This window comes from Amycolatopsis sp. NPDC043885, assembly GCF_056435685.1.
This window is the reverse complement of the sequence record NZ_JBWKEA010000002.1, coordinates 98,278-213,620: the sequence shown is the minus strand read 5'-3', so window position 1 is coordinate 213,620 and position 115,343 is coordinate 98,278. Positions and strand designations below refer to the sequence as shown.

Here is a 115,343-nt window from a genome sequence, read left to right as displayed (position 1 = left end):
CGTACCGGATCAGTTCCCGCCGCGAGACCGGCCGCCCGGTCGCGGCCATCAGCCGCTCCATGACGAGATACTCCTTGCGCGTCACGGTGAGCAGCACGCCCGCACGGGAGATCTGATGCCTGCCGGTGTCGAGTTCGACGTCGGCGCACCGCAGGACCACCGCCTGCCCGGCCATGTCGCGGCGGCACAGGCTGCGCACCCGCGCGATCAGTTCCGGCATCGCGAAGGGTTTGACCAGGTAGTCACCGCCGCCGACGCGCAACCCGTCGATCCGGTCGGCGACGCTGTCGCGCGCGGTCAGGAACAGCACGGGCATCGGCCATCCGGCGCCGCGCCGGTTGCGCACATAGGCCAGCGCGTCGCCCGAAGGCAGCATCCGGTCGAACACCGCGCAGTCGTAGGCGTTCACCATCAGCGCCTCGTCCGCGCCGGGCAGGTCGGCGGCGGTGTCCACCGCGAACCCGTCCCCGCGCAGCGCGAATTCCAGCGCCACCCGCAAGTTCTCGTCGTCCTCGGTCACCAGCACCCGCACACGAGAACGTTATCGCGTGATCGCGGCCTCCACGTCGGCCACGTGCAACCCGCGCAGTTCTTCGATCGCGGGCATCCGGCCCAGCAGCCGCAACCGTTGTGACTGAGCCGTACGCGCCTTCTCGAACAGCAGGCGTGCGTCCCGGGCGTTGCCGAAGTTGACGTCGCCGGAGACGCGGCGGAAGTGGCCGGTGAGCACCGGGCCGGCGGCGGGATCGACTTCGTAGTCGCCGGCGGACGCCATCCGCCCGAAGATGGCGAGCAGTTCGTCGGGGCTGTAGTTCTCGAACTCGATCGTCTTGCCGAAACGGGACGCGAGACCGGGGTTGGCGGCGAGGAAGTCGACCATCTCGCCGGTGTATCCGGCCACGATCACGGCCACTTCGTCGCGATGTTCCTCCATCAACGGGACCAGGGTGTCGATCGCCTCCTGGCCGAAATCGCCGCCGGAGCCGGCGAGCCGCGTCAGCGTGTACGCCTCGTCGATGAACAGGACGCCGCCCTTGGCCTCCTCGAACACCGTCGCGGTCTTCTCCGCGGTGTGCCCGATGTACTGCCCGACGAGATCCCGGCGGGACACCTCCCGGAACTGGCCGACCGGCAGGACTCCCAGCGCCTTCAAGAGTTTGCCGTAGATCCGCGCGACCGTCGTCTTCCCGGTGCCGGGCGCGCCCGCGAAGATCAGATGGTGCCCGGCCGCGCCGACGGGCAGCCCGGCCCGGCGGCGCCATTCGTTGACCTGCAACTCGTCGACCAGCGAGCGGACCTCTTCCTTGACCCCGGGAAGGCCGATCATCGCGTCGAGTTCGGCGAGCATCTCGTCCAACGCGTTGTCCCCCACGGTGCCGGGGTCCGCGGCCTCACCGATCGCCGGCGTCGCCCCTTCGGCGATCGCGATCCCCGGTTCCGCGGTGTTCGATACGCGGCATCCGGAGATCTCGCCACCGCAACCGGAAGCGAACGAGATCCCCGGGCCCCGGGTGTCGGTGACCGTGCACCGCCTGAGGACCGGCACCCCGTGGTGCGCGACGGCGATGCCTTCGTGACCGGTGTGCGAGACGGTGCAGCCTTCGACGACCGGCCGGGCGTACTGGTAGACGTAGATTCCCCTCAGCCCGCAGCCGGTGACCGTGCAGCGGAGCACGACCGGATCCGCGCCCTGCCCGAGGGTGATGCCGTCGCCCGTCACGTCTTCGACGGTGGTGTCCTCGATCCGCCCTGGCGAGCCGTCGACGACGATCCCCTGTTCCGCCCCCGAGATCACGCAACCGCTCACGGTGAACGCCGTCGTGCCGCGGATCGCGATCGCCGGGCCGCGCCCGCCGGAGACGGTGCAGTTCCGGACCGCCAGTTCCACGTCGTCGGCCTGGATCGCGGACGCGCCGCCCGCCAGGACTTCGATCCCTTCGAGGACGAGCACCCCGCCGGTGCCGCGGAAAACGGGCCGGTCCGCGCCCCGGCCGTCGACGACGACGGTGGCGCCGTCCGCCGCGGCCAGCGTCACCCGGAGGCCGGTCAGTTCGACGGTTTCCGCGTATTCACCGCCCGCGATGGTGATGACGGCGCCGTCGGACGCTTCCGTCAAAGCGTCGCCGATGGTCGGGTACGCGCCTGGCCGCTGGGCCACCAGCAGGACACGGCCGGGAGTCGAAGTCGTCATCAGCCCGCCTTCGCCATCAGCCAGCCGCGGTCGACGGCCTTGGCGCCCGCCTGGAACCGGCTGCGGGCGCCGAGCCGGTTCATGATGTCGGCGACCATCCGGCGCACGGTGCGCACCGAGACGCCGAGGCGTGAGGCAGCCGATTCGTCGGTGGTGCCGGAGAAGAGCAGCGTCAGCAGCTCCTGCTCGCGGCAGGACAGGATCGAAGCGTTCCCGGTGTCCGGGAGATCCAGCGGGACGAGCGGGGCGGCGGCCTGCCAGATCCGCTCGAACAGCCCGACCGTCGCGGTGACCACGCCGGGCAGCCGGAACACCGCGGAACCGGCCTGCCTGCCTTCCGCCGGGAGAACCACCGAGGTCCGGTCGATCACCAGCGCGTCCATCGGCACCTCGGCGTCCGTCCGCACCTCGGCGCCCGCCCGCGACAGGCGGTTGAGCACGCCGGACATCCGCGCGGAGTCGGGGAAGAGCACCTTGTGCCGCACGCCGGGGCGCACGCCTCCGAGCGCGATCCGCTGGAACGCGGTGTCCGTTCCCGTGCTCATGACGAGCACCTCGCCGGTCGCTTCCGCGAGAAGCTCGCCGAGCCCCGCCCGGTCGCTGCCCGGGCCCGTTCCCGTGACCAGGCTGAGCTGGCCGGTCTGCACGGTCATCGCAGGTACCTCCCTCTTCCCCCGGCGCGGTGCCGCCGACGACGTCCTGTTCATGCCAGTTCCCCGCCGTCCGGGCGGCCGCGGGCACCCGACGCGTTAGCGTTCAGGGGCTCCGGGAACTGCACGCGTCTACTTTCGCTGTCCGAACATGAGGTTTTGATGACACGGGTGATGGTCGTCGAAGACGACGAGAATCTGCGGCTCGCGCTGGTCACGCAGCTCCGCGCGGCCGGCTTCGTCGTCGACGAGGCGGGCGACATCGCGACCGCGGACCGGCTGCTGCGCGGAACGCACCACGACTGCGTGGTGCTGGACCGGATGCTGCCGGACGGCGACGCCATCGAGTACGTCCACATGCGACGGCAGCTGGGCTGGCGGGCGCCGGTGCTGTTCCTCACCGCCCGCGACGCGCTCGCCGACCGCGTGGCCGGATTCGAGCACGGCGGCGACGACTACCTCGTGAAGCCGTTCGTGATGGCCGAGCTGACCGAGCGGGTGGCCAACCTGTGTCACCGGTCGGCCTTCGACCGGCCCTCGGTGCTGCATCACGAAGACCTGGTGATGGACTGCGCGCGGCGCGAGGTGCGCCGGGCGGGTGTGCTGCTCACCTTGACCAACAAGGAGTACGCCGTGCTCGAATACCTGCTGACCAGGGCGGGCCTGCCGGTGCAGCGGGCCGACCTGATCGAGCACTGCTGGGACGCGCAGGCCGATCCGATGTCCAATGTGGTCGATGTGGTGGTGAAGCGGTTGCGCCGCAAGCTGAAGGAACCCGAACTGATCCACGCCGTCCGAGGCCTCGGCTACCGGCTGGGCTCGCGGTGAACACCCACTCCTCGGCCGATCGGCTGCGCAAGCTGCGCTGGACGCTGACCGCGTTGTTCACCGTGATGAACACCCTCGGGCTGGTCGTCTTCGCGTGGCTGCTCATCACCGAAGACGGTGATCAGGGCGAGGAACGGATCGACGCCGCGCTGACCCAGGTCACGTCGTCGGTCAGCAGGCTGGTCGCCTACGACGGCACCGTCGGCTTCGGGCTGGTCAACACCGACGTGCTGAACGACCGCTGCCCCCAGTTCGCGATCCTGCCCGGCGGGGCGCCCGCGTTCCAGCCGCACTTTTCGCGGGCGAACTGCGTCCCGATGAGCATGCAACTGTTGAACGGCCTCGCCACCGAGGCGGTGAAAACCGGCAGGCTGATACAAGGGCATCAAAAGGCCACCGACGGCGACATGGTCAAGGTCCGCGCCGAACCGCTGCGCGACGGCGACGGCAAGACGTTCGCGGCCGTCGTCGCGGTGCAGTCCACCGAGGTCGAAGACGCCGCGCACACGCGGTTCACGCTGCTGGTGATCGGCGGCACCGTGCTGCTGGTCGCGATACTGGGCTTCGCGGGCCACCTGCTGTCCGGCCGCTCGATCCGTCCCGCGGCCGCGGCCTTGCAGCAGCAGGAGGTCCTGCTGGCCGAAACCGCGCACGATCTCCGCACCCCGGTCGCCGCCCTGCGCGCGCTCGCCGAAACCGCGATGGCCAACCCCGCGCAGTCGGCGGAACTCCTGCCGCGCACCGTCCGGCTCGCCGCGAGAATGGGCGGGATCATCGACGACCTCCTCGTCCGCGCCCGGCTCGCCGCCGGCGTGGAACAGCTGAGCATCCAGCCGATCTGGCTCGATCAGCTGGTGGTGGGCATCGTCGAGGACACCGCGACCGACGGCGCCGAAGTCACCGTCACCGCCGCGCCCACCAAGGTCAACGCCGATCCCGCGCTGCTGCAACGGGCGATCGGCAACCTTCTCGACAACGCCATGCGCTACGGCCGCCACCCGGGCTCGAAGGCGTTCGTGCACCTGACCGTCGCCGGCGGCACCGTGACCGTCGCGGACCACGGCCCGGGTATCGACACGACGATGGCGGGCGACGCCTTCGACCGGTTCGCCAGCACCGGCGGATCTTCCGGGCTCGGGCTGTCGATCGTGCGGTGGGTCGCGCAGGCGCACGGCGGCACCCTCGCGGTGTACAACGCCGACGAGGGCGGCGCGATCTTCGAACTGCGGTTCCCGGTCAGCCAGAACTGAGGAGAGGCATGACCTTCGACATCATCGGCCTGTGCCGCGACGAACCCGGCCCGGCCACCGTCCTCCCGGCTTTGGCGGCGGCGGGCGAGGAACTGCGGGCCGACTTCCGGGATGAGCCGCCGCTCATCCGGCTGCTCCACCCCGACGGCAGGCTCATGGCCACCGTCGAAAACGTCCACCTGGTCCGGGTCGACGGCGAAGCACGGCGGGTGCTCGGCATCGGCGACGACGTCGAGGTGCCGCATCCGGTGTGGTGGGTGGAAGTCCACGCTCCCGAGGGCGATCCTGAAGCGGAGACCGTCGCCAGAATGTTCATCACGGTGCTGGTCGCCGGGACCGGAGGGCTGTCATGGTCGAACCGCTGAGAGAAGCGCTGGTCTTCGAGCAGTTCCGCACCGTGGTCCCGGCCTCCCCCAGGCTGATCGACGCCGCTTGGGCGGCGGTCGAGTCCGGGCGGACGCTCCAGGTGGTCACCGCCGAAGACAGTGGAATCACCTATCCGCTCGAAAAGCTGCTCTCGGAGATCGGGGGCGAGTGGGTGGTGCGCGACGATCAGGGGAGGCATCGCAGAGTCACGCTCACCGGGAACGGCGGCCGGTTCGAGCGCGATGAGGACGCAGCGCCTTGCCCAGTCGGCGGCACTGGAAGCTCGGGAGAGCTGGAAGTCCAGATCACCGCCCTCCACCCGGCCGGTGAGCCGCTCCGGCTCGGCAAGATCGTCGAGGCCGCCATGGCGGTGCTCGCCGGCGCCGAGCCGACCGGCTGGGGTGTCGCCGAGCCTGCGACCGAACCCTGGTCGGCGGCCGATCTCACCGCGTTCTGCCGGGGCCGCTCTCCTGAACCGACTGGGCTGGTCGTCGTGGGCCCCGGTATCGCCGGACGGCTGCGCGTGTCCACAGTGGATGGCGGTGTGCTCGAAGAGATCGAACTCGGCGGACCGGCGGCCGGTACGGTGCGGCAGGAGGCCGTCGAGACGCTGGCCGCGGCGCTTGCCCCGCTCGTCCGGCAGATGCTGGTCGCCGTCCACCCCGGCAGGTGGGACGGCCTGCGCTCCAGCTCGCCGACCATGCCCGCCGTGCCCTACGGAATCCTCATCGGACACGAAATCGGCGTCCGGAAGGTAGCTCTTCCGGACGCCGAAGTGAAGATGTACGGCGGCGAGGGATGGGAGGCAGCCTGGTTCCGGCTCGACTCCGGTCGTCGTTCCTCCTTCGAGGAACTCGACGAAATCCTTCGGCACTTCGGTGCCGCGGCGCAGGACAGCGCCTAGTTAGTTACGCGGGTATCGCCGGGCCCATTCCGCGGCATAGCGCCGGTCCTCCGAGGGGGGCTGCGCCGAGAAGTGCCAAAACGCGTCCCCGGCGACGGTTTCCACCAGGTCGGCCAGGTCGAGCCGGTCGAGCCAGCCGGACGGCAGGCCGGGGATCCCGACCCTCGCGCCGATCACCGCGCCGGCGATCGCCCCGGTGATCGAGCTACGCCCGGAATGGTCGACAGCGGCCTGCATGGCCCACTGGGGGTCGAAGAACCGGCGCGTCACCGCGATCATGGCCCGGCCGAGTGCGCCGACGGCGGTGTCTCCCCTGCCCGCGGCGTCGAGTTCTTCGGGATCGGTGCGGACCAGTTCCGTCCGCGCGCGCACCGCGTTGGCCAGCGCGTCCGTCACCGGGCCGCGGACGGAGCCCCTCTCGACGATCTCCCGGAGCACAGCGTGCGGCGGCGACTGTTCCCCGCGCCGGAACAACCGGCCGAACAACGCGGCGACCGCCCCGGCGGCTTCGGCGGTGGGGCCGTCGGCGCCTCCACCCGCCGCTAGCAGGCGGCCCACTCGCACCACGGTGTCCGCGTCGGATTCCGGCCCGCCACCGCAGAGCGCCGCGACCATTCCCGGCACGAGAAAAGCGACGTCGTCCCCGGTCGGCGGCGCGTCTTCTCCCGGAACGCACAGTTCGGGGACATGGGAGAGCCAGCCGTCGCGCTCTCCCCGCTGGGCGTCCAGCCGTCGCTGCTCGGACAGTGCGCTCAACGCCATCAGCCCGCCCGGGGCCGCCTCGCCGAACCGGGCTGGCAGCCCCCGCAACAAACCCTCGGTGTGGAACAGCAATCGCCGGGTCAGCGGGCCGATCGCCCCGGTCGGTTCGAGGACGCCGTCCTCGCCGAACCGCGCGCGGATCTCCGGCAGGCTCAGGGTGTCCACGGCCGAACCAAGCGACTCCCCGAGTGCGAATCCGGCGAACGCGCCCGCGACACGGTGCCAGGCGAATCCCGCGCCGTCGACGTCCTGGCGGAAGAACTTGCCGGAGGTCGCCGCGTGCGGCCGGATCCGCCCGGCCGCGTCGTATCCCGCGACCAGGCCGTTGGCCCGCAGGTCTGACGGCCACCGCTGACCGGAGACGTCGTCGTCCGGTGAGTCGACACCGGCGTGCGCCACCCGGTTGCGCTGTTCCCAGCCCCGGCCACGGACGAACCGCTTGCAGTCCTCAGTGGACAATTCGAACCCCGCGGCCCTGGCCTTGGCCGCCGCTTCCGGAAGCCCGGAGACGGGTTCGGCGAGCCCGAGTTCCACCCGGATCCCTTCCGCTGTCTCCGCCACTTCCCTGGAGTACTCGGGTGAAACCTCCACGACCCGGACGACCGCCCGGAAATTCGGCCACTGCTCACGGGTTCGCGTGAGTTCGCTTTCGGTCACCACGTCCGAAGGGTACGAACCTGGATTGATCGACAACCCGGTTCCGGGGAACTCCACGGCGAACGACAGCACGTCCGTTCGCACCCATTTCGAGGTGCCGGGCGGCAGCCGCCTGCGCGAACTGAACATCGTCATCGTGCGCGGATTCTCTTGCCATAGTGGGGCAAGAGGCTGCTCGGTCCGGTGATCGACAGGGCAGTAGAGCTCCGCGGTCAGCAGACCGGCCAGGTAGCGCGGCCGGTCGAACCGCCCTGTCTCCAGGCAGCCGAGCAGGTGCTCCGCGGTGGTGTCCATGGCCGGGTGACCGAGTCGTTCGGGACCGAGCCGGTAATGCGGGTTGACCCGGATCTCACCACCCCGGGGGCCGCGGTTGCGCCACGCCATGACGGCGCTGGCCGGGACCCCCAGATGGGCCACCCCGCTGCGCGCGAACTCGGGTTCCACGATCTCCTGCCAGTCCTCCTGACCGGCGACGGTGACCGCGATACTCGGCCCGGTGCCGTCGGGGCCGGGATCCGGATGGCGCAGGCTCCCGTCCTCGCGCACGATCAACGCGGGTTTGGGCACGAGGGCGGCGAGCCGCTCGCCGCCATCCAGCGCTCGAACCGCGTCGTAGGGCACGAACCAGCCCTCCGGGATCCGCACCAGGCTTTCGTGGTCGACCCGCACCGCGTGCTTCCCGCGGGTCAAATCGACCGGATTTCCCGCCCTCAGCCACTGTTCGACCCTGGCGATCGCCTCGGAAGCCCGCATGATCAGTCCTCCCGCCGTCTCCGTCACTTGAACTCCCTCACCAGTTTCCACTCGTGGTCCCAGATGCGGGCGGGCCACGTCTGCCCGGCGATCCTGCCCAGCCGCTGGCTCTCTTCCAGCCGTTCGCGTGCGGCTTCGGCCGCCTCTTCGCCGATGCCGGTCGCGACGAGCATCCGTACCAGCCAGGCCGGGTCGATCATCCGGACCGCCGCGAGCACTTCCGCGTCGAACGGTACGTCGAACCAGGCGGCAACGAAGCCGGACCTGATCCCGATCAGCGGGTCGGCGTAGTCCGGGAAGGACTGACCGTTGTCGATCACGATCGCTTCCCCGCCGGGGCCGGTCAAGCAGTCACTCGCGCTTCTGTCCAGGCTGGCCGCGACGTAGTCCAGGAACGCGATCAACTGTTGCTGTTCGCGCGGATAGGCCGCCACCTCCACCGCGGGACCGGCGTCTTCCCGCCACACCTGGGCGGAGCCGGGTCCCAGCGGCCCGTCGATGTACGCGGTCGGCGGGACGGCGTCCGAGCCGACGGCTCGCGCCAACCGGTACAGGGCGACCTCACGATATCCCTGCCCTGCCAAGGGAAGATGCCCTCCCAGCGCGCGGGTCTCGCCCGAGGCCGGTTTGTAGATCGTTCGCGGATGGTCGGCGTAGGTCAGGTGATAGGTGGCGTTGGCGCTCTGGCGGCCGTCGCCGAACTCGACGCAGTCCAGCGGTTCGGCCGCCACCACGGCGCCCTCGGCCGCGTCCCCGAAGGTTTCCGGCCCCGGCGGCGGAGGTGGGGGAAGGCCTCGCCTCGTCGCCTCGTCGAACAATTCGGCCTGCCGCCGCAGGATCGTCACCTCCAAGGCCTCCTGGTCACGGGACAGCGGCCGCGTCCGGTCTTCGTCCCGGCCGATCAGCGTGCCGACGGTTTCGTCGAGCACCCGCGCGGTCTCCAAGACCTCCTCGATGGCCTTGAGCCGCAACTGGAGTTCGGCCAGGTGGCCGCTCGGCATCCGCAGAACCAGCCGGAGATCGCGGTATCCGTCGTGGCGCGGCCGGACGAACCGGTCGTCGAGGCTCACGATCTCCATCGGTTCGGTACCCAGCCGCTCCCGGACGACGTCCAAGGCCTGATAAGCCCAGGAAACCTTGTCGAAGGCCACGAACGCGGTCGCGAGGTCGGGGGTCTCCGGCGCCTCGTCACGACGGACGGCGGTGCCACCGGCGGCTTTCGCCAGCCAGTCGGCGAAGTCGCCCAGCCGGTCGTGGTCTTCGGGCGACGCGGGGACGGACTGCACGGGCGGACTGTCCGGGAACGACAAGATGCCTCCACGCACCGTCCGGACCGAGGTCCACTGCGCGTCGGTCAGGTCGATCGGACCGGGACGGGGTGCCAGCACGCTCTCCCTCAGGATCGCCTCGGCCCCGCGCCGCGCGACTTCGGCGACCGCCTCCGTGAGGATGGCGGCGCGACCGCGCGGCGGCAGTTCGGCGTCGGTGAAGGTCAGCAGGCCGATTCCGGTCACCCGCTTCGGCAAGCGCATCAGCCAGCCGTTGTGCGGCTCCAGGAAAACGACACCGTTCGCGTCCCGGCTCACCAGCGCCACATGGTCGCGGACCGATCCACCGCGTTCGGTGGAGGTCACGTGGATGACGGCCAGCGCCCCGACCGGCCGGTCCGTCATCGCGGCGACGACGCTGTCGAAACTCGTGCCATGACCGTGGTCCCAGGCCCCGCCGAGCCGATCGGAAATGTACTCCAGGCTGGACATCTCCAGCAGCCGGTCCAGCGGCACCGGCGGCGCCGTCACGTCCTCGCCGCGCAAACGCCGCACGTAGTAGACGACAGCACGGGTGCAGTTGGTCAGGTATCCGTCGTCGAGGGCGTCGGGTGCGTAGTAGTGAGGATTGGTCGCGGGAAGCTGGGGATGCCGCGCGCGCAGGTAGGACACGGCCGCCGCCCAACGGCCGATCACGGTCTTCGCGTGCATCGCCGGCAGCGCGTTCCGGGCCGTCGTCCGGAACAACGCGGAGTCCTGGTGCGGCACGGGTGCCGCCGGATTCCCGGTCTCCCGGTAGGCGGCGTGGCCCGTTTCCCGCGCGTGGACCGCTTCGACCTCGGCCGAGCCGAGCGACACGTCGTCCTTGCCGTTGTATCCCTGTTCCCTCCCCAAATCGAGAAGTGAGCGGAACTGGGCGGTTCCCTCCGGCGAAACCACGACGACCCGAGGCTCGGGCAGGGGTTCCGGCTCCGGGGATAGTCGCGGCTCCGGCAGGTGAAGATCTCCCCTCGGCGGCCGGGCGCCCTTCGGCACACCCACGGGGGGCAGGTCCGCATCGGTGAAGGGCAGCAGGTCGAGCTTGATCAGGTTCTCCGGCAGGCTCAGCAGCCAGCCGTCCTGCGGGTCGAGGAACACGATCCGGCCCTCGTCGTTGGCCACCAGCGCCACATGCCGCTTGATCTCGTTCTTCTCCCCGCGGTATTCCATGGCCAGCACGGCCATCGCGCCGGGGGGCCGGTCCATCATCGCGCCGATGACACTGTCGTAACTCGTACCGTGATCGTGCTCCCAGATCCCGCCGAGCCGCTCCGAGATGTACTCCAGAGTGCCCAGGACCACAGAGTCCTCGGGGCTGAGTGGCGGAGCCGTCACGTCCTCGCCGCGCAGCCTCCGCACGTAATAGACGACGTCGCGGGTGCAGTTGGTCCAGTAGCCGTCCAGGTACGCGTCGGGAGCGTGGTAGTTCGGGTTCGTGCGAGGTAATTCGGGGTGGTGTTCCCGGATGTACCGCGCGATGCCGTACTTTCCCGCGCTCGGGACACCGGCGTGGATCGCCGGCAGGGTGTGCAGTTCCGTGCTGCCGATCAACGGGTCGATATAGCGACCGTCCCCGGCACCGTAGGCCCGGCCGGCGTCGCCCGGACGTCCTCGCCCTTGTTCGGGCGAGCCCTGCCACCCTCCTCGGTGGTCGATCGAGTTCCTCCGGACCGGTGGATCGCGGTACTGGAGATGTCTGACGGCGGCTTCCTCGGCCCTCTTCACCTCAGGGTCGTCGCCGGGACGGCGGGGAGCGTCCGGCGCCGGGTCCAGTTCCTTCGGCCACCCCGGCGAATTCAGCCAGTTGTAGTGGTCGATGGCGTTGGCCAGGTCGGCGTTCGCCTCCCAGACCGGCAGCCCCTTCCCCGTACGGAAATAGGCGTCGAGGTACCCGGCCGCCCGTTCGGCGAGAGCGACGAGTTTCTCGATCGCCACCCGTCGCTCGCCGAGCGTCCGGTGATCACCCCAGTCCCGGTTGGGCTCATCCGGATCGAGCCGGGCCGCCTCCGCGTCGAGGGAAGGCCTCAGCTCCCGAAGCGCGTCCTGATAGGCGCTCGCCCAGTCACCGTAGGGATACTCGTGCGCCTTGATCTTGATCGCGGTGAACTCCGGAACGACCGTCCTCGCCGGGACGGCCTGGCGCGCGACCGACCGGCCGGGCCGCTCCAGCTCGGCCGCCACCGTCGCGGCGGCCATGATCACCTGGGAGTCCGAGAAAGCCGACGCGGCGTTCTGTACCGCCGCGCGCTCGGCCGCCTTCCCCTGATTGGTCTCGGCGATGTTCTTGTCGCCGAGTTCCAACTCGTTCTTCCGGTGCCACCACTTGCGCCAGCCGATCAGTGGCCCGGACAAGCCCGCCGTCAGCGCGGCCATCGCCAGCGAATGGCTGACACCGAACAACTCCACGAACCCGGTGGTCACCCCGGCGCTGCCGACCGAAAGCCTCGTGTAGGTCTTCATGAACTCGGCACGCGGGGCGAACCCGGGCCGTGTCTCGGTGGCCGGCTCGCCGGGCACGACCGGGCGCACTGGCTCCGGCCGAGGTTGCCCGACGAAAGGAATCGCCTCACGCAGCCGTCGCCACAGGCTGGGCTTCGGAGGATTGACCAGCTTCTCGACGCGGTCGAGCAACTCCATTCGCTCCGCGAGCACGTCCCGCCTCATCAACCGGCGGATGTCCCGCTCGTCGAAGAACCTTCTGTCCACTGTGTACTCAAGTTCGCGCTGATCCAGCTGATTCAATTGCCAGATCGCGATCGGCAACATGAGCAGGCTCTTCCCGATCCCGTAAGCGGCCAGCGCCTGGAACAGCGTCAAGTCATAGGCCTGCGCGGAGTTCCGATGCAGGCTCTCCCCGTCCGCGTAGGCGGCCAACGCTTGGAACAGTGTCAGCTCCTGGGCCTGCGTCAACTCCGGGGCAGGCGGCGCGGAGTTCCGGTGCAGGCTCTTCCCGTCCCCGTAGGTGGCCAATACCTGGAACAGCGTCAACACCTGTACCGACGTCTGCTCCTGGGGCGACGTCAACTCCTGGGCCGGCGGCGCGGAGTTGTCGAAGGTGCCCGCCGCGGTCGGCCGCAGTCCTCGCCGCAGGATCTCGCTCACGTACTGGACGAAATCCGGCAGATTGGCCGCGAGGCTCAGCTCAGGCACGGACAGGTGGACATCGTCCGGATCGGGCACCTCGCTCGGTTCGGGTGGCCGCTCCAAACCGAGTCGCTGCCCCATGGCGGCATAGACAGCCGCCTCGACCTTGTCCAGTCCCCTGGCCCGCTTGTCGATCTCCTTGAGTTCCTCTCCCTTCTGGACCCGCGTGCGCGCGCGTTCGGCGAAGGGCAGCCAGACCGCGGCACCCGCCGCGTACACGAGGAGGCTGAGCCAGGACGCCAGCCCGATCCCGCTACCCCAGAGTTCGAAGGGAGCGGCGACCGCGGTCCCCGCCGCGAGCGACGCCAACGGCGGGACGCTGAACCGGGCACCGTGCTTGCCGAGAGGCTGGGCGAGATCGGGCCTCGGCCCCATCGTCTGCTCGCTCATCGGCTTGCCCTCCGGCGGACCGGGACCGTCTTCGGGTGCCCAGCCCAGGATCTCCAGCAACGAACGCACCCGCTTGGCTGGTGCCGCGGCGGCGTCGATCTCGCGCGCCCTGGCGTCGTATTTGCGCGCCTCGGCGATCTGCTCGTCCTTCTTGATCTCCCACTCGCGGGCGAGGAATCCGTTGTAGACGGCGTTGACCAGGCCGAAGACGCCCCAGGCGATCCCGCTGGCGGGCGAGCCCGACGCCGCGAAGACCGCCGCCGCGCTGCCGGAGGGCAGGAATCCGGTGATGAGACCAGTGGCGACATGGGTCCCGGTCAGCGGATAGTCGCTCCTCACCGTCGACGGGAGATGGCGCGTGACCACCGACCTGACGGGATCGTTCTCCAGCGCCGCCTGGCGGTACCCATTGTTCGCCTGGTTCGGATCGAGGCCGAGCTTCGCCAGCACTTCGCGGATTTCCTTGCGCAGGCGGATTCGCTTCGGCGGATTCCACCTGGCGCCATCGAGCGCGCGGTCCAGGACGGCGAGCTGGGCCAGATAACCCCGGTCCGCGGGGGTCGGTTCCGGTGTCGCGTCCAGATTCCCTTCCGGGCTCAGGAACCTCGCACCGGGGTCGGCGGCGCGGTCGCCCGTCAGGCTCCCGTACCCGGCGGCGAGACCGTGCACCACCACGCGGAGCGCGAGATCGGCGGGCATCCGGCTCGACGCCGTGATCCTGATGGTGCCCATCAGGTCGTTCCCCGAGTAGCGCAGGGGAATCGACCACTGGCCGGTCGCGTCACCGAGGTCGGCGGCACCGTCGAGGACGACGCTGAACCTGCGGCCGTCCGGATCCGCGAGCAGGACCGACCTGGGGTACTGGCCGACGATGGTCATTCCGGCGGCCTTCACCGCTTCAGGGAGCACACGCCACAACGCCTGCTCGGCCGCCGCGGGAATCGTCTTCCCGGTGACCGGCTTGCCCGCCTCGATGGGTACCGGAGCGTAGGTCGCAGGCGGTGGAGCCGGCGCGAGTGGCCGGGGTTCCGCCGCACCAGGGCCGAGGAAGCCGGTCAACAGGCGCGTGAGTTCCCGGCGCGTCTCCGGCGGGAAAGACGTCAGCATCGCGGGCAGTTCGGCGGCGGCCGGAGGTTTGTCGTGCCGTGCCACAGCCGCGGTCAAACCGGCCAGTGTCCCGACAGCGTTCAAACCGTCCACGCGGCCGATGTCGGTGAGCGCGCTCCGCTCGACATCGGTCAACACCGCCCAAACCGCCGTCGGCACGCCCGCCGACAGCGGGACGACCGAGTCGGTCAGTTGCCTGCCGAGCACGTCGACCCGCTCCGGGTATCCCAGCAGGTCCAAGATCTGTTCGAGGATCCCGCCTTCACTCGTGGTCAGGCCCGCGATCCGGTCGGCCAGCTCCCCGGTCGCCGCGGTGGCGCCGACGGCCGCGATCAACGTCGAGAACGCCTGCTGCACGGCACCCGGAAGCGCGTGCCAGACCAGGGTCCATTCGGCGGGCAGGCCGGTCGGCGGTGCGACCCGCGCCAGCCAGTGGGCGAGGGCCGCGCCGGCTTCCTCCGGAAAACCGTTCTTCCGTGCCAGCAACGTGGTGAAGTTCTTCAGCACGGGAAGTCCGCCCCTGGGGCCCACTTCGGCGGTGAGATCCGCCAGAGCCCGTTGTTCTTCGGCTCCCAATACCGTCCACAGTGGCTTCAGCTCGGCCGGCAGACCGGGCGGGGTCGACGGTTCCGCGACGGGTGCCCCGCGCCGCGGCGGATGCGGTGCCTGCCGTTGCGGGTGCCGCGGCCGCCGCCGGGGGTCCTGCTCGAAGGGAAGTCCGTGCCCACGACCGGGTCCGTCGATCATGGGGTCCGACCACGGCACGTGCACCGGACCGCCGTACCCTCCGACCGGCGGCGGCGGATACTTGGCCGTGAACGCCGCAGGATCGGCTTTGAACGCCTGGATCGCCGGGGTCAGGATCGGCGGATGCCCGTCGTCGGTGACGGCCTGGCGGATCTGGGCGATGTCGTTTTCGTGATCGAATCCGATGGCTCGCAGCTGCTCCAGCAAAGTCGCCCGGCGGGCTTCGGGAAGGCCACCGAACTCGAGATCGACGACGCGCTTCATCCAGTGGGAATCCCAGTCGCCCGACGGAATCCTCAGGCCGACGGGAACGACCTCGCCACGAAGCTCCCGAGGAACGACAGAGGTTTCCGCGGCGGCGCGCAACGCCTCGACGGCCAGCAATTCGCCGCTTCGGCCCTGGAACTCGTGGGAGGCATGGAGCAGTGCATCGAGCCACGCCGCGGCGGCGTTTCCGGGCGGCACGGCGGGTTTCGGCTCTTGCAGCAGGTGGACGGCGAACTCGTGCAGCAGGGTGGTGAGGAACTCACCCATGCCGATCCGCGGCCGGACCAGGCCCAGCCCCAGCTCCGGGAGGGCGACCCCGTGACGCGGCAGTTCACCAGCCTCCGCCAGCGCGTCCAGGATCTCCGGTCGCCTCGGGTGCTTTTCGAGGGACTCCTTTTCCCACGGCACCACGTTGTCCAGCATGCGCTGCACGAAATCGGCTCCCGGCCTGCCGAAGATCGTTTCGAGCCAGTGCAGGACGATCGCACGGGTCACGGCGTCGAATCGGCCGCTCGCCGTCACCGACGGCTGCAGGAACCGCATGCGGTGCGGATCCAGGAGGTCGAAGCCGATGATCTCCACCCACGCGGGAACCGCGGAATCCGCGTGTTCCCTGGCGTACGCACGCAAAGACTCGCTGAAGGCGCGGAGCTCGTCCAGCAGGGGCCGCACCTCCCCCGTGCTTTCCGCAGCGGCGATCGCCTTCCGCACCTCGGCGGCCCGCGCGACGAAACCCGCCCACGATTCCGCCCGCCTCTGCGCTTCCTCGCTCGAAAGCAGGCCATCGGCGACCTCTCGGTCCAATCGGGCGACGGCCTTCGGGGCGGCCTCTTCGACCTGCCTCGGAAGCTCGTCCGGCGGATGTGAACCGGACCTTTTCGGCGCCACGAGATCCAGGTACCTGCCCGCGAGGAGGATCCGTTCCTCCATCGGGTACTTGTCGTTCGCGAGATCCGCGAGGATCGCGGGATAGTCGTCGGGGAACGAATTCCGGAGCCTCTCCAGGAGGTCGCCGAGCGCGCGGCGAAGAACCGGCAGCTCCGGAGACTGGACGTCCCGCGCCGCCAGCTTCGCGAGCTCGTCGGGGGTGAGATCCCGGCCGGGCTCCAGCCCGAGCGCCACCTTGTCGAGATGGGTCTCCCGTGCTTCGTCGACGGGCTCGGCCGGGGGTTCCGGATCGGAGGCCGCGCGTGGCGGTGCCGGGAACGGCCAGCGAGGGTCGGGCGCGGCGGACGGCGGACGGCCGCTCACGTCCGGATCCGGTGCGGACAATTCCGGCGGGACTTCGGGATCGCGGAGCTCGATCGGGACGTCGGTACGGATTTCCGGGCCAGGGCGTTCGCGTCCACCCGGCGTCAGCGGCCGGACAGGGACCGGTGGCCGGTCGCCGGGTTCCCCCGGCCGGTCGCCGACGAAACCGGGCAACGGCTGGATCTCCAACGGCCGCGCCGGGTCTTCCGGATCGGGGCGCGCGGGACCGAACGGGGTGAGCGGCCTGACCGGGGTCTCGGTTTCGGGCGGCGCGATCTCCGGAGACCGCTCGGGAGGCCGCACCGGTTCTTTCGGAGCGCCTGGTAGAGGGCCGGGTGCAGGTTCTGGCCGGACCGGGTTCGTGGACGGCGGCTCGGGAAAGCCGGGGCCTGGGGGCGCGGGCTCGCCGGGCACCCAGATCTCGGGGTCGCCGGGCACCGGCCCCACCGGCCTGCCGACGTCGGGAGGCACGGGTCGGCCGACCGCCGGGACCTCGGTCCAACCGGGTACCGGCGGCGCTCCTCGCTCCGGCTGCGAAGGGCGCACCGGACTTTCCCGCACCGGCTCGATGGTGCCGTCGGGATTTGTGATGATCGCCTTGTCCGGCAACGGGTGTGCCGTTCGCGGCTCGGTTACGGAAGAGGGCTGGGCGGCACGTCCGCGTTCCTCGTCGATGAGGTGGGCCAGCGCCTCCGCCGACCAAGGCGCGGGCAGGTCCGTATCGAACCGGCTCCTGTTGTCGTGCAAGAACTTCAGCGTGCCCGTCTTCAGCTCTTCCAGCGCGGCCCGCGCCTCGCGAAGGTGGGCGGTCAGCGTCCCCGGCCGGCCGCCATGGCTCGCGGGTATGGGCTCCACGTGCGGCGCGCCGCGCAGTTCGGCCGCCATCGTGACCAGCCGGTTCCGCGACTGCACGATCTCGTCGTGCACGGCTCTGGTCGGCGGCCCCACGTCGAGCTGTCCCACGGCCCGCTGGTCCAGCCACGCACCGAGCTGATCCGTCAAGGCCCGGAGGAAAGGGCCCGACGACGGGTCGATCCGCCCTGCCCGGAAGTCGTGCACCATCGATCCCAGGAGATCGAGCTTCTCCGCTGGGCTGACCTTCACTTCCCCCGTGTTCGAGGGCAAGCCGACCAGGGGCCGGTCCGGTTTGGTCTCTCCTCTCAGCCCTGGCGAATCCTGGAGCCCTCGTGCCGCGGGCGGGACGACGCCGTCGCCGACGGCGCGCGGCAAACCGTGGTCGGGACCGACGACACTCAGCCGGGGCACGCCCTCGGCTCGCGGGCCGTGGATCGGCGCGGGCCCCTTCTCCAGCAAACCGTTCAGTTCGGCTTTCAGGCCGTCCAGGTTGGGCCACAGCTCGTCGAACCGCTTCCGCAGCGACCCGGCTTCCGCGGGCTTCCCTTCGTTTCGAACCCAGTCCACGAGGGAATGCCGGCCGGTCTCGCGCGCGGCCTCCGTCAGCCCGCCACCCGACCACTCGTCCAGCAAACGCAAGGAATCCGACGCCGCTTTCGGCATCTCGCCCCATTTTTCCCTCAGCTCGCCGAAGCGGGGTTTCATCTCGTCCAACGTCGTCCGCGCGGACTCCCATCGAACGCGTTCGCCCTCACTGAGCGGGCGATGAGGAACGGCCTCTTCAGGCTTCACCTCGACGGCACGCGGAGCCTCGGCGGCGGCTATCTGTTCCTTGATGATCCGTTCAGCGGCCGCTCGCTCGAGCGCGTTGGCCTTGTTGACGGCATCCACGATTCCGAACGGATCCCGGACCTCCCGGGCCGGAGACAGCACCGGCGGCCCGCCGTCACGAGGCCGTCCGGCCGGTTCCGGAGTCGGCGCGTCGACGGATCTGTGCGCCGGGCTCCGTTCCGGTACGGCGCTTTCCCTCGGAGCGATCGGTCCCTCCGCCCGTGTCCCCGGAGGAGGTGCCTTCTCCAGTAATCCGTCGAGTTCGGCTTTGATCCCCTTCAGGTCGGACCACACCTCGTCGAACCGCTTGGCCGAGGATTCGACGCCGTGCGCGGACCGCGTTTCCCCTTTGACCCACTCGTCCAGTGACCGCCAGCCCGCGAGTCCTTCGGCCTCTTTGCCCGAGCCGCCGAACATCATGTCGTCCAGCAGCCGAACGGACTCCGAAGCCTCCTTCGGCAGCCCACCGTGCCTGTCCCGCAACTCGTCCAGGCGAGGGCGCACCTCGTCGAACCCGGCCGACACCTTCTCCCACCGGGCGCGTTCCGCCGCGTTGACCGGACGTACGGACACCGGCTCACCCGGATGCTTCAAAGCGGCTTCGATGTCCGCCTTCATCAGCCGCTCGGCCCTGGCCAGATCCAGCGCGCCCGCCTTGGCCGCGGGATCCGCCAACCCGGCCGGCTCCCGTGGCGGGGACAACACCGGCGGCCCGCCGCCACGAGGCTGCCCGGCAGGCTCGGCGGCGGTTCGGCTCGGCGGTTCGGAACTCCTGGTTGACGGCCCCCGTTCCGGAGCGACGCTTTCCCTCGGCCCGATGGGTATCTCGGTCCGCGCGCCCGGTGCGGGGGCCTTCTCCAGCAACCCGTCCAGCTCCTTCTTGAGCCCCTCCAGGTCGCGCCACATCCCGTCGAAGCGGCGGCCCGACGACTCGGCACCGTGCACCGCCGCGGCCGGACCGGTTCCTTCCCTCATCCGCGCCCCGAGAGCGTCCCAGCCCGCCCTGTTCGCGGCCTCGGTGAGCCCGCCCATCAGCAGCTTGTCCATCAACTTGAGGGACTCCGAAGCCTCGCCCGGCAGGCCTCCTTGCCGCTCATGCAACTCGTCGAGCCGAGGGCGCACCTCGTCCAAGTGGGCCCAGGTCTGCTCCCAGCGAGCCCGTTCGGCGGCGCTGATCTCACGTGTGGGCGCCGGTTCGGTCGTCCGTCCGCCCGGCTTGTCGGCCTCACCGACACGCGACGCCTCGGCTGCTCGCTCCTCACGGGCCGCCGCGTCGATGAGTTCCCGCATGTTCCGCAGGTCCTGCCGTTGCTTCGCCGCTTCGGCCCACGGTTCGGCCTTGGCCGGTTTGTCCGCTCCGGGCGGCGGCCCCGGCGGAGGCGTGTCCCCACGATGCGGGGTCCTGCCCGCTCCGGCCTCCTTGCCGAACCAGGAATCGACGGCCCGCTGGGCGCCGGGACGGGCGGAATCCAGCAGATCCCGCTCCACCACCCGGTGCATCACCGGTTCCGATCCCCGCGTCGCGTTCATGACATCGGTGTGGCTGAACACCTCGCGCGACATCGGGGCCGGAGCGCCCTCGCCCCGGCCGTTCATGGACGGCGCCGTGCTTTCCGCGCCTCGCGGGCTGGGAGACACACCTTCGTTCTTCGCCGCGTCCGCGGCCGGCGCCCCGCGCTCCGGGGCGTGTTCGGGAACGGTGCCGCCCGGCGAGCGCTGGAACTCCTCCGGCACGTGGGACGCGGGCCGGCTTCCCTGTACCTCCCTCGATGGCGTGTCCACCTCGGGCGGTTTCCGGGTCGCCGCCTCGGAAGGATGCTGGACCGGCTGTTCCGGCCGGTGCACAGGAGAGCCTTCCCGGTCCGGAACGGTCGGAGTCCGCTCTCCACCGGGGTGCTGGTTCCCAGGGCCGTCCGGTCCTCGCCCGTGTGGTTCCACGGGGGTTCCGCCCGGCGGACCAGCGGGTTGTTTGGGGCCGGGCGGCGGGTTCCCGCCCGGATCGCCGGCCGGGCGCGTCCCGGCCGGCCCCGGGTCCTCCGGCCTCGGTGCGGGCGAGGATTCCTTGACGTGGGGGGCACCGGGCGCGCCATCGTCTCCCCGGCGGGAATTCCGGTAACCGTCGACGACATCGGCCGCCTTGCCCAGACCGTATTTCGCCACCCCGGTGAGGTTGGCCTCGCGGACCACGTCACCGACCTTGTGGAGCCCCTTGGGGAATCCGGTGAGGTCGGCCGCCTTCGCCCCTTTCCCCAATGCGCGTGCGCCACGAGTGATCCCGGCGCCGACGCCACGGGTTCCGAGCAGACCGACGACGTTGCCGGTGGTGTAACCCAGGGCGTGCTTCCAGTCGGTTTTCCACTCGTCGTAGGCGATGAAGTTCTTGCCGAATTCCGTGAGCGTGTCACCGAGCACGCCCTTGAACAGCTTGTCGTCGACGAACTCGCCCAGCTTCGGGTCGAGGCCGTACAGCACCGCGCCGCCGACCAGCATGCCGAGGTTTCCCCATGCCTGCTGGGCGGTGTAGAGGGAAAAACCGCCTTCGCCGAAACCGGCCAGCCCGGCGAGCGCTTCGAGTTGGACCACCGCCGAGTCCCAGAGGCCGCCGAAAAACCCGTCGTGCGGTGTCGTGTCCACCTCCCCCTGCGGATTCAGCATGTTGTGCGCGGTCTCGCGGATCATGTCGGCGAGGTCCTTGGCCACCCCCTCCGCCAGCTTCCGCCGGTAGTAACTCCTCACTCCCGGCAGATTGCAGCCCAGCGCGATGTAGATCAGGTGGTTGCGGTCGTAGGTGTCGTGGATCTTGTTCTTGATGTCGACGAGAAGGTTCGCGTAGGACTCGTACGCACCGCCGATCGAATCCAGGCCGGTGGCGATCTGAATGATGCCGTTCTCGCCGTTGTTGTTGTTCTGGACGAGGTCGCGCATGCTCGCGCCGCCCCTGTCGCGCCACGCGGTGCTGTGCAGCCGGGTCACGATGTCGTTCGTGGCCGTCACGGCCTGCCGCACGTGGTTCGCGCCCGATTTGAACGCCTCGGCCTTCTCGTGCGCGTGGACCGCGCTGTCCGGCGGATAGTAGAAGTCCGCGGACTCGCCGCCTTCGGAAAGGATCAAGTTCCAGAAATCGCCCGACGGCGGGCCTTTGTCCTCCATGACCGCGAGCGCCGATCAGCCGCGGACCGACGACCAGATGGCACTGGCGGCCTCGGCGTCATGGGCCACATAGACCGGCACCAGCAGTTCACCGAGTTCCGCGACCTTGACGTAGAAACCGGGGACCGACGCCGCGGCCGCCCTTGCCTTGTCCGGTGCGAATTCCCCGTCTTTGCCCTTGAGCAGGCTGGTGAACGCCTCGCCCAGCGGGCCGCGGCCGAGCTGGTTGGCGGCGACCATCCGGTTGTTGTCGCGCATCCAGCCATCGCGGAGATCGGCGGACGCGCCGCGCAGATTTCCCATGAAGGAACCGGTCGCGTCCGGGTCCATGTCGGCGACGTCGTCGCCACCGTTCAGGCTGAGCCAGGTCATCGGCGCTCCCCCGCGATCTCCCGGTCGAGGACGTGCAAAGCGGGCCCGAACCGCAGATCGGCCGGTCCGGCCTCGGGGTTGTCCGGCAGGTGTCCGGCGACGACCGCGGCGCACCGCTCCTGGGCGCGTTCGGCGGCGCGGTGGATCGTGTCCTTGATGGCCCGGGCCAGCTCCGCGGAATCGGGAACGCGGTAGATACGCGGATCCAAGCGCAGCTCGACCAGTTCGCCGTAGCCACCGGCCGTCGCACTGATCAGCCCGTCATCGGATTCGGCGGTGGCCCGCAGTTCCGCGATCCGCTCCTGGGCCGCACGGAGTTCCCCGGCCATTCGCCGGTAGTCGTCGTACCTCTCCACGATGCCTCCTGTCTCCGGCTCAGTCTGTGGCCGTCACGCGACTGTCGTGGGCGGGTGGCAGGTTGCGGCCAGCGGACGCCGACCTCCCGGTCCTCGTCCGACTATTGCCAGGGTGAAACGACATCGGATGCTCGCCGCCGCGACGGCCCTGGTCGCGCTTCACTGCGGCACGGTCGCGGCACCGGCGTATGCGGCACCGCCCGCGGGCGCCTGCCGTGATCCGGAGCCGGCGCACGCGGAGGTTCAGGCGGAACCCTGGGCACAGCACTTGCTCTCCCCGGAACGGGTTTGGCCGCGCAGTCGCGGCGCCGGGGTACTGGTGGCGGTGGTGGACTCCGGGGTCGACGCCGACCACCCTCAGCTCAGCAGGCCGGGGAAGGTACGCCAGGGCAGGGATTTCTACCTGCCGGGCGGACTGCCGGGTTCGTTCGACTGTGTCTCGCACGGCACCGGGGTGGCAGGTGTCATCGCCGCCGATCCGGTGCCGGGCATCGGTTTCCACGGCATCGCCCCGGACGCCGAGATCCTCCCGGTCCGGATCACCGACCGCGACCTGAGCGACCAAGGCGACTCACTGCGGGTCGACCCGCAGGTGGTGGCGAACGGGATCCGGTACGCGGCGGACCAGAACGCGAAGGTGATCAACCTTTCCCTGGCCGGGCTGAGCGACTTCCCCGTCATCCGTGACGCGGTCGCGTACGCCGTCTGGAAAGACGCAGTGGTCGTCGCCGCCGCGGGCAACTCGCAACGGGACACGAACTCCGGACTGCCGTCCTACCCGGCCGGCTATCCCGGCGTGCTCGGGGTGGGCGCCGTGGACATCGACGGTGCCCGGATGAACGCTTCGCAGATCGGCCCCTACGTCGGGATCATGGCGCCGGGCGCGAAGGTGCTCGCGACAACCCGCGTGGCGGGCCATGCCTACGTCGACGGAACCAGTTTCGCCGCGCCGTTCGTCTCCGCGACAGCAGCGCTGGTGCGGTCCGCGTGGCCGGATTTGTCCGCCGCGCAAGTGATCCAGCGGCTGAAGGCGACCGCGAACCCTGCACGAGGCGGCCGGGCGAGCACCGCGTACGGCGCGGGGCTGGCCGACCCCTACCGCGCGGTGACCGACGGACTCGCCCCGGAGAAACCCGCGGCTCTGCCTGCCTTTGCTCCGGGGCCGGTCGACCAGGCGGCCCTTGACCGGGCCGAACGGCTGAGGGAGACCGGGTCGGCCGCGAAATGGCTGACCGCCGCCGCCATCGCCGCGATCGTAGCGTCCGCTGTCGGCGTGGCCGTCGTGATTCGCGGGCGTCGACGGCGGTGGCGTCCCGGCCGGGTCGCTCCGCTGCCCGCCGAGCCTGCCACTGTCGAGCCACCGGAACAGATGTTCCTGCTCACCAAGCGGTGAGCTATTTCGTTTGACTGGATGGCGGCACGCGTGTCGTCCATCCAGTCGAACGAACCGGCCGTTCGGTACAGGTGGGTAGCAAGGACACTTACCGCTCACGAGACGAGAGGCCCCGCCGAGCCAAGCTCGCCGGGGCCTCTCGTCCTCAGTGGTCAGCGCGCTCAGAGCCCCCTGAGCAGCTGGGCGGCCGCGCGGGGCGCGTCCAGCACGGTCTCGAACGCACCGCGCACGCCTTGGGCCTGTCCGAGCTGGGTCTGGAAGGTCTCGTTGGCCTTCGCCATGTTGCTCTGCACCAGCTCGTTCAGGTCGTGACCGAACCCGGACTTGACGTCCGAGTCGTACAGGAAGCCGACTTCCTGTCGTTGCAGAGCGACATTGTCGATCTGGGTGTTCGCGTCGGAGTTGATGGCCGTCACCATCATGTCGCCGGTTTCCCGGTGTGCGGTGACCCGCTCGGAACTCATCCCCATTGCCTGTCTCCCTTCCGAGTCACAACCTGTTGGCGAGGTTGTAGTCCACTGATTTCTGTACCGTCCCGGCCGCGCTCGAGTCGTAGTCGAGGATGACGTCGCCGCCCTTCGTCATGGCGTCCGAAGTATCGGTCGCCACCCCGACATTGAAGGTGGTCGTCCCGTGCCGCGACGTGTCCACGTCACACATGGCGGGAACGAAAACACCGCTGCACGCGGAAGCTCCGTTCTCGACCGCTTTCGCGACCTGCGTCGAACCATCCGCCATGCCCTGGCCGAAGTCTTGGTGACGCACCGCTTGCGCACGCAACGCGGTGACGTCGTCGTCGATCAGATCCCAATACGACATGCTCGGTTCTCCTTTCCGTACCTGTCCTCCGGAATCTAGGCCGCCCGGCCGCCGTATCCCGGCCCGCGGCAAGTTCCTGCCAACGCCGTCTGGTGCCGCTCGTTTTCCCAGACGATCGGGACCGTGGCGACAATCATGGTGAAACGGCCGAGCCGTCGGCCGGCTCCGGAAATGCCTGCCGGCGAGCTGATCCTGCAGCCGCCGCCGGAGATCCCGCCGCCGCCCGCGCGGCAGTGGACGCAGATCTTCATGGTGCTGCCGATGGTGGCGATGATGGCGGCGATGCTGTTGATGTACTCCGGCAGCATGACCGGGCAGATCCGGTTCGTCATCTACGGCCTGATGGGCGTCGGCATGCTCGGGATGGTCGTCACCGGCTTCCTCCAGGGTGGTGGGCCGAGCAAACGAGAGATGGCCTACGCCCGGCGGAAGTACCTGCGCCACCTGTCCCAGCACCGGCTGCGGCTGCGCCGGTCGGTGCGAAGGCAGCGCGAGGCGATGGAGTACCTGCATCCGGATCCCACCACGTTGTGGTCGCTGGCTTCGAGCTACCGCCTATGGGAGCGGAGGAAGAACGACCAGGACTTCGGCATCGCCCGGATCGGCCGGGGCCCGCAGACGCCTTCACTCGGCCTGATCGCGCCGGACACCAAACCGCTCGAAGATCTGGAACCGTTGTCGGCGCTGGCCTTACGCCGGTTCATCACGACGTACACCACGGTGCACAGGCTGCCGATCGCGATCGCGGTCAACGGTTTCAGCCGGATCTTCCTCCGCGGCGACCGCACCACGTCACTCGGCGTCCTGCGCGCGATGCTGGCGCAGCTGGTCACCCTGCATTCCCCGGACGACCTCCGCATCGCGGTCTGTGCCGGGCAGGATCGGGTCGTCGATTGGGACTGGGTCAAGTGGCTGCCACATGGGCTGCATCCGGAACGCACCGACGCGCTCGGCCCGCTGCGCCTCGTCGCGCCGGGCATCCAGGCGCTCGAGTCGATGTTGGAAGAGGAATTGGTCAAACGTCCGCGCTTCGACCCCGAGGTGGACGTCCGGGTTCCCGGCCCGCATGTGGTGGTCGTCCTCGACGGCGGCTCGATCGCGGGCTCCGACCACCTGATGACCGGTGGTGGTGTCGAAGGGGTGACGGTGGTCGACCTCACCACGATGCCCCCGCGCGCGCTGGACCGGACCTCCGTGGTGCTCGCGGTGGACGCCGAGGGTGGACTGGTCAGCGAAACCATCGACGGGGAAGCCCCGCTCGGGCAGGCCGACACGCTCGGCCCTGCGGCGACGGAGGGGCTGGCCAGGCAACTGGCCCCGCTCCGGCTGACGGCGGGTCTGCGCGGTGAGGCCACGCTGACCTCGGAACTGGGACTCGCCGAACTGTTACAGCTCGGGGATCCCTACGAATTCGACCCGGCCGACACCTGGCTGCCCCGGCCGAACCGGGACCGGCTGCGGGTGCAGCTCGGGATCCAGGAAGACGGCACCCCGATCGAGATCGACCTGAAGGAGTCGGCCCAGGAGGGAATGGGCCCGCATGGCCTCCTGATCGGCGCGACCGGTTCCGGCAAGTCCGAACTCCTCCGCACCCTCGTTTTGGCGCTGGCCGTCACCCATCCGCCGAACTCGTTGAACTTCGCCCTTGTCGACTTCAAGGGCGGTGCCACTTTCGCCCGTCTGGACGCGCTTCCGCACACCAGCGCCGTGATCACGAATCTCGCCGACGAGCTGCATCTGGTCGACCGGATGACCGACGCGATCAACGGCGAGCTCATCCGCCGCCAGGAACTGTTGCGTGCGGCGGGAAATTTCTCTTCGCTGCGGGACTACGAGAAGGCACGGGCGGCGGGCGCCCCGCTGCCCGAAGTACCTACGCTCCTGGTGATCTGCGACGAGTTCTCGGAACTGCTGTCCGCCAAACCCGACTTCATCGACATGTTCGTCCAGATCGGCCGAGTCGGCCGCTCGCTGGGGGTCCACCTGCTCCTTGCCTCACAGCGGCTCGACGAAGGCAGGCTTCGCGGGCTCGAAGCCCATCTGTCCTATCGCGTCGGATTGCGGACCTTCTCCGAAATGGACAGCCGTGCGGTCCTCGGGGTGGCCGACGCGTTCCACCTTCCCCGCGCTCCCGGGCACGGTTTCCTCAAGGTCGGCACCGAGCCGATGGACCGGTTCCGCGCCGCCTACGTCTCCGGGGTCTACCAGCGCGACAACGGGATCCCGGTGCCGTCGACCGGACGGGAACAGCTGCAACTGCACGAATACACGACGGCCTATGTCGCTCCGGAGGTCGGTTCCGACGAGGTGGCGGAAACCGTCCCGGCCGAAGACCAGGACACAGCCGTCGGCGAGACGCTCCTCGACATCCTCGTCGACCGGCTGGAGGGTCAAGGCACCCCGGCGCACCAGGTATGGCTGCCGCCGCTGGACGAATCGCCCACTCTCGACGCGCTCCTGCCCGGCCTGACCGTCCACCCGGGACGTGGCGCGACCGCCGGCCCACCCGAACTCGCCGGGGCATTGCGGCCGGTGCTCGGGATCGTCGACCGGCCGTTCGAGCAGCGCCGCGACCTGCTGACACTCGATCTGTCCGGCGCCGCGGGCCATCTGATGGTGCTCGGCGCGCCGCAGACCGGCAAGAGCACCGCCGTGCGCACGCTGATCACGAGCCTCGCTCTCACCCACACCCCGCGTGAAGTGCAGTTCTACTGCCTGGACTTCGGCGGCGGCACGCTCGCCTCGATCAGCGGCCTGCCCCACGTCTCCGGCATGTCCGGGCGGCTCGACACCGGCGCGGTCCGCCGCACGGTCGCCGAGGTGGCCGCCCTGCTCGCCCAGCGGGAACGGATGTTCGCCGAGCACCGGATCGACGGGATCGCCACCTACCGGCGGCTCCGGGCGGGCGGCGGATTCCCCGAAGACCCGCACGGCGACGTGTTCCTGGTGGTCGACGGCTGGCTGACGCTGCGGAACGACTTCCCCGAACTGGAAGAGACCGTCAACGACATCATCGCGCGCGGCCTGTCGTTCGGTGTGCACGTGGTGGCTTCGTGCACACGTTCCTTCGATCTGCGGATGAACGTGCGGGATCTGTTCGCCAGCAGGCTCGAACTCAAGATCGGTGACCCGATCGACTCGGCCATCGACCGACGCGCCGCGATGAGCGTCCCGTCCGGAGCACCGGGCCGGGGGCTCGCCATGCAGGGGCACCAGATGCTGATCGCCCTGCCTCGTGTCGACGGGAAGGCCGAGGCGGGCGATCTCGCCGATGGGCTCGCCGCGCTGGTCGAAACCGTCCGCACGGGATGGCCGGGTGAACCCGCGCCGTCGGTCCGCCTCCTGCCCGGCGTCCTGCGCTACGAGGAACTTCCCGAATCCGACGAGATCAGCGGTCCCGAGGCGGGCCTCGCCGTCGGGATCCACGAAAAGGATCTTTCCCCCTTCCGGCTCGACTTCACCGCCGACCCGCATTTCCTCCTCCTCGCCGACACCGAATCGGGCAAGACCTCGTTCCTGCGGCTGCTGGCACGCCGGATCACCCGGGCCTATACCCCCGAGCAGGCCAAGATCGTGCTCATCGACCACCGCCGCGGCCTGCTCGGCGAGGTCGGGGACGACCACCTGCTCGCCTATGGCACCAGCGACACGCACAGCCGTGGCCTGCTGACCGAATTGGCCGGGATCTGCGAAAAACGGCTGCCCGGCCCGGATATCACTCCGGAAGAATTGCGGGCGCGCAACTGGTGGCAGGGCCCGGAGATCTTCGTCCTGGTCGACGACTACGACATGGTGGCCACTCACAAGGAACATCCGTTGCTACCGCTGCTGAACCTGGTCGCGCACGGGGCGGACGTCGGTCTTCACCTCGTGCTCGCCCGCAGGACCGGCGGCGCCGGGCGCGGGATCTTCGAACCGTTGTTCGGCCGGGTCAGGGAAGTCGGCGCCCCCGGTCTGATGATGTCGGGTGACCGGGACGAAGGCCCGTTGCTCGGCGGGATGCGGGCGCAGGTGCTGCCGCCGGGCCGGGGCTGGCTGATCGACCGGCGCGGGAGCAAGGGCCTGGTCCAGCTGGCCTGGCTGCCGCCGGAGGAGTAGCTCTGGCCGGTTCCTGTCGCGGCGGCCTGCCGGGGCGGGCGAAGTGATTGCCTTTCGGCGAAGACTCGAATTCAGGGGTGGAAAATGGGGCTTGGCGATGAGATCGACGGAGACACCAGTGCCATGGAGGTGTTCTCCCAACGGGTTTCGGCGCTCGTCGCCGAGGTGCCCGGCGGAGCACTCCGTCGTGGCGTGGATCCGGCGTGCGCCAACGGTCTGGTTCAGTGTGGCGACCTGGCCGGCATGGACGCCGAAGTCACCAAACAGCTACAGAAGTTCATCACGGACGTCATTTACGGGTTCAGTGCCTACGCCCTGTTCGTCCGTGACGAAGGCGTGAAGTACCTCGCGGCCGCCGAAAATGCCAAAAAGACCATTCTCCAGGGTCTGCGCGACCGGCAGGACACCGGACTGCCGACCGTCGCGCCGGAGTTCCCGGTCCCAGCGGACCAGCCGAAGTAGGAGGATTCCGATGGCGTACGAAGGGCTCTCGGTCGACCAGTTGCTGAAGCGGATCGAGGCGGAACTCCCGCATGTCAACAGACTCGACGACGCGGCGAAGATGTGGGACGCGGCACGGGAATGGATCGACGACAAGCTCGCTCGTTTCCGCGGCGAACTGCAAAGCCTCAGAAGCGAAGGCGGGTGGACGGATACCGCGGGTGAGCTTTTCGCCGCACAGGCGGAAAAGGACCTCGAGTCGTTGCGCTCGTGGACCCAGGCCACGGCCGAGGTCCCCGGCTATCCGATCCCGATGTACAACGACAACACCAACCTCGGACAGGTGGGGATCTCCGTCGGCTCCACGGCGGGCATAACCAGGTCCGGCGTGGCCGACGCGCTGCGAAAGCTGGCCGGTGACATCCAGACCACGTACAACAACGTGAAACTCCTGCGCGATGACTTCCACCTCAAATACGGCGCCGACGCCGACGCGAAAGCAAAGCACGAGCCGGACTACCAGCGGAAGATCATCGATCATCTCACCTCGCTCGGAATCAACTACTTCAGCGCGCAGTACGTGATGAGGAACGCACTCGGCGCACCGTGGAGCGGGCCCCGTGCGGCACCGCAGAATCCGGCACCCACCGCGTCCACGACCGACTGGGGCACCGGCGGGGCGGGCGACGGAACGAATGGCGCCGGGACGGACGGGACGCCGGTCGAACCGGCCGCGCCGACCGAACCGACCACCCCGGATTCCCCGGAAGACACCGGAGATCCGGATTCCCCACAAGAGATCATGGCCGCCGCTTCCTCACTACTGGACAGTGGCTCCCAGGCGTTGGACGCGGCAAGCGGGCTGCTGGGGCAATTCGGTGGTGGCAGCACGGATCCGACCGGCGACCTGACCCCCCTCGAACCCGGCGAATTGACGCCTTGGAGCCCGCTGCCCGGAATCGACCCCCTCGGCACGTCCGGTTTGCCCAGCCTGGCAGGCCTCGACGCCGGCGCGGCTGGCATCGGCGGCGGAGGAGGTGGCGCGCCGTCGACGGCGGGCCCAGTGCCCGTATCCGGCACGGCAGGCCTCGGCGCTTCGATGCCGGGAGCACCGCTTCCCGGGACCGGAACGACGGCGGGGGCGACGGGCGCGTCGCGCGCTGCGGCAGGAGGGATGGCAGGCCCGGGGATGATGCCCGCAATGCACTCGCCGCATGCCGGCGGGGGCGGTTCGTCGAGCGGGATCCGGCCCGGAGCCGCCGAGCAGGTCAACGCCGTCCGGTCGCGGAAGCCCGACAGCACACCGGGTGTATCGCTGCGGGGCCGGACCGGACGAGCCGGCGCCACCACCCCGCCGCCCGCCGCCGAACGGCGATGGGACGGCGAGAACACCGTCCAGTTGCTCGACGAGGAACTGTGGCAGGTCGGCCCGACCGGGTACGACGAACCGAAGTACCGCACCGGACAGTAAAGGAGGGGGCTCATGCCCGATTTCGTCGATGGTGACCCCGAAGCGATGGCCGCCTACTCGGGGCAGCTCAAGGCGCCGGACCTGCCGGGTTCGTTGAGCAGGCTGGGACACGGCCTGAACGCGTCCGGGTTGTTCGAGGGCATCGCGATGTCCTTGCTGGACAAGGCCGCGACCGCCGAGATGACGGCCTTCCTGACGAAGATCACCGAAGAACTCGTCACGGATTCGACGAAGGTGAAGACCATCGCCGCCGGCTACACGGCCGCGGACGCGGCGAGCGCGCTGTCCCTGGCCACGTCGTCCTTCAAAGTCGCGGAGAAGGGCTTGAGCCTGCTGAAGCAGGCATCGAGCTCGATCAGCCAGGCCCCGAAGTCCCAGAACGAATCCACCGAGGCATCTGCGGCCGACGGCTCGCAGGCGAGTGTGTGAGGAGCCACCGATGATTCCCTACCAGCTGCTCCCCATCGAAATGCACGACGCGATGGCCCGTGCCGAAGCCGGCAAGGCCCAGGCCCTGCTCGATGCCGCGAACATGTGGACCGAAGTGCGCGGCTGGATCGACACCACCGCGGCGGAGATCAGCACCCGGGTCGGCGAGCTCTCTCCGGAATGGACGGACGACGCCGGGCGGCTGCACGAAGAGCAGGCCCAGCGAACGCTGGCCGAACTCAAGTTCTGGGGCGACCGGATCGATCTGGCCAAACCCGCCGAAACGCTGACGACGCTCGCTTCCGACGTCACGGCGACCGCGGCGGCGGTGGCGGCTCTCTACGCGGAGTACCGGCTCATCGCGCTCAACCCGCTCGCCGCGCCCGCGGCTTTCGCACTTCAGCAGGCATCGGGCATGAAGATGACCGAACTCGGGGGGCATTTCGACCTCTCGATGCTCAGTGTCTGCGCGGCCGCGGGGATCGAGTCCCCGGCAGACCTGTTGCCCGAGCAGCAAGCCGTCTCGGCGGAGGGAAACTCACCGACGGACTTCCTCGCCGCCGCCGAGGCCGGGATGAACGCGCTCACCGAACTGCAGAGCCTCGCGGAGACAGCGGGATCGTTCGGCGGCGGGGCAGGATCCGGGCTTCCGGCATCCGAGGGCCTGAGCGGGCTGGGTTCGCAGAACGGCTCGTCCGGGATCTCCTTGGCAGGGCTCGCTCCCCTGCCGCCCACGGCGGGCTCGCTCCCGTCGCTCGGCGGTCTCCCCGGCGGTTCCGGCGTCCCGCCGATTCCGTCGGGGCTGCTCGGCGGGATCGGTGCGGCCGGCGGGCTCGGCGGGCTCGGCGGCGCGGCCAAACCGGTCGTCGGAAAGCGGGCCCCCAGCCTGGCGTCCGAGGTCCAGCCGGGCGCCGCGAGCCCTTCCGGGACCAAGTCCGCGGGGACGGGGGTTCCACCGATGATGTCGCCCCACGGCGGCGGGGGCCAGGCCACCGCGGGCACGCTGCGGCCCGGCTCGAGCGACCAGCCGACCGGGCGGAACGGCGCGTCACGCAGGACGTCGTCCGGGGGAAGCGACGGTGTTCCGGCGAAGCTGCGCGGCCGGGCCGCCAACGGCAATCCGGACGCCGGGTTCACGCTGACGCGCGGACGGCGGCCAGGTGAGTCCGAGTCGGGTTCGGTGCAGATGCTCGACGAAGACCTGTGGCGGCCGAACTCCCGCTGAGCCGCTTGTACGTGAAGGCCCCCTTCACTGCGCTAGACGCAGTGAAGGGGGCCTTCACGTCGTTCCCGTATCTCGCGTGATTGGGGGCGTAACTCGCGTGTTGTGCCTTCAAGCACGCGAGTCACGGTCAGCGGCGGGTCAGCCGCCCAGGGTTTGGCGCCGCGCGGCGGCCGGGTCGAGGCTCGGGCCCTCGGGCAGGCGCGCGACCAGACCGGCGGGAAGGCGCACCGGTCGCGCCGATGGGTAGCCGAGCATCTTCAGCACGTCGGGTGAAGCCAGCGGATAGCGGCGCCCCATGTCGGTCACGACGGTCAGCGTCCCAGCCGGGGCCTGTGCGGAGGGCATCGCCTCGACGACGATCGCGCTGCCCGGCGGAACGTGGACGCGGTCCGCGAGCGGGGTCCCGGCGGCGGTCCGGCGGGCGGTGGTGGACATCGGGTCCGCGGCGGGCAGTGCGGGGTCGACGGTCAGCGCGGGCGCCGCGGAGCCGTCGCCGAAGGTGGCGCACACGGTGGCGTCCTGGTCGCGCACGCGCGCGATGGCCGGACGGGTCGCGGGTGCCGCGCCGGCGTCGGCCCGGACCGGGTCCAGCTGACGGGACATGGTCGCCAGCGAAGGTGGCAGCGGCACGGTCTTCGGTTCGGTACCGGGATAGGCGGCGAGCATCTGGGCGCTCGCGCGCTGGACGTCGTACTGCAGTTCGGTGATGGGGCGCAAAGCGTCCCGCTCGGCGAGGTAGTGCTGCTGTCCGCCGCCGGAGGTCCGCACCATCAGCAGCATCCCGTTCCGGATGTCGGTCCGGCCGGGTACCGCGGTGGACACCTCGCCCGCCGCCGCGACCGGGAGCGGGCCGATCGGCGTGCCTTCCGGGAGCACGTCGAGCCACGCCCGGCCCACCCGCGCCCACGGTTCGGCGGTGAGCGCGAGCCCCGTGCCGACGGCGCCGTAGTCGTTGATCCGGTGCCGATGCCCGCGCCACACGACGAAGCGGTCGCCGGTCGACGTCGATTCCACCAGCAGCGCCTGGTCTCCCAGTTCCGCGCCGCCCGACGGCGACGCGCCCGCCAGCAGTACCGATTCCTCGATCCGGCTGCCCGCAAGGTCGCTCGCGGGCGCCGAGCACAGCGACCATGATCCGGTGAGCAGCTTTTCCGGGCCGGGCAAGCCGTCCGGCGCGTCGGCGATGCCGATCCGGGGCCCTCGCGGGACTCCGGCGAGCGAATCGCGCGAAACCCGTTCCGTGGTGCCGTGTTCGCCGAGCAGCAACAGCGCGGACGCGTAGTTCGCGACGGGGTGCAGCCGTTCGTCCAGGTAGACGTACCGCGTCCCGCTCTCCTTCTCCACGATGACGGCGGCGTTCTTGCGCCAGGCGTTGTTCCCGCCCGGCACGATCATCCCGTAGACCCCGACGCACGCCAGCGCCACGATCGCCAGTGCGACACTGGCGAACGCGGCACCGGACGGCCGCCGGAACGGTGGCTGTTCCGGGTCGGTCTCCCTCGTCACGAGCGCGGAGATCGCGCGCTGTACCAGGAATTGGTACGCCTGCAGTTGATCCCGTTTGGACGCCATCGTTTCAGCCCCCCAGTCCGCGCACGTAGCCGTACAGGCCGAGCACCGAACACGCCACCGGGACGACGGCGATCGTCACCAGGATCTCGAAGTATTCGGCGATCCGGCCGAGATACGGGTTGGCGGCGCGGGTGCTCAGCACGACGCCGGAGGCGATCACGCCCGCCGCCACCGCCAAGGACAGCGGCCCGGCCAGGACGAGCAGCAGCGAACGGTCCGCCATGAGCGGGCCGGCCAGCAGGCACCCGGCGCCGAAGATCCCGGTCACCAGCACCAGCAGCCGCTGCCGCAGGATCGGGTACAACCGCGCCCGCACCAGGAAACCCGCCGCGAGCAGGGCGACGAGCACGACGGCGGCCTCGCTGTCGCTGCGGATCAGCTGCAGCTGGCAGTACATGACGACGATCGCCGCGCCGCCCAGCATTCCGGTGAGCAGCGCGTCCGCTCTGGCGACGGCGGCGTGCACGAGATCGAGCGGTGGCTGGGGATCGTCGCGGACCAGGTCCGCGGTCGACCGCGGCAGCACCGGCATCGGCACCCGGCCGAGCCGCAGCGCCAGCGGCGCGAACGTGGTCGAGAGCACGAGGACCCCGCCGCCGAGCACGGCCGCCGACCGGTACCCCGCCAGGTCGTCGAAGGTGGCCAGCCAGCCGCCGAGCACCCCGAGCAGACCGACGGTGGCGGCCCCCGCGAACAGTTCGGGCGCGGCGACCACCCCCAGATGGCCGACGACGGCCGCGAGCAGCAGCGCCGCGCTCGCCAGCAGCAGATGACCGGCGGACAGCGCGCCGATCGGGTCGTCGCCCGCCAGCAGGAGACCGCCGCCGGCGAAGGCGAACGGAAGCGCGACGGCGGCGAGCACCGCCCCTGCACCGGCGTCGCGCAGCGCCCGCGCGAGCAGGACACCCGCGGCCAGCAGCAGCGCGGAGACCGCCAGCGCCCAGGACGCCGGTGACGTCCACGGCGGGCCGGCGCGCAGTACGGCGAGCAGACCGAAGGACATCGCCACCCCGCCGGCGGCCAGGCCCGCCTGCCGCGTGTGCCGCGGCCCCCAGGCCTTGCCGGTGCGGCCGGAGCCGGTGGCGATCGCGTCCACCAGGTCGTCGTACTCGGGCTCCGGCCATTCCGCGCGGCGCGGCGTCAGATGGAGGATCTCCCCGTCCCGGACCCGGTGCGCGCCCAGCGTCCGGTCCAGATCGAAGGGTGTCCCGTCGGCGCGGCGCAACTGCCAGCCGCCGCCGGCGACCCCGTCGTCGGCCATTCCCTCGCCCGCCCGCGCGAGCAGGCCGGGGAGGATTTCGGCGACGGACGCGTGTTCCGGCAGCGCCATGTCGATGCGCCGGTGCGGAGTGGTGATGGTGACCCTGACCAGGCCGGCAGTCTGCATGGGAAAAGGGTCGGCCAGCGGCCCGCGCGCCGGGCCGCCGCGGCAGGAACCTGCCGCCGGGAAAGTACTCCGAATCGGGTCTTCTTGCGCGACAATGGGGTCATGAGCATCGAGACAGGAGTCGGCGGACCGAGGCTGCTCGCCCAGGGCCCCATCGCCACCGTCTACGCGGGCCGGGATCCCGCCACGGGCAACGACTTCGCGATCAAGATGTTCCCCGGCGCCTTCGACCGCGAGACCTCCGCGTGGCTGGAACGCGAACGGAAGGCGCTGGCCGCCGTGCGCTCGACGCGCTCGGTGCTGCAGATCGACGACGTCCTGACCGACGCGGGCGGCCGATCCGGGATCCGCCGCGAACTGTGCCCTGGTTCACTCGCCGGTCTGCTGGATTCCGGTGCCAGGCTGGGTGTTCCCGACGTGCTCGCGCTCGGCGCCGCGATCGCGTCGGCACTCGCCGCGGCGCACGGCGCGGACGTCGTGCACGGCGGGGTGAGCCCGCACAACGTGCTGTACCGCGCCTCCGGCGAATTCGTGCTCGCCGATTTCGGGGTGGCCCTGCGTCGGCGATTCCCGCGCGACCCGATGTACGCGGTCGAGTACACCGCGCCGGAAACCCTGCGCGACGACACGCTTTCCCCCGCGTCCGACCTTTATGGACTCGGCGCGGTGCTCTACGCCGCGTTGACCGGCACACCGCCCTTTCCCCGGCACACCGGGCAACAGCCCGGTGAACGGATCCTCCAGGTGCTACGGGAACCGGTCGCGCCGATCCAGGACCCGGGCGTCCCGAGTGAGCTTTCCGCCACGATCTTTCGGTTGCTGGCCAAGGAACCGGCCGACCGGCCGCAGGACGTCGCGTCGCTGGCGCGGTTGTTCACGAAGCTGCGGCAGCCCGGCGGCGAAGTCGTCACCGGGGAACCTGTCGACGTATCGGCCGAAGAAGAAGACGCCGACGTCGAATTCGACGACTTCGCCGTGATCCGGCAGCCCGCCGCCCCGTCGCCGGTCCAGGTGGTGCGAACGCCGCCCTCGGGCGGCCGGACCCTGATCCGCGAGTTCAGCGGTCCGCTCAAGACCGAGCGACGGCTTCCCTGGAAGCCCGTCGCGCTGGCGGGCGCCGGAGTGCTCGCCGCCGGGCTGGCCGTGGTGCCGCTGGTCCTCGTCCCGGCGGAGATCGGCGGGCAGGCCGTCCCGGTCGCGGCCGCGATCCCGCCGCCCGCACCGGCTTCCGCTCCGGCGCCGGACGTCAAACTGGCTCTCGCCCCGCCGCGGGACCAGAGCGATCACGTGCAGCTGACCTGGACCGCGGAAGGCGAACTGGACTTCGTCGTGATCATGGCGGGCGAGCGGCTCGAGACGAAACAGCTCGTCGCCCACCGCCAGCGCAGTCTCGACGTCCCGGTCGACCCGGCGCGCCGGTACTGCTTCCAGCTCAGGGCGACCGACGGCCGCCACATCTACACCACCGAGCCGGTCTCGATCCGCGGCGCCCGCTGCAACCCGTGAGCGTTTCGTCTCGTGAGTGGTAAGGACGGTTCTAACCGTCCTTACCACTCACGAGGCCTTGGATCCCCCGGCCCGTCCCTTGACCGGCACCAGGGTTCGCGGCTCGAGTGCCGCCAGCACCCGAGCCGCGAACGGTCTGGTGGCCAGGCCCCGGCGTACCTCGCCGACTTCCTGCCACGCTCGCCGGACCGCGCCGTCGCCCACCGGGACGCCGGACCACAGCGTCACGTCCAGCACCTTGGCCAGCCTGGCGACCGGCTCGCGAATCCCCTCCCCGGCAAGCGATCCGGCCGATTCGGCGAGATCGCGCGGGGTCATCCCGATCCGGAACGGCACCCCGTGCGCGCGCAGCCGGTCACGGATCTCGTCCCAGGCGCCGAGCACCCCTTCCTCGCCGGTCCGGCGGCGGCGCCGTCGTGCGCGGATCACCTTCGCCGCCGGAACCCCCACGAGCCACAGGAGTCCGAAAAGGACGATCGCGCCGACGAGGGCGGGCCACCACCAGCTGACCCCCGCTTCCGCGTTCTGGTCTTCGGTGGAGTCCGGCTGCGTGCCCGGCGGGAGCTGAGGCGGCCGCAGTTGCTGTTCGGCGGGCAGCTGGGCCCTCGCCTTGGCGACCGCCTTGCCGGGGCCCGCCTGGCTCCGGCTCGATCCCACGGCCGCGGCGGTGGGGTCTAGCGCGACCCAGCCCGCCCCGGCGACCGCGACTTCGGGCCACGCCAGGACATCGCGGTTCCGGACGACGTGCGTGTCGCCGTCTTTCTCGGCCGAACCGCGGAATCCGACGACGAGCCGCGCCGGGATCCCGCTCATCCGCGCCAAGACCACGTACGCGGCGGCGAACTGCTCGCTCGTCCCTCGTTTGCTCTCCAGCAGGAAGTGCCGAAGCTGCGGCCAGCCGTGCCCGGTCGGCAGTTCCTCCGTGCCCGTCGCGACCTGGTAGTTCGTGCTGAGGAACCGTTCCAGCTGCAACGCGGACTGGAACGTCGGGCGCAGGCCGCGCACGGCGTCCTTCGCCACCTGCTCGACGTCGGGCGGCACCGCGCCGAGTCCGCCGAGCCCGCCCGGTGCGTGCGCGTCGACTTCGCCGGAGCCGAGATCGACCTCGGGTGACGACCAGCTGAGCCGGTAGTCCCGCACCGAGGTACTGGACGGCGATTCCAGCATCAGCGTGCCCGCGGACTGGTCCACCAGCGGGGTCAGACCGTCCACCCCGGTCAGATCCTGATGGCTCGGCAGCCAGGGTCCCGAAAGCCCGCGCACCTTGAGTTCGGCGCTGCCGCCCGCACCGCCGGGAGCGCCGTCCAGACCGGCGCCGAGCCGGTGGAGCCGGGAATCGGACAGCCAGTTCGCGCCGTCGAAACCGTTGAGCACGATCAGGCGCCACTGGTCGACCGGGGTGTCGCCGCGGTACCGGAACACCTCCTCGCCGGGCCGGATGAGCCGCTGGGCGATCTCGTCCAGCGGGTTGGCGACCCTGCTTCGCGGCGGCGGCGCGGCCTGGGTGTCCTTGAGCGTCAGCGGATCGCGGCCGACCGGATCGAGCACGGCGAACGCGACCGATCCGGCGACCAGGGCGACCACAGTGGACAGTGCGGGCCAGACCGCCGATCCCGTCACCCGCCAGGAACGCGGCACGCCGGGTGCCCGGCTCACGGACCGGACGCGGCGCCCCGACCACAGCAGGAGCCCGGCGGGCAGCGCGAACCCCAGCGCCGCCGCCACCGCGACGAGTCCCGTCAACGCCTCATACGCCTGCGCCAACCCGGCGACGGCCAGGCTGGGCACGAGCGCCACGAGCGGCTTCTTCAGTCGCAGCACCAGTTCAAGCCCGAGCACGACGGCGAGCAGCACCGACAGCGGCACGAAGAGCAGCTGTTCGGGGACCGGCAGCGCGGGCCAGGTGGACTGCAGCGTGAGCTGCCAGCCTTCGGTGAAGCCGCGCGCCAGCCCGCGCACCGAAGCGCCGGTCGGCAGGGCGGCGAGCGTGGTCGACGTCAGCACCGTCTCGATCAGCCCGAGCAGACCGAGCACCGCGACGAGCACGGGCCGATAAGGAGTCAGCTTGGGGAACTTCGCGGTCAGTTCGGCGCAGCCGTACGCGACCAGGACGACCACGAGTACCGGCACCAGCAGTTCCGCCCAGCCGAACACGGGCGCGAACAGCATCCCGGCGACGCCTGTCGCGCCGAGCAGCCCGGCGACCGCGAGCCGATCGAACCGGGCGCTCATGCCTTCCCCACCAAGGAGTTCCATTGGGCCGCGGCACCGGCGGCGTCGACCGCGATGATCAGTCCACCGGAGCCGGCCGACGGCCTGAGGTCACCGAGCCGGACCACGGTGTCGGGCCGCCAGCGGGCCGTGTGGCCGAGATCGGCGTCCGGGCCGGTGACCACCACGAGCACCCCGCCGGGGCGTTCGGCGGCGGCCAGGACCGAGGGCAGCAACGGCGCGTCGTCCGCCGCGTCCTGCGTGACGAGCGCGAGTTCGTCCAGCAGCGTCCTCGCCGCGCGCACCCCGCTGTCGGTCGGCGTGTCCGCGCCGGCGGAGGTGATCAGGCGGCAGTGCTGCCCCGCCGACGCCGACGCGTAGAACAGGGAAGCCGCCACCTCGACGGCCTCTTCGAAAACGGCGGGCGTCATCGACGCGGGCCGCGTGTCGAGCACGGTGGTGAACCGGGGCTGGGCGGGGTCGGCGTACTCGCGCACCATGAGCCGTCCGGTCCTGGCCGTCGCCTTCCAGTGCAGATGCCGGACCTCGTCCCCGATCACGTACTCCCGCACCGCGCGCAGATCCGCCGAACCACGCAGTGGCGGGTCGGTGATCGGGCCTTCGTGGTGGTGCCTCGGGTGCCCGGCCTGCGCCGCGCGCACCGAGTGCCGTCGCGGATGCACCCACAACCACGCGGAATCCCCGACGGTCCGGTCTCCGCGAGCGAGGTCGAACAGGTCGGGCCGATGCACGACGAGCGGGCCGACGCGCAGTTTCCCGCGTGTCGCCGTCGGGAGCTCGTAGTGGTACGTCGCTTCGGCGCCGGGTGCGAGCGGGCGGACCCGCAGTCGGTGCGTTTCGTTCCCGATCCCGTCCCCCGCGGCGAAACCGCCGTGCCGCCGCGAACCGGTGTTGCGCACGACGAGCGAGGCCAGCGCGGGTTTCCCCCGCTCGATCCGGTCCGGCTGGACGGTCCGGCCGATCTCGACCCGCGGCCGGAACCTGGTGGTGGCCAGCGCGATCAGCACCGCGCCCGCCGCGATCCCGGCGAAGGCACGGAAAAACGTGTACCCGGCCAGTTCACCGAGGGTGTAGGACCCGGCGGCGAAGGCCAGCACGATGACGCCGCGGCGGGTGAGCCGCACGCCTACCTCCCCATCGCGGCCATGGGAGCGGCCGTCGCGCCCAGGAGTTCGTCGACGATGTCGGCGGTCCGCCGCTGGTTGAGTTCCGCGTCGGGGGTCAGCACGAGCCGGTGGTCGAGTACCGGATGCGCGACGTCCTTGACGTCGTCGGGGGTGACGAAGTCGCGGCCGAAGGTGGCGGCGAGCCCTTGCGCCGCCCGGATCAGCGCGATGCTGCCCCGCGGGCTCGCGCCGTAGCGGACGTCCGGATGCGACCGGCTCGACGCGGCCAGCCGGACCGCGTAGTTGACGATTTCCGGTGCCAGATGGGACTTCCGGACCTCGTCGATGACCGACTGGACGTCGGCGATGCTCAGCACCGGCTTGAGTTCGTCCGGCGTGACCCCGGCACAGTCGCCCATCACGACGCGCATCTCGGATTCCAGATCCGGGTAGCCGACCGAAATCCGCATGAGGAACCGGTCCAGCTGAGCCTCGGGCAGCCGGTAGGTGCCCTCCAGTTCGATGGGGTTCTGCGTGGCCACCACGAGGAACGGCCTCGGCACCGCCTGGCCGACCGAATCGACGGTGACCCGGCGTTCGGCCATCACCTCCAGCAGCGCGGCCTGGGTCTTCGGTGTACCCCGGTTGATCTCGTCCGCCAGCACCACGTTGGCGAAGATGCCGCCGGGGTGGAACTGGAAGCGTTCGGCGTTCTGGTGGTAGACCATCACGCCGGTGATGTCGCCGGGCAGCAGGTCGGGGGTGAACTGGATCCGGCTCCACCGGCCGCCGATGCTGGCGGCGACACAGCGCGCGATCGTCGTCTTCCCGACGCCGGGCACGTCCTCCATCAGCAGGTGCCCTTCGGCGAACAGCGCCGCCACGGTGAGCCGGACGACCTCCGGTTTGCCGCGCACCACCGATTGCACGTTCTCGGCGATCTGCTCGTAGGCGACCCTGGGTGTGAGCGTCACAGAAGTTCCTTTTCCTTTCGTCGGCGCAGGCCGACCAGTGCCATCGGGCCGAGCCAGACCAGCGCGCCGCCGTTCATCGACGGCGAACCGGTCCAGCTGTCCGAACCTGTGCCCCCGGACGTCTTGATGGTGGCGGTCACCGTAATGGCGCCGAAATAGACCACGTTGTTGATGGGCAGACTGGTGGCACCGGAGCAGGCCTTCGAGGCCGAGACGGCGTCACCGTACTTCGCCTGGCAGGTCGCGGACGCACCCTTCCCGTTGGCCGTAATGTCGACGATCAGGCCGGTCCCCACCCGGACACCGGTGATGGTGATGGTCGGCGGATCCGACGGCACCGGCACGGTGACCTTCCGGCTGCCGGTGGCGCCGGTGAGCGTGGAGCCCGAACCGAACTTCGTCACCGCGCGGACCGTGACGGTCGCGGTGCCCGTGACCCCGGTGAATTCCGCGGACGTGCCCGAAACCGTGCGCTGGCCCTTGCCCGTCACGCTGACCAGGTAGTGCACCAGCGTGCCGCCGCGGAGGTCGGGCTGGGTCCAGCTCACCGAAACCTTGCCTGCCGCGGTGGCGTTCGCGGTGACGACCGGCGCCCCGGCCGGCCGGTTCGCGGGTCCTGGGATGACCGCCTTGGCGCTGGCGCCGGGGCCGATCCCCGCCGAGTTCTCCGCGACCACGGTGATCACATACGGGGTTCCGTTGCGCAGCCCGGAAATCGTCGTCCCTCGTGACGATCCGCCGACACGCGTGGACCCTCCGGTCCAGGTCACCCGGTAGCCGGTGATCCGCGCGCCGTTGTCCGCGGCCGGGCTCCACGAGACCTTGATCGAGCCGTCCCCGGACGACGCGCTCACCTTCCTCGGCGCGCCGGGCGGGGTCGCCTTCGCCACGGGCGGGGGCGCCTGCTGGGTGTTCGGCGGAGCCTGCTGCTGTTGTTGCGATGGCGGGGGCTGGTCGCCGGAGGGTTCCGGACCGGCCGACGGCGCGCCCGCGGTCTGGCTGCTGGCCGCCTTGTCGACGTCGACGTCGACCACCGTGCCGTCGTCGCCGTTGACGACCAGGACGTGCGAGCCGTCGGAGCTGTCGACGTAGATCCGGTTGTCCTCGCCCTTGGCCAGCCTCGGCGCCGTTCCCTGGCCCGGCACCTTCGTGGTCGACCGGAGCTTGCCGGTGGCGTCGTAGGTCAGCACCTCACCCCGGGTCTCGTCGACCATGGCGACGACGTTCGACGAGGAGAGCGGCCCGTTGAACCGGCTGCCCTTGGACAGCTCGACCGAAATCGGCTTCGCGGACGGGCGATCCTGGTCGAGGCCGCTGATGTCGATGAGGTGGAGCTGGTTGCGCTCCGGATCGGCGATGGCCAGCCGGTCGCCGACGGCGCTGTTGGCGACCTGCGCCGACGGCGAGAGCTTGATGCCGAGCGGAAGGCCGTCGCCGAGCCCGTCCGGGCCGACGCGGTGGAGGCTGTCGCCGGTGGTGTCGAGCACGACCGGCTGGTCGCCGACGAGCGTCAGCCCGCCGCCGTGTCCGGGCGGGAGCTGCGCGGGGCAGGTCATGACGGCGGCGCCCTTGGGCAGTTCGCAGACCGAGCCGTTGTCGACGCGGTGCGTCCACACCGTTCCCTCGGTCGTCGCGACCGGCCGGGACAGTGGCCCCCCTGCGGGCACTGTCGCGGCCGGGTCCCCGAGCCGCACGATCTGGCCGGCGTTGCGGTAGACCAGGTACGGACCGCCCGCGATCTCCAGCACGAACGGGGTTTCCGGCGCGGGCGGCGGCACGGACTCCTCCACGCTCAAGGTGGCCTTGTCGAACTCCGTGATGCGGTTCCGCTCGACCACGTAACCGGAACCATCTCCCTGCGCGACCTGGCTGCCGTTCGCCGCCGGCACGTCCGCGCGCGCGTCGACGCGGTTCGTCGAACCGTCGACGTGGAACGCGGACTGGGCGGCGTCGTTGTAGACCCAGTGACCGACCTGGACGAACTCCAGCCGCTCGGGGGTCGCCGCCTGTCCGGTCACGGCGAGGCCGACCAGCGCCAGGCAGCCCGCGACCACCAGCGCCACGGCCATTCTCGTCCTGGCCACCGCGCTGAACCGCTTCTCGGTGTTCACGCGATCAAGCTAGAGAGCGACCATGAAATTTCGATGAAACAGCCTGTCTCGCCGCTCGCGGGCGCCGTGTCATCGAAACCTCATGTTGGCCGGGGCAGCCTGAGGCGACACGGTTGAGGAGGCAGGACGATGACCGATCTCGGCGCGGCCAGGACGGGCGGGCGGTACCACGCGCCGCCCCCGCCGCTTCCCCAAGCCGCACCGGCCGCACCGCGGGCCGAGGCCATTCCCGATCCGCTCGCCTACGCCGCGCCGGCCGCGCGGGCCGCCGCCCGTGAGGCCGCGCTGGCCGCGCTCACCGCCGCTCGCCAGGCGGAGCAGCGACCGCGAGGATTCGCGGTGGTACCCGTACCCGCCACGGTGCCCGGTGCGCCACGGCCGAATCCACCGGCGCCCGTCGCGGTGCGGCGGTCCGGACGGTTCGGCGGGATCGGGGTGGCGCAGATCGTGTGCTGGCAACTCGTCCTCGTCGCGCTCGTCCTGGTGGCGGGGCGGCCATGGCCGCTGGCGGCCGCGGTGGTCACCGCCGCCGTCGTGGTCCTCGCGCTGACCACCGTGCGGATCCGCGGCCGCTGGCTCTACGCCTGGCTCGGTTCGGCGTCCGGCTATCTGACGCGGGACCGTGACCGGGATCTCCGGAACGCGGGAGAGGCGGGCCGGGCGCTGCTGCGCCTGCTGTCGCCGGAAGCGGCGGGGACGGCGGGCGAGATCGGCGACGAGACGGTGTTCATGGTCAGCCGTGCCGACGGGATCACCGCTGTGCTGCAACCGAAATCGGCCGTACGCGAACAGCCGATGCCGTCGCCGCTGACCTTGCTGCCGCCGGCCCGCGAACAGGCGTCGGACGTCGCCGCGCAGGTCATCCACCACGTCGGCGCGGACCGTTCACGGCCACCACGGGGCTGGGTCGCGTTGCAGGCGCTGCGCACCGTCGACGCCCACCGCGACGCGGATGTGCGGCAGGCACTCGGGAACACGGTCCGGCGGGTGCGGCGGCAGCTCCGTCGCGGCGGACTGCCGGTGCGGGCGCTCGCCGAAAACGAGGTCCTCGGCGTACTCGCCTCGCTGGCGCACGTCACGGCCGGCCGGGCGCGCATCCGTGAGGACTGGCGGTTCTGGCACAGCGGCCCGATCTGCCAGGCGACGTTCCGCCTCGACGGCTGGGACGCGCTTTCCCCGGTACTCGCGGCGGATCTCTCGCGCCGTCTGCTCGCCGCCGCTCCCGGGTCCGCGGTGACACTGGCCGTGACCGCCCGCCGGAGCGCCGCCGAGACCGAACCGCGCGTCAGTGCCTCGATCCGGATCGCCGCCGCGGGAACCCAGGCGGTGGAACACGCGGTGCGGGACCTGGAACTCGCCGCCCGCCGGGGCGGGCTCACCCTGGACCGGCTCGACGGCAGGCACGCCAAGGGAGTGGCCGCCACGCTGCCGCTCGGGGTCAGTTGAGCACGACGATCGCGGCGGTGAGCGCGGTCGCGTACAGCGTCCAGGCGAGGTACGGCAGCAGCAACGCGGCCGAAATCCGGGAAGACCGGCGGAAGTACAGAGCGGTGACGACGATCGCGACGTCGAGCAGGACGATGTCGGCGAGGGCGAGGCCGTAGGCGCCGGCCGCGAAGAACAGCGGCGTCCACGCGGCGTTCAGGACCAGTTGTACCGCGTACCAGGTCAGCCCCCGGCGGTCGCCACCCGCTTTCCAGTACAGCCAGCCCGACACCGCGATGGCGAGGTACAGAACCGTCCACACCGGACCGAACAACCACGCGGGCGGCGCGAACGACGGCCGTTCGAGTCCACTGTAGACAGAGCGGGCGTCGGCCGCGGCGAGTCCGCCGACGAGTGCGACCACCGCGACCGCGGCCAGGAACGGGAGGAACGCCAGCGGTGCGCGGAGTCGTCCTGGGATCGCAGTCATCTTTCGAGCGTACGGCCGCGAACACGCTCTCGCGCGCTCAAAACCCGATCGCGTCCGCGCGGGAACGACCCTGAGCTCGTCCGCGCGATGAACGACGACACTTTCCTTGCCCACGTGGCCGACACGCTGGCCGCGCTTCCTCGGTGCACGCCGTCACCCTCGGCGGGTCCCGCGCGCAGGACACGCACGGCCCCGGCAGCGACTGGGATTTCGCCGTCTACTACCGCGGCGGCTTCGATCCGGCCGACCTCCGGGCCGTCGGCTGGGACGGCGAGGTCTCCGAACTCGGCGCGTGGGGCGGCGGCGTGTTCGACGGCGGTGCCTGGCTCACGATCGACGGCAGGCACGTCGACGTCCACTACCGCGACCTCGGCTCCGTCGAACACCATCTCGCCGAAGCGCGGGAAGGCCGGTTCCACTGGGAGCCGTTGATGTTCCACCTCGCGGGCGTCCCGAGTTACCTGCCCGTCGCCGAACTCGCGGTCAATCGCGTGCTGCGCGGCGACCTGCCGCGACCGGACTACCCGGAAGCGCTGCGGGAAACGGCCCCGGCGATGTGGCGAGGCCGCGCCGAACTGACCCTGCGTTACACCCGTGGCGCCTTCGTCCCGCGCGGGCAGGCCACGGAGGTCGCGGGCGCGCTGGCCACCGCCGCGATGGCAGCGCGCGGGATTGCGCGAGATCGACACGGTCGTCGCGGGTTTGCGCGCGGACCCGGACGCCCTCGCCAAGGCGCTGGACGACGCGGAGACACTGCTCCGGACGGCCACCTGAACCCTGTGGCGCGTGTCACGGAATGACCGGCGATCTTCAGCGCTACAGAGAGATAAGACCCGTTCCGTACCAAGGGAGTGACATGTCCGCCACCGCCACGCCGGAAGAAACCGCTCTGGCCGTCCCCGCTCTCGACGACTTCGACTTCCCGCTCACCGATGGTGCCGCCTGCCGCATCGACGACCCGGACTGCGAAGCCTGCCAGTAGGGCTGCGGGCCACGTGTCCGTGAAGGCCTCCTTGCCTACCTTCAGGGTAGGGAAGGAGGCCTTCACGGCGTTTCGGGCACTAGCCCGGCCTCAGTTCGCTCGCCCGTCGACGGCCGCCACGATGAGCTCGGCGCACCGCTTGACCGGCAGGCCCCTTTCCCGGGCCATCGCTTCGAGGGCCGCCTGTGCGGCCTGCCCGTGCAGGCCTTCCGCGGCCAGCACTTTCAACGCCAGCTCGACGACGTCGGCGGCCGGCTGGGAATCGGGTCGGACCAGCATCGAAGAACCTCCGGCTCGCTCGGCGAACGGCACCGGGTACCCGCCCGGCGCCGTGTTCACACCCTCACCGCGAAGAGTTGCGATCCCTCCTGTCGTCGACGGCGGACCGCCGGACCTGCTCGGTGTGCATGCCGATCTCGCCGAGCCGTTCGGCGAATCCGGTGTGCTCGCGGGGCAGATGGGCGCGAAGGTCGGCCAGCGGCGCCAGAAGACCGGTGACGTCGTCCTCGCCGAGCACCGCGCTCAGCCTCTCGGCGCTTTCCTTGGCCTTGGCGTTCAATCCGTCCAGCGCGCCCGCCTGACCGGCCAGCTGCCGCAGGATCGCCGAGTTGCGCCGCGCCCACTCGGCCACCGCGCGATCACCCGCCCGCCGGTCTCGTTCCGCGTCGACCCGCGCCTCCCCCGTGCTCTCCCCGCCGTCGGACGGCCGCAACCGCAGGAACCGCCGCTCCGCCGCCTGACGGCTCGCGACCCCCAGCGCGGGGGCGAGCGCCGTCCAGCTGGTGCCGCCCGCGCGAGCGGCAGCGATCAGCTCCGGCTCCCAAGCCGCCAGTTGCTCACGGACCGTCTTCAACGCGACCAGCGCCGCCAGGAGCCTCTCCGGTTCCGAAACGCCGGAGCGGGCCTCGGCCACCACGTCGCGCACGGTGCGCACGGTCTGGGCGGGGTCTTCGTCCATGCCTGTCATCCAATCGACGACTCGACGGTTGTCATCGTTCCGATGACATGTTAGAACAGTAGTGCGTGTTGACACCAATGACAACGACCCAGGAGGTGGAACCCGATGTTGATGCGCACCGACCCGTTCCGCGAACTGGACAGGCTGACCCAGCACATGTTCGGCACCGCGAATCCGGGCACCTGGTCCAAGCCGGCCACCATGCCGATGGACGCGTACCGCGAAGGCGACGAGTTCGTCGTCTGCTTCGATCTTCCCGGTGTCACCGCCGAGGCGATCGAGCTGGACGTCGAACGCAACGTCCTGACCGTCAAGGCCGAGCGGCGGCCGTTCGCCGGGAAAGACGTCCAGATGCAGGTTTCCGAACGTCCGCTCGGTGTCTTCTCCCGCCAACTGTTCCTCGGCGAAGCGCTCGACACCGACAACATCGCGGCCGGCTACGAAGCGGGCGTGCTGACCCTGCGCATCCCGATCGCCGAGAAGGCCAAGCCGCGGCGCATCGAAATCACCGGTTCCACGTCGGACCGCAAGGAGATCCAGGCCTGAGTGTCCCGTCCGGTGCGGGCCCCGGGTCCCGCACCGGACGAGGCCGGGGAAAGAAAGGGAAGTCCTCGTTGCTCACCATGCCTGTCCGCCACCCGCACACCCGCGACGCCGTGTGGGGGTATCTCGCCGAAGTCACCGAGGTCCTCGGCGTCGGCCTCGAATCCTGCACCGTCGACCACGACAGCCCGGTCTCGGCGTACGTCGCGCTCGACGAGCGGCTCCCCACCCATCCTGAGCGCGACGTCGCGCTGCTGTGGGACGAGATCCACGGCTGGGCCGTGGCGATCGAGACCCACTCCGGCGAGGATCTCATCGTCCTCCGTTACCTGGGCGGGAAGACCGCCACCCCGCGTCCCGCCCAGGTCGCGCGCTTCCTCAGGGCCGTCCGCGAGGACGACCACAGCGTCGGGCAGCTCACCCCGCCGGATTTCGGCGTTCTGTCCGCCGCGCACGAGTGACCGCGGCTCGCGTCGGGTACCTCCGAAGGGCTTCGACCCGGAAGGAGTGAGCCGTGACCAGTATCGGCCTGCTGTACCCGACGCGGGACTGCGGTGAGGACGATTTCCTCGCCCTGGCGGGAAAACTGAGTCCCGGCCTCACCGTGGACTTCGCCTATGTCCCGTGGGGCGAGAACATCGGCCGGGTCGACGACCTCGACGCGGCCGGAAAACATGAAGCCGTCCGCGAACTCGGCGCACCGAGCAGGCTCGTGGCCGCCGCGCGGTTCGGCACGGCGCCGGACGTCGTCAGCTGGGCCTGCTCCAGTTGCAGCTTCACGCGCGGCCTCGACGGCGCGCTCGAACAGTCGCGTGTGCTCGGCGAACGGCTCGGTGTCCCGGCGCGCAGCACTTCGCTGGCGTACCTCACCGCGCTCGCCCACTTGGGCACCGGGCGCGTGGCGCTCGCCTCGGTCTATCACCGCGACACGACCGCGACTTTCGCCGGTTTCCTCGCGGAGGCGGGTGTCTCCACCGTTCATTCGGTCTCCGCCGACGCGCCTTCGGACCGGGCGCTCGCGGCCTGGGACGGCCGCCGCGTCACCGAACTCGCCGCGGCGGCCGACCACGACGACGCCGAAGCGCTGCTGATCCCCGAAACAGCCCTGCACACGACGCCGTTGCTCGAAGACCTCGAAACCGGCCTCGGCAAACCCGTGCTGACGGCCACCGCGGTGACCCTCTGGGATTCCCTGCGGGCGCTGGGCACCCCGCCGATCCGGCAGGGCCTCGGCGAGTTGTTCAGCCGTTGAGCCTGCCGCGCAGATCCTGCAGGATCTTCGTGAGCAGGCGGGAAACGTGCATCTGGGAGATCCCGACGCGTTCGGCGATCTGGGATTGGGTCATCCCGTCGAAGAACCGCATCGTCACGATCGCCCGCTCCCGCTCCGGCAGCCGTTGGAGCAGCGGGACCACGGTGTGCCGGTCCTCGATGTGCTCGAAGCGGGAATCCAGTTCTCCCACCACGTCGGACAGCGGAAGCGAACCCTCGCCGTCGTTGACCGGCCGGTCCAGGGACGACGTCTGGTAGCTGTTCGCGGCGAGCAGCCCTTCGCGGACGGTGTCGACGTCCACGTCGAGATGCCCGGCGAGTTCGGTGGGAGTCGGCGCGCGGCCGAGGGTCTGGGTGAGTTCCGTGGTCGCCCGCGAAAGCCGGGTGCGCAGTTCCTGCATTCCGCGCGGGACGTGGACCGCCCAGCCGGTGTCACGGAAGAAGCGCCGCACCTCGCCCATCACCGTCGGCACCGCGTACGCCAGGAAATCCCCGCCCTGCCCCGGATCGAACCGGTCCACGGCCTTCATCAGGCCGATCCGCGCCACCTGGATCAGGTCTTCCCGCGGCTGCCCTCGTCCGCTGAACCGGACGGCGATGTGCTCGGCGACCGGCAGCAGTTCGAGGATCAGGCGTTCCCGCAGACGCTCCCGTTCCGGGTGACCGGCGGGTAATGCGGCCATCTCGTCGAACCAGGGACGGCAATGGGAGTAATCGTCCCTGCGCCGTGAACGGCGGTCACGAGGAGCCGGGACCGCCTCTTCCCGCAGGACGACGTGATCGATGTCTTCCATGAGCGACGTAGCGTTCACCAAAGTCACCTTCGTCCTTTGTGGACCGACATGAATCCGCTCCCCTCGTCACCGTTTTGATACCCGACGGGCGGGGACGGTAAACATCTGCCCTGGACGGGCGATCTTTCGATTGACCGCTGGGCCGAACGGGTATCCGCAGGTCAAGACGAAGGAGGAGCCGTGCCTGAACAGAGCTGGAGCGACAAACGCGAACGTCAGTACGAGCACATCAAGTCCTCTCAGAAGAAACGCGGCGCGAGTAGCGGCCGCGCCGAGGAGATCGCCGCACGCACGGTGAACAAGAACCGCGCCCAATCCGGTGAATCCAAGACCGCGAGCAAGAGTTCGACCAAGGACAAGTCGCCGCAGAAACGCGGCGGCCAACGGTCCGGCAACCGGAAGGGTCCCGGCGGGCCGACCAAGGACCAGCTCTACAACGAAGCGAAGAAGCGCAACATCAAAGGCCGGTCCACCATGACCAAGAAGGAACTGCAGAACGCCCTCGGCCGCTGATCGGAGGCAGGATGGACCACTCGCGCGCACCGGTGCTGGAAGCCATCGAGGCCTATCGCCGCGCGGGCGGCCTGGCCTTCACCCCACCGGGGCACAAACAGGGCCGCGGCGCGGATCCGCGCGTGCTGGAACTGCTCGGCCGTGACGCGTTCGCGTCGGATCTGCTCACCCTCAACGGTTTGGACGACCGCCGCATGTCGCGCGGCATCCTCAGCCAGGCGCAAGACCTGATGGCCGACGCGGTGGACGCGGAGCACACCTTCTTCTCCACCTGCGGAAGTTCACTCTCGGTCAAGAGCGCCATGCTCGCCGTCGCCGGGCCGGGTGAACGTCTCCTGGTGTCCCGCAACGCCCACAAATCGGTCGTCGCCGGGCTGGTGATCAGCGGGGTGCACCCGGTCTGGGTCCGCCCCCGGTACGACGAGGAGCACCATCTCGCGCATCCTCCCGGCCCGGAAGAGGTCGAGGCCGCGCTGGCGGACGCGCCCGGCGTCAAAGGCATGTTGCTGATCACCCCGACCGACTACGGCACCTGCGCCGACATCCGCGGGGTCGCCCGCGTCTGCCATGCCGCGGACAAGCCGCTGATCGTCGACGAGGCGTGGGGTGCCCACTACCCGTTCCACGACGACCTGCCGACCTGGGCGATGGACGGCGAAGCCGACCTCTGTGTCACGAGCACGCACAAGATGGGCGGCGGGCTCGAACAGGCGTCGGTGTTCCACCTGCGAGGCGACCGGGTCTCCCCCGACGTGCTCAAGGCCAGGGAGGATCTTCTCGGCACCACGAGCACTTCCGCCCTGTTGTACGCCTCCCTCGACGGCTGGCGCAGGCAGATGGTCGAGCACGGCGAAGAACTGCTGGGCAACGCGCTGTCGCTGGCCTCCCGCCTACGAGCGGAGATCGAAGACATCCCGGGCCTGCACGCGCCGGCCGCGGAATTCCGCCCGCTCGCGTTCGAACACGACCCCCTCAAGATCGTGGTCGACGTCGCCGGCCTCGGCATCACCGGCTACCAAGCGGCCGACCATCTCGCCGAACGCCATCTGCACACCGGGCTGTCCGACCACCGGCGGATCGCGGTGCAGATCACCCACGCCGACGACGAGGAAACCGTGTCCGCCCTGATGAGCGGCCTGCGCGGGCTGGCAGGACACGATTTCGAGCGGCGACCGGCGGTCGACCTGCCTTCGGCCGCCGAACTGACCCTGGAAATGCGGATGTCGCCCCGCGACGCGTTCTTCGCCGACGCCGAGCACGTGCCGCTCGACAAGGCCGAGGGGCGCGTCAGCGCGGAGATGGTCAGCCCCTACCCGCCGGGTGTCCCGGCGATCGCTCCCGGTGAAGTGTTCACCGACGCGATCATCGATTATCTCCACACCGGCGTCCGCGCCGGCATGTTCGTCTACGACGCCGCGGATCCCGAGCTGGGCACGGTCCGCGTCGTCGCTTAGCCGCCGACCACTTTCAGCGTGGGCATCAGTCCGGTGAGTTCGATGGCCCGCCGCAGTACCTTGGACGGCGCGAAACTCAGGTCGATCCCGGCCTCCGCGCAGTGACGATTCAGCTGCACCAGCACGGAAAGACCCGAGGAATCGCAGAAGCCGACTCCGGTCATGTCGATCACCGCGGCGCCGGGGCCGTCGGCCAGCAGTTCGAAGAGCCCGGCCCGGAGCCGAGGACTGGTCGAAATATCGATGTCACCCGCCACTTCGACGGTGATCGCTTCTTCCGAACGGGCCGTCTCGACCACGACGAGAGGAGCGGCCTGCCCGGCTTCGGTATCGATCGCCATCCATCGAAGGTAGAAGGGTGTGTTCAGGACCGCAACCGTCGCGACAGGTCCGTCCGCTCAGGACGACTTGGCCACCTCGCGCGCGATCTCGTCCTTGTCCATCTTCGAGGCACCCGTCACACCCGCGTTGCGCGCCTGGGTCAGCAGTTCTCGTTTGGTGGCCTCACCGGGACGGTCGCCGAGATGCGACGCCCGGCTGTCCACGAAGGCCTTCCCCAGTTCGCGGCGCCGTGCTTCGCCCAGTTCGCGGCGCATTTTCGGCAGTACGGTGGATTCCTCTTCCTCCACGTGATGCGTGACCGCCTCGACGAGGTCGGAGAGCACCTTGTCGAACTCCGCCGATTCGGGTTCGGTGCCGTTCAGCTTCACGAGCAGTTGCTCGGCCTCGGCGTGCTCCTTTTGACCGTGCGCGACGTCTCCGGCCACGGCCGCCTCCTCGGTGCGCGATCAACCCGACGCCCCCGGATACCCACTCCCCGCGGATTCATGCGCCGAATCGGGGCTATCCTCGCCGTATGGCCTGCCGTATCACCGAGCTCATCCTCGACTGCGCCGACCCGGCCCGGATGGCGGCCTTCTGGTGCGAAGTGCTCGGCTACGTCGAAATCGGCAAGGACGGCGACGACGTAGAGATCGGGCCGCCCGGCGTCGGCTTCGGCGGACCTCAGCCCACGTTGATCCTGAGCCGCAGCGAAGATCCGAAGCCGGGCAAGCTCCCGCTGCACCTCGACGTGAACCCCACCGACCGCGATCAGGACGCGGAACTGGAGCGGTTGCTCGCCGCCGGGGCGCGGCCCGCCGACGTCGGCCAGACGGGGGAAGAGTCGTGGCATGTGCTCGCCGACCCCGAGGGAAACGTGTTCTGTCTTCTCCGCGCACGGGTCGATCCCTGAGGCACTGTCCACATCGGACTCGATTGGCGGATGACGCCGCGGGGTACCCGGTGGAGAACACCGAACATGACTGGATGGTCAGCGATGGCGGACGAACGACTGTGGCAGCGCGACAAGGCCGGATTCGGCTCAGGCGAGACCATGTCGGCGGGCCCGCTGGCCGAGCAGTTCGTCGAACTCACGCGCCTGCTGCTGGCCGCCTCGACACCCGCCCAGGTCCTGCGGCAGATCGTCGCCGCCGCGTACCGGGTCGTCCCGGGCGCGGACCTGGTGTCGGTCACCCTGCGGGCCCCGGACGGGGGCTTCCACACCCCCTTCTCGACCGGCGAAGTGGCGCTGGAGCTCGACCAGGTGCAGTACCGGGCGGGCACGGGGCCGTGCGTCGACGCCGCCGACAGCGAAAGTCCCGGGTACATCCGCACTGAGGAACTGAAGGCGGAGAAGAGGTGGCCGGACTTCTCCCGGGCCGCCGTGCGGCACGGTTTCACCGCGATCCTGTCCACCGTGCTGGTGCCCGACGCGGCTCCACCGAGGCTGCCCGGTGCGCTGAACATCTACAGCCGCCGCCCCGGGGCGCTCGATTCGCGGGCACAGGACACCGCGTTGCTGCTGGCGACCCACGGCTCGCTCGCGCTGGCGACCACCAACGCGGTGAGCCGGGCGGAGCTGGAAGCGAGCCATCTCCGGCGGGCGGTCGAATCGCGCGACGTCATCGGGCAGGCGAAGGGGATCCTCATGCAACGACGCGGCCTGACCGCCGACGAGGCCTTCGACCTGCTGCGCCGCACCTCCCAGGACCTCAACGTCAAACTCGCCGAACTCGCCCGCACCCTGGCGACCCGGCACACGGAGCTCGACATCCCGTGAAGCGCGTGAAGGCCCCCTTCCCCTTGGCTGAGCCGAGGGAAGGGGGCCTTCACGCGCAACGGCCTCAGGCGAGGTCGAACCGGTCCAGTTCCATGACCTTGGTCCAGGCCTTGGCGAAGTCCGCGGCGAACCGCTCCCGCGCGGCCTGCCCCGCGTAGACCTCGGAGAGCGCCCTCAGCTGGGAGTTCGAACCGAAGACGAGGTCGACCGCGGTGGCCGTCCACTTCACCGCGTCCGTGGTGACGTCGCGGATCTCGTACACGTTCTCCTCGGACTCCGACACCTTCCACTTCGTACCCGGCGAGAGGAGGTTGGTGAAGAAGTCGTTGGTGAGCACGCCCGGCCGGTCGGTGAAGACACCGTGGCGGGTGTCACCGGCGGTGATCCCGAGCGAACGCAGGCCTCCGACGAGGACGGTCATCTCCGGCGCGGTCAGGTCGAGCATGTACGCGCGCTCGACGAGCAGGACCTCCGGCTGCAGCTTCTCCTCGGGACGCAGGTAGTTGCGGAACCCGTCGGCGCGCGGTTCGAGCAGCGCGAACGACTCGGCGTCGGTGTCCTCCTGCGTGGCGTCGGTGCGGCCGGGGTGGAAAGCGACGCTCACCTCGGTGCCGGCGTCACGCGCGGCCTTCTCGACGGCGGCGGAGCCCGCCAGCACGATCAGGTCGGCCAGCGAGATCTTGGCGCCACCGGCGTCGTTGAACTCGCGCTGGATGCCTTCCAGCGTCTCCAGGACGGTCCTGAGTTGCTCCGGCTGGTTGACTTCCCAGTCACGCTGGGGTTCCAGGCGGATCCGCGCGCCGTTGGCACCACCGCGTTTGTCGGTGGAGCGGAAGCTCGCCGCGGACGCCCACGCGGTGCCGACGAGCTGGCCGACCGTGAGTCCCGACTCGAGCACCTTCGTCTTGAGGGCGGCGATGTCGGCGTCCCCCACGAGCTCGTGGTCGACGTCCGGCACCGGGTCCTGCCACAGCTGCGGCTCGGGGACCCACGGCCCCAGGAAGCGGCTGACCGGGCCCATGTCGCGGTGCAGCAGCTTGTACCAGGCCTTGGCGAAAGCCAGGGCGAACTCGTCCGGGTTTTCCAGGAAGCGGCGCGAGATCTTCTCGTACGCCGGGTCGACGCGCAGCGCCAGATCCGTCGTGAGCATGGTCGGCTTGTGCTTCTTGGCCGGGTCGTGCGCGTCCGGGATGATCGCCTCGGCATCCTTGGCGACGTACTGCTTCGCGCCGCCGGGGCTCGTGGTGAGCTCCCACTCGTAGCCGAAGAGGATCTCGAAGAACCGGTTGCTCCACTGCGTCGGCTTGTCGGTCCACGTCACTTCGAGACCACTGGTGATCGTGTCGGCGCCCTTGCCGCTGCCGTGGGTGCTCAGCCAGCCGAGGCCCTGCGTCTCGATCGGGGCGGCTTCGGGCTCCGGGCCGACGTGGTCGTCGGCGATGCCCGCGCCGTGGGTCTTGCCGAAGGTGTGCCCGCCGGCGATGAGCGCGACGGTCTCCTCGTCGTTCATCGCCATCCTGGCGAAGGTCTCCCGGATGAAATGCGCCGCCGCGGCCGGGTCGGCGTTGCCGCGCGGCCCCTCCGGGTTGACGTAGATGAGGCCCATCTCGGTCGCGCCGACGTCGGGCACCATCTCGGTGTCACTGGCGTAGCGCTCGTCACCCAGCCAGGTGTCCTCCGGGCCCCAGAAGATCTCCTCGGGCTCCCAGGTGTCCACCCGGCCGAAGCCGAAGCCGAACGTCTTGAACCCCATCGATTCCAGTGCGACGTTCCCCGCGAGCACGAGCAGGTCGGCCCACGAGATCTGCTGGCCGTACTTCTCCTTGACCGGCCACAGCAGCCGCCGCGCCTTGTCGAGGTTGGCGTTGTCGGGCCAGCTGTTGAGCGGGGCGAACCGCTGCGCGCCGTCACCGGCGCCGCCGCGGCCGTCGTGGATGCGGTAGGTGCCCGCGGCGTGCCAGCTCATCCGGATCATCAGGCCGCCGTAGTGGCCGAAGTCGGCGGGCCACCAGTCCTGCGAGGTGGTGAGCACCTCGACGATGTCCCGTTTGAGGGCCTCGACGTCGAGTTTGGCGAATTCCTCGGCGTAGCTGAAGTCCTCGCCGAGCGGGTTGGCCTTGGGCGAGTGGACGTGCAGCACCGACAGATCGAGCTGGTTAGGCCACCAGTCCTTGTTGGTACGCGGGCGGCCACCCGTTTTCGGTGTCGGCGAGTCGATCGCCGGGTTCTCGCTCTCGCTACCGTGCGCGGTTACGGAGTCGTGGGCCACGGGGCAGCCCTTCTCCGGGGTGTCACTCATTTCTTTCCTTCCGGGCAGGCGAATTCATCGCTGGACGGGGTCGGCCGCGCAGCCGGGGCACAGGCCCCAGTAGACGACCTCCGCCTCCTCGATCACGAACCCGTGATCGTCCGAGGCGGTGAGACAGGGGGCATGTCCGACGGCGCAGTCGACGTCCGCGATCGCACCGCAGGAACGGCAGACGACATGGTGATGGTTGTCCCCCACCCGGGTCTCGTAACGGGCGAGCGCGCCGGCGGGCTGGATACGCCGGATCAGACCGGTTTCGGTGAGCGCCCGCAACACGTCGTAGACCGCCTGGTGGGAGACCGTGGGAAGGTCGGCCCGCACCAGCGCTATCACCGTTTCGGTGTCGACGTGCGGATGATCGCGCAGCGCCGCGAGCACGGCCAGCCGGGGCCGAGTCACGCGCAGCGAAACCGCTCGCAGCTGTGCCTCGAAGTCGGACATCACCATGGACGATAAGAGCGTCTCTGGAACCGGTCAAATCAAGACCCCCGAGGAGTGAGGGCCGGTTTCGGGCCGGGCGACTCCGGGTAGCCGGTGAACCGGGCCATGACTTGCGTGAGGTGAGTCCATGACAACGACCGGAAGAGGCACCACCGACGTCGAAAGTCTCGAAAACGCCGTCGACGTCCTGCGCGCGCTGGACTACCGGCAGGGCGGCGCTTTTTCCCACGACGCGGTGCACGTCGTGAAATCGGTCAGCCTGCCGCTCAATTGGGGGACGGTCCCCGGCACGCTCCGGTCGCGGCTGCTGACGGTGCTCGCCGATCTGCACAATCTGCTCGGCTGGACGGAATTCGACATCGGCCGCCGGATTCCGGCGCGGCTCCGGTTCGACCGCGCGCTCGGTCTCGCCGCCGCGGCGGGCAACGACAATCTCATGGCCAACATCTGTTACCGCCTCGGCAGGCTGGCGCTGCACCATGACGACGTCGAGGGCGGGTTGGACCATCTCCGCCAGGGCAATGCCGCCGCCCATCGCTCCGGTTCCCTGCGAGCACAGGCGATCCTGACGATCAACGAGGCGTGGGCACTGGCCAAGGCAGGTGACGAGCGCGCCGCCCTCGCGAGCTTGACACGGGCGGGGTGTCAGTTCGAGAGCGCGGACACCTGGGCGGCGGCACGCCCCTGGGAAGCCTTCTTCGGCACCACGGACATGGGCGCGATGCACGGGACCGTCCTGACCGAATTGGCCAGGACGGCCACCTCCCGGCACAGCGAAGAGGCGATCGCGCGGCTACGCGACGCCGTCGGCGGCTACGGCAAGGAAATGTCCCGCAGCCTCGCGCTCACCTTGATCATGCTCGCGCAGAACCACGCGCTCCAGGGCGATTTCGACCAAGCCGTCCGCACCGGCACCGAGGCGCTGGACCTCGCGCGCGGCCTCGGTTCCACCCGCACCAAGGATCGGCTCGCGCCGCTGGCGGCCCTCCCGCGCCGACACACCGATCCAGCGTCCCGCGACCTGCTCGCCCGGATCGACGGCTATCGCGCCGAACCGAGTCCTTGACCGGCGAACCGCCGTCCGAGCAGGACCGCGGTCGCCGCGAAGCCGAGACACAGACCGGCCCAGACACCCCAGCCGCCCCAAGCGAACACGTAGGCGCACAAGAACATCGCCGGCACACCCACCGCCCAGTACCCCACGAGAGTGCAGCGGAGGCCGGAAACGGTGTCACCGAGCCCACGCAGCAACCCGACGAGGATGTTCTGCGTTCCCTTGCTGTACTGCTGCGCGATGGCGAACACCAGCAGGGCCGACGCCGTGCCGACCACCACCGTATCGGCCTCGTCGTGCAGGAACGGCCACAACAGCACCTCCGGCACCACCAGGTACGCCAGGCTCACCACCGCCATGAGTGACCAGGAAAGGGTGAGCGCCTGGCGGGCGATCACCGGCGCCCGCCCGCGATCGCCGTGGGCGACCGCGCGACTGACCAAAATGGACGATCCCTGCGACAGGCCGATGTTGGCCTGGTAGACGATGTACGCGAGCTGGTTCGCGACGTTCGACGCGGCGAGCATCGCCGGGCCGAAGGCGCCCATCAGCATGGTCGCGATCGAGGTGATCGCGGCTTCCGACCCGTAGGTGAAACAGATCGGGGTCCCGTGCCGGACGATGCGCCGGGCCACCACCGGATCCGCGCGCCAGAGCGCGAGCGAAACCATGGGACGCAGCAGGGGATCCCGCCTGACGGCCGAGGCGAACACGGCGAGCGTGAAGAACTGGACCAGCGTCGTCGCCAGGCCGATCCCGGCGACGCCCAGCTCGGGCAGGCCCGCCCAGCCGTAGACGAACGCCGCGTTGAGGAAGGCGTTGACCGCGATCGACACCAAGGTCACGGCGAGGAGGGAACCCGGGCGCCGCAGCCCGACGGCGAACTGGCGCATCACGTTCAGCCACACCATGGGGAACAGCCCGCCCGCCAGCGCGAACATCATCGCCCTGGCGAGCGACACGATCTCCGGTTTCTGCCCGAGCAACGGCAAGGCGGCCGCCAGTCCACAAAGGATGGACGCGCCCACCGCCGCGGTCAGGGTTGCGACGAGCAGCGCGGACCGCAGGAGCGACCGGATCTCGTCCCGCGCCCGCTCGTCGAGTTCACCGGTGCCGGTGCGGAGTTCCCCCGCCCCGGCCGCCGTGGCCACGAGATTCCCGACGCCGGTGACCATGCCGACGCACATGGTGCGGATCTGGTTGTAGAGCAGGATCGCCAGCCCGCCCGCCGCCACCGCGGTCACGCCGAGCAGCCCGAGCATGGCCAGGTCGACACTGGTGAGCGCCACCTGCGCCAGCTGGATTCCCGCGATGGGCGCGGCCAGCGCGACGAGCGCGCGGTATCCGCGGGCCGCCACCGCCGTGCTCATACGCCCACCGCCACCGGACGAGCCGTCCGGTCGCGGGTGGCCGCTCGCACGGACGCGGCGTAGGTGGCGAACCAGCGCTCCATCCGGCGATGGGCCAGTTCGTCGAGCACTCCCCTGGCACGCAGCCATTCGTCGTCGTAGACCGAGTCGAGGTACTTCTCCCCCGCGTCGTTGCACAGCACCACGACGACGCTCCCGGCCGGATACGCGTAGAGCCGCCGGAGCGCGACGTGGATCGCGCCGCCGGTGGTCCCGCCGACCAGGACGCCCGTGCGCCGGGCGACGACGCGAGCCCCGGCGAAGGCGTCGCTGTCGGACACTCGATGGGCTTCGTCGATCACCGACCGGTCGACGTTGTCCCCGACCGGGAAACCGGCCGGACTGCCCGCCCCGGTCTGGTGGTAGATCCCCGGCGCGCCACCGAAGATGATCGAGCCGACGGGTTCGACCGCGACCGCGCGGGTGCCCGCCCCCGCCGCGCGCAGGAAGCGCGCCGTCCCGCACAGGGAGCCGCCGGTACCGATCGCCGCGACGAGCACGTCGACGTCGCCGAGCTGCCCGAGCAGTTCCCGCGCCAGACCGGCGTACCCGTTGCCGTTTCCGGGATGGTTGTGCTGATCCGGATGGTAGGCGCCGGTTTCCGCGGCGATCCGGGCCGCGACCCGCCGCCGCTGGACCGAACTGACCCCGCCGTCCGGCGGGCCGTCGACGAACACCAGTTCCGCGCCGAGCGCGCGCAGCATCCGGAGCTTCTCCCGGGCGGCGTGGTGGTCGACCACCGCGGTGAACCGGTAGCCGCGTTCCAGCGCCACCAGCGCGAGCCCGTTGCCGGTGTTGCCGGAGGTGGGTTCGACGATATGCCCGCCCGGCCGCAGCCGTCCTTCGAGTTCCGCCTCGTCGATCATCTGCCTGGCCATGCGCACCTTGCACGAGCCGGTCGGGTTGAGGTGGTCGAGTTTGAGCAGGAGACGCGTCCCGGTGCCGGTGCGCGCGAGCTCCAGCAGCGGCGTGTTCCCGATCAGCTCGGACGCGCGCCGGACGATCGTCATCGGATCTCCTGGATCGGGTAGTCGGTGTCGACATGCCAGCGGTCGCCGTCGACCACCACCTTCGGGGGCAGGGGAAGCTGATGGAAGCCGCTCTCGTTCTTGTCCATCTGGTAGCCGGCCGTGTTGGGGTACACGAGCAGATCGCCGGTCCTCGGCCGCGCGGGCAGCTCGACCGCGCGCCAGGTCAGCACGTCGTACTCCATGCAGCTCGAACCGGCGACGACGGTGCGTACCGGCGTGCCGTCGACTGCTCCCCGGCTCACGAGGAGCGGGTCGGGCAGGAATTCGCTGCCCTTCCACTGTTCGGACAGGCTCATGGACAGACCCGCGACCGTGGTGATCAGGTGGTCTTCGGCGGGTTTGCAGCCCAGCACCGGGAACACCGAGAACCCGGCGCCGTCGACGAGGGCCCGGCCCGGTTCGAGCAGCAGCTCGATCCCGGCCGCGCGCAGGCGCTCCGCGAGCGGTTTCCCGGCGATCTCGTGCCGCAGGATCGCGGTCACCATGGCCGCCCCGGCAGGCGCCTGGTGGTACGGGTAGGTCCGGGCCGGGTTGCGGCCGGCGTGGAACCAGCCGTCGTGCCTGCCGGACTCGAACCGCGCCCAGTCACCGGCGTCCACATAGGACACGGCGATCCCGCCGCCGATACTGATCTTCGACGCGGGCCGGCCGAGCGCGCGGGCGTCGTGGCACAGATCGATCAGGTACGCGGCCAGTTCCGCCCGCGGCTCGGGCGCGTAGCCGTCGAGATGGAACGAGAAACCGCGCAGGACGACCGATTCGGCGCACTGCCGCACAGCCGCTTTCAAGGCGTCGGGCGCGAAGCCGAACCTGCTCTCCGGCGCGGACGGCGGCCTCACCCGCAGCAGCACCTGGGCCGTCTCCCCGAGTTCGATGGCCATGCGCGCGACGCGTTCCAGTTCGTCGGCCGCGTCCACCGCGATGAGGCAGCGATGCCGCAGGGCGAGCCAGAGCAGGCCGTCCGGTTTGGCGGCGCCGGTGACCCCGATCGCCTCCCCGCGCAGGCCGTTGCCGAGGGCGTGCACCAGTTCGGGCACGCTCGCGACGTCGACGCCCGTGCCGGGCCGGGCGCATTCCCGCAGCCACGCCGCCGCCTTGTTGGCCTTCTTCCCGTAGTAGACGGTGCCTTCGACGCGCTCGGCCGCGAGCGCCGCGACCATTCCCCCGAGGTTCTCGGCGAAAGTGGCCGGATGGACCACGTGGAACGGCCCGCCGCCGACAGCGCGGGCCATCTCCCACAGGGTGTCCGAGTCACGCAAACGCGGCGCCCACGGGCGTTCGAGCGCGGGCAGGGGCGGGGAAAGGGTGTCGATCAGGTCCACAGGGCCACCTCGCGGCCGCGGCCCGCCGCGATGGCACGGGCGGCCAGCGCGTGCGCCACCGGGATGTCGGTGATGATCATGCCGCTGCTGAAGGCGAACACCCGGTCGTCGTCGACGCGACGGCCGGGCGCGCGACCGGCGAGGATCTCCGGCAGTTCGGCGTCGATCCGGAACACGCCGTCCGGGCCCGCCATCCGCTGCCCGGTCACCTCGACCTGCGCGCCGCTGGTGGCCACGGTGTAGTCGGCCTCGGCGAGCGTGCCCTCCTGGACTCCCTTGCTGGCGACCGAGATCAGCAGCCCGCCCGGCGGCAGCCAGCCGAGCCGGATCTTCGGGTGGGCCGCGCGGCCCGAGGCCGCGACCACGATGTCGGACTCACGCGCCGCGGCCTCCACGTCGTCGACGAGTTCGACCTCGCGGTCCGGGAACCGCTCCTTCACCGCGGCGACGCTGTCGCGCAGGCCGTCGGGATGCGTGCCGAACAACCGGAGCCGCTCCAGTTCCGGCAGCGCGGTGAGCAGGTACGGCAGCGTCCGGATCCCCTGTGCGCCGGTGCCGACCATGAGCGCGGCTCGCGCGCCGGGCCGGGCGCAGGAACGCGCGATCAGCGCGGTGCTGGCGGGCGTGCGGGTGGCGCCGACGCGGTGGCAGTCCATGAGCGCGAACGGCAGACCGGTGGTGTCGTCGTAGAGGGTGATCGTCGTGTAGTACTTCTCGGCCGACGTGCTGCCTTGGCGGTAGCTCGTCTTGAACGCGGCCTGCTCGAGGGAGCCGTCGTAGCCGAGCATCGAGTACGCGACGGCGTCCCGCGCGGGATCCGGCATCGGCACCATCAGCTTCGCCGGGTTCCGCGAGGCTCCGGACGCGTACGCCAGGTAGCCGTCTTCGACCATGGTGATCGCCTCGTCCGGGGTGAGTTCGAGGTTGCGCAGATCCGAGCGCGTGAGAATGTGCAGCGAGGGACCAGAGCTCATGAACGATCGACCTTTCTCGTGGGAAGGTGGCGCGCCGCAGCTTAATGAAAACGATTGTCTTTTTCAGTGACTGTGGTTCTTGTCACGCTAGGCTGGCGACCGTGAGTGGACCTTGGAGCGCTTCGAAAAGCCGCTCGCGCGCGGAAGAAGTCCGGCACCTCAACGCGATCAGCCATCTCGCGACGGACGACGGCACACCGGAGACGAGTGGCCCGCTCACCGGTATCCCGTTGGTGGTCAAGGACAACATCCACGTCGCGGGGATGCCGAACACCGCGGGCACCCCGGCGCTGGCGGACCACGTTCCGCGCGAGCACGCGGAGGTGGTCCGGCGCCTGGTCGACGCGGGCGCCGTCGTCATCGGCAAGGCGGCCATGCACGAACTCGCGTTCGGCATCACCTGCGACACGACCCCGCTGGGCCCGGTGCGCAACGCCCGCGACCCGTCCCGGTTCGCCGGGGGAAGCAGCGGCGGGACCGCGGTCGCCGTCGCGGCGGGCATCGTTCCGGCGGGACTGGCCACCGACACCGGGGGTTCGGTGCGTGTTCCCGCCGCGCTCAACGGGGTTTGCGGTTTCCGGCCGACCTCGGGCCGCTATCCGTCCGGCGGTATGACCCCGTTGAGCACCACCCGGGACACGGCCGGGCCGATCGCCCGCACGGTCGCCGATCTCGCCCTTCTCGACGCGGTGCTCGCGGGAGAAGCGCCGGAACCCTTGATCGAGAGTTCAGCGATCCGGCTGGGTGTGCCGCACGGCTTCCTGACCGGTGACCTCGCCGAGGACGTCGAAGAACTATGGGACGCCGCGCTCGCCCGGTTGCGTTCGGCAGGAGTCGTCCTCGTGCCGATCGACGACACATCCCTCGCCGAACTCGTCGCCGACCAGGGAATGCCGCTGGTGATCCATGAAGCGGGCGTCGCACTCCGGTCCTACCTCGCCGAATACGTGCCCGCGGTCTCCTTCGAACGGCTCGTCGCCGAAGTCGCCGCGGCCGACGTCCGGGCGATCTTCGCCGAGGCGATCGTGCCGGGTGTCGAGCCGGCCGTCTACGAGGCGGCGCTCGCCACCCGCTCGGCCTTGCGTGACGCCTACGCGAAGATCTTCACCGACAGCGGGATCGACGCGCTGGCCTTCCCCACCACCCCCGCGACAGCCCGGGATTTCTCGGCCGTCGAGAAGTTCGCCCACCGCGGGCGCGCGGTCCCGACCTTCCCGACCTTCATCCGCAATTGCCAGCCCGGCAGCATCGCGGGCTTCCCGGGACTGACCGTCCCGATGGGGCGCGACCGCGACGGCCTGCCCGCCGGGCTGGCCCTCGACGGCGCCGTCGGCGATGACCGGAACCTGCTGGCGGCCGGAGCTTTCGTCGAACGGATCCTCGATGGCCCGTGACCGTCCACAAGAGACACTGGCTCCGACCACCGCGTTCGCCGCCCTGCCTCGTGAGTGGTAAGGACGTCGCAGGTCCGTGAAGGCCTCCTTCCCTACCCTGAAGGTAGGGAAGGAGGCCTTCACGGACTACGCGATCGCCACCCGCAGCCCCAGCAACACCAGCAGCCTCAGCAGTCACAGCGGCGCCGCAGGAAGGGGTGCAGGGGCGAGCAAGGGTGGCGGTGGCGCGGTGGGGCATGCCTCGTGAGTGGTAAGGACGGTTAGAACCGTCCTTACCACTCACGAGACCCAGGGCCGAAGTCGACTCACCGGGCCCGGATGCTGGCCCGGAGTGCGTCGATGAGCGCGACCGCGGCGGGCGGGTCGGGTGGGTCGCCGTAGGTGACGGCGTAGATCTGGCGGGGATCCTCGGCCAGTTCGGTGGCGTGGACGCCCGGCATCCGGTGGGCGCGGAGGGCGAGCCGCGGCAGCGTGGTCACGCCCATCCGGGCCGCGACCAGCGCCTGCATGACGACGATGTCGTCGCTCACCATCGAGATCCGCGGAGCGAACCCGGCCCGCCCGCAGATCGTGACGAGTTCGTCCTGGCATCGGGCGCAGCCGCCGATCCAGGTCGAGTCGCGGTGATCGGCGATGGTCTGCCCCGGTTCGCTGGTGAGCAGGTAGATCGGATCCTCCAGCAGGTGCACCAGCCGGAGTCCCCGCTCCTCGCGCGGAGTGTCGGCGTACCGGAAGATCAGGGCGACGTCGATCCGCCCTTCCCGCAGCATGCGCAGCGCTTCACCCGGATGTTCGTCGACCAGTCCCAATTCGAGTCCGGGATGGTCGCGGGCCAGCGCGGCGGCCGCATCGGGGACGACGGTGCTCAGGATCGACTGGAACCCCGCCAGCCGGACCCGCCCGGCGCGCAAGCCCACCTGCGCGGCCAGCTCGGCCTCGGCGCCTTCGACCCGGCCGACGATCTCGGCCGCGCGCGCGGCGAGCAGTTCGCCCTCGGGTGTGAGCCGGATGCCGCGGCCGATCCGCTGGACCAGCTTCGCCCCCGTCGCGGCCTCCAACCTCGCGAGATGGTGGCTCACCGCCGGCTGCGTGTAATGCAGTTCCTTCGCCGCCGCGGTCATCGAACCGTGCCTGGCGACCGCCGCCAGCACCGTGAGCTGCACCAGGTTCAGCATGGATAAAGAATACCTATACGAAGGGAAGAACTTCATCATTGGACGCCGGGCGGACAACGGAACACGATGAGAAGCGACAAGAAGGAGAACAAATGACCGTCGCACCCGAAACCGCCGCCAGACCCGGCCTCGCCGAGCTGATAAAACGTCTTCGCCAATGCACCGGAAGAACGTCGGAACCCCTGGCCACCGCGCAGGCCGTGGCGGCCGTTCTCACCGAACTCCGGCCGACTTCGCGGCTGCTCACCGCGGCGGAACGAGCCGGGTCCGCCGAGGGGTACACCCGCACCACCCTGCACACCGAGTCCGCCTTCTCGATCGTCGCGCTGGTCTGGCGGCCCGGCCAGCTCACCGAGATCCACGATCACCTGGTGTGGTGCACATTCCTTGTCCTCCAAGGAACCGAGACCGAGAACATCTTCGACATCGACGGCGACCGGCTCGTCCGGACGGCGCAGCGGCGGCGGCCCGCCGGGTCGGTCAGCGGCGTCGCGCCACCCGACGACATCCACCAGGTGCACAACGAAGGCGACACCGTCGCCATCACCTTGCACGTCTACGGCGCCGACCTCGCCAAGGGGACCAGTGTGCGCCGCAATTACCGGATGCGCGCCGATTCGCAGTAAAAGGCGTAAGCGTTTGGGTCCATTTCGCCTATTGCCTCCGGCACCGGCACCCGGTCAATTCCCGGCGCGGACTTTTGTCAGGAGTTCCCCTCGATCGTGCGCCGCATACCGACGGTCCCGGGAGCGGTCTCGACGAAACCATGGCGCCGGTAAAGCCGCCACCCGGGTGGGTCACCGAGAAGATTGACGTACGCGCCCGGAGCCGCGGCGTCGATCTCGGCGAGGAGGGCGTCGAGGACGGCGTCCCCGATACCGCGCCGCTGATGGGCGGGGAGGACGGCCATGTCGACGATGTGGAAGTACCATCCGCCGTCGCTGATCACCCGGCCCATCCCGACGGTCTCATCGGTGGCCCGGTGGATCACCTTGACCGAGGCCCAAGCGCCGTCGACCCCACGCTCGGCCTGCTCCCTCGCCGGTTCGGTGAGGCCCGCCTCGCGGCGCAGCCGCAGGTAGTCGTCGACCGACGGTGAGCCTGCTTCCAGGCGGTAGGAGTCGTCCATGACCGTTTGCCCCTTTCCCGGGAACCAGCGCGCCGACGGCGTTGCACCCGGCGCGTGCGATCGTAAACTGTGCCACTGACGGCGACAGGAAGAAGTACCGGTGATGACAGGTCGACGGCGCTGGTCCAGCGACGACATCCTCGACGCGGCAGGAAAACTCCTGGAGGGCGGCGACGCGGAGGCGTTCAGCGTGCGCAAGCTCGCCGCGGTGCTCGGCACCGATTCCTCGAGTCTGTACCGGCATTTCCGGAACAAGACCGAACTCCTGCGCGCCGTCGCCGACCGCGCCCTCCTCACGGCCATGGAGGGCTACGAACCCGTAGGCGACTGGAAACAGTGCGTCACCGACATCGCGTTCCGGCTCCGCGAGGTCTTCGCCCGGCAGCCCCAGATCGCCACCGTCTGGGGGCGCTACGCCTCGGGCGGCGGCGGATCGCGTGCCGTCATGGAAGCGCTGCTCCAGGCTTTGCGCTCATCAGGTCTGCCCGATGAGCGGGTCCCCGCCCACTATCACCGGATCGCGGTTCTCGTGACCGCGCTGAACGCCGCGGACGGCGGTATCGGCACCCTCGCCGCGGAAGAGCGCGAGCACGGCATGGAAGCGTTCCGGGTCGCCGTCCTCGGGGCCGACCCGGAACGCTTCCCCGCGGTGGCCCGTTTCGCCCGTGAAATCCTCCCGCTCGGCGCCGACCGCCGGGACGCCTACGCGGACATCCTCGCCGCGCACCTCGATCAGATCGAGGTCGAAGCGAGCGCCTCGCGCAGGAACTCGGATATCTCCGCCTGAGCGGCCGCGGCCTGCGGCTCCACCCCGGGCAACGTGAGGAATCCGTGCCTCGCTCCCGGATATTCGGAAAGCCGCACCTCGGTCCCGGCTTCGCGCAGCCGTTCCGCGTAGCGGCGACCGTGATCCGCGAGGGCGTCGCGGGTGGGCACCACCACGAGCGCGGGCGCGAGTCCGCTCAGGTCGTCGGCATGGATGGGCGACCACGCGCGGGCGTCGACCCCCGGCGGGACCGAAAGCCGTTGGACGAGCTGGAGTTGGGGCAGTGCCCGGGTCGGGCTGTAGGCGTACTCGGCGATCGAGGGATGGTCGTACATCGACTCGGTCACGTCGACCGCCGGATTGACCAGTACCTGCGCCTTGAGCCGCGGACCGCCCTCCCTGGACCGGATGGCGGTCAGCGCGCTGATCAACCCACCGAAGCTCTCGCCGACCACGGCCACCCGTTCCGGGTCGACACCCCATTCGGCGGCGTGACGCACCACGTGCACCAGCGTGTCCCAGCCGTCGTCGGCCGCGAACGGGAGCGGAACCCCCGGCGAGACGAGGCGATGCTCGACCGAAACCACCACCGCGGGCAGCCGCGCGGCGAAATGACTGTTGGGCCAGTCGCATTGCACCGCGGTACCGACGAAGCAGCCTCCGTGGACGTGGACCACGAGCGGCAGGGCGACGTCGCCGCCGACGGCCGGGCGGTACACCCGGACCGGCAGATCGCGGCCGGGCAACGCGATCTCCCGCCAGTCGATCAGGGCGCCGTCGTCCGGCTCCCCGAGGAACGCCCGGGCCGCCTTGGACGCCCGTGCCCGGTTTTCCGCTTCACGGTAGGCCATCAGCTCCTCGGTCGTGATCGTCGAGAAGTCCGGCTCCCGCGGTCGTAGCTCGGCGGCGATCTCGTCGGTCATCTCTTCCGCTCCCCTCCGGCTTCACACCGGGCTCGTCTTGGCCAGGACCCCTTCGCCATTATGCACGCAGTGCGTGCAACGGCAAGCGCATCACCGATCAGGCGTGCTACGAAGTGACGGGGCGGAGTCGTCCTAACGACGGACGAAGCCGGAAGCGTGCGGTGACAGGCTCGACACCATGAGTCACCAGACGTCGGCAGTCGCTGCCGCGCGGCATTCCCGCGGCGGGCGGATCTCCTCTCTGGACCTGCTCCGAGGGGTGGCGATACTCGGCACGTTCGGCACGAACGTGTTCCTGTTCGCCCATCCCGGCGGGCCCGCGGGTTTCTTCCAAGACTTCGTCGGCACAGCGACGACCTTCGCCGAGCGGGCCGAGGTCGGCTTACGTGTGCTGACCAACGGCAAGTTCCTCGCGCTGCTGACGATCCTGTTCGGCGTGGGCCTGGAATTGCAGTACCAGTCCGCCCGGCGGCGCGGTGCCCCCTGGCCGGGCAGGTATCCGCTCCGGGCGGGAATTCTGTTCCTGGAAGGGGTCGCGCACTTCCTGCTCGTGTTCGAAGGCGACGTGCTCATGGCCTACGGGCTCACCTCGCTGCTCGTCGCGTACCTCGTCGGCCGGAACGATCGGGTCGTGCGGAACGTCGTCGTCGTGGTGGGCGGCACGTACGTGGCGCTTTTGCTCGCCGCGACCGCGTTGCTCGTCGCCACACCGGAGGTCTCCGGAGAGCCTGCCCCGGTCGCCCCCTCCGCGACCGCGAACTGGCCCGAACAGGTCGCCGTCCGGCTGAACGATTTCTTCTTGCTGCGGGCGGAGATCGTGCTGATCGTGCCCTCCGCCGTCGTCTTGTTCCTGCTGGGTTCCCGCCTCCGCAGGGCAGGCGTTTTCGACGACACGGACAAGGGAGCACGGCTCCGCTCGCGCCTGCTCGTACTCGGCTTCGCCGTCGGCCTGCCGCTGAACGTGCTGACCGGGTTCGGCGGCCCGGACTGGCTGCTCGTCGACCGGTACCTGTTGCCCCCGCTCGTCGCCGTGGGCCTGCTCGCCCTGGTCACGCACCTCACCCTCCGGATGCGCGAGCGGCCCGGAGCGGTCCGAAGTGGACTGATCGCGGTCGGCCGCACCGCGCTCTCCTGTTACGTACTGCAGAACCTGCTGGCCGGCGCCCTGTGTTACGGCTGGGGTCTCGGCCTCGCCGAGCGTTTCGCGGATGTCCGTCCATGGTGGATCGTCGGCCTCTGGGTCTTCGTCGGGCTGACGAACATCGGCTTCGCCGTCCTGTGGCTCCGGCGCTTCGACCGCGGCCCCTTGGAACTGCTCATGCATCGCCTCTACGCGCGATGACGGCTCAGCGTGCGACGGCCGTGTAGTCCTTCAGCACCGAAGCGGAGGTGCGTGTTCAGCAGCGTCTCCACCGCGGCCACGACTCCGGGCCCGGTCCGCTCCGGCGCGATCAGGCTCCCGCACTCCGTCCAGCCTCTCCGCGGTGAAGTGACCTCGAGGCCGAGTGGCCGGTCGGGTATCGCCGCGACGGCCCTGCGGAGCACCGTCCTGGCTTGATCCAGCGCCACGCGGACATCGACGTCGTCGAGGAGCCCGGTCCCCGAGAACCAGGCCGAGACCGGCCGCCTGGCCTGGCGGCCGATCGCCACGACCGCGCTCAGCAGCGTCGGCGGAATGGCCGCGTCAGCGGATGTCATCGACCAGCCCGCGGACTCGGCAGAGGGCGCACGAAACCCGCGATCCGTGGTGTGACGACAGCGGTGCCGTCGTCGATCATGCCGCGCATCCCCGCCAGCACTCGTTCGTCCGGCGAGCCGTGCACTTGGAAGTCCACCACCGTGCAGTGCGCCGACACGGCGTTGATGTGGTTCTCGGAGATCCGCCAGTGTTCGAGGACCGCGTCCGAATCGGCGTACATCTGGTAGCTGTAGGCCAGCATGCGATCGGCGTCCACGAACGTCTGCACCATGACCTGCGGCGCGTTGCGCTCGACGAAGTCGATGGCTTCCCGGACGGCGGCGGTGAACTCCTCCAGGTGGCCGTCGGTGATCCGCATGGTGTTCCGGAACAGGAGCATTTCGTCTGCTTCGAGGGTCATGGCCTCATGGTCGGACCTCGACCGAACTCGAGGTCAACGCGGGGACCCGTGCGGTCCGTCACAGGGCGCTCGGGTCGTAGGCCAGCAGCTCCCAGCAGTGGCCGTCCGGGTCGTCGACGGCCCGGTTGTACAGCCAGCCCATGTCCTGGGCCTCGCGTGGCTCGGTGGCACCCGCGGCCAGCGCCGCGTCGGCCAGGCGGTCCACTTCTTCGCGCGATCCGGCGGCCAGTGCGTTGATCACCTCGATCGGTCCGTCCGATGTGGACCGCTTGGTGAACGTCGCGAACGTCTCACGGGTCATCAGCTGCACCAGGATCGTGTCGGCGAACGCCACCTGGACGGAGGTGTCACCACTGAAATCGGGATTGACCGTTCCCCCCATCGCCAGGTAGACCTTCGTGCTCGCCTCCAGGTCGGTGACCGGCAGGTTGACGTAGATTTGCGCGATGGCCATGACATGCCCTCCAGGACGTTTCGGGTGCCGGGTGGTCCCGGCGTCACCACGAATCTAGGGGCGGACCGCGACGTCGGTCTTGTACAGAAGCGACAGCATCTCGTCGCCGTCGGCCCGCCGCAGCCGGGAGGCCGTGCAGCCGGTGAACCGGGTCAGTGAGCGCGCCAGATGCGGCTGGTCGTGATACCCGGCCCGCTGCACGACCTCGACCGCGGCCATCCCCTGCCCCAGCAGCATCACGGCCTGCCTCGCTCGTTCGATCTGCCGGATCGCCCCCTGGGTCAGCCCGGTGGCCGCGGCCACCCGCCGCTGCACCGACCTCGGTGTGACCAGCGTGGCCGCGTCGCCGCGAAGCACATCGGTGACCAGCGGATCACGCATCAGCACCCCGGCGCGGACCAGCCGATCCACGAAGACGTCGGCGTTGTCGTAAGTCGGTGTTTCCCACTCCTCCCCCTGCAGGACGAACGAGCGAGCCGTGGTGTGCGGACTCGTCACGGCGGTGTCGACCAGGTCCGGCACCGGCATCGGCGCCAAAAACGCACCGTGCCGGAAGATGATCCCGACCGTTTCACCTTCGCCGGGGCCCAGGTCCAGGACCGTGGGGCTCGTCTCCGGGCCACGCACCGCCACATGCGTCTCACCCCGGTCACGCCACACCACGAGCTCCCAGTTCGAGTTCGCGATGGACCGCATCCGCGCGGGCATCGTCACGGCCTCCGTACCGGCCCGGTAAACCCGCTCCACATACGGAGAATCGGACGGGCGCTGCTCGACGCCACTGGCCGGATCAAGACTCACGGTCAAGACGCTAGCGGTTCGCAGGCACCTACCACCACGAGTGCGAAGAGCGCGATTCGGAAACGGACCGGACGGGAATCTCGCCTCAGTCGGTTTCGACACACGGCCGCGGGTTCACTGAGGGGCTGCCGCGCCCACACGGCCCTGAATCCCGAGGTGACAGCTTCGTGGCGATCGTCGGCAGCGCGACGTTCACGATTGTGGTGGCCAACGCGTTCATCAGCATGGCGAGCACCAGCGCCGCAAGCACTCACCTGCGCTGGTCCTCCGCCCTGAGTAGTCGAGGATCTCGCGAGGATCCTCAGCGCGATCCAGTGCCTTGTTCGCCTTCGCGCGGAACAGCAGAGCCAAGCGGCGTCAACTCTCTCTCCGACGCCGTCGAGGCTGCAGGGCCCAACGGGCGATCGACACAGGTGACGTCATCACGTCCCCAAGGGCATATTTCAGAGTCACCGCGCACCTCGTTGAAGCGCAGGGCCCAACGTCGCCGCCAGAACGGCCCAAGGTCCCATACCGCGTCAAGCGCCATCACCGGGAAGGCTCTGCTACCCGAGATAGTAGAAGTGCGTCAGAGGCCTTCGTCCGCAGCGGATGGGGACCTTCGGATTTCCCGTTCGCGACAACCAGCCCTGACGCCGACCGGTGCAGAAGGTGATGCTCGAAGACCGCCGACGAAATGAGAACATCATGAAGCGCCAATACCTCGGGCTGTACGCGATCGCCCTGGCGATCTTGATCGTCGGGCTCGCCTACGCCGGAGTTCCGCTCACCACGATTCTGATCGGCCTGGTGGTACTGGCCTGCCCCCTGATGATGCTGTTCATGATGGGCGGGCACGGCGGATCCGGCGACCAGGACCGCGATCACCACCACACCTCCGGCCGGTCGTAATGGCCGACGCGGCGTACGGGCTGTGGCCTCTGGTCATCCTGAACATCGCGCTGTTCGTCGTGTTCGCGATGAGCTTCTTCCGGCCGCATACGAAGCGCGACTGGCGGGCGATGGGTGCGTTCACCGCGTTCCTGGTGGCGTTGTTCACCGAGATGTACGGCATCCCGCTGACCATCTACCTGCTGGGCAGTTGGCTCGGCTCGCGCTTCCCGCTGCCGGCCACGCGCGGGTCCGGCACCCGCAGTACGACGGCTTCCTGCTGGTGATGATCGGGTTCCTGCCGCAATGGCCGACCATTCCCACCGCGAGCGACGTCAGATGAACGATCCCGGAGGTGGCGATGAGCACGAACGCGGTGCGCGCGGGACTCGCCGGAGCCGTGGCCCTCGCCCTGTTCTACGCGGTGGTCGTCGGTGTCGCGGGAGGACTTGAGCACCTGGGGCGGCAGGCGGTCGAAGACCGGCCATGGCTGGTGCTGATCCTGGGCGGATTCGGCACCCAGGTCGGGCTCTTCGCCGAACTGCGCCGGCGCAGGCGACTACACGCGGATGTGCGTGCCGCGACCGGTGGCGGCGCGTTCTCGTTCTGGCTGCCGGACGTCCACGCCGGAACCATGACACCGATCGCCGTCGCCTCGCTCGCCACACTCGCCGGGCCGTTCATCGTGCTCGACGCCCGCACCGGCGACCGGCGGCTCACCCTGGCCGGGCTCCGCACCGGCGCCCTGTTGTCGGCGCGTCTCAGCGTGATCGGCTTCACCGTCCTGCTGGTGACCGCGGCGTCCCTCGCCGTCACCGTCACCGTGTTCGATACCGAGCAGTGGATCGTCTACGCGGGCGGCAACCTGTTGCTGGCCGCGATCTACGCCCTCATCGGCGTGTGCATCGGCCCGATCTTCGGCCGCGTGTCCGGTGTGCTCATCGCGTTCCTCGTGCCGTTCCTCGATGTCGGAATCGCGCAGAGCCCGATGTTGCGCGGCGAACCACCGGACTGGGCCCGGTTCCTGCCCGGCTACGGCGCCGATCGCGTGCTGCTCGACGGCGGACTGACCGCGAGCTTCGACGAGACGGGACCGTTGCTGCTCGGGCTCGGGCTGGCGGCGACCGGGTTGTTCCGAAAGGCGGTCGCATGAGCCCGTTCACCCGCCGCGCCTTTCTCGGCACGACCGCATTGGCCGTGACCGGGCTGACCGCCTGCTCGACGGAGAACCCGCTGATCCTGCCCACCGACCCGCTGGTGGGCCGGACCGAAACGGCGCGCGGCGGCACCGGCCACACCCGATCGGCCACACTCACCGCGACCACAAGCCAGGTCGACCTCGGCGGCCCCGTGGTCGACACGTGGACCTATGACGGCGTCGCGCCCGGCCGCGAAATCCGCGTGACCGCGGGCGACCTGCTCGAGGCGCGGCTGGTCAACCGGCTGCCCGTGGACACCTCGATCCACTGGCACGGCCTGGCGCTGCGCAACGACATGGACGGAGTTCCCGGCCTCACCCAAGCCCAGATCAAGCCGGGAGAGGAGTTCACCTACCGCTTCGCGGTGCCGACGCCGGGCACCTACTGGTTCCATCCGCACACCGGCACACAGCTCGACCGTGGCCTGTACGCGCCGCTGATCGTCGAGGACCCGGGAGAACCCGGCGGCTACGACGCGGAGTGGACGGTCGTGCTCGACGACTGGATCGACGGGACCGGCACCACTCCAGACCAGGTCCTCGCGACTCTTCAGCGGGGCGGCGGTCACTCGATGCACGGCATGGGCGGCCGAACACTGGAGGGAGACGTCACCTACCCGCACTACCTGCTCAACGGCCGCGTCGACGGCGCACCGGCGACGTTCACCGCCAAGCCCGCGCACCGCGTGCGGATCCGGTTCATCAACGCCGGCTCCGACACCGCGTTCCGGGTCGCGCTCGGCGGCCACCGCATGACCGTCACCCACACCGACGGCTTCCCGGTCACACCGGTCGACACCGACGCACTGCTCATCGGCATTGGCGAGCGCTACGACGTGCTGATCACCTTGTCCGACGGCGTGTTCCCGTTGGTGGCACAGGCGGAGGGCAAGGGGGGTGCTGCTTTCGCGCTGGTGCGCACCGGCCGCGGCACCGCTCCCACGCGGTCGATTCGCCCGGACGAGCTGCGCGGGAATCCTGTCGGCTATGCGGAACTGAAGGCCAGTGAACCGTTGCCCGCTCGGCAGCCCGACGTCACGCACCGGCTCGCGCTCACCGGCGGAATGATGAGCTACCAATGGGGAATCAACGGCCGCGCCGGTGACCACACCAACCGATCGCGAGTCCGAAATGGACAACGCGTGCGCGTGGAGTTCGTCAACACCACGATGATGTGGCACCCCATGCACATCCACGGCCACACCTTCCAGCAGGCAGGCGGCCCGCGCAAGGACACCGTGATCGTACCGGCCGGCCAGACCGTCGCCTGCGAGTTCGACGCCGACAATCCCGGCCAGTGGATGATCCACTGCCATAACACCTACCACGCCGAGGCCGGGATGACGACCGTCCTCGGCTACGAGTCTTCGTCATGACGGCAGCGCTTAGCCGGGCACGCCCGTCACGCATGCTGGTCGTCGTCGTGGCCTGGGCCTCGTGCTACGTGCTGATCAGGTGGGGCATGCGCGACGCCCCGGTGCTGTGGTTCGCCGCGCTGCGCGCTCTGTTGGCCGGGCTGTTCCTCCTCGGCGCATGCCTGCTGTACCGGCGCCCGGCTCTGCCACCAGGCGGGAGGCCCTTGGCACTGATCGGCGTGATGGCGCTCATGAATGTCGCGCTCGCGTTCGGGGCCATGTTCGCCGGCGCCCTCGGACTGGCGACCGGGGCAGCCGCGGTGCTGAGCAACTCCACTCCGTTGCTGGTCGCGCTGCCCGCCTGGTGGCTGTATGCCGAACAGCCGCGGGCCCTCGAGGTCACAGGGACTGCTCTCGGGTTCGGTGGGCTGCTACTGGTCGCCGCGCCGACCGGACTCGGTGAGGGAGCAGGCCTGGCGTTACAGTCGCCGTCGGGATCACTGCGGGGGCGTTGCCGGCACGCCGCCTCACCGAAGTCGTTCTGTCCGGCGTCGCCGCGGCAGTCGACGGACCACCTTCAGCCATCACCTGGAACGCGCGGTTCATCGCCGCGATGGTGATCCTGGCCCTCGGTGCGACAGCGATTCCGTACGTGCTGTGGTTCGGCGAGCTGCGTCGCGCATCCCTCACCTCGGTCACCGCCTGCACCCTGCTCGTCCCCGTGGTCGGCGTCGTTTTCGGCATCACCGTGCTGGGTGAACGTGTCACCCTGATCGAGAGCCTCGGCGACGCGATCGTCCTCGCGGCGCCGCTGTTGGTAACCCTGTCCGGTCGAACGGGAACGTCCCGGATACTCGCGAAGGACGACTCGCACAACCGACCGGTCACCACCATCGACACCGGCCCAGAAAGGCACGACCATGAGTGACCACACCCGCACTGCCGTGCTCGACGTCAGCGGACTGCACTGGGCGAGTGAGCAGAACGTCGTCAACGCCAAGCTCGGGAGACAGCCCGGCGTGCACCACGTCGAGGTGAACCCGGTCGCGCAGACCGCGACGGTGCGCTTCGATCCCGCCGTGACGTCGGTGGCGGCCCTGCGTCAGTGGGTGGTCGACTGCGGCTACCACTGCGCTGGCCAGTCGGTGCCGCGCCACCTCTGCGACCCCACGACGGAGCCGGAGCACGCCGGCCACGAGCACCACGCCGAGGCAGCGACTCCGCGATCCCCGCATGAGGCGATGGGCCACGGCGGGCACGCCGGGATGTCGATGGCCGCGATGGTCGCCGACATGCGCAATCGATTCCTGATCGCACTGCTGTTCTCCATCCCGATCGTGTTGTGGTCGCCGATCGGCACCGAGGTCTTCGGACTCCACCTCCCGACGCCATTCGGCGTCCGCCAAGACCTGTGGGCGTTGCTCCTGAGCCTTCCGGTGATCTTCTACTCCTGCTGGATCTTCTTCGACGGCGCGGTGCGCGCGTTGCGGCACCGCACCCTCGACATGATGGTGCTCGTCGCGGTGGCCGTCGGCGCGGGCTGGCTGTACTCCCTGGTCATCACACTGACCGGCGGAGGAGAGGTCTTCTACGAAGCCGCGACCGTGCTCGCCGCGTTCGTCCTCTTGGGACACTGGTTCGAGATGCGCGCCCGCGGTGGGGCGAACGACACGATTCGCACCCTGCTCGACCTCGCCCCGCCCAAGGCGGTCGTGCTCCGTGACGGCGAGGCCGTCGAAGTACCCACCGCCGAGGTGGAGGCCGGAGACCTGCTGTTGGCGCGGCCAGGCGCGAAGATCGCGGTGGACGGCGTAGTGGAGGACGGCGAGTCCGAAGTGGACGAGTCGATGGTCACAGGCGAAAGCCTGCCCGTGCACAAGGCGCCCGGCTCCACGGTCATCGGTGCCACCATCAACGCCAACGGCACCCTGCGCGTCCGCGCCACCAAGGTCGGCTCGGACACCGCACTCGCGCAGATCGTCAAGCTCGTGCAGGAGGCGCAGAACTCCAAGGCGCCGGGCCAGCGACTGGCCGACCGGGCTGCGTTCTGGCTGGTGTTCGTGGCACTGATCGGTGGTGGCGCCACTCTCGCGGTCTGGTTGCTGGCGGGCAGCGCGTTCGCCACGGCCATTCTGTTCGCCATCACCGTCGTCGTGATCACCTGCCCGGACGCACTCGGTCTCGCCACTCCGACCGCGATCATGGTCGGAACCGGCCTCGGCGCGAAACGCGGTGTGCTGTTCAAGAACGCCATGGCACTGGAGACCTCCGCGCGCATCGAGGTCGTCGTGATGGACAAGACCGGCACGCTCACCAAGGGCGAGCCCGAGGTGACCGACGTGCTCGTGGACGGTCTGGGCGAGGCGGAACTGCTCCGGCTGGTCGCCGCGGTGGAACGCGAGTCCGAGCACCCGCTCGCCGAGGCGATCGTCCGCCACGCGGGCGAACTGGACGGGCTACGCGCGGATCGGTTCGAAAACGTGCCCGGCCACGGTGCGATCGCCCAGGTCGGCGGGCACCGCGTGGTGGTCGGCAACCGGCGGCTGCTGGAACGGGAGAACATCGACCTCGCGGCACTCGGCCCGCGCCGGGACGAACTGGCCTCGACCGGACGCACCGCGGTCCTGGCCGCGGTGGACGGCGTCGCGGCCGGGGTGATCGGCATCGCGGACGCACCGAGGGAAACCTCCGTGACCGCCATCCGGGCGCTGCACGACCTCGGCGTCGAAGTGGTCATGCTGACGGGCGACAATCAGGCGACGGCAGAGCGCATCGCCGCCCGGCTCGGTATCGACACTGTGATCGCCGAGGTGCTGCCTGGCGACAAGGCCGCGAAGGTCGCCGGGTTGCAGCGCAGCGGACGCAAGGTCGCGATGGTCGGCGACGGCGTCAACGACGCCCCCGCGCTGGCACAGGCAGACCTCGGCATCGCCATCGGCGCGGGCACCGACGTCGCGATCGAGACCGCCGATGTCGTCCTCATGCGGTCCGACCCGCTCGACGTTCCGATCGCCTTGCGCATCGGCCGCGGAACCTTGCGCAAAATGCGCCAGAACCTCGGCTGGGCCATCGGCTACAACACCATCGCGCTACCGATCGCCGCCGGTGTTTTCGAACCGGCCTTCGGGCTCATGCTCCGCCCGGAGATCGCCGCACTGTCGATGTCCGGATCCAGCCTGATCGTCGCGGTGAACGCACTCGCCCTCAAGCGACTGCGCCTACCCGTCACGACAGTGGAGAACACCTGTTCCTCTGCGCCGCGGCAGGTATCGACGCGGTAGCGTCGGGTAACCCCGCACGAGACCGCACCTCCGCCGACAAGGTCAACTAGGACCGATAGTAGCTGGGTCGCGTGCCGGACGAGGGTTCCGTCAGGGGAAACGCCGGTGAAACCAGCACTCGGCTCGAGGTCGAGCCCCCAGCGGGTACCGACCGAAATGTGCGCCCATGGTGGCGGCACACCGCCACGATCATCGCGGCCAGTGTCCTCGGCGGGACGGCCGCGCTGTATCAGTAACGTCCGAGCGCTCTCATAGCGTTCCGCACTGCCCGCGTCACCCCCCTTGGCGACGTGTGTCGGCGGGTGCGGGGTCCCGCATGACTCCGCATCCGCTTTTCCTATCGCCGACGCGATATGCTCAATCCGATTAATCGCCATTCCCGCATCCCGGGACACAGCTAATTACTCGATCACACTGCGCTCAAAGGGAGCTCACCTTCAACTACCAAGGGTAGTAGTCGGACGCGAAATCGAGTGAATTCCTCGCTACTAGTAGAACTAGTACGATTGAAGGTGGCAGACGTAAGTTCTTTGCTGATACGGTCCGATAACTGTGAGGGGCTATCCGACTACGCCGCGTCGCAGAGTGAAGCCGATGCTGTGGCTCGTCACTCTGCTCTTCTGGCTTCTTTCGCTGCAGCTGGGCCAATGTTTCCCGCAAGCGCACGCCCACGCGGCCGAGCATGTCGCCACCAGCGCAGCGACGCATGCCCCACTGGCCGACGACTGCGAACCCGAGCACCACGCACACCGGCAACACACGACCACGGACGCCATTCATCGCGGTACGCGAGGAACGACGGATACGACGTGGTCGGCGATTCCGCTCGAGAATACGTTTACCGGACTATTCCGCTCACCGGTTCATTCCCCTGGTCATGGGAGCCCGGGACGGGATCCGCGCCCAACCGGACGCGCCTTGCTCATCGAGATCTGCGTCACGCGAACGTGATCGGGCTGAACGACCCGGCCGACCCCGTTCCGTTCGACCGTCGCGCCCCGCGACGATTCACTGAAAGAGATCTCGATGAGGACACCCCTGTCCGCCAACGGCTCGACCGTGTCCGGGACCACCCTCCCCGGCCAAAGGACCATCACGCACGGCCGCAATCCGGCCAGTGCGGTCGGCAACACCCCGGTGCTGTGGATCGATGAACCGGGCGCGGCGCCGGGCCGCGGCTTCTGGGCGAAGCTCGAAGGATTCAATCCCGGCGGCATGAAAGACCGCCCGGCCTTGCACATGATCGCCCGCGCACGCGAACGGGGCGACCTGGCTCCGGGCGCGAGGATCGTGGAATCGACCAGCGGCACGCTGGGACTCGGCCTCGCACTCGCCGGAATCGTCTACGGCCACCCGGTCACCGTGGTCACCGATCCTGGCCTCGAACCGATCGTGCACCGGATGCTGGCCGCACACGGCGCCCGTGTCGAGCTCGTCACCGCCCCACATCCGACCGGCGGCTGGCAACAGGCCCGACGGGACCGCGTACGGCAGCTCCTGGCCGAAGAACCCGACGCCTACTGCCCCGACCAGTACAACAACCCGGACAACGTGGACGCCTACGAGCCGCTCGCCCTGGAACTGGTGGACCAGCTCGACCGCGTCGACGTCCTGGTGTGCTCGGTGGGCACCGGAGGCCATTCGGCGGGCGTCTCGCGTGTCCTGCGCGAGCACTACCCGCAGATGAAAGTCGTCGGCGTCGACACCATCGGTTCCACGATCTTCGGGCAACCGGCGCGCCCCCGGTTGATGCGCGGACTCGGTTCGAGTATCTACCCGTCCAATGTGGACTACTGCGGTTTCGACGAAGTCCATTGGGTGGCGCCGGCCGAAGCGGTGTGGACCTGCCGTCGGCTCGCCGCGTCCCACCACGCGACAGGCGGGTGGAGCGTCGGAGCGGTCGCACTCGTCGCTGGTTGGCTCGCAAGGACCGAAGCTGCCGGCACACGGATCGTCACGATCTTCCCCGACGGCCCCCACCGCTACTTCGACACCGTCTACAACGACGACTACTGCGCGGCGAACGGCTTGCTCGGACAGACCCCCGCGGACGAGCCCGACGTCGTCGTCAATCCCGTCGACCAGGTCGTCGAGCGGTGGACGCGCTGCGCACACGTCATCGACCCGTCCGAGGTGCGGGCGTGAAGGATCTGGTCGTCAAGTTCAGGTCGTTCGACCGGCCTTCCCAGCTGTTGATGCTGAACCAGTTCACCATCAACCTGGGCTTCTACATGCTGATGCCCTACCTCGCGGGGCACCTGTCGGCGGATCTGGCGCTGGCGGGCTGGGCCGTAGGGCTCATTCTGGGCGTGCGGAACTTCTCCCAGCAGGGCATGTTCCTGATCGGTGGCACGCTGGCCGACAGGCTCGGCTACAAGCCGCTGATCGTGGCGGGATGCGCGCTGCGGACGGGCGGGTTCGCCCTGCTCGGCCTGGTCGATTCGGTTCCGGCGCTGATCGTCGCCTCGGCGGCCACCGGGTTCGCAGGTGCGTTGTTCAATCCCGCGGTGCGGGCCTACCTCGCCGAAGACGCCGGTGAGGAGCGGCGCGTCGAGGTGTTCGCGTTGTTCAATGTGTTCTATCAGGCGGGCATCCTGCTGGGCCCGGTCGTCGGGCTGGTCCTGACGAGTTTCGCCTTCCCAGTGACCTGCCTCGTCGCGGCCGCGGTGTTCGCGGTCCTGACCGTGCTGCAGATTCGGTCCCTGCCGCCTCGTTCGCGTGCCAAGGGTGACCCGGCCGCGCGGACTTCGATCCGGCAGGACTGGGCGACCGCGTTCGGTAACCGGTCGTTCGTGCTGTTCTCGCTCGCGATGATCGGCTCGTACGTCCTGTCGTTCCAGGTCTATCTCGCACTCCCGCTCGAAGCTCGTCAGGTCGGCGGCCCCGGAGTGGCGGGGACCACATTGGTGGCGCTGCTGTTCGCGGTGTCAGGAGGTTTGGCGATCGCCGGACAGCTGCGGATCACCGCGTGGTGCAGGCGGCGGTGGGGATCCGGCAAGTGTCTCGCCGTCGGTCTCCTGCTCATGGGAGCGGCGTTTCTCCCGCCCATGCTCACCGCGGGCGCGACGGCCGGTCCGGCGGCGTTGAGCTGGGCATCGCTGATTCTCTCCGCCGCCCTGCTGGCACTCGGGACCATCGTGGTCTTCCCGTTCGAAATGGACACGATCGTCGCCCTCTCCGGCGGCAAGCTGGTCGCGACGCACTATGGGCTGTACAACACCGTGGTCGGCGTGGGCATCCTCCTCGGCAACCTGCTCACCGGCACCGCGTTGGACATCGCGAGAGATGCCGGTGTACCAGCGGCACCATGGGCTGTCCTCGCCGTGATCGGAGCCGGTTGCGCCTGGTGCCTGCGCGCACTCGACAAGGCCGAACGCCTCACCCCGGTGGCGGTGTGAAAGCCGTGACCCCGCCGCATCCGCCGAAGCGGATAGGTGACCTTGGGTCATGACGGCGAGCGCGCTCAGGAGAACCCAGCGGGTCTTCCTGCTGGGCGTGCTCGCCTTTTGCCTCGTGGCGATGCACCACCTCACGACGTCGACAATGGGTTCCAACCCCGACGCCAAGGCTCTCGCCCAGAAGATCATCGACGCCCAAGAGGCCGAGATCCGCGAGATGCAGGGGCCGCTCCCGCAGGGCTGATTCATCGCCGCCGGGTCTCGACGGGATCCCTCGCCAGTAGATACTATTACGTCTAGTACTACTTGCCGTAGATCTCTTCCGACTCGGACGACAGGTGATCGATGTCGCGTCATGCGCTCCGGATCGTCACACCGACCCGAAGCCACCTCGTGCAACTCCTGCACTCATGGACACAGGAGCCTCGCGTCCTGCACATCGGCGTGGCAGACGAGGATATGAAGGCAGCTCTCGCGGATGTGGGATTTCCGCTGACCGTCACGGCCACTGTGGACGATCTCGACATCACCTTGCCCGCCGGAACCTACTTCGACTCGATCCTGCTGAGCTCGGAAGCCTTGACCGGCCGGGAAAGCCTGCGCTCTCAGATTCGCTTGCCGCGCAAGGCCGCCGAACACGTCACGCCGGACGGCGTCGTTCTCGTGGAAGTGCGCCCAGCGACGCCACCAGCGCGAATCGAGCCACGACACGGCGCGCACATCCACATCGCCGATGAGCTCGACCTGATCGCCGAGATGGCCGGACTGCGTCGCGTGCACCATTCTCAGCTCGTCGAAGACTCCCATGAAGAGACCCTGGTGAGCCTGTACCGACGTAAGCCGTAGTGGCCATCACATTCTGACTTCTCGATACCCTATGCCACCCGCCTAGTACTAAGTGAAATAGTGGACAAGGGTGGCTCGTTACCTTACGGTGACCCGCGGGCCTTCGGGGCGGTCCGTGACCACGCTCGAAAACACGACAGGAGATCCCGCACCCGTGACACCGCACCGACGCCGGACGGCTTCACTGCGCGTCTTGACTACCGCCGTTGTTCTCCCGCTTGGATTGAGCGTGATCCCCGCGAGTGCGCAGCCGGCGCCGCCACCCGCCGAGGCACAGGATCCGATGTCTCGCTACCAGCGCCTCGGCGCTGACGCCGCTAAGGCCGAAGAGGATTTCTCCGCCGCTCAAGATGACCTGGCCGCACGGAAAGCCACGAGTGCCAGGGCCGACGCCGATCTCGCGGCCGCCAACAAGGAATTGGCGGACGCGGAGGGCTCTATCACGAAGTTCCGGGGCGAGGTCGACAAACTCGTCGCCGCGAATTTCCAGGGAGCGTCTTCGGTCAATCAGCTCGCGGCGTTGCTCGACAGCAACAGCCGGACGGAGTTCCTGCAGAAGTCCGCGGCCATCTCTCTCTTGTCCGGGCAGAAGGCGGACGCGCTCGCCGGGCTGAGGACCGTACTCGATCAGGCTGCCAAAGGTCGAGCACAGGCGGCAGAAGCCCAGAAACGCGCGAGCGAGGCGACAGCGGCCGCGCAGTGGGCGGTGGACCAGGTCACCAACCGGAAGAACGACCTCGACCGGCAGATCAAGCAGGTTCGTCAGGCGCTGGGAGCACTTCCGGCGCAGGACAAGGCCAAACTGGGCAAGGTCCAGGACAGTGGTTCTTATCTGGGTCCGCCCGGAGCGGCGAACGACGCGCTGCAAGCCGCACTGTCCAAAAGGGGCTCGCAATACCAATGGGGTGCCACCGGCCCCGCCGAGTTCGACTGCTCCGGCTTGACTTCCTGGGCCTACCGCCAGGCGGGCGTCTCCATTCCCCGCACCAGCCGTCAGCAGTACACGGCCGGAAAACCGGTCTCGCTCGACCAGTTGCAGCCTGGCGACCTGCTGTTCTATGACGACGGGACCGGCAATCCCGGTGCGATCCACCACGTCGGCATGTTCGTGGGCAGCGGGAAAATGGTCGACGCGCCGACCGAAGGACAGCTTGTCGACGTCCGGTCCATGAAGGGTGACGGGCACCTGATGGGCGCGAGGCGCATAGTCGGTTGACCGCGACAGAAGGGTATCCTCCCTGCCAGGAGGTGTCATGCGTCGGTTGGGCGAGCTCGAAGCCACGGTGATGGATGTGCTGTGGCGCGGTTCCGAACCCATGCTGGTCCGCGAGGTTCTCGTGGAGATCGCCAAGGAGCGCGAACTGGCGTACACCACGGTCATGACCGTGCTGGACAACCTGTACCGCAAGGAATGGGTCGTTCGCGAGATGGAAGGTCGCGCGTACCGCTACCGAGCGATCACTTCTCGTGAGGAAGCCACCGCTCAGGCTCTTCGTGACGTGCTCGACTCGGCGAGCGACCCGGAATCAGTGCTGCTGCATTTCGCACAGTCGGTCTCCGAGGAAGAGTCGGACATCCTGCGCCGCGCCTTACGCCGAAAGCAGCGAAAGCGGTGATCCCCGCCGCCGCGCTTCTCCTCGGCGTCCTGATCGTCGGCTGGTGGTCCCCACCGGTCCTGGCGAGGTTCGGGACGCCGCAGGGCAGCCCGGCGGCGGCGATCACCTGGTGGCTCATGACCGCGATCGGTCTGCTGGCAGGCACGGTCGGCGGTGTGCTCCTTCTCGCTCTGCCCGGTCATGGCCCCGCGGATCAGATCACGCGCTTGATCGACGTCTGTCTGTCCACGATCAGTCACGACGGGATACCGTCCCTCGACCTGGTGGTCGGCGGTACGGCCGGAGTCCTGCTGACGTTCGCGCTCTTCCAGCTGCTCTTGTCCTCGATCAGGCGTCGACGGCGCCGCAACCAGCTGCATGAGCGCCATCTCGACGCATTGCGGCTGTCCGGATCCCGGTCATCGGATCGCGTCCGGACCTTGTGGCTACCTCACGAGCATCCGATCGCCTACAGCCTGGGCGGACGCCGGGCCATGATCGTCGCGAGCGACGGATTGCGAACCCGGCTCACCCCCGCCGAGCTGCGAGCGGTGCTCGCCCACGAGAACGCTCACGTCCGTGGCCGTCACCACCTGCTCACCGGCTGCGCCGACGTGCTGGGCAGGACGCTGCGCTTCGTCCCGCTCATGCGCGAACTGCCGAAAGCGATCAGCCTGTTCGTCGAATTGGCCGCCGACCGGACGGCGGCCGCGGAATGTGGAGCCGGGCCAGTGCGGTCGGCGTTGCTCACCATCGGGGCCACTGGCGGGCCGAGGAAAGCGCTCGCGATGTCGGGCGGTGACACCTCGATCCGGCTCAGCCGGCTCGAGGACCGTCAACGGCTGCCCTTGCGGTCCGGTATGACCAGCGTCATCGGCGGTGTCGCCTGCTTGACCGCCCCCGCAGTCGTCGCCGTCGCCCTCATGGGGGCGTTCAGTCTGGCCCTCTGCTAACAGCGATCGGCAACAGGTCCGATAGCCCGGTCGCAGCAACAATCGGCGGATCGTCGCTGAGGGCAGGAATTGAAGGGCGACGCGGTCGGCGACACAACGATTGTTGAAACCGACCAGGGGTCGACAGGCCGGTGGAATCACAGAAGTCCACCGCGTTCAGATCGACGACCACGCTGCTCGGCACCGGGTCAAGTGCCTGGCCGAGGTCACCGGACACGGTGATGAGCACGTGCCCGGGATCTGAACTGGTGGTCGCCACCGACAGCGGCTCCACCTTCCGCCGCTGTCTCCGTCTGACACCGTCATCCTTCCTTTGACCGCCTTCGAACGTATCGCAAGACGAGGTGAAACGCCGCGTGGAGGGCAGACCTCGAACGGTCTCGCCCTCCACGCGGTGGTACAGCCGGTCATCGCACGACCGCCGGGTCACCTCCGGCGACTTCGCTCGGCGCGCTCCGGGGGAAGCGCAGGGTGGCCATGGCCAGGAAGCCACCGGCGACCGCGATGCCCGCGGCCCCGAGGAACGCCGCCGAGTAGCCGCCGGTCAGCGCGACCGGGTCACCGATCCGTCCCGCGCCGAACGACACGCCGACCGCGGTCATCGCGGCGAGACCGAGCGCCGAGCCGATCTGGTACGAGGTGTTCACGATCCCCGACGCCAGTCCGCCTTCCTCCGGCTTCGCGCTGGAGATCGCGGTGCCCAGCGACGGGATGAACGCCAGCGCCTGACCGAGAGCCGCGACCAGCGAAGCGGGCAGGACATCGACCACGAAATTGCCCGTCGGGCTGACGAACGACAGCCACACCAGCCCCGCGGCGAGCGCCCACAGACCACCGATGATCATCTTCTTCGGCCCGAAGCGGCCGATCAGCTTCGGCGCGACCGCGACCATCAGCACGACGATCAGCACGGTCATCGGCAGCAGCGCGGCACCGCTGGCGAAGGCCCCGTAACCCAGGACCTGCTGCAGGTACAGGTTCAGGAAGTACCACATCGGGATCCACGCCGCGCCGAGCAGGAACTGCGCGAGGTTCGCGCCGCCGAGATTCGGCGTCCGGAAGATCCCCAGCCGCACCAACGGAACCTCCCGCCCGCGCTGGATGAGCACGAACACCGCGAGCAGCGCGACGCCACCCACCAGCGCACCCCACGTGCCCGCCGAGTCCCAGCCCGCCTCCGGCGCCCGGACGACGCCGAACACGGTCAGCCCGAGGCCCGCGGTCGCCGCGATCGCACCGGCGAGGTCGACCGAACCACGCCGTGCGGGCGCGGACGGCATCAGCCTGCCCGTCGCCACGATCGCGACCAGCGAAATCGGGACGTAGAGCCAGAAAATCCACGGCCACGACAGCCACTCGGTGATCACACCGCCGAGGAACACCCCCGCGGTACCACCGGCGGGCGCGGCCGCGCCGTAGAGCGCGAGCGCCTTGGTCAGCTCACGAGGACGCGCGCCGAACAGCATCATCAGGAGCGTCAGCGCGGACGGGGCGATCAACGCCGCACCCGCGCCCTGCAGCACCCTGCCGAGGAGTTCCACCCACGCGGTTCCCGCGACCGCCGCGACCACCGAACCACCGAGGGTGACGACCCAGCCCGCGGTGAACATCTTCCGCGCACCGAACAGGTCCGAGAGACGTCCACCGAGCAGCAGCAACCCGGCGAGCGCGATGACGTAGGCGTTGAACACCCACGACAGGTCCCCCGGCGAGAACCCGAGGTCCTGCTGCATAGCGGGTAGAGCGACGCCGATGATCGAGGTGTCCATGATGACCATGAACTGGGCCAACGCGATGAGTCCCAGCGCCCACCACCGCCGTGGGTCCGGGGATGTCTCCGCCATGACGACCGTCCTTTCGAGATTAATTACCCCTAGGGGGTATTGCGGACATGAACGTAGACCGGTTCATGACGCCGCGCAAGTACCCTTAGGGGGTATTGGTGTCGCAATCGTCACAGATGCTGCCTACATGGCAAAACCCGTTGCGCGACAAAGAGTCGTCGCGTAGAACATCGAAGACTTCACCAGAAGATCGCCAGGGCGAGCCGCACTCTTGGTCAACATCGAACCATCGACACTGGACAGGTACCCCCTACGGGTATAAAGTTCCCGTGGCCGGCCGACAGCATGAGGAGGAGCCGTGCAGCGTCTTCAGTCGCTAGACCCGAGCGACGCGCCAGCCAAGTCCGCCGAGCTGCTCGGCGACATCGTCGAACGGCGTGGCTCGGTAGGTCCGATGGTGTCCGCGATGGCACACTCCCCCGCGCTCCTTCAGGGGTACCTCGACTTCTCGCGGGCCATGAAGCGGGTCAAGCTTCCCCGGGCACTCGGCGAAAAGATCTCGCTCGCCCTGCAGGAGTGGATCGGTTGCGCGCTGTGCTCGCAGGCGCACACACGGGTCGCGCGGGCCGCCGGACTCAGCGACAACGACATCGCACTGGCCCGGCAGGGCACCTCCACTGACCGGCGCGAAGCCGCGCTGATCGCGTATGCCGTGCGGGTCCTCGCCGAACCGTCTTCGTTCGATGATGAAGACATCGCCGAGTTGCGGGAACACGGCTGGAGCGATCGACTCATCGCCGACACGGTGGGACTGGTGTCGCTCAACCTGCTGACCGGTTCGTTCAATCTCGTCGCAGGACTCGAACCCATACCTGCCGAGCAGTCCACAAAGGAGAAACACGACCATGTCGGTTGAGCACGACCACTCACACCACGAACACCAGCACCACGGCGACCACGGGGGCCATGCGGGCAACGGGGGCCACGAACACCACCGACCGGGGAAGGTCTCCTGGGGCATGGCGGCGTCGGCCACCCTGCACTGCCTCACCGGCTGCGCCATCGGTGAGGTGCTCGGCATGGTGATCGGCACCGCGCTGGGCTGGGGCAACGTCGCCACCATCGTGCTCGCCGTCGCACTGGCGTTCGTCTTCGGCTACGCGCTGACCATGCGCGGCGTGCTGCGCGCAGGTGTCGGCTTCAAGCAGGCCCTCAAGGTCGCCCTCGCCGCGGACACCGTCTCGATCCTCGTCATGGAGATCATCGACAACGGGGTGATGCTCGTCGTCCCCGGCGCGATGGAGGCCGGGCTCGCCAGCTGGCTGTTCTGGGGCGCGCTCGCCTTCGCGCTGCTCGTCGCCTTCCTGCTCACGACACCGGTGAACAAGTGGCTCATCGGCCGCGGTTCCGGACACGCGGTGGTGCACGCCTACCACCACTAAGGTGTCCACAATGGAGATCGCGTATCACGGCGGCGACGGCCGGCCGCTCTACGCGGTCTCCCTCGGTTATGGGCCACCCCTCGTGCTTCTGCACGGGGGTGGCCCTGATCATCACAGCCTCATCCCGCTGGCCGAGCGGCTGGCGGACCGGCACACGATCATCCTCCCTGACGTGCGCGGCTACGGCCGATCGGTCTGCACCGACCCGGCCCGGCACACCTGGACCCAGTACTCCGACGATGTCGCCGCGCTACTCGATCACCTCGGTTTCCAGCGCGCCGTCGTCGGTGGAACCGGCCTCGGGGCCACCATCGCCCAGCGCACCTGCCTCGAACATCCCGGCCGCGTCCGCGCCGCCATCCTGATCAGCGTCGAAGACATCGAAGACGACGAAGCGAAGCAAGCCGAGATCGCGTTCATGGACGCCTTCGCCGAACGTGTCCGGACCGACGGCATCGAAGCGGCCTGGGCACCGGTCCTGCCCGAGCTCGCTCCCGTCATCGGCGCGCTCGTACGTGACGCCATCCCGCGCTCCGACCCCGCGAGCATCGCCGCCGCGGCCGCCATCGGCCACGACCGCTCGTTCCGCTCCGTCGACGAACTCGCCGCGATCACGGCACCCACCTTGGTCTTCCCCGGCATGGACGAACGGCATCCGACCGAGCTGGCAGAGAACGCCGCCCGCGTCCTGCCCAACGGCCGTCTCGCGCCCGTTTCCCTGTCCGACACGCTGAGCACCGCCGAAGCCCTCGCCGACGCGTTCGCTCCCACGATTCGCCGTTTCCTTGCCGAGCACCACCTCTACTAGGTGACATAGTGGTTCATCGGTTCATACCCGCCATCTCGGGTACCCGAAGGCTGCTACATGTTTCGCGAGGAAAGGAATCGTCATGACGCAGGCAGCCGAGATGCTCCGCACCTACCCGGCGGATCTGGGCAAGGTGAATCGTGAGGCGCTGACCAGGTGCATAGAAGCGTGCTTCGAGTGCGCCCAAACCTGTACGGCGTGCGCGGACGCATGTCTCAGCGAAAAGAGCGTCGCCGAGTTGGTCAAGTGCGTGCGCACCAATCTCGATTGCGCGGACATCTGCGCGACCACAGGACGGGTCTTGTCCCGGCACACGGGCTACGACGCGAACCTGACACGGGCAATCCTCGAGGGGTGTGCCGCCGCATGCAAGGCGTGCGGTGACGAGTGCCAGGGACACGCGAGCATGCACGAACACTGCCGCGTATGCGCCGAAGCGTGCCGTCGCTGCGAACAGGCCTGCCGTGAACTGATCAGCACCCTGAGCTGATCACGCTCACGGCCGAGGACCGACAGAAAGGCGCTCGCGCGGCACCGGAAGTGCCGCACGAGCGCCCCGTGTCGAACGAGGGTCAGCTCGCCGTGCTGCGGAATCCCTTGAGCCGCAGGCTGTTCGTGACCACGAAGACCGAGCTGAACGCCATCGCGGCGCCGGCGATCATCGGGTTGAGCAGGCCCGCCGCGGCCAGTGGCAGCGCCGCGACGTTGTAGGCGAAGGCCCAGAACAGGTTTCCCTTGATGGTGCGCAGCGTCCGCCGGGAAAGCCGGATCGCGTCCACCGCCGCCCGCAGGTCACCACGGACGAGGGTGAGATCCGACGCCTCGATCGCGACATCCGTACCGGTGCCCATGGCCAGCCCGAGGTCGGCCTGCGCCAGCGCGGCCGCGTCGTTGACGCCGTCACCCGCCATCGCGACCACCTTGCCCTCGGCCTGGAGCCGCTTGACCACGTCGACCTTGTCCTTGGGCAAGACCTCCGCGATCACCTCGGTGATCCCCACCTCCGCCGCCACCGCGCGGGCCACAGCCTCGTTGTCCCCGGTCAGCAGGACCGGGGTCAGCCCGAGCGCCCGCAGCTGCGTGATCGCCTCGGCCGAGGTCGGCTTCACGGTGTCCGCCACCACCAGGACCGCGCGGGCCGCGCCGTCCCAGCCGACGACGATCGCGGTCTTGCCCGCCTTCTCTTCGGTGGCCTTCGCCTCGGCGAGACCCTCCGGCAGGTGATGCGCCCAGTCCTCCAGCAGCGAGCTGCGTCCGGCCAGCACCGCCTTGCCGTCGACGATCCCTTGCACACCAAGGCCTTCGACGTTCGTGAAGTCCTCGACGGCCGGGAGCTCGCCGACCCGGTCCCGCGCACCGGCCACGATGGCCTGCGCGATCGGGTGTTCGGAAGCGTTCTCCAGCGCACCCGCGAGCCTCAACGCCTCGTCGGCGTCGACGCCGTCTGCGACGTGGACCTCGACGAGCGCCATCCGTCCGGTGGTGACCGTGCCGGTCTTGTCCAGCACGACCGTGTCGACCGCGCGGGTGGACTCCAGCACTTCCGGACCCTTGATCAGGATCCCGAGCTGCGCGCCGCGGCCGGTGCCGACCAGCAACGCGGTCGGGGTGGCCAGGCCCAGCGCGCACGGGCAGGCGATGATCAGCACGGCGACCGCGGCGGTGAACGCGGCCGACGCCGTGCCACCCGCCCCGAGCCAGAAGGCCAGGGTGCCGACGGCGAGCGCGATCACGATCGGCACGAAGACCGCCGACACGCGATCCGCCAGCCGCTGGACCTGTGCCTTTCCGGTCTGCGCGTCCTCCACCAGTTTGGCCATCTGTGCCAGCTGCGTGTCGGCGCCGACCCGCGTCGCACGGACGACGAGCCGCCCGCCCGCGTTGACCGTCGCGCCGACCACCGCGTCACCCGGCGCGACTTCCACTGGCACGCTTTCCCCGGTCAGCATGCTCGCGTCCACCGCGGAACCACCCTCGGTGATCACGCCGTCGGTGGCGATCTTCTCCCCCGGCCGCACGACGAACAGATCTCCGACAGCCAACTGATCGACCGGGATTCGCTCTTCCTTGCCGTTCCGGAGAACGGCGACATCCTTCGCCCCGAGCTCCAGCAGGGCTCGCAGTGCCGCTCCGGCCCGTCGCTTGGACCGCGCCTCGAAGTACCGTCCGGCGAGGATGAACGTCGTCACCCCGGCGGCGACCTCGAGATAGATGTTGCCGTCCCCGGCCATCCGCTCCACGGTCAGCTCGAAAGCGTGCGTCATCCCCGGCGTTCCCGCGCTGCCGAACAGCAGCGCGTACAACGACCACAGGAACGCCGCCAGCGTGCCCATCGAGATCAGCGTGTCCATGGTCGCCGCACCGTGGCGCAGGTTCGCCCACGCCGCCTTGTGGAACGGCCACGCCGCCCACACCAGCACCGGTGCGGCGAGCGTCAGCGAAATCCACTGCCAGTAGGTGAACTGGAACGCCGGCACCATCGCCAGCAGGATCACTGGCACCGACAGCACCGCAGAACCGATCAGCCGCTGCCGCAACGGGGCGATCGGATCGGCTTCCTCACGAGGCTCATCCGAGCCGGTCGTCTTCTCCGGGGCGGGCACGGCGGCCGAGTATCCGGCCGCCTCAACCTGCTCGATCAACTTCTGCGGCTCGACGTCGACCGGGAAGGTGACTTTGGCTTTCTCGGTGGCGTAGTTGACGGTCGCGGTGACGCCGTCGAGCTTGTTCAGCTTTTTCTCGATGCGCATTGCGCAGGACGCGCAGGTCATCCCGGTGATCGCGAGTTCGACTTCGGTTGTCCGCGTCTGGGCCACGTCGGATGTCATCGTGTTCACTCCTTTTCGACGCTCGCGTCAGCCGTGTCCGCCGTGGCCGTCATCGGCCGGGGGTGGGGTCGGGTTCTGGGTTGCCGAGGGAGCCGGGGCCGGGGCGGGTGTGCCCGTGGTGGCGACGGTGAACTCGGCGGTGCGGACCTTGCCCTGGTGCTGGAAGTCGAGGAACAGCCGGTAAGTGCCATTCGACGGGACTTCGGCGAAGAAGGTCACCGTGGGACCGGGCTTCGTTCGGCCGTCACCGGGTTCGCCGTCCGGGTGGACGTGCAGGTAGGCCAGGTCGCCGCCGCGCAGCGCCACCAGGTGCCCGTAAGCGCCCAGGTACGGCTGCAGATCGGTCACCTCGCGGCCGTCCTTGGTCACCGTCAAGGTCACCTTCGACGACTTGCCCGGCGCCAGCTCGCCGTCCAGACGGACCTGGTAACCGTCGACGTCCGCGACGCGCGACGGCTGATACTCAGCGGGTTTGAAATCTCCCGCCACGGCGACGTCCACACCCAGTGTCGAGGCCGAGCCGCCCGTCGGCTTGAAATCCGCGAAGACGCGGTAGCTGCCCGCCTGGGGCAAGGCCAGCGGGACACTCCACACGCCGTCGGGCGCGAGTTCGGGATGCACGTGCTGGAAACCGGCCGTGTCGCGGCGGACCACGATGAGGTGCATCCGCTTTTCGTGCTCGACGCCGTAAGCGGTGACCGGTTTGCCGTCCGGGCCGAGAATCTTGAAGGAGAAGGGCTGGGTCGTGCCCGCGGTGAGCGTCGTGGTGGTGGGCGTGAGGGTGTAGCCGCCCCTGGACGACGCGAGCCCGCCGGGCTCGTCGGTCGGCGCCGCCTCCGCGACGGTGCCGCTGTGAGCGTCCCCATGCCCGGCGTCCTCGCCGCCGGGAAGGCCGGCAGCGCCGGCGAAAGGACCGACAGCGGTGCCTGCGGCCCAGGCGCCACCGGCGACCAGGGCAAGCGCCACACCGTAGGCGGAGAGCTTCGCAACTGTGTTCATCTCGAATCCCTTGTGCGGGCCGTGCCCGCGATCGGGAGCGAACCGCGAATCAGGCGGTCAGCTCGTATCCGGCTTCTTCGACGGCCGCACGCACATCCGCGACCTCGGGTTCCTGGGAGCTGGTCACGGTCACCGCGCCGGTGGGCAGATCCACCCGGACGCCGGTGACGCCGTCGATCTTGCCGATCTCTTCGGTGACGGAACGGACACAGTGGTCGCAGGTCATGCCGGTGACGGTGTAGATGCTTGTGGTTTCACTCATCGTGGTTCTCCTCCGATTCGGTGCGCGGTCTCAGGAACGGACCAGGCGGGCGATCACGTCGCTCGCTTCCTTGATCTTTTCGTCGGCCTCGTCGCCGCCCTTGGCGATGGCGTCGGACACGCAGTGCCTGAGGTGTTCGTCCATCAACCCCAGCGACACCGACTGCAACGCCTTCGTGGCCGCCGACACCTGCGTCAGGATGTCGATGCAGTACTTGTCCTCCTCGACCATCCGTTGCAGGCCCCGGATCTGACCCTCGATCCGCCGCAACCGGGTCACGTATTCGTCTTTGCCTTGCGTGTATCCGTGCATCTCTCGTCCTCCTGGCCGCAACATTACATACCCTAGGGGGGTAGGGCAACCGGCATACCCCCGTGACGTATGCCACCCCCGTTTTTGACCACAACCACTCCACGAAGCCTCGAAACCCGCCTGCGCGTGCGACCCTCGACCGGGCATGATTGAGACGTACGCGGAATCCCGACTCGAGGAGTGAGCGTGGTCGATCACGGCGCCGACAAGGAGAGGCAGCTCAAACGCCTACGACGCGTTGAGGGGCAGATCCGGGGCCTGCAGAAGATGGTCGAAGAGGACAAGTACTGCATCGACGTCCTGACCCAGGTCTCCGCGGCGACCCGCGCCTTACAGTCGTTCTCCCTCGAACTCCTCGAGCGACACATGGCAGGCTGCGTCGTCGAAGCCGCCGCGAAAGGCGGCCCCGAGGCGGACAGGAAGATCCGGGAAGCCTCCGAAGCGATAGCACGCCTCGTGCGCTCCTGACGTCTGCATCACGAAAAGCGGGCGGGTGACTCTCACGTCACCCGCCCGCTTCTATTCCACCTCAACGACTGCCCCGGTCGCGGTGAACCCGGTCCGGACATGGGCGCCGTCGCAGAACGGCTTTTTCGCCGAATGCCCGCACCTGCACAGCAATTGGGTGCGGCCGGTCAGTTCGTATTCCTCGCCGTCGTGGTCGACGAGCCGGACGGGCCCTTTCACCTGATACGGCCCGTTGTTCACGACCTTGATGACGACAGCCGGCCCAGCTCCGTCCTCCTCGGCCATCACCTTCAGCCGACCACCTCGTAGCCGGCCTCTTTGACCGCGGATCGCACCAACTGCGCGTCGACCGGCCCCTCGCTCACGACGGTCACTTCGCCGGTCGCGATATCCGCGTCCACCTCGCTGACCCCGGCGACGCCGTTCACCGCGGTCGTCACCTTGTTCATGCAGCCCGAGCAGGTCATGCCCTTGACCGTGTACACGGTGGTGTCCATCAGCTCTCACCCTTCGGTTCGACAACTCGTTTCGCGGCGATCCCTTCGCCGCCACGCCGCCACACTAACATTACCCCCGTAGGGTATGTAAAGAAGCTGTTGCCCTTGTCCCACAACAAGGATCGGCCTCGCGAGCTGCGCGGCGGCGACGAGCAACGTCTCGACCCCACAGGTTCTCCGGTCATTTCCCACGAACAGGGACGCATGCCGGACCGTGTCCGACGAAGAAATCTGCTGCGCACGGCGGAACCACGACCTCGGCCACTGAACTTCCCTCGGCGGTGCATGCCGCCCGTGGTGTCGCACTGGCCGTCGCAGCCGCAACCCTGGGCATGGCGGCTCAGGTTCTCGGCGATGACACGGTCCCGAATGCCGGGATAGCCTTACTCATCGGCGGCTTGACAGGTTCGGCCGGTCTCGCCGTGGCCGATCGCTGCCGAGGCGTCGTCGCGGCGGGCGGCGCGCCGACGGCGGCGCAGCTCATCCTGCACGCCGTTCTGCTGGCGCCCTCACGTATGGCCGGTGACGCGAAACACAACAGCTCGTCTGATACCTGTGCCGGCCGGGCAAGAACAACCGCGGCGACAGAGGCCGTTTCGGCTTTCTACGCCGACCTCCTCTTCAGCCTCGCTCGGCGAAGCATCATCGAAGCCGACCTGGCCACAGTGGACGACAGCGCCGCCGAAGAGCGTCAAGCCGAGCGGGAACGCCTCCAACGCCAACCGACAGAGGTAGCCCGGTGGCAGGACTCTGTTCTGCGGCAAGCCCAAGACGACCCCTTCACCTAGGCACTTCGCCAGAACTACAACAAGCTGGAGGAAGACAAGACCACCGCGCTGGCGGCGATCGCCCAACTCGACGCGGAAGACAGGAAGCAAACCGGCGAAGGCTACGTCGTCAGACCTGACCTTCCTCGAAGCGCTTCCGCATCTCCGGCTCAACTTGGCCAAGGCACCTCAGGCGCTGCTCCGCAGCCTCTTCGAGATCACCCAGCTGACCGTCAAGGTGCGTGGCGTGGGCGACAAGGTGACCATTACCGTCAAACTGCCGGTCGATCAGGTACCGGTAACGGCTGTAGCCGCAGAAAGGATCAGCGACGCGATGACTTCCACCGAAATGCAAGAAGTCCCGACCAGTTCGGTCGAGACTTCTTGGGTGGAAGCTGTACGTACCCCCGACGAGGTACGGACAGCAACCACGCGTCCTCGCAGCCCTCTGAGCTGCGGCTTTCCGCCACACTGAGGATTAACCGACTCCGGCGAGACCGCGGTGGAGCCGCGTCATGACCAGCGTCCGCCGGGACCTCTCCCTCTGGATTCAATGCGGTTGCACCGCCCTGGTCGCCCTCGGCGCGGCCTACGCCTCCTACATCCACGGACGCCAGTTCGCCCTCCGCTTCGGCGCCGACACGATGACCGCCTCGATCTGGCCCCTCATCGTCGACGGCCTCCTCACCACCGCAACCGTCGAACTCTGGAAACCCAGTCACGACGGCTCCAGCCGGTGGCCAGCCTGGTCCGCGTTCATCTTCGGCATCTCGCTATCCCTCTGTGCGAACATCGCCTCGGCTCCAATAATGAGCGCCTTCGGTGTCGCCGTCGCCGCTTGCCCACCGCTTGCCCTGTTGCTGGCCGTTGAGCTCCTCAACCGCGCCCTCAAACGCCACCGCACCGAACCCGCCTATCCGACACCCTCACCCGCCGACCGCCATCACACGCAACCCGGAGCCCTCACCACGCTTCCAATCGTCACCCTGCCAACGAGACCGGCCCCGACGGACGAGGCTTCGAAGCCCACCGCCGAACAACTGATGTGGACCTACTACCAGCACGAACACGCCCAAGGCCGAACGCCCACCGGCGCCGAACTTGATCGCGTCGCCGGAACCCACAACTACGGCCGCCGCATCCTCCGAAAATGGCGCAAAGAAGGCGCACTGAACCGCCCCGGGTTTGATGGAGGCTCCTCGTGTGAGTGAGGATGTGGATCATGACCCAGAGGCCCAGGTATTCCGCTGAGGTGCGGTAACGCGCTGTCGCGTTGGTGTTTGAGCAGGTAGAGCAGTATTCGTCGCAGTGGGAGGCGATCTGCTCGGTGGCGGCGAAGGTGAACGTGTCGAGTGAGACGTTGCGCAAGTGGGTGCGGCAGGCCGAGGTCGACGCCGGAGCCCGGCCGGGGGCGACGAGCGAGGAGGCCGAGGAGTTGAAGCGGCTGCGCCGGGAGGTCGCGGAGTTACGTCGGGCCAATGAGATTCTGAAAGCGGCTTCGGCTTTCTTTGCGAGGGAGCTCGACCCTCGACTGCCACGCTCGTAACGTTCATCACGGAACATAAAGACCGGTTCGGGGTCGAGCCGATCTGTGCCGTGCTGACCGAGTTCGGTGCGAAGATCGCCCCATCCACTTATTACGCGGCGCTGACGCGCCCGGTTTCACGGCGGGAGACCCGGGACGAGGAATTAATGCGAGAGATTCGACGCGTATTCGATGATAATTATCGGGTGTATGGTGCCCGGAAAATGTGGCGTCAGCTGCAACGGGACGGCATCCAGGTGGGACGAGGCCGGGTGGAACGACTCATGCGGCGCCTCGGGCTGACCGGTGCCCTCCGCGGCAAGACGGTCCGCGCCACCATCGCCGACAAGGATGGCGTGCGCGCCGCTGACCTGGTGAACCGCCAGTTCACGGCGGGCGCGCCGAACCGGCTGTGGGTGGCCGACTTCACCTACGTCGCCACCTGGGCCGGCACCGTTTACGTCGCCTTCGGCATCGACGTGTTCTCCCGTAAAATCGTCGGCTGGCACGCGAGCATGTCCAAGGAAACGGACCTGGTACTCGACGCCATCGACACCGGATTACAGGTCCGCGACTACCAGCACGCCGATGGGGAGGGCAAACTCGTTCACCATTCCGACGCGGGCAGTCAATACACGTCTTTCCGGTTCACCCAGCATCTCATCGACGCGGGTATCGACGCGTCTATCGGCACCGTGGGCGACGCCTACGACAACGCACTCGCGGAATCCGCCATCGGTTTGTATAAAACAGAGTTGATCAAACCGCAAGGACCATGGCACAATAAGAAAGACGTTGAGATCGCCACCACGGCGTGGGTCGAGTGGTACAACGACCGGCGTCTACACGAGGCCTGTGGCTACCGGCCACCGACCGAGTTCGAGACCCTGTACGAGTTAGGCGACCTGACCTGCCTGGTCGCCTAATACTCCAGTCGTAGTTCGTGATGGTCATGATTCGTGGATCGATTGTCGCTGGTAGTGGCCTTGCTGGGCTCGGTATTGGTGGCGTCTGCGCCAGCTTGAGCGGCGGATCCGGTGTGCGGCATCGAGAACGGGTCGGCTGATGAGTGTGGTGAACAGGTGGTGGATTTCGTTGCAGGTCAACGAGATCCACCCGCCGGTCGAGGACTTGGGGTTTCGTTCGGTGGATGCGACAACGGCGAGGAAGGCGTGGGCGAGCATCGCCATGACCGTCCAGCGGTGCCAGGAGGTCCACCGTCGGACCTGGTGCTGATCAAGCCCGGTGAGGCCTTTGCTGGTCTGGAAGGATTCCTCGATCGTCCATCTGCGGCCCGCGACTTGAACCAGGATCCGTAGCGGCACGGGCTCGGGTGCGTAGCAGCGGTAGAACGCCAGCTCGCCAGTGGTGCGGTGGCGGCGGATCAGCAGCCACCGGTGCCCGTCGGGCTCGGCGGTGTCGATGTCGGCGAAAGCCCAGTCGTAGTAGCGATGTTCTTTCGCCCCGGCACCGGCGGAGAGGCGTTGCCAGACGTGCTTGGGCATCCTCGCGGCGACACCGTCAGCGCGCAGCACGCCTGCTGGAGTGCTGACCCGGCGGTCGCGGCCGATGGCGAGAACGTAGCCGACTCCGCGTTGTTCGAGGTTCTTGCGCAGGTGGGGGTCGGCTCCGTAAACCTCGTCCCCGGCGACCCACCGGGCCTGGACCCCTGCGTCGAGGGCACGCCCGATCATGGTGGTCGCCAGCGCGGGTTTTGTCGCGAACGCGGTGTCGTCGGGGATTCCGGCGCCTGCGCGGCGGTCGGGATCGGTGGTCCAGGATTTCGGGAGGTAGAGGGCTCGGTCGATGAATGCGTGGCCGGTGTCGGTGGCGTAGGTGAGGTAGACCGCGACCTGGGCGTTCTCGATGCGACCCGCGGTGCCGGTGTATTGGCGTTGCACTCCGACGGTGTGGACGCCTTTCTTGAGGTCGCCGGTTTCGTCGACGACCAGCACGGCGCCGGTGTCGCCGAGGTGTTCGGTGACGTAGTCGCGCAGGTCGTCGCGGACCTTGTCGGCGTCCCAGACCGCTTTGCGCAGCAGGTGTTGTATCCCGTCGGGGGTGTCGTCGCCGGCGTGTTCGGAGATGGTCCAGCAGTTCTTGTCCGGCAGGTCCGACAGCAGCCCGAGCAGCAGTGTTCGTGCTCGTCGGCGGGGTTCGACGCGGGTGAACCGGCCGGCGATCCGGCTGATCATCTCCTCAAACATCACCGCCCATCGGTCAGGGTTTACGCTGGGACCCGCGGCCACCAGCCGATCAGGGTTAGTCCACACAACCGACCATGATCAACTGGTGGCCGCACCTGTCTACGGGCAGCCCACCAACGACATCACGAAGTCCGGCTGGAGTACTAACCCCAAATAACGAGTCTCTACCAAACCCGGGGCGATTCACACTTCCACGCACAATCCCAGCCGCCCCTGAACCGCATCGACCACGCGAAACACCGTCAAGGCCCCAAACGACGACAGCGCACGACCAACTTCCGCAGGCCGGCACCGGAGAACGAGAACTCGTCGAATCAACCACCTGACGTTCGATCCGACCTCATGACCAGCGGGAGGACTACCAAACTGAACGAAATTCACCAGTATGATCCTCAAATAGCCAGGTCAAGTAGTGTCGTCCCCGCACAGGCGGGGCTGGTCCGGCGATCATCGCCGTCCACCTCTACCAGCGCGCGTCGTCCCCGCGCAGGCGGGCTGGTCCGTAGGAGGAGCAGCGATATGACGACGGACGTTCGTCGTTCCCGCGCAGGCGGGGCTGGTCCCAGCTCCATCCGCGTCATGAATGGGTTCGGCCGGTCGTCCCCGCGCAGGGGGCTGGTCCGAGGATGACCATCTCCTCACCGCCCCACCACCAGTCCTCCTCGCGCGAGCAGGGCTGGTCCTTCGGCACGAGCACGGCCTCACCCGGCGACAGTTCATCCCCGCGCAGGCGAGGCTGGTCTAGACGGCCACGTCCACGCCGGGTTGTCTCCGCGCAGGCGGGGTTGGTCCGTTCACGAACTTCCAGGTCGACCAGATCGTGGAGTCGTCCCCGCAGGCAGGGTTGGCCCGTGGTTCGCCGTGACACTGCCACGGTCCTCTATGTCGTCCCCGCGCACGCGGGGTTGGTCCCGCCATGGCGGCCTGGACTTCGTGCGGTTCGACGTCGTCTCCGAGCAGGCAGGGTTGGTCCCTCCTCGCTTATGGGCGAGGTCGGTGGCACCAATTTCGTCCCCGCGCGAGCAGGGCTGGCCCGGTTGATGCCCCCGGTGCTGCCAAGGGGCCGTGTGTCCTCCCCTCGTGATCGGGGCTGGTCCCACGCAGGTGCTCACCGAGACCGCGAGCGTCTCGTCCTCCCCGCATGCGCGGGGACGACCGTGTGGCTGGTTTGGGGGATCCCGTGCGTCGCGGATCAACCCCGCCCGTGCGGGGACGATAACTCCGTCGCGCCGATCGTGAACACGATCTGCGGACCAATCCCGCATGCGCGGGGGTGACAGCTGAGCGGCGAGGGTCGCGTTCGAATTGATGGGACCAACCCCGCCCGCGGGGACGACGCCGATGGGCCAGGACGACGATGCGATCTACCCGGGGTCAAACCCGCTCACGCGGGGAGAACCAGCCGATCGAGCACAGCGACGAGTGCACCGGAGGAACAGCCCGCTCGCGCGGTGAGAACCCCGAGGACGCGCAGTTCCTGGAGACCCGGCAGTGATCAGCCCCGCTCGCGCGGGAAGGACAACCTTGACCTCACAGGGAAGACGCTGGAGGCGGGACCAGCCCCGCCTGAGCGGGGCTGGTCCGAACGATCCCTCGGGGAGCGCGCCGATCTGCCCGTCGTCCCCGCTCAAGCGGGCTGGCCCCTCGGCCGCGGCCTGCCCGTCAGGTGAATCGGGTAGCCCCGCTCAGGTGGCGTTGGTCCCTCCTTCCAGCCACCGGATCCGAACGTCGGCGCATTGTCCACGCGCGAGCGGGGCTGGTCCGCCGAAGCCGCCGCCGGGGAACCTGTATGTCCGATCGTTCCCTCGCCGGAGGGGCTGGTCCCGAGGAGAGCATTGCCTATGACGAGGAGGTCGTCATACCGGCACAGGCGGCTGGTCCGTCGCTGCTTTTGTCCACACCAAGATGAAGCCCGCCATGCCCGCGCAGGGCGGGGCTGGTCCGGCGAGTTGATCGCGGGCAGACGTCGCCGCGCCGGTACAAGTCTCATGCTGTCGGGGCAAGTGTGGTGCGCAGTCTTTGCAGCGCGTCTCGCCCGAGTCGGGATACGGTATGGAGACCGTGGTTGTCGGCGGCACGCAGGACGCGTTGGAGCAGTGGGTCGTCCGGACGACGAGGTACGGACAGCAACCACGCGTCGCCCCAGCCCTCTGAGCTGCGGCTTTCCGCCACTCTGAGGATCAACCGGCTCCGCCGAGACCGCGGTGGAGATGCGTCATGACCAGCGTCCGCCGAGACCTTGCTCTCTGGATTCAGTGCGGTTGCACCGCACTAGTCGCCCTCGGCGCGGCCTACGCCTCCTACATCCACGGACGCCAGTTCGCCCTCCGATTCGGCGCCGACACCATGACCGCCTCGATCTGGCCGCTCATCGTCGACGGCCTCCTCACCACCGCCACCGTCGAACTCTGGAAACCCAGCCGCGACGGCTCCAGCCGGTGGCCGGCATGGGCAGCGTTCGTCTTCGGCATCGCGCTGTCCCTCTGCGCGAACATCGCCTCGGCACCCGTGACCCGCACGTTCGGCGTCGCCGTCGCCGCTTGCCCACCGCTCGCTCTGCTACTGGCCGTCGAACTCCTCAACCGCGCACTCAAACGCCACCGCAACGGACTCTCCGACGGCATTCACACGGAACCCGGTCTCCTCACACCACCCCTGGTCACCCCTCTGCCGACAACACCAGACCAGTCGGGCCAGTCATCCAGGCCCACCGCCGAACAACTGATGTGGGCCCACTACCAGCACGAACACGCCCAAGGCCGAACACCATCCGGTGCCGAACTCGACCGCGTCGCCGGAACCCACAACTACGGCCGCCGCATCCTCCGAAAATGGCGCAGCGAAGGCATCCTTTCGCACGCAGCCCCCGAGCCGCATCGCCCACGCGAAACACCGTCGAGGCCTCAAACGACGGCACCGCCGAACCCACTTCCGCACGCCGACACCGCAGAACGAGAACTCGCCGAATCAACGTCCTAAGGTCTGATCCGACCCCATGATCAGCGTGAGGACTACCGAACTGAACAAAAACCAGCAGTATGATCTTCAAAGGTCCAGGTCAGTTAGTGTCGTCCCCGCGCGAGCGGGGTTGGTCCTCACTACGACCACGTCCATGCGTCGTTCCTCCGGACGAGCGGGGCTGGTCCACTCGCGCCCGAACTCCACCTCGACGAGCTCCGGTCTTCCCCGCGCAAGCGGGGCTGGTCCCATCTATGTACCCAACGCGCTTCCGCCGAATGTGTCTTCCCCGCGCAGGCGAGGCTGGTCGCTCGCCGCAGCAGCCAGGCCCGCAGTGAGCCCGAGCCAGGTACCTACCGGTCCGGCCCGGAGTATCGAGCCGATTCCCCAGGCCGCGGGGAAGCCCGACGGCCCACCACCCAATGAGGGAGGCTCTGAAGCCGGCTTGGGTGTCGTCGAGGCCGCGGAGGAGGCCGACGCCGATGTTCTGGGCGCAGTCGAAGAACTGCAGAACGGCAGCGACCATCAGCAGCGTGCCAGCGATGTTGAGCGCGGCCGCGTCGACGAGGTTCGCGCCGTCCAGGAACAGGGGAGAACAAGCGAGGGCACTGTCGTGTAGAGCACCGCAACCAGGGCCATCACGACCGCGCCGTGCACGAGGGCAGTTCTACCGACGCGTGCGGCGGCGCGGAGGTCTTTGTCGTGCGATCTCGCGGCTGACCAGGATGGACGCTCCGAGGGACAGGTCGATCATGATCTGGAAGACGATGTAAACTAACTGGTTGACGACGGTGTGCGCGGCGCGCGCGGCGCGGCCGAATCTGCCCAGGAGCAGCGCGACGGCCAGGAAGGAACCGGCCTCGGAGTCGCAGGTCAGCGAGATCGGGACAACGAGCGCAACCAGTTTGCGCACAGTGACGCCGTCCGCCTGCCAGCCGCGCAGGGAGAGCAGGGGCGCGATCACTGGATCGCGCCGGACCACCGCCCAGAACAAAGAACCACAGGGTTGCTTGAGGTATCGCCTGCCCACGTCGCCCGAGAGCGGGCCGTAGCAGGAAACAACGAGTCGCTGACATTGCTGCCCTCGGACCCGGCGATCTGTCCTTTGCCCCAGGCTCAGCGGCAACCGACCGCGGCCCGGACGGTGCATGCTCCTCAGCCCATGAAGTCCTAGAATACGTACGCACCTCGGGCGTGGGCATCCACACCAGAGGGGTCACTTGCTGAAGCTGAGTTAGCTTCAGTCGACCAGTCCACAGCGCGCGATCTGCTCGGCGTCGTGTTCACGACCTGACTGGCCTGCCAGCCATCCGATGAACAAGCGAAGCGCTTCGGGGTGACCAGTGGTAATAGCATACCGGTAGGCCTGCTCTACCTCTTCTGCGCGGCCGGGCTGTTGCTCCAGCCAACCTATGAACGCGTCAATCGCGGCTAATTCTCTGGCGGCAATAGCCTCTCGGTAGATGTGCTCAGTCTCTTCTTCTCGGCCGGGCTGACGGGCTAGCCAGATAGCGAACGCGGTCTGCCCGAACATGCCGTCGACGGCGGAAGCGTCCCGGTAGGCCTGCTCTGTCTCAGCCTCTCGGCCAGGCTGGCCGGACAGCCAATCAGCGAACAGCCGAGCGGAATTGTAAGAGCCAGCGGCGATAGCGTCCTTGTACGCCTGCTCCGTCTCAGCCTCTCGCCCAGGCAGGCCGGACAGAAGGTCAGCCAACCCTGCCGCGGCGAGGTGGTTTCCATCGGCCACAGCGTCCTTATAAGCCTGCTCGGCATCCGCCTCACGGCCAGGCTGTCGCGCCAGCCAAGAAGCGAACTTGTGTCGCGCTTGGTAGCTATCTGCGCTGATCGCCTTCCGGTAGGTCTGCTCAGTCTCTACTTCGCGGCCAGGCTGGCGGGACATCCACTCTGCAAACAGGCCGAGTGCATCGGCGTCGCCGTCGGCGATGGCGTCGCGGTAGGCATGCTCGGCCTGCTTTTCACGGCCGGGTTTGTTGGCCAGCCAATCCGCACATCCGGTGCGCACGGCGGGAATCCCCTCGGCGATACCTTTCAAAAAGATCCGTTCGGACTCTTCTTCGCGGCCAGGCTGGCGCTCCAGCCAGCTAGCAAACACGTTTCGCGCGGAGAGGTCGCCGTCGGCGATGGCGTCAAGGTAGACCTGCTCGACGTCTCCATCCCGACCCGGCTGCTGCGCCAGCCAGGAAACAAACTCGTACAGTGCGAAGGGGCGGCCGCCGGCTATCGCACCCCGGTAGGCATGCTCCGCGTCTTGTTCGCGTCCTGGGCGCTTGGCAAGCATTCTCGCGAGTTCCATCAGCGCCTCAGGGGTACCCGCTGTCCGGCAGAGGGCCTCACCATGGTTGAACCTACCGCGGGCACTTGCATCGCGGGCTGCTCTGAACAGATCGTCAGGGGCTGTTGCGTGGTCATGTAGCGCGTTCCAGACAGCGTCGACAACGGGATGGGTGCGGCGGGTGCGGCTGAGGTGCTGTTCGAGGTAGTCGGCCAATTCGTAGGTAATGTGCTCGGTGTTGTCGAGCGGAATCAGGGCTTGGACGCCCTGGGTGGAGCGTAGTGGCTGTGTGGCGTGGGTGATCGCGGTGTCGAACCAGCCCGGTGGTGGGCTGGCCTGGCCGCGTTCCTCGCGCCACAGCGCCGTGGCGATGGCGCGCAGCAAAAAGGGGGACATGGGGCTGGTGTGGCCGAGACGGCGCGCGTCCCCGGCGGCGTCGAGAAGGAGCTGGTCCATGGGGTTCGGCGCGGTGAGGTAGTGCTGGAGGAGTTCATGGCCGCCGGCGAGGGTCTGCGTGAACCCGACACGGTCGGGATTGGTGAGAGCAGTCCGAAGGCGGTCATCGCCGGTTCTGACTGCGAGCACCTGGGCTTCCTCACGTTCGCGCGAGGAGAAGTCGCGGGGAACGTCGTGCCAGTGCACCCACTGGTTGGCGGAGACCAACAGGTCCCGGTTGTCGCTGAGATGCTCGGCGGAGGCGGTGGCGTCACGGAGCTTCTCGGCCCACAGCGTCCCCACCATCACGATGGGGTGCGGGCTCCGGGATTCCCCGCCAGTGTGAGTGTCGGCGGCCGTGAACAAATCACGCAGCACATCCAGCGAGAGCCCTGTCCCATTGGGGCCTAGGAAGGCTTGCAGCTCGTTAAGCCACACCACGCATCGCCGTCGCTCCAGCAGCCCGGACGTGACCAGGCCTCGCAGCGCCGCCGCTGATCGAGGACGGACCACCGTCCATCCGGGGCCGAGAGCTTGAACGGCCTCGAACAGCGACCGGGTCTTCCCGGTCGATGGCCCGCCGCGCAGCAGAACCAGTACACGCAGCTCGCCGCTGGCTGCGGCAGCGATGTCCGCGCGCAGCGACGGGTCGTGATCCCGCCGTACATACACAGGCGGCACCATGAGGATGTTCTGGTCGTCGTCGCGAATCCGATCACGACGGATCGCGGGGTGCACCGTCGCTTCGGCTGGCGTGAACTCGTCCATCTCCCACACCGTGCAGTCGGCCTCCGCCGCCGCAGCTTTCCATCCAGCGGACGCTGGGTTGGGAGTTTCGGACCTGCTGAGCCGGTGCAGGCGCACAGCTTCAGCGCGTTCGTCATCGGTGACTTCGAGTGCGGTCAGCAGGAAGTTGAGGATGTTCTCGCCGCGGCTGTGGCCGGGCTTGGCGATGTAGTTCTCGGCCGTCCCCCGACTGCACGAGGCCCGCTCAGCGAGTCTCTCATAGGACAGACCGCTGCGATCCTTGAACCCGGTCAGGAGCGTGCGGAGCTGTTGAGCGGCAGCGAGGTCCGACTGCATCATCACCACAGTTTCCCACCCGCCAACACGACCGAACCCCGCACCTGGTCAACGAGCGCATCGGCAGCTGCCACTCGGTCCGATGCGCACATCCATCGCCGACGTCGACGCAGTGCTCAATGGATGTGCTGACCAGCGCAGTGAACGCCTTCATCATGGAACTACACCCGCCGATCGGCGGTAACGATGCTCTGAAAGGTGGTGACGATGGGCTCCAAACCGATCGCGCTGCTCACCTCCACTGTCGGCGGCGTAGCTCTTCTACCTGCGCTCCCCCTCTGGTGTGTGATCGCCGTGGCGCTGGTCGCCGTGGCCCTCATCGCTGCCCAGGTGACCGTCACCCAGATCATCCGCCTCCGCGCCAGCGCCAGGATCACCACCAGTGCGCACGCTCTGCGGGTCCTGGAACTGGAAAACGGCACCGGACGCCACACCAAGTAGACCAGGTGTGAGCCCGCCCAAGCTTCATAACGGTGGTGACCTGCTGGTCAGTCGCTGGCGCCGCGACGATCCCTACACCACCGGCCCGACGAGTTCGCCTAACACCACCAGCAACGCTGAACCCACGCGTCCGGCGATCGGGTCGATGAGAAACCTCGACCCCGCTACCCGATTCCGCCGACCAAAGTCCGGACAACGCGCTGCCCGCCCGCGGAGATCAGGTGCTGACCGCGTACTGGCCAGCCATCCGGCAAACGCAGCTCAGGAAGTGGGTCATCACCACTTTGTCCATCGCGACTCAGCGAGGTACCACTTTCGCGTTGCCATGGTACGTACAGGGGTGCGGCCTCCAGCGGCCTGAACACGATCCGGGATCGCGGGGCGGCGCCGCGAGGCCCACGGTGCCGATCCCGGCATAGGAAAGGTGATCGACGCGCTGCACACCTACGCCGGGCGTGCTCGCGCAGAACGTTCCGTTACCGAGCGGCCTGCCCGAGCCAGGCGACAAGCGTCTAGCGACTCAGCGTGTCCGTTCGCGTCGCCGAACTCTCACGTCGCTTATCCAAGTAGAGTCCCTCCATGCTGTTCACATCGCTGCACCGGATTCTCGGCCGCCCGCGGGGTCCGCTGACGGACGAAATGCTGAACGAAGCGATCACCGTTGGTGTGGCCGAGACCGACGACCTGGATTGGAAGAAGTCATTCCCCAAGGAGAAGGACCTCGCCAATAGCGATGTCCCGAAAGACGTCGCGGCGATGGCCAACAACGGGGGCGGCCTGATCGTCTATGGGGTCGAAGAGAAGGATAAAAAGGCGACCGGACGGGTCGATATCGGCGAGGTGACCGAGCAGTACGAACGCACCTACGACAAGGTCGCGATCAGCGGCATCCACCCTCCCGTGTTCGGGCTCGGGTTCCACCGCCTCGGCGATGTCAAGCGGGTCTTGGCGGTCGTTGTCCCGCCGAGTGTCGACGCGCCGCATCTCATATACCGCGGCGAGTACTTCGGCGCGCCGATCCGTAACAACGCCGACACGATCTGGATGCGCGAACCGCAACTCGAACGCCTCTACCGGACACGGCTCGACGACCGGCGCAACGCCGCCGTGCGGCTTGAGCAGGACTACCACCACGAACGTGAACAGCATGACGCCGACCTTGCGCGGATCATCGGCGTCGCCCGCCCGCGCCTGGCACGGGCCGCCGCCTCGCCCATGACACAGGACGACGCACGGCGGATCGTCGAGAACGCATCCACCCTCGGCCGCGCACTCGCCGAATCCCAGCTCGCACACCCATTGGCGACACTCGATCTGAACCCACGACCGGGACTCCGCCGCTGGGTGGCACCGCCGGCCAATCCGAACAAGAAGTGGAAGGAAGCCTGGGCCAGTGTCCACTTCGACGGCTCTGTGTCGCTCCGCTCCGCTATCGGTGGCAGTCAGACTCGTGACGGCCACGCACCACCGAGCACAGCCAACTCCCGCCGGATCGAGTGGTTCGTCGCCGACTTGCTCGCCCTGGTGAAGACCGCAGCCGACGCCTCGGCGACTTCCGAGTACGAGCTGCGCATCGGCATCGAAAGCAACCCGCACGACGGACCGTTGACCTTCACCTCGGTGGACGAATTCGGGTTCGGCGACGACGGCATACTGCCCATCCGGCACTTCATTCCGGTTGAGACCACCGTTCGAACCAACGTCACGGACGAGGCATACCTGGAGCAGGTTCGACAGATCGCACTGGACGTCGTCAACCAGGGCGGCATCAACCGACTCACCGCCATTGCGCAGTCCTCGGTCTGACCCGATTGCTGTCACGACATCACTGACGAGGAGGCAAGCATACGTGGTGACTACGCAAGGGTTCGGGTTCCCGCCCGCGGAGAACGGCGCGGACTATCTGCGCAGCGTGGTCGAACATCTCGTCAATGGCGACCCGGCAGGCTCCGGACCCAGGGCACGTGACCTGAAGTACGCGGTCCTGCATCTTCAAGCCGCCGCCGAAGTACTGCTGAAAGTTCGTCTGGTGCGGGAACACTGGTCACTGGTGTTCAAGGACCCCGGCAAAGCAACGCAGGCCGCGTACGACTCCGGTGACTTCCTCAGCGTGACAATGGAAGAGACCTTGATGCGGCTACGAGGAATCGCCGGGGTCGAACTGCCCGAGAACGCGCGGCAGGCCTTTACCCGGCTCGCCAAGGAACGCAACAAGCTTCAGCACTTCGGGATGGGTGTACAAAACACCGCGGCGATCGAAGCGCTGGTCGGTCGAGTCCTCGACGCATTGCTGACCTTCGCAGTCGAACACCTGCAAGCTGGCGCTGCCCCCGCCGAACAGCAGCTCTTCCTCGACGTCCGCAGGGAGATCGAGCGTGACGTCAAGCGCATCGGAATGTTGCTGCACGAACGGCAGCGGCGGATCGGCCCAGCGCTGGAACGTGATGCGAACCGAATTGTCGCCTGCCCTTGGTGCTTGGAGATGACCCTGCCGGTTACGGGCCCACGCTGCCTGTGGTGCTCTGCCGACGCAGTCGATCACGAGAAGACTGCCTTCGTCTACTGGCGCGAAGTCGCTGCCCCTCGACCCGATAGCTGGTCACATGCGCCGAGCGACTGTCCGTACTGCGAAGACAGCGGCACGCTCGTGGGAGGCGCAGAAACAAGGAGTCTGCCGCTTGCCTTGCTGTGGATGTGTTTCTCGTGCGGAGCGTTCGCCGGAGTACGCAGACTCACAGCCTGCCATCTCTGCCTGACACCGACCCCCTACGAGAACGGAGGCAGGTGTCGCCGGTGCCGGACCGACGACGACACCGCCAGCGATGACGGCAATGCTGGGCGTTGACGGCGTCAAGTAGCCGGTCGGCAAAGGCCTTGCATACCGAGAGAGGTCATCGCTGTCGATGTAAGACTCCAGTGACTTCGTCAGCCCTTAACGAAGTCACCGAGATAGTTCGCACCATAGCAGCCTGCTGTGCCGCGTCATCGAGATCTCAGCACCGATCGGTCCGGGCTCACATGTAGGCCAGGAACGCCTCGGCCCCGCCATATGAGCGGGTCCTGCGCGCCGGGCCCGGTGATCGACATCGAAACACTGGCCAGCCGTACGGTCGTGGTGGCCTGACGCTCGCCGAGGGCCGCCTCACCCAGACCCAGATCGATTATCTGCGCGGCGTTGCCGAACATGGCGCGAGCGCCTCCGCGCAGCAGCGACAACCACTCACAGCTACACCAACGGATCAGCTCTCACCAATTTTTCTGGAGCAGATCTGGAGCAGAACGCCGCCTGCAACAGCGCCCAACAACGATGGACCGCGTTGAACGGAGCACAACTGCGCCAGCCGACCAGCAGGTGCTCGATAACCGCAGGTCAGCAACCTGCTCGAACCTGACTGGCAGTGAGGAGTCGGGATCGCTGTTCTGGCAGTTAGAAGGCTTCAACCTGAGCGACTCCGCTCAAACACCGACACTCTCGAACGGGGCTTGCCAGGCAGCGCGCTGAGATCCTGTCACCGCATGGATGACCACATGAACCTCGAACTCGACGGCAGCCGGGGATCAACTCCGTCCGGGCTGGGACGATTGTCGTAGAGCTGCAGGCTGCGACAAGGTGCACCACGGTAGAGCAGTGCAACCGTCAGCGCGTCGGCCGCGGCTTCCAGATCAGAGTCGGATCGCAACGGCCCGGTTGAACACCGGCTGCGAGTCACCCCAGGAGCTGCCGTCGTCCCGGTCCGGCGAGTTGTTGTTAAGGGTGCCGTATCGTCCGCTGGTCCGTGGTTCTGAAGCGCCCGGGGACCTGTCACTGAAAAGACTCCAACAGGGTGTTCATCGGCTGGACGCACCTGTTCGACCTGGTCATCTTCGAGGTTTCGGCCGCCTCGACGGCACGATCACCGCTAGCACCGAGTACACCGGCCATCACGTCGATCTCATGGTCGACTTGGGCGAATTCCCCGCTGTTCCACCCCGGCTGTTCACGACAGCGCGATCGTTTCGGACGACGGCAGCGGGTTCCAAACGAAGGTGAAGCAGTCCGCAACGGCATTAGGCGCCAGCGAGTTTTTGTCCACCTCGCAGGCCGGCAGGGCGTTTGCCCACCCGGGCCGCATTTTGCTCGATCAGCCGTCGGATACCAGGCACACCGACGCCTCGATCGTTACCGGAAGCCGCCCTCTGAGCGTTGCGGATCTTGTGACGTGGACGATATGCCTTATAGGCTATAGCAGTCACCGGTCGCAGCGGGGGAGGACGATGGACACGGCGGCGGAAGTTGTGCTGGCTGTACCCGCCGGCGACGATGCCGGGGCGCGAACAGCAGATCTTTACGACTGGCAGGCGGCCATGGCGGCAGCCGACGGCCTAAGAGTATTCGCCGATTCGCTCGACAGTAATGGCGACCTACGGCCAGATACGGACCGTCAGCTCGTTTGTGAACATCATGAGGACTGGACGGTGCTACACGGTCCCGATGCGGAATTGGTGTCCGCTAAACACCGCGAGCCATCCCCTGGAGCCTGGAGCACTCTCAACCAACTCGTGGACAAGGGCGGTCTGGCTCATCTTTTCGGACGTTGGCTCATACTTGACGAAAAGCCACACGTCCGGCTGGTGACCAGCGCAGCTCTCGCCCCGGGAGCGCCCCGCAAACTTGCCAAGACAACCGTCCTGCTGAGAGACGAGGCCGCTGGGCACGTACTGGACGCGGCGACCGCGACACTTGTCGACGGAGTCGCGACGGGCTTCGCTAAGGAGTTACTCCTTCATCGCAATGGGTTACCCGATGAATGGCGGGCACCTGCCGAAGCCACTGCGAAGACATGCGTGGTCAGTGACGCCCAAAGCCAGAAAATTCGTTCGTTCCTGGCAATGCTGTTCATCGACGATAACCGGCCGAATCGTGATTTGCTGAACCATGCGGCGCCCAGTATGTACATGCAACCAGTGCTGGACAAACTAGGACGAAAGGATGCGCCGGCAGCGGCGGTCTGGGAAGCGGTCTTGCAACTCTTCAGGGCTCGCATGCGCGCCCACGGGCCCACCGTAGACGGAGCCCTTCCCCTCGTACCGATCACCTCCCCGACCTCGGGAGGTGTCACGTCCGCCTTCGAAATTCATCGCGCCTTGCTCCCACGCACGATCGACGTCCGCGACATCGCCATCGCGATACGGACCGCCCTTGCCAATCCGTTGGGATACATGCCGCTCGCCGCGCCGGCGCAGCTGAGCAAACTCGGTGTCAAGATGGCCTGGGGCGGGTGCGCAGACACGAGCATTTCACGAGCCGAAAGGCTTCGTGCCGACTTCAAACGCTATTGGCGAGCGAGAGGAGACGACGTGCCGGGCGGCACCCCGGAACGCTACGTCTTGGAGCGCACGTTCCTGCGAGTCGCAGACGAAGCCACCGCCGAGGCCAGAACGGTCACCGGCACCTGGGGTTCACCGTTCTGGGCTGCGCTGGCCGAGCACCTTGGCCGATTGCCCCAAGCAGAACTGGCCGATGGACTGGACAAGGAACTCGCTCTCGGAGGCATCTGTGACCTGGCGGCCAGATGCGAAATCTGGTTCAGCCCACGCTTCGACGTGAAAGCCGAGATAGCCCGACTGCGTGCCGAACGGGCGGCGAAAACATGACATCACCCACTTCCGCCGGAGTCCTTGAAAGGCTGCGCGACGATCTCGCGTACCACCAGATGCGCATCCTTCTCCTGGTAACCGCAGTCGCCGCGAGCAGGGGACACTCCCGCAAACTCGACGGACTCACCAAACTCGCCAAGCTGGACTTTCTGGTCCGCTATCCAGCGCTCGCCCCCCGCGTCCTCGACGATCTGAACCCAGAGGACCCACGCCTTCATCTCCCACGGAACACCCATGCCACCGACGTCGAGGCACCCATGATCCGGTACAAGTACGGACCTTGGGACGACCGTTACTACCCCGTCATCGGCGCCCTTGTGGGCCGCGGCCTCCTTCGGTACGTCGCGGGCCGTCAAGGAAGCGTCGCCCTCGCGCCGACACCCACCGGGCGCAAGCTTGCACACGATGCCGCCCGAACCGAGCCGTGGCAAGAGATCAGCGACAGATGTCAAGCCGTCGCGCAAACAACCGGCGGCCTCACCGGAGCCGCGCTGAAAGACCTCATTTACCGCCACCTGCCCGAGTTGATGGAGCTTCCCCAGAAACAGGTCATCCGATGACAACACACTTCCGGCTCGACGGGGTTTCCCTGGACACGACCGAGGGGACGGTGAGCTACCGATTTCCTTCCGCTCTCACAGTCCTCGCCGGGCCAGTCGGCGTCGGCAAGAGCACTCTTTTCGAGTTGATCAAGTACGGGCTCGGCGGCAACGGCGAACTGGCCTCAGTAGCCACTGACAACGTCCAGGACGTCACCTTACATCTTGCACTGGGAGACAGCCGTCTCTCACTCACCCGCAGCCTCGATCCAACGAAAACAAACACCGTTCGCGTGTTCGATCGCGTCGACCAAGTACGTCTGCGTGACCACTTTGTGAAGGATCGCGAACCCTCGTTGAACGATCTGCTACTCGGCGCGCTCGGCCTGCCCACGAACCTTCGGGCAGCCGCGCGGACAAAAAGCACCACGAGGGCCGGAAATCGAATCTCCTTCGCGGACATTTTCACCTTCATGTACGTCCGCCAAGCGGACATGAACCGAGACATCGCATCGAGCCAGGTCTCATATCGCGAGCCCAAGAGAAAAGCAGTCTTCGAACTTTTGTTCGGATTGACGGACATCGAAATTCTTCAGACCAGATCCGAGCTGGCTGTTCTCAACGGAAAACTGGAAACAGCGATCCACGACCACGAAGTCGTACTCCAGTTCTTGCAGGACAGCAACACGACGAGTCGTGACGAGACCATCTCCGCACATGATCGCGCCGGCGCGGCCGCCGCCGCGGCCGAAACCGAGATCGCCGCCTTTCGACAGGCCGTCGAACCAGTTGCCGACCGCGAGACGCAGACTCTCCGCGACCTGCTCGGCGAGGCCGAGCGCAGCTTGGCTACAGCGCGGCAAACTGCGAAAGTCCTCAGCCAACAGCAAGTTGACTACAATACCGAACGCCGCCGAATCATGCAGGACTTGGACCGCCTACGACGACTGAGAGATGCAGGCGAACGTCTCGCCGATTTCGAATTCCTGGTCTGCCCCCGCTGCATGCAGGACATTCAACATCGGGACAACGCAGGCGAACACTGCCGCCTCTGCCTGCAACCCGAGCTTACACCCACTCACGAAACTCTGAGCGCAGAGGAAACCTACGAACAGCGCCAACTGACCGATCAGCTCGGCGAGCTGGAGGACCAGCTCGCGGGCAGCGCCGGGCAACTCGTCGAGGTCCGACTCGCGGAGGAGCATCGTCGGGCGCTCGTCGGCGAACTGAGCGCCAACCTGGAAGCACGAACTCGTGATCGGATAACACCGCGACTTCAGGCCTTCAGTGACGCGACGCGAGATCTGGCCGAAGCTCGCAGCCGTCAGGAGGCGCTCGAACGCGTGCTTATGCAATGGGATCGCGCCGATGACCTCAGGCGCGCGGCCGAAGACCTCGGCACACAGGTGCAACGCCTGCGCACAGGTTTGGACCTGGCCGAACGGCGTTTGGAAGAGCGTAAGACGGAAATACTCGACGAGTTGGACGCCGAGTTCTCCGAAACGATGACCGCCATCGGCGTCCCCAGTGTCGAAAGCGCGACGATCAACCGTACTAGCTACTTACCCATGCTCAACGACAAGATCTACACCAAGTTCAGCCCCGCCGGCGGTGTCCGCACCGCGACCCAGCTGGCGTACTGGCTGACCCTGATGTCGGTCGCGCTTCGCCGCCGCGACACGGTCTACCCCGCCTTCCTACTCATTGACAGCCCCCGAACTTCGCTTAACAACAGCAGGAATCTGGCGACTGCCCTCTATCGCCGGATCGTGACCCGAGTCGACGCGGCGCAAGACCGGCTCCAGGTCCTGATCGGCGACAACGAGCTGCCCAGTACCTACCGACGTGACTACGAACAGCTGGACTTCACCTATGACCACCCCACGATCAGCACGATCCGCCATCCCGGTCCGGCAGCCGTCGAAACGCTCAACACGCCCCGCGCGAATGACGAGGTCGGATGAACGCGAACCAGAAAGCGGCAGAATCCGGCCGCGGGTGCCGTCCACCCAGGCACACGCGAGCGGACCTCGAGGGTGGGAGTAGGCCGCGCCGGACCACCGAGTTCGAGCAGGGGGTGCCGCTGGCCGTGCCGGGACTCGCTGTTCCTAGCGCCCAACAGCTGCAGGTGCGCGGCGAAGGCAACCAACATGTCGAACTCTGGATCCAGGAGCCACTGGTTCTGCAACCCGTCCAAGACCGCGAGCAGCCCAGTGGCTGCTTGCTCGACAGAGGCCTGCGCTGCCAGGTTGCCTCGCGCCCTGGCGATCTCGACCGCGTCAACCAGGTAGCGGCGGACGAACTCCCTACTAGCCGCGGAAGTACTCGTGCGCTGGATGACCTGGGTCGGTGGCCTCCCAGGCCGAGGTCGATCCACGCTGGCCGGTTCGGCCGCATCGAATGAAGGCGCGCGGCTCTCGGCGGCGTGACGTCACCAAAGCCAAGCATGGCTTCGCCCGTACCTACACAGTTCTGCCACTCGGGCACTTCGAGTGGCAGAACTGTGTAGGTACGGGCCCTATAAGTTGCGTACAGCGGCCTCGTGCATCCTGGCGGCCACAGCAAGCTCAACCATCGATCTCGCGACGTGGATCTCCGCATGAGGCAGCAACACCTGGACTCCTCTTAACGAAACCCGCAGACGGCGGCGATCCCGGGTAGCCGTCTGGAGCACCGACCACTCGTTCACCACTGACGTGGACCTCGAAGCGACCGGGATCAAAGCCGCCAGCTTCCCACGCCATGTCGCTCGTCTCAACACGCCATTCACGCCCGGTGAGACGATCCCGCACCAGCCAGCTCAGCCCGTACACCTCCTTGCCCGACGTGTCGCGAGGCCATCAGCTACGCGATCCGGCAGGTCATTAGAACATATGTTCGCATCCGAGACCATTGCCATGGAGGCAGCTGCGCCGTTGCCGCAAACGGTCTGCGTCGTCGGGCTGCCGTGTCCCGCACGTCACGGCAGCCAACACCGAGAGCTGCGGACTAGTTGACGGGGCTGCGGCGTTCGAGGAAGACGGTGTCGTGCCAGACGCCGTCGCGTTGGGCGATGCGTTCGCGGATGCCGACGGTGCGGTATCCGGCGCTGTGGTGCAGGGCGATGCTGGCGCGGTTGTCGGTGAAGATCGAGGTCTGCAGGGTCCAGAGCCCGGCGGCGTCGGCCTCGGTGACCTGCTTGAAGAGCAGGGCCTTACCGACTCCGCGGCCGCGATGGCTTTCGGCGACGTAGACCGACGTCTCGGCAACCCCTTGGTAGCACTCGCGCGCAGAGACAGGGGTGGCCGCCGTCCAGCCGGCGACCTGCCCATCAATCTCGGCGACCCACCGATGTCCGGGTAGCCATTTCGCGTCGAGCGCTTTGCGGCTGGGGACCTCGGTTTCGAAGGTGGCGAGCCCGGTCGTGATTCCTTCGCCGTAGATCCGGCGGACCGCGCCCCAGTCGTCGTCGCGAAGGTCGCGGATGGTGACGTCGTCGGGCACGTTCTCCGGGCAGCACGGGCGCGGCGCGAGCAGGCCCATGACGGCGTCGGCCGCGTGCGGGAGTCCGCTGCAGCAGGCTTGATTGATCGTCACGACCGTTGCGGTGCCCTCTTTCCGCAGGTGCACGAAACCCACGTCAGCCAGCTTCCGGACGTGATGCGAGCACGTCGACTGGCTGGTCCCGAGGATCTCGGTCAACGCACCGACGGTCAGGCCGCGAGGCGAGGTCGCGACCGCGTGCAGCAACTTCACCCGCATCGGCTCGGCCAGACACGCGAACCACCCGGCATAGGTCGCGGCTTCACGCTCGGGCAGGAGACCGGCGAGAGGAAGAGGCACAACGGTCGTCATGCCCTCAGTATCGA

The 115,343-nt window shown here is 68.6% G+C and carries 101 protein-coding genes, 1 pseudogene and 1 other annotated feature (1 of these 103 running past the window's edge); of the genes and pseudogenes, 57 read left to right on the top strand and 45 right to left on the bottom strand.

From position 1 onward, the window contains the following. The 3 genes in view from AC069I_RS10665 to AC069I_RS10655 are tightly spaced (at most 9 nt apart) and all read right to left on the bottom strand, a layout consistent with a single transcriptional unit that may run on beyond the window. A protein-coding gene (locus tag AC069I_RS10665; protein WP_478225774.1) for a winged helix-turn-helix domain-containing protein crosses the window boundary here: on the bottom strand, positions 1-532 show its 5' portion. The gene continues 131 nt to the left of window position 1, outside the view; the window shows 532 of its 663 coding nt (coding positions 1-532); its start codon is at positions 530-532; the stop codon falls past the left edge of the window. Positions 533-541: 9 nt separating this feature from the next. Next, a complete protein-coding gene (locus tag AC069I_RS10660) occupies positions 542-2,191 on the bottom strand; it encodes a right-handed parallel beta-helix repeat-containing protein (protein ID WP_478265280.1) in 1,650 nt (549 codons plus the stop codon). Further along, complete coding sequence (locus AC069I_RS10655; RefSeq protein WP_478265279.1) at positions 2,191-2,844, bottom strand: helix-turn-helix transcriptional regulator; 654 nt, start codon at positions 2,842-2,844, stop codon at positions 2,191-2,193. Before AC069I_RS10655 ends, AC069I_RS10660 begins: the two co-directional genes overlap by 1 nt. A gap of 159 nt (positions 2,845-3,003) precedes the next feature. Between AC069I_RS10655 and AC069I_RS10650 the strand changes: the two genes are divergently transcribed. The 4 genes from AC069I_RS10650 to AC069I_RS10635 are packed head-to-tail and all read left to right on the top strand — an operon-like array spanning position 3,004 to position 6,189. Beyond that, positions 3,004-3,669: a response regulator transcription factor gene (locus AC069I_RS10650; protein ID WP_478225777.1), complete on the top strand. Its 666-nt coding sequence runs from the start codon at positions 3,004-3,006 to the stop codon at positions 3,667-3,669. Then, positions 3,666-4,919 (top strand): sensor histidine kinase, encoded by a 1,254-nt coding sequence (locus tag AC069I_RS10645; protein WP_478225778.1) that lies wholly within the window; start codon positions 3,666-3,668, stop codon positions 4,917-4,919. The genes AC069I_RS10650 and AC069I_RS10645 overlap by 4 nt, the downstream gene beginning before the upstream one ends. Before the next feature lie 8 nt (positions 4,920-4,927). Then, positions 4,928-5,284, top strand: a complete 357-nt coding sequence (locus AC069I_RS10640; protein ID WP_478265278.1) for a hypothetical protein — start codon at positions 4,928-4,930, stop codon at positions 5,282-5,284. Beyond that, complete coding sequence (locus tag AC069I_RS10635) at positions 5,269-6,189, top strand: DUF6177 family protein (protein WP_478265277.1); 921 nt, start codon at positions 5,269-5,271, stop codon at positions 6,187-6,189. Before AC069I_RS10640 ends, AC069I_RS10635 begins: the two co-directional genes overlap by 16 nt. Here AC069I_RS10635 and AC069I_RS10630 read toward each other — a convergent pair whose 3' ends face one another. The 4 genes from AC069I_RS10630 to AC069I_RS10615 are packed head-to-tail and all read right to left on the bottom strand — an operon-like array spanning position 6,190 to position 22,138. Then, entirely contained in the window at positions 6,190-8,388 is a 2,199-nt protein-coding gene (locus AC069I_RS10630; RefSeq protein WP_478265276.1) for a YrhB domain-containing protein, read from the bottom strand. Beyond that, the gene (locus tag AC069I_RS10625; protein ID WP_478265275.1) at positions 8,385-21,410 is read right to left on the bottom strand and encodes a toxin glutamine deamidase domain-containing protein; all 13,026 of its coding nucleotides are present in this window, start codon (positions 21,408-21,410) and stop codon (positions 8,385-8,387) included. The genes AC069I_RS10630 and AC069I_RS10625 overlap by 4 nt, the downstream gene beginning before the upstream one ends. 15 nt (positions 21,411-21,425) lie before the next feature. Then, the gene (locus AC069I_RS10620) at positions 21,426-21,782 is read right to left on the bottom strand and encodes a hypothetical protein (protein WP_478265274.1); all 357 of its coding nucleotides are present in this window, start codon (positions 21,780-21,782) and stop codon (positions 21,426-21,428) included. Next, positions 21,779-22,138, bottom strand: a complete 360-nt coding sequence (locus AC069I_RS10615; protein ID WP_478225784.1) for a YbaB/EbfC family nucleoid-associated protein — start codon at positions 22,136-22,138, stop codon at positions 21,779-21,781. Before AC069I_RS10615 ends, AC069I_RS10620 begins: the two co-directional genes overlap by 4 nt. A 127-nt stretch (positions 22,139-22,265) precedes the next feature. Between AC069I_RS10615 and mycP the strand changes: the two genes are divergently transcribed. Next, positions 22,266-23,531 (top strand): type VII secretion-associated serine protease mycosin, encoded by a 1,266-nt coding sequence (gene mycP / locus AC069I_RS10610; RefSeq protein WP_478231936.1) that lies wholly within the window; start codon positions 22,266-22,268, stop codon positions 23,529-23,531. Positions 23,532-23,692: 161 nt separating this feature from the next. On the opposite strand, the gene AC069I_RS10605 is transcribed toward mycP, so the two are convergent. Both AC069I_RS10605 and AC069I_RS10600 read right to left on the bottom strand, forming a co-directional pair. Next, complete coding sequence (locus AC069I_RS10605) at positions 23,693-24,001, bottom strand: hypothetical protein (protein WP_478225785.1); 309 nt, start codon at positions 23,999-24,001, stop codon at positions 23,693-23,695. A 19-nt stretch (positions 24,002-24,020) separates the two neighbouring features. Continuing rightward, positions 24,021-24,350, bottom strand: a complete 330-nt coding sequence (locus AC069I_RS10600) for a hypothetical protein (RefSeq protein ID WP_478225786.1) — start codon at positions 24,348-24,350, stop codon at positions 24,021-24,023. A gap of 123 nt (positions 24,351-24,473) precedes the next feature. Between AC069I_RS10600 and eccCa the strand changes: the two genes are divergently transcribed. The 5 genes from eccCa (at position 24,474) to AC069I_RS10575 (ending at position 32,014) form a co-directional block, all read left to right on the top strand. Next, on the top strand, positions 24,474-28,448 hold the full coding sequence (gene eccCa / locus AC069I_RS10595) for a type VII secretion protein EccCa (RefSeq protein WP_478265273.1): 3,975 nt from the start codon (positions 24,474-24,476) through the stop codon (positions 28,446-28,448). Between the two features lie 84 nt (positions 28,449-28,532). Beyond that, the gene (locus AC069I_RS10590; protein ID WP_478225788.1) at positions 28,533-28,910 is read left to right on the top strand and encodes a hypothetical protein; all 378 of its coding nucleotides are present in this window, start codon (positions 28,533-28,535) and stop codon (positions 28,908-28,910) included. Between the two features lie 10 nt (positions 28,911-28,920). Continuing rightward, positions 28,921-30,360: a hypothetical protein gene (locus AC069I_RS10585; protein WP_478225789.1), complete on the top strand. Its 1,440-nt coding sequence runs from the start codon at positions 28,921-28,923 to the stop codon at positions 30,358-30,360. 12 nt (positions 30,361-30,372) lie between these two features. After that, complete coding sequence (locus tag AC069I_RS10580) at positions 30,373-30,789, top strand: hypothetical protein (protein WP_478225790.1); 417 nt, start codon at positions 30,373-30,375, stop codon at positions 30,787-30,789. Positions 30,790-30,799: 10 nt separating this feature from the next. Then, complete coding sequence (locus AC069I_RS10575; protein ID WP_478225791.1) at positions 30,800-32,014, top strand: hypothetical protein; 1,215 nt, start codon at positions 30,800-30,802, stop codon at positions 32,012-32,014. A gap of 138 nt (positions 32,015-32,152) precedes the next feature. On the opposite strand, the gene eccB is transcribed toward AC069I_RS10575, so the two are convergent. Together eccB and eccD are read right to left on the bottom strand one after the other, a co-directional pair. Beyond that, positions 32,153-33,586 carry a type VII secretion protein EccB gene (gene eccB / locus AC069I_RS10570; protein WP_478225792.1) on the bottom strand — a complete coding sequence of 478 codons (1,434 nt, stop codon included), beginning with the start codon at positions 33,584-33,586 and terminating at the stop codon, positions 32,153-32,155. 4 nt (positions 33,587-33,590) lie between these two features. Then, positions 33,591-34,973, bottom strand: a complete 1,383-nt coding sequence (eccD, locus tag AC069I_RS10565) for a type VII secretion integral membrane protein EccD (protein WP_478225793.1) — start codon at positions 34,971-34,973, stop codon at positions 33,591-33,593. 102 nt (positions 34,974-35,075) lie between these two features. Between eccD and AC069I_RS10560 the strand changes: the two genes are divergently transcribed. Then, positions 35,076-36,479: a serine/threonine protein kinase gene (locus tag AC069I_RS10560; protein ID WP_478225794.1), complete on the top strand. Its 1,404-nt coding sequence runs from the start codon at positions 35,076-35,078 to the stop codon at positions 36,477-36,479. A gap of 48 nt (positions 36,480-36,527) precedes the next feature. Here AC069I_RS10560 and AC069I_RS10555 read toward each other — a convergent pair whose 3' ends face one another. The 4 genes from AC069I_RS10555 to AC069I_RS10540 are packed head-to-tail and all read right to left on the bottom strand — an operon-like array spanning position 36,528 to position 42,902. Then, positions 36,528-38,711: a transglutaminase TgpA family protein gene (locus AC069I_RS10555; RefSeq protein ID WP_478265272.1), complete on the bottom strand. Its 2,184-nt coding sequence runs from the start codon at positions 38,709-38,711 to the stop codon at positions 36,528-36,530. Next, positions 38,708-39,835: a DUF58 domain-containing protein gene (locus AC069I_RS10550; RefSeq protein WP_478265271.1), complete on the bottom strand. Its 1,128-nt coding sequence runs from the start codon at positions 39,833-39,835 to the stop codon at positions 38,708-38,710. The genes AC069I_RS10555 and AC069I_RS10550 overlap by 4 nt, the downstream gene beginning before the upstream one ends. Before the next feature lie 2 nt (positions 39,836-39,837). After that, the gene (locus tag AC069I_RS10545) at positions 39,838-40,791 is read right to left on the bottom strand and encodes an AAA family ATPase (protein ID WP_125673415.1); all 954 of its coding nucleotides are present in this window, start codon (positions 40,789-40,791) and stop codon (positions 39,838-39,840) included. Further along, positions 40,788-42,902, bottom strand: coding sequence for a fibronectin type III domain-containing protein (locus AC069I_RS10540; protein WP_478265270.1), 2,115 nt, complete (start codon positions 42,900-42,902; stop codon positions 40,788-40,790). The genes AC069I_RS10545 and AC069I_RS10540 overlap by 4 nt, the downstream gene beginning before the upstream one ends. Before the next feature lie 129 nt (positions 42,903-43,031). On the opposite strand from AC069I_RS10540, the gene AC069I_RS10535 reads away from it, so the two are divergent. Beyond that, positions 43,032-44,348 carry a type VII secretion protein EccE gene (locus AC069I_RS10535; protein ID WP_478265269.1) on the top strand — a complete coding sequence of 439 codons (1,317 nt, stop codon included), beginning with the start codon at positions 43,032-43,034 and terminating at the stop codon, positions 44,346-44,348. On the opposite strand, the gene AC069I_RS10530 is transcribed toward AC069I_RS10535, so the two are convergent. Further along, positions 44,341-44,817, bottom strand: coding sequence for a TspO/MBR family protein (locus tag AC069I_RS10530; protein ID WP_478225799.1), 477 nt, complete (start codon positions 44,815-44,817; stop codon positions 44,341-44,343). The genes AC069I_RS10535 and AC069I_RS10530 overlap by 8 nt on opposite strands. 143 nt (positions 44,818-44,960) lie before the next feature. Here AC069I_RS10530 and AC069I_RS10525 point away from each other — a divergent pair, with 143 nt between their 5' ends. Together AC069I_RS10525 and AC069I_RS10520 are read left to right on the top strand one after the other, a co-directional pair. Beyond that, complete coding sequence (locus AC069I_RS10525) at positions 44,961-45,617, top strand: nucleotidyltransferase domain-containing protein (protein ID WP_478225800.1); 657 nt, start codon at positions 44,961-44,963, stop codon at positions 45,615-45,617. Positions 45,618-45,673: 56 nt separating this feature from the next. Beyond that, positions 45,674-45,799 carry a hypothetical protein gene (locus AC069I_RS10520; protein ID WP_007031507.1) on the top strand — a complete coding sequence of 42 codons (126 nt, stop codon included), beginning with the start codon at positions 45,674-45,676 and terminating at the stop codon, positions 45,797-45,799. A 90-nt stretch (positions 45,800-45,889) separates the two neighbouring features. Here the strand turns inward: AC069I_RS10520 and AC069I_RS10515 are convergent, their stop codons facing one another. Both AC069I_RS10515 and AC069I_RS10510 read right to left on the bottom strand, forming a co-directional pair. Then, complete coding sequence (locus tag AC069I_RS10515) at positions 45,890-46,138, bottom strand: hypothetical protein (protein WP_478225801.1); 249 nt, start codon at positions 46,136-46,138, stop codon at positions 45,890-45,892. 4 nt (positions 46,139-46,142) lie between these two features. Beyond that, on the bottom strand, positions 46,143-46,757 hold the full coding sequence (locus AC069I_RS10510; RefSeq protein WP_340683454.1) for an HSP18 transcriptional regulator: 615 nt from the start codon (positions 46,755-46,757) through the stop codon (positions 46,143-46,145). Positions 46,758-46,862: 105 nt separating this feature from the next. On the opposite strand from AC069I_RS10510, the gene AC069I_RS10505 reads away from it, so the two are divergent. The 3 genes from AC069I_RS10505 to AC069I_RS10495 all read left to right on the top strand — a co-directional run bounded on the left by AC069I_RS10505 (position 46,863) and on the right by AC069I_RS10495 (position 48,552). Next, complete coding sequence (locus tag AC069I_RS10505; protein WP_478225802.1) at positions 46,863-47,303, top strand: Hsp20/alpha crystallin family protein; 441 nt, start codon at positions 46,863-46,865, stop codon at positions 47,301-47,303. Positions 47,304-47,380: 77 nt separating this feature from the next. Continuing rightward, positions 47,381-47,761, top strand: a complete 381-nt coding sequence (locus AC069I_RS10500; RefSeq protein ID WP_478225861.1) for a DUF6292 family protein — start codon at positions 47,381-47,383, stop codon at positions 47,759-47,761. Positions 47,762-47,814: 53 nt separating this feature from the next. Next, positions 47,815-48,552: a maleate cis-trans isomerase family protein gene (locus tag AC069I_RS10495; protein WP_478265268.1), complete on the top strand. Its 738-nt coding sequence runs from the start codon at positions 47,815-47,817 to the stop codon at positions 48,550-48,552. On the opposite strand, the gene AC069I_RS10490 is transcribed toward AC069I_RS10495, so the two are convergent. Then, entirely contained in the window at positions 48,542-49,366 is an 825-nt protein-coding gene (locus AC069I_RS10490) for a SigB/SigF/SigG family RNA polymerase sigma factor (protein WP_478265480.1), read from the bottom strand. The two genes, AC069I_RS10495 and AC069I_RS10490, sit on opposite strands and share 11 nt — an antisense overlap. A 180-nt stretch (positions 49,367-49,546) precedes the next feature. Between AC069I_RS10490 and AC069I_RS10485 the strand changes: the two genes are divergently transcribed. Both AC069I_RS10485 and AC069I_RS10480 read left to right on the top strand, forming a co-directional pair. After that, a complete protein-coding gene (locus tag AC069I_RS10485) occupies positions 49,547-49,879 on the top strand; it encodes a plasmid stabilization protein (protein WP_478265267.1) in 333 nt (110 codons plus the stop codon). Positions 49,880-49,890: 11 nt separating this feature from the next. Continuing rightward, positions 49,891-51,333 (top strand): aminotransferase class I/II-fold pyridoxal phosphate-dependent enzyme, encoded by a 1,443-nt coding sequence (locus AC069I_RS10480; RefSeq protein ID WP_478225806.1) that lies wholly within the window; start codon positions 49,891-49,893, stop codon positions 51,331-51,333. Here AC069I_RS10480 and AC069I_RS10475 read toward each other — a convergent pair. Both AC069I_RS10475 and AC069I_RS10470 read right to left on the bottom strand, forming a co-directional pair. Next, positions 51,330-51,674: an STAS domain-containing protein gene (locus tag AC069I_RS10475; RefSeq protein WP_478265266.1), complete on the bottom strand. Its 345-nt coding sequence runs from the start codon at positions 51,672-51,674 to the stop codon at positions 51,330-51,332. The two genes, AC069I_RS10480 and AC069I_RS10475, sit on opposite strands and share 4 nt — an antisense overlap. A 57-nt stretch (positions 51,675-51,731) precedes the next feature. Beyond that, positions 51,732-52,100 (bottom strand): hemerythrin domain-containing protein, encoded by a 369-nt coding sequence (locus tag AC069I_RS10470; RefSeq protein WP_478225808.1) that lies wholly within the window; start codon positions 52,098-52,100, stop codon positions 51,732-51,734. Positions 52,101-52,189: 89 nt separating this feature from the next. Between AC069I_RS10470 and AC069I_RS10465 the strand changes: the two genes are divergently transcribed. Further along, a complete protein-coding gene (locus AC069I_RS10465) occupies positions 52,190-52,567 on the top strand; it encodes a VOC family protein (RefSeq protein ID WP_478225809.1) in 378 nt (125 codons plus the stop codon). 84 nt (positions 52,568-52,651) lie between these two features. Beyond that, entirely contained in the window at positions 52,652-53,434 is a 783-nt protein-coding gene (locus AC069I_RS10460) for an ANTAR domain-containing protein (protein ID WP_478225862.1), read from the top strand. A 64-nt stretch (positions 53,435-53,498) separates the two neighbouring features. Here the strand turns inward: AC069I_RS10460 and katG are convergent, their stop codons facing one another. Continuing rightward, entirely contained in the window at positions 53,499-55,733 is a 2,235-nt protein-coding gene (gene katG / locus AC069I_RS10455; RefSeq protein ID WP_478265265.1) for a catalase/peroxidase HPI, read from the bottom strand. A 24-nt stretch (positions 55,734-55,757) separates the two neighbouring features. Next, positions 55,758-56,183 (bottom strand): Fur family transcriptional regulator, encoded by a 426-nt coding sequence (locus tag AC069I_RS10450; protein ID WP_478265264.1) that lies wholly within the window; start codon positions 56,181-56,183, stop codon positions 55,758-55,760. Between the two features lie 127 nt (positions 56,184-56,310). Here AC069I_RS10450 and AC069I_RS10445 point away from each other — a divergent pair, with 127 nt between their 5' ends. Continuing rightward, the gene (locus AC069I_RS10445; RefSeq protein WP_478265263.1) at positions 56,311-57,249 is read left to right on the top strand and encodes a hypothetical protein; all 939 of its coding nucleotides are present in this window, start codon (positions 56,311-56,313) and stop codon (positions 57,247-57,249) included. Here the strand turns inward: AC069I_RS10445 and AC069I_RS10440 are convergent. The 4 genes from AC069I_RS10440 to AC069I_RS10425 are packed head-to-tail and all read right to left on the bottom strand — an operon-like array spanning position 57,225 to position 61,973. After that, complete coding sequence (locus AC069I_RS10440) at positions 57,225-58,607, bottom strand: MATE family efflux transporter (RefSeq protein ID WP_478265262.1); 1,383 nt, start codon at positions 58,605-58,607, stop codon at positions 57,225-57,227. The two genes, AC069I_RS10445 and AC069I_RS10440, sit on opposite strands and share 25 nt — an antisense overlap. Then, positions 58,604-59,656: a PLP-dependent cysteine synthase family protein gene (locus AC069I_RS10435; protein ID WP_478225814.1), complete on the bottom strand. Its 1,053-nt coding sequence runs from the start codon at positions 59,654-59,656 to the stop codon at positions 58,604-58,606. The genes AC069I_RS10440 and AC069I_RS10435 overlap by 4 nt, the downstream gene beginning before the upstream one ends. Continuing rightward, the gene (locus tag AC069I_RS10430; RefSeq protein ID WP_478265261.1) at positions 59,653-60,999 is read right to left on the bottom strand and encodes a type III PLP-dependent enzyme domain-containing protein; all 1,347 of its coding nucleotides are present in this window, start codon (positions 60,997-60,999) and stop codon (positions 59,653-59,655) included. The genes AC069I_RS10435 and AC069I_RS10430 overlap by 4 nt, the downstream gene beginning before the upstream one ends. Then, complete coding sequence (locus AC069I_RS10425) at positions 60,990-61,973, bottom strand: ornithine cyclodeaminase (protein ID WP_478265260.1); 984 nt, start codon at positions 61,971-61,973, stop codon at positions 60,990-60,992. Before AC069I_RS10425 ends, AC069I_RS10430 begins: the two co-directional genes overlap by 10 nt. Positions 61,974-62,074: 101 nt before the next feature. Between AC069I_RS10425 and AC069I_RS10420 the strand changes: the two genes are divergently transcribed. Then, positions 62,075-63,367 carry an amidase family protein gene (locus AC069I_RS10420; protein ID WP_478265259.1) on the top strand — a complete coding sequence of 431 codons (1,293 nt, stop codon included), beginning with the start codon at positions 62,075-62,077 and terminating at the stop codon, positions 63,365-63,367. A gap of 305 nt (positions 63,368-63,672) precedes the next feature. On the opposite strand, the gene AC069I_RS10415 is transcribed toward AC069I_RS10420, so the two are convergent. Further along, positions 63,673-64,542, bottom strand: a complete 870-nt coding sequence (locus AC069I_RS10415; RefSeq protein WP_478225818.1) for a LysR family transcriptional regulator — start codon at positions 64,540-64,542, stop codon at positions 63,673-63,675. A gap of 92 nt (positions 64,543-64,634) precedes the next feature. On the opposite strand from AC069I_RS10415, the gene AC069I_RS10410 reads away from it, so the two are divergent. Next, positions 64,635-65,168 carry a cysteine dioxygenase family protein gene (locus AC069I_RS10410; protein WP_478265258.1) on the top strand — a complete coding sequence of 178 codons (534 nt, stop codon included), beginning with the start codon at positions 64,635-64,637 and terminating at the stop codon, positions 65,166-65,168. Between the two features lie 77 nt (positions 65,169-65,245). Here the strand turns inward: AC069I_RS10410 and AC069I_RS10405 are convergent, their stop codons facing one another. Continuing rightward, the gene (locus tag AC069I_RS10405; RefSeq protein WP_340683474.1) at positions 65,246-65,671 is read right to left on the bottom strand and encodes a GNAT family N-acetyltransferase; all 426 of its coding nucleotides are present in this window, start codon (positions 65,669-65,671) and stop codon (positions 65,246-65,248) included. Between the two features lie 103 nt (positions 65,672-65,774). Here AC069I_RS10405 and AC069I_RS10400 point away from each other — a divergent pair, with 103 nt between their 5' ends. Next, the gene (locus AC069I_RS10400) at positions 65,775-66,458 is read left to right on the top strand and encodes a TetR/AcrR family transcriptional regulator (RefSeq protein ID WP_478265257.1); all 684 of its coding nucleotides are present in this window, start codon (positions 65,775-65,777) and stop codon (positions 66,456-66,458) included. On the opposite strand, the gene AC069I_RS10395 is transcribed toward AC069I_RS10400, so the two are convergent. Further along, a complete protein-coding gene (locus tag AC069I_RS10395; RefSeq protein WP_478225822.1) occupies positions 66,404-67,360 on the bottom strand; it encodes an alpha/beta hydrolase in 957 nt (318 codons plus the stop codon). The genes AC069I_RS10400 and AC069I_RS10395 overlap by 55 nt on opposite strands. Positions 67,361-67,538: 178 nt before the next feature. On the opposite strand from AC069I_RS10395, the gene AC069I_RS10390 reads away from it, so the two are divergent. Further along, on the top strand, positions 67,539-68,702 hold the full coding sequence (locus tag AC069I_RS10390) for a DUF418 domain-containing protein (protein ID WP_478265256.1): 1,164 nt from the start codon (positions 67,539-67,541) through the stop codon (positions 68,700-68,702). Here AC069I_RS10390 and AC069I_RS10385 read toward each other — a convergent pair. From AC069I_RS10385 to AC069I_RS10370, 4 genes are read right to left on the bottom strand one after another with little or no spacing between them, the layout of a single operon-like run. Further along, entirely contained in the window at positions 68,690-69,058 is a 369-nt protein-coding gene (locus AC069I_RS10385; protein ID WP_478265255.1) for a hypothetical protein, read from the bottom strand. The genes AC069I_RS10390 and AC069I_RS10385 overlap by 13 nt on opposite strands. Continuing rightward, positions 69,055-69,459 carry a hypothetical protein gene (locus AC069I_RS10380; protein WP_340683478.1) on the bottom strand — a complete coding sequence of 135 codons (405 nt, stop codon included), beginning with the start codon at positions 69,457-69,459 and terminating at the stop codon, positions 69,055-69,057. The genes AC069I_RS10385 and AC069I_RS10380 overlap by 4 nt, the downstream gene beginning before the upstream one ends. A 58-nt stretch (positions 69,460-69,517) precedes the next feature. After that, complete coding sequence (locus tag AC069I_RS10375) at positions 69,518-69,913, bottom strand: VOC family protein (RefSeq protein WP_340683479.1); 396 nt, start codon at positions 69,911-69,913, stop codon at positions 69,518-69,520. 54 nt (positions 69,914-69,967) lie between these two features. Further along, a complete protein-coding gene (locus AC069I_RS10370; RefSeq protein ID WP_478225825.1) occupies positions 69,968-70,714 on the bottom strand; it encodes a helix-turn-helix domain-containing protein in 747 nt (248 codons plus the stop codon). 687 nt (positions 70,715-71,401) lie between these two features. Between AC069I_RS10370 and AC069I_RS10365 the strand changes: the two genes are divergently transcribed. From AC069I_RS10365 to AC069I_RS10300, 14 genes and pseudogenes are all read left to right on the top strand, one after another. Then, the gene (locus tag AC069I_RS10365) at positions 71,402-71,605 is read left to right on the top strand and encodes a DUF2933 domain-containing protein (RefSeq protein WP_478265254.1); all 204 of its coding nucleotides are present in this window, start codon (positions 71,402-71,404) and stop codon (positions 71,603-71,605) included. Then, positions 71,605-71,871: a hypothetical protein gene (locus tag AC069I_RS10360; RefSeq protein ID WP_478225827.1), complete on the top strand. Its 267-nt coding sequence runs from the start codon at positions 71,605-71,607 to the stop codon at positions 71,869-71,871. Before AC069I_RS10365 ends, AC069I_RS10360 begins: the two co-directional genes overlap by 1 nt. A gap of 74 nt (positions 71,872-71,945) precedes the next feature. Next, positions 71,946-72,737, top strand: a complete 792-nt coding sequence (locus AC069I_RS10355) for a hypothetical protein (protein ID WP_478225828.1) — start codon at positions 71,946-71,948, stop codon at positions 72,735-72,737. Then, positions 72,734-74,158 carry a multicopper oxidase family protein gene (locus tag AC069I_RS10350; RefSeq protein WP_478225829.1) on the top strand — a complete coding sequence of 475 codons (1,425 nt, stop codon included), beginning with the start codon at positions 72,734-72,736 and terminating at the stop codon, positions 74,156-74,158. Before AC069I_RS10355 ends, AC069I_RS10350 begins: the two co-directional genes overlap by 4 nt. Then, entirely contained in the window at positions 74,155-74,757 is a 603-nt protein-coding gene (locus AC069I_RS10345; protein ID WP_478225830.1) for an EamA family transporter, read from the top strand. Before AC069I_RS10350 ends, AC069I_RS10345 begins: the two co-directional genes overlap by 4 nt. Next, positions 74,751-75,065 (top strand): EamA family transporter, encoded by a 315-nt coding sequence (locus AC069I_RS10340; protein ID WP_478265253.1) that lies wholly within the window; start codon positions 74,751-74,753, stop codon positions 75,063-75,065. Before AC069I_RS10345 ends, AC069I_RS10340 begins: the two co-directional genes overlap by 7 nt. Next, complete coding sequence (locus AC069I_RS10335) at positions 75,058-77,418, top strand: heavy metal translocating P-type ATPase (RefSeq protein ID WP_478265252.1); 2,361 nt, start codon at positions 75,058-75,060, stop codon at positions 77,416-77,418. The genes AC069I_RS10340 and AC069I_RS10335 overlap by 8 nt, the downstream gene beginning before the upstream one ends. A 1,026-nt stretch (positions 77,419-78,444) precedes the next feature. Next, positions 78,445-79,563, top strand: coding sequence for a PLP-dependent cysteine synthase family protein (locus AC069I_RS10330; RefSeq protein ID WP_478225833.1), 1,119 nt, complete (start codon positions 78,445-78,447; stop codon positions 79,561-79,563). Then, entirely contained in the window at positions 79,560-80,816 is a 1,257-nt protein-coding gene (locus AC069I_RS10325) for an MFS transporter (protein WP_478225834.1), read from the top strand. Before AC069I_RS10330 ends, AC069I_RS10325 begins: the two co-directional genes overlap by 4 nt. Before the next feature lie 148 nt (positions 80,817-80,964). Next, positions 80,965-81,060 (top strand): annotated as a pseudogene (locus AC069I_RS10320) (DUF305 domain-containing protein); the annotation flags it as partial. 266 nt (positions 81,061-81,326) lie between these two features. Then, positions 81,327-81,662: a hypothetical protein gene (locus AC069I_RS10315; protein ID WP_478265251.1), complete on the top strand. Its 336-nt coding sequence runs from the start codon at positions 81,327-81,329 to the stop codon at positions 81,660-81,662. A 229-nt stretch (positions 81,663-81,891) separates the two neighbouring features. Further along, positions 81,892-82,878, top strand: a complete 987-nt coding sequence (locus tag AC069I_RS10310; RefSeq protein WP_478231645.1) for a C40 family peptidase — start codon at positions 81,892-81,894, stop codon at positions 82,876-82,878. A 37-nt stretch (positions 82,879-82,915) separates the two neighbouring features. Next, positions 82,916-83,278 carry a BlaI/MecI/CopY family transcriptional regulator gene (locus AC069I_RS10305; RefSeq protein ID WP_478225837.1) on the top strand — a complete coding sequence of 121 codons (363 nt, stop codon included), beginning with the start codon at positions 82,916-82,918 and terminating at the stop codon, positions 83,276-83,278. Next, complete coding sequence (locus AC069I_RS10300; RefSeq protein WP_478225838.1) at positions 83,275-84,210, top strand: M56 family metallopeptidase; 936 nt, start codon at positions 83,275-83,277, stop codon at positions 84,208-84,210. The genes AC069I_RS10305 and AC069I_RS10300 overlap by 4 nt, the downstream gene beginning before the upstream one ends. 407 nt (positions 84,211-84,617) lie before the next feature. Here the strand turns inward: AC069I_RS10300 and AC069I_RS10295 are convergent, their stop codons facing one another. Beyond that, entirely contained in the window at positions 84,618-86,054 is a 1,437-nt protein-coding gene (locus AC069I_RS10295) for an MFS transporter (protein WP_478231646.1), read from the bottom strand. A gap of 298 nt (positions 86,055-86,352) precedes the next feature. On the opposite strand from AC069I_RS10295, the gene AC069I_RS10290 reads away from it, so the two are divergent. From AC069I_RS10290 to AC069I_RS10275, 4 genes are all read left to right on the top strand, one after another. Then, positions 86,353-86,910 carry a carboxymuconolactone decarboxylase family protein gene (locus tag AC069I_RS10290; RefSeq protein ID WP_478265250.1) on the top strand — a complete coding sequence of 186 codons (558 nt, stop codon included), beginning with the start codon at positions 86,353-86,355 and terminating at the stop codon, positions 86,908-86,910. Beyond that, positions 86,900-87,436 (top strand): DUF4396 domain-containing protein, encoded by a 537-nt coding sequence (locus AC069I_RS10285; protein WP_478225841.1) that lies wholly within the window; start codon positions 86,900-86,902, stop codon positions 87,434-87,436. Before AC069I_RS10290 ends, AC069I_RS10285 begins: the two co-directional genes overlap by 11 nt. 10 nt (positions 87,437-87,446) lie before the next feature. Next, complete coding sequence (locus AC069I_RS10280; protein WP_478265249.1) at positions 87,447-88,244, top strand: alpha/beta fold hydrolase; 798 nt, start codon at positions 87,447-87,449, stop codon at positions 88,242-88,244. A gap of 82 nt (positions 88,245-88,326) precedes the next feature. Then, complete coding sequence (locus AC069I_RS10275; protein ID WP_478225843.1) at positions 88,327-88,734, top strand: four-helix bundle copper-binding protein; 408 nt, start codon at positions 88,327-88,329, stop codon at positions 88,732-88,734. 82 nt (positions 88,735-88,816) lie between these two features. Here the strand turns inward: AC069I_RS10275 and AC069I_RS10270 are convergent, their stop codons facing one another. Genes AC069I_RS10270 through AC069I_RS10255 form a run of 4 tightly spaced genes read right to left on the bottom strand, consistent with a single transcriptional unit; the run spans position 88,817 to position 92,645 of the window. Continuing rightward, on the bottom strand, positions 88,817-91,072 hold the full coding sequence (locus AC069I_RS10270) for a heavy metal translocating P-type ATPase (RefSeq protein WP_478225844.1): 2,256 nt from the start codon (positions 91,070-91,072) through the stop codon (positions 88,817-88,819). 27 nt (positions 91,073-91,099) lie between these two features. Beyond that, positions 91,100-92,071: a hypothetical protein gene (locus AC069I_RS10265; RefSeq protein WP_478225845.1), complete on the bottom strand. Its 972-nt coding sequence runs from the start codon at positions 92,069-92,071 to the stop codon at positions 91,100-91,102. 49 nt (positions 92,072-92,120) lie between these two features. Further along, on the bottom strand, positions 92,121-92,333 hold the full coding sequence (locus AC069I_RS10260; protein ID WP_478225846.1) for a heavy-metal-associated domain-containing protein: 213 nt from the start codon (positions 92,331-92,333) through the stop codon (positions 92,121-92,123). 30 nt (positions 92,334-92,363) lie between these two features. Next, entirely contained in the window at positions 92,364-92,645 is a 282-nt protein-coding gene (locus AC069I_RS10255; protein ID WP_478225847.1) for a metal-sensitive transcriptional regulator, read from the bottom strand. 186 nt (positions 92,646-92,831) lie between these two features. On the opposite strand from AC069I_RS10255, the gene AC069I_RS10250 reads away from it, so the two are divergent. Beyond that, the gene (locus AC069I_RS10250) at positions 92,832-93,113 is read left to right on the top strand and encodes a metal-sensitive transcriptional regulator (RefSeq protein WP_478225848.1); all 282 of its coding nucleotides are present in this window, start codon (positions 92,832-92,834) and stop codon (positions 93,111-93,113) included. A 51-nt stretch (positions 93,114-93,164) separates the two neighbouring features. Here the strand turns inward: AC069I_RS10250 and AC069I_RS10245 are convergent, their stop codons facing one another. Both AC069I_RS10245 and AC069I_RS10240 read right to left on the bottom strand, forming a co-directional pair. Next, the gene (locus AC069I_RS10245; protein WP_478265248.1) at positions 93,165-93,398 is read right to left on the bottom strand and encodes a CDGSH iron-sulfur domain-containing protein; all 234 of its coding nucleotides are present in this window, start codon (positions 93,396-93,398) and stop codon (positions 93,165-93,167) included. A gap of 5 nt (positions 93,399-93,403) precedes the next feature. Further along, positions 93,404-93,610, bottom strand: a complete 207-nt coding sequence (locus AC069I_RS10240) for a heavy-metal-associated domain-containing protein (RefSeq protein ID WP_125690215.1) — start codon at positions 93,608-93,610, stop codon at positions 93,404-93,406. Positions 93,611-93,942: 332 nt separating this feature from the next. Here AC069I_RS10240 and AC069I_RS10235 point away from each other — a divergent pair, with 332 nt between their 5' ends. The 4 genes from AC069I_RS10235 to AC069I_RS10220 all read left to right on the top strand — a co-directional run bounded on the left by AC069I_RS10235 (position 93,943) and on the right by AC069I_RS10220 (position 96,828). Next, positions 93,943-94,398, top strand: a complete 456-nt coding sequence (locus AC069I_RS10235) for a hypothetical protein (protein ID WP_478265247.1) — start codon at positions 93,943-93,945, stop codon at positions 94,396-94,398. A 154-nt stretch (positions 94,399-94,552) separates the two neighbouring features. Further along, positions 94,553-94,852: a hypothetical protein gene (locus AC069I_RS10230; RefSeq protein WP_478265246.1), complete on the top strand. Its 300-nt coding sequence runs from the start codon at positions 94,553-94,555 to the stop codon at positions 94,850-94,852. Between the two features lie 40 nt (positions 94,853-94,892). Beyond that, a complete protein-coding gene (locus AC069I_RS10225) occupies positions 94,893-95,588 on the top strand; it encodes a DUF2637 domain-containing protein (protein ID WP_478265245.1) in 696 nt (231 codons plus the stop codon). 62 nt (positions 95,589-95,650) lie between these two features. After that, a protein-coding gene (locus tag AC069I_RS10220; RefSeq protein WP_478265244.1) for an IS3 family transposase occupies positions 95,651-96,828 on the top strand; the annotation gives its coding sequence in 2 pieces (ribosomal slippage) (positions 95,651-95,879 and positions 95,879-96,828; 1,179 coding nt in all). Beyond that, positions 95,878-96,006, top strand: a sequence feature (AL1L pseudoknot). It overlaps the preceding gene by 129 nt. Before the next feature lie 24 nt (positions 96,829-96,852). Here the strand turns inward: AC069I_RS10220 and AC069I_RS10215 are convergent. Next, the gene (locus AC069I_RS10215) at positions 96,853-98,109 is read right to left on the bottom strand and encodes an IS701 family transposase (protein ID WP_478265479.1); all 1,257 of its coding nucleotides are present in this window, start codon (positions 98,107-98,109) and stop codon (positions 96,853-96,855) included. Between the two features lie 2,217 nt (positions 98,110-100,326). On the opposite strand from AC069I_RS10215, the gene AC069I_RS10210 reads away from it, so the two are divergent. Both AC069I_RS10210 and AC069I_RS10205 read left to right on the top strand, forming a co-directional pair. Beyond that, positions 100,327-101,088 carry a DUF2637 domain-containing protein gene (locus AC069I_RS10210; protein ID WP_478265243.1) on the top strand — a complete coding sequence of 254 codons (762 nt, stop codon included), beginning with the start codon at positions 100,327-100,329 and terminating at the stop codon, positions 101,086-101,088. A gap of 424 nt (positions 101,089-101,512) precedes the next feature. Then, positions 101,513-101,686 carry a hypothetical protein gene (locus AC069I_RS10205; RefSeq protein WP_478265242.1) on the top strand — a complete coding sequence of 58 codons (174 nt, stop codon included), beginning with the start codon at positions 101,513-101,515 and terminating at the stop codon, positions 101,684-101,686. Positions 101,687-101,734: 48 nt separating this feature from the next. On the opposite strand, the gene AC069I_RS10200 is transcribed toward AC069I_RS10205, so the two are convergent. Both AC069I_RS10200 and AC069I_RS10195 read right to left on the bottom strand, forming a co-directional pair. Continuing rightward, a complete protein-coding gene (locus AC069I_RS10200; protein WP_478265241.1) occupies positions 101,735-102,061 on the bottom strand; it encodes an MATE family efflux transporter in 327 nt (108 codons plus the stop codon). A 246-nt stretch (positions 102,062-102,307) separates the two neighbouring features. After that, entirely contained in the window at positions 102,308-104,881 is a 2,574-nt protein-coding gene (locus AC069I_RS10195; RefSeq protein WP_478265240.1) for a hypothetical protein, read from the bottom strand. A 204-nt stretch (positions 104,882-105,085) separates the two neighbouring features. Between AC069I_RS10195 and AC069I_RS10190 the strand changes: the two genes are divergently transcribed. The 6 genes from AC069I_RS10190 to AC069I_RS10165 all read left to right on the top strand — a co-directional run bounded on the left by AC069I_RS10190 (position 105,086) and on the right by AC069I_RS10165 (position 113,459). Beyond that, a complete protein-coding gene (locus AC069I_RS10190) occupies positions 105,086-105,319 on the top strand; it encodes a hypothetical protein (RefSeq protein WP_478265239.1) in 234 nt (77 codons plus the stop codon). Positions 105,320-105,898: 579 nt separating this feature from the next. Then, a complete protein-coding gene (locus AC069I_RS10185; protein WP_478265238.1) occupies positions 105,899-107,125 on the top strand; it encodes an AlbA family DNA-binding domain-containing protein in 1,227 nt (408 codons plus the stop codon). Positions 107,126-107,168: 43 nt separating this feature from the next. After that, positions 107,169-108,164, top strand: a complete 996-nt coding sequence (locus tag AC069I_RS10180; protein WP_478265237.1) for a hypothetical protein — start codon at positions 107,169-107,171, stop codon at positions 108,162-108,164. A 1,409-nt stretch (positions 108,165-109,573) separates the two neighbouring features. After that, entirely contained in the window at positions 109,574-110,953 is a 1,380-nt protein-coding gene (locus AC069I_RS10175; RefSeq protein ID WP_478265236.1) for a hypothetical protein, read from the top strand. Continuing rightward, positions 110,950-111,516 carry a hypothetical protein gene (locus AC069I_RS10170; RefSeq protein ID WP_478265235.1) on the top strand — a complete coding sequence of 189 codons (567 nt, stop codon included), beginning with the start codon at positions 110,950-110,952 and terminating at the stop codon, positions 111,514-111,516. Before AC069I_RS10175 ends, AC069I_RS10170 begins: the two co-directional genes overlap by 4 nt. Then, the gene (locus AC069I_RS10165; RefSeq protein WP_478265234.1) at positions 111,513-113,459 is read left to right on the top strand and encodes a PspA/IM30 family protein; all 1,947 of its coding nucleotides are present in this window, start codon (positions 111,513-111,515) and stop codon (positions 113,457-113,459) included. The genes AC069I_RS10170 and AC069I_RS10165 overlap by 4 nt, the downstream gene beginning before the upstream one ends. Before the next feature lie 1,024 nt (positions 113,460-114,483). Here the strand turns inward: AC069I_RS10165 and AC069I_RS10160 are convergent. Continuing rightward, positions 114,484-115,329: a helix-turn-helix domain-containing GNAT family N-acetyltransferase gene (locus AC069I_RS10160; RefSeq protein WP_478265233.1), complete on the bottom strand. Its 846-nt coding sequence runs from the start codon at positions 115,327-115,329 to the stop codon at positions 114,484-114,486. Between the last annotated feature and the right edge of the window lie 14 nt (positions 115,330-115,343).

Bases quoted from the DNA above. Each gene is read 5' to 3' on its own strand.
- AC069I_RS10335 (WP_478265252.1), top strand. From the start codon at position 75,058: ATGAGTGACCACACCCGCACTGCCGTGCTCGACGTCAGCGGACTGCAC.
- AC069I_RS10650 (WP_478225777.1), top strand. From the start codon at position 3,004: ATGACACGGGTGATGGTCGTCGAAGACGACGAGAATCTGCGGCTCGCG.
- AC069I_RS10475 (WP_478265266.1), bottom strand. From the start codon at position 51,674: ATGGCGATCGATACCGAAGCCGGGCAGGCCGCTCCTCTCGTCGTGGTC.
- AC069I_RS10270 (WP_478225844.1), bottom strand. From the start codon at position 91,072: ATGACATCCGACGTGGCCCAGACGCGGACAACCGAAGTCGAACTCGCG.
- AC069I_RS10385 (WP_478265255.1), bottom strand. From the start codon at position 69,058: ATGACATCCGCTGACGCGGCCATTCCGCCGACGCTGCTGAGCGCGGTC.
- AC069I_RS10450 (WP_478265264.1), bottom strand. From the start codon at position 56,183: ATGTCCGACTTCGAGGCACAGCTGCGAGCGGTTTCGCTGCGCGTGACT.
- AC069I_RS10280 (WP_478265249.1), top strand. From the start codon at position 87,447: ATGGAGATCGCGTATCACGGCGGCGACGGCCGGCCGCTCTACGCGGTC.
- AC069I_RS10465 (WP_478225809.1), top strand. From the start codon at position 52,190: ATGGCCTGCCGTATCACCGAGCTCATCCTCGACTGCGCCGACCCGGCC.
- AC069I_RS10535 (WP_478265269.1), top strand. From the start codon at position 43,032: ATGACCGATCTCGGCGCGGCCAGGACGGGCGGGCGGTACCACGCGCCG.
- AC069I_RS10655 (WP_478265279.1), bottom strand. From the start codon at position 2,844: ATGACCGTGCAGACCGGCCAGCTCAGCCTGGTCACGGGAACGGGCCCG.
- AC069I_RS10600 (WP_478225786.1), bottom strand. From the start codon at position 24,350: ATGTCGTATTGGGATCTGATCGACGACGACGTCACCGCGTTGCGTGCG.
- AC069I_RS10240 (WP_125690215.1), bottom strand. From the start codon at position 93,610: ATGGACACCACCGTGTACACGGTCAAGGGCATGACCTGCTCGGGCTGC.
- AC069I_RS10265 (WP_478225845.1), bottom strand. From the start codon at position 92,071: ATGAACACAGTTGCGAAGCTCTCCGCCTACGGTGTGGCGCTTGCCCTG.
- AC069I_RS10625 (WP_478265275.1), bottom strand. From the start codon at position 21,410: ATGGAGGACAAAGGCCCGCCGTCGGGCGATTTCTGGAACTTGATCCTT.
- AC069I_RS10185 (WP_478265238.1), top strand. From the start codon at position 105,899: ATGCTGTTCACATCGCTGCACCGGATTCTCGGCCGCCCGCGGGGTCCG.
- AC069I_RS10190 (WP_478265239.1), top strand. From the start codon at position 105,086: ATGGGCTCCAAACCGATCGCGCTGCTCACCTCCACTGTCGGCGGCGTA.
- AC069I_RS10445 (WP_478265263.1), top strand. From the start codon at position 56,311: ATGACAACGACCGGAAGAGGCACCACCGACGTCGAAAGTCTCGAAAAC.
- AC069I_RS10520 (WP_007031507.1), top strand. From the start codon at position 45,674: ATGTCCGCCACCGCCACGCCGGAAGAAACCGCTCTGGCCGTCCCCGCT.
- AC069I_RS10165 (WP_478265234.1), top strand. From the start codon at position 111,513: ATGACAACACACTTCCGGCTCGACGGGGTTTCCCTGGACACGACCGAG.
- AC069I_RS10395 (WP_478225822.1), bottom strand. From the start codon at position 67,360: ATGACCGACGAGATCGCCGCCGAGCTACGACCGCGGGAGCCGGACTTC.
- AC069I_RS10580 (WP_478225790.1), top strand. From the start codon at position 30,373: ATGCCCGATTTCGTCGATGGTGACCCCGAAGCGATGGCCGCCTACTCG.
- AC069I_RS10160 (WP_478265233.1), bottom strand. From the start codon at position 115,329: ATGACGACCGTTGTGCCTCTTCCTCTCGCCGGTCTCCTGCCCGAGCGT.
- AC069I_RS10415 (WP_478225818.1), bottom strand. From the start codon at position 64,542: ATGCTGAACCTGGTGCAGCTCACGGTGCTGGCGGCGGTCGCCAGGCAC.
- AC069I_RS10380 (WP_340683478.1), bottom strand. From the start codon at position 69,459: ATGACCCTCGAAGCAGACGAAATGCTCCTGTTCCGGAACACCATGCGG.
- AC069I_RS10460 (WP_478225862.1), top strand. From the start codon at position 52,652: ATGGCGGACGAACGACTGTGGCAGCGCGACAAGGCCGGATTCGGCTCA.
- AC069I_RS10305 (WP_478225837.1), top strand. From the start codon at position 82,916: ATGCGTCGGTTGGGCGAGCTCGAAGCCACGGTGATGGATGTGCTGTGG.
- AC069I_RS10215 (WP_478265479.1), bottom strand. From the start codon at position 98,109: ATGTTTGAGGAGATGATCAGCCGGATCGCCGGCCGGTTCACCCGCGTC.
- AC069I_RS10405 (WP_340683474.1), bottom strand. From the start codon at position 65,671: ATGGACGACTCCTACCGCCTGGAAGCAGGCTCACCGTCGGTCGACGAC.
- AC069I_RS10435 (WP_478225814.1), bottom strand. From the start codon at position 59,656: ATGACGATCGTCCGGCGCGCGTCCGAGCTGATCGGGAACACGCCGCTG.
- AC069I_RS10365 (WP_478265254.1), top strand. From the start codon at position 71,402: ATGAAGCGCCAATACCTCGGGCTGTACGCGATCGCCCTGGCGATCTTG.
- AC069I_RS10425 (WP_478265260.1), bottom strand. From the start codon at position 61,973: ATGAGCTCTGGTCCCTCGCTGCACATTCTCACGCGCTCGGATCTGCGC.
- AC069I_RS10635 (WP_478265277.1), top strand. From the start codon at position 5,269: ATGGTCGAACCGCTGAGAGAAGCGCTGGTCTTCGAGCAGTTCCGCACC.
- AC069I_RS10195 (WP_478265240.1), bottom strand. From the start codon at position 104,881: ATGATGCAGTCGGACCTCGCTGCCGCTCAACAGCTCCGCACGCTCCTG.
- AC069I_RS10275 (WP_478225843.1), top strand. From the start codon at position 88,327: ATGACGCAGGCAGCCGAGATGCTCCGCACCTACCCGGCGGATCTGGGC.
- AC069I_RS10255 (WP_478225847.1), bottom strand. From the start codon at position 92,645: ATGCACGGATACACGCAAGGCAAAGACGAATACGTGACCCGGTTGCGG.
- AC069I_RS10660 (WP_478265280.1), bottom strand. From the start codon at position 2,191: ATGACGACTTCGACTCCCGGCCGTGTCCTGCTGGTGGCCCAGCGGCCA.
- eccD (WP_478225793.1), bottom strand. From the start codon at position 34,973: ATGCAGACTGCCGGCCTGGTCAGGGTCACCATCACCACTCCGCACCGG.
- AC069I_RS10375 (WP_340683479.1), bottom strand. From the start codon at position 69,913: ATGGCCATCGCGCAAATCTACGTCAACCTGCCGGTCACCGACCTGGAG.
- AC069I_RS10390 (WP_478265256.1), top strand. From the start codon at position 67,539: ATGAGTCACCAGACGTCGGCAGTCGCTGCCGCGCGGCATTCCCGCGGC.
- mycP (WP_478231936.1), top strand. From the start codon at position 22,266: ATGCTCGCCGCCGCGACGGCCCTGGTCGCGCTTCACTGCGGCACGGTC.
- AC069I_RS10605 (WP_478225785.1), bottom strand. From the start codon at position 24,001: ATGGGGATGAGTTCCGAGCGGGTCACCGCACACCGGGAAACCGGCGAC.
- AC069I_RS10560 (WP_478225794.1), top strand. From the start codon at position 35,076: ATGAGCATCGAGACAGGAGTCGGCGGACCGAGGCTGCTCGCCCAGGGC.
- AC069I_RS10585 (WP_478225789.1), top strand. From the start codon at position 28,921: ATGGCGTACGAAGGGCTCTCGGTCGACCAGTTGCTGAAGCGGATCGAG.
- AC069I_RS10640 (WP_478265278.1), top strand. From the start codon at position 4,928: ATGACCTTCGACATCATCGGCCTGTGCCGCGACGAACCCGGCCCGGCC.
- AC069I_RS10490 (WP_478265480.1), bottom strand. From the start codon at position 49,366: ATGGAAGACATCGATCACGTCGTCCTGCGGGAAGAGGCGGTCCCGGCT.
- AC069I_RS10235 (WP_478265247.1), top strand. From the start codon at position 93,943: ATGGCGGCTCAGGTTCTCGGCGATGACACGGTCCCGAATGCCGGGATA.
- AC069I_RS10410 (WP_478265258.1), top strand. From the start codon at position 64,635: ATGACCGTCGCACCCGAAACCGCCGCCAGACCCGGCCTCGCCGAGCTG.
- AC069I_RS10575 (WP_478225791.1), top strand. From the start codon at position 30,800: ATGATTCCCTACCAGCTGCTCCCCATCGAAATGCACGACGCGATGGCC.
- AC069I_RS10555 (WP_478265272.1), bottom strand. From the start codon at position 38,711: ATGAGCGCCCGGTTCGATCGGCTCGCGGTCGCCGGGCTGCTCGGCGCG.
- AC069I_RS10260 (WP_478225846.1), bottom strand. From the start codon at position 92,333: ATGAGTGAAACCACAAGCATCTACACCGTCACCGGCATGACCTGCGAC.
- AC069I_RS10225 (WP_478265245.1), top strand. From the start codon at position 94,893: ATGACCAGCGTCCGCCGGGACCTCTCCCTCTGGATTCAATGCGGTTGC.
- AC069I_RS10340 (WP_478265253.1), top strand. From the start codon at position 74,751: ATGGTGATCCTGGCCCTCGGTGCGACAGCGATTCCGTACGTGCTGTGG.
- AC069I_RS10360 (WP_478225827.1), top strand. From the start codon at position 71,605: ATGGCCGACGCGGCGTACGGGCTGTGGCCTCTGGTCATCCTGAACATC.
- AC069I_RS10175 (WP_478265236.1), top strand. From the start codon at position 109,574: ATGGACACGGCGGCGGAAGTTGTGCTGGCTGTACCCGCCGGCGACGAT.
- AC069I_RS10400 (WP_478265257.1), top strand. From the start codon at position 65,775: ATGACAGGTCGACGGCGCTGGTCCAGCGACGACATCCTCGACGCGGCA.
- AC069I_RS10620 (WP_478265274.1), bottom strand. From the start codon at position 21,782: ATGACCTGGCTCAGCCTGAACGGTGGCGACGACGTCGCCGACATGGAC.
- AC069I_RS10530 (WP_478225799.1), bottom strand. From the start codon at position 44,817: ATGACTGCGATCCCAGGACGACTCCGCGCACCGCTGGCGTTCCTCCCG.
- AC069I_RS10345 (WP_478225830.1), top strand. From the start codon at position 74,155: ATGACGGCAGCGCTTAGCCGGGCACGCCCGTCACGCATGCTGGTCGTC.
- AC069I_RS10500 (WP_478225861.1), top strand. From the start codon at position 47,381: ATGCCTGTCCGCCACCCGCACACCCGCGACGCCGTGTGGGGGTATCTC.
- AC069I_RS10350 (WP_478225829.1), top strand. From the start codon at position 72,734: ATGAGCCCGTTCACCCGCCGCGCCTTTCTCGGCACGACCGCATTGGCC.
- katG (WP_478265265.1), bottom strand. From the start codon at position 55,733: ATGAGTGACACCCCGGAGAAGGGCTGCCCCGTGGCCCACGACTCCGTA.
- AC069I_RS10330 (WP_478225833.1), top strand. From the start codon at position 78,445: ATGAGGACACCCCTGTCCGCCAACGGCTCGACCGTGTCCGGGACCACC.
- AC069I_RS10505 (WP_478225802.1), top strand. From the start codon at position 46,863: ATGTTGATGCGCACCGACCCGTTCCGCGAACTGGACAGGCTGACCCAG.
- AC069I_RS10510 (WP_340683454.1), bottom strand. From the start codon at position 46,757: ATGGACGAAGACCCCGCCCAGACCGTGCGCACCGTGCGCGACGTGGTG.
- AC069I_RS10210 (WP_478265243.1), top strand. From the start codon at position 100,327: ATGACCAGCGTCCGCCGAGACCTTGCTCTCTGGATTCAGTGCGGTTGC.
- AC069I_RS10440 (WP_478265262.1), bottom strand. From the start codon at position 58,607: ATGAGCACGGCGGTGGCGGCCCGCGGATACCGCGCGCTCGTCGCGCTG.
- AC069I_RS10295 (WP_478231646.1), bottom strand. From the start codon at position 86,054: ATGGCGGAGACATCCCCGGACCCACGGCGGTGGTGGGCGCTGGGACTC.
- AC069I_RS10285 (WP_478225841.1), top strand. From the start codon at position 86,900: ATGTCGGTTGAGCACGACCACTCACACCACGAACACCAGCACCACGGC.
- AC069I_RS10480 (WP_478225806.1), top strand. From the start codon at position 49,891: ATGGACCACTCGCGCGCACCGGTGCTGGAAGCCATCGAGGCCTATCGC.
- AC069I_RS10590 (WP_478225788.1), top strand. From the start codon at position 28,533: ATGGGGCTTGGCGATGAGATCGACGGAGACACCAGTGCCATGGAGGTG.
- eccB (WP_478225792.1), bottom strand. From the start codon at position 33,586: ATGGCGTCCAAACGGGATCAACTGCAGGCGTACCAATTCCTGGTACAG.
- AC069I_RS10355 (WP_478225828.1), top strand. From the start codon at position 71,946: ATGAGCACGAACGCGGTGCGCGCGGGACTCGCCGGAGCCGTGGCCCTC.
- AC069I_RS10245 (WP_478265248.1), bottom strand. From the start codon at position 93,398: ATGGCCGAGGAGGACGGAGCTGGGCCGGCTGTCGTCATCAAGGTCGTG.
- AC069I_RS10170 (WP_478265235.1), top strand. From the start codon at position 110,950: ATGACATCACCCACTTCCGCCGGAGTCCTTGAAAGGCTGCGCGACGAT.